The organism is Xylocopilactobacillus apis, assembly GCF_033095965.1.
GTDB classification, from domain to species: Bacteria; Bacillota; Bacilli; order Lactobacillales; family Lactobacillaceae; genus Xylocopilactobacillus; species Xylocopilactobacillus apis.
Genome location: NZ_AP026801.1, coordinates 173,015 through 288,357, shown reverse-complemented (window position 1 = coordinate 288,357; position 115,343 = coordinate 173,015). Strand labels below are relative to the sequence as shown.

The 115,343-nt window shown below is 33.8% G+C and carries 107 protein-coding genes and 3 pseudogenes; 44 read left to right on the top strand and 66 right to left on the bottom strand.

Annotation, left to right across the window (positions count from 1 at the left end; translation table 11 throughout):
- The first annotated feature begins 12 nt into the window (after window positions 1-12).
- Window positions 13-1,551: a glycosyltransferase gene (locus R8749_RS01225; RefSeq protein WP_317697196.1), complete on the top strand. Its 1,539-nt coding sequence runs from the start codon at window positions 13-15 to the stop codon at window positions 1,549-1,551.
- A gap of 30 nt (window positions 1,552-1,581) precedes the next feature.
- On the opposite strand, the gene R8749_RS01220 is transcribed toward R8749_RS01225, so the two are convergent.
- From R8749_RS01220 to lexA, 4 genes are all read right to left on the bottom strand, one after another.
- The gene (locus R8749_RS01220) at window positions 1,582-3,849 is read right to left on the bottom strand and encodes a transglutaminase-like domain-containing protein (protein ID WP_317697195.1); all 2,268 of its coding nucleotides are present in this window, start codon (window positions 3,847-3,849) and stop codon (window positions 1,582-1,584) included.
- Window positions 3,839-4,927: a DUF58 domain-containing protein gene (locus R8749_RS01215; RefSeq protein WP_317697193.1), complete on the bottom strand. Its 1,089-nt coding sequence runs from the start codon at window positions 4,925-4,927 to the stop codon at window positions 3,839-3,841. The genes R8749_RS01220 and R8749_RS01215 overlap by 11 nt, the downstream gene beginning before the upstream one ends.
- 5 nt (window positions 4,928-4,932) lie before the next feature.
- Complete coding sequence (locus R8749_RS01210; protein WP_317697192.1) at window positions 4,933-5,898, bottom strand: AAA family ATPase; 966 nt, start codon at window positions 5,896-5,898, stop codon at window positions 4,933-4,935.
- 70 nt (window positions 5,899-5,968) lie between these two features.
- Window positions 5,969-6,604 (bottom strand): transcriptional repressor LexA, encoded by a 636-nt coding sequence (lexA, locus tag R8749_RS01205; protein ID WP_317697191.1) that lies wholly within the window; start codon window positions 6,602-6,604, stop codon window positions 5,969-5,971.
- A gap of 119 nt (window positions 6,605-6,723) precedes the next feature.
- Here lexA and pepF point away from each other — a divergent pair, with 119 nt between their 5' ends.
- Window positions 6,724-8,532, top strand: coding sequence for an oligoendopeptidase F (gene pepF, locus R8749_RS01200; protein ID WP_317697190.1), 1,809 nt, complete (start codon window positions 6,724-6,726; stop codon window positions 8,530-8,532).
- A gap of 276 nt (window positions 8,533-8,808) precedes the next feature.
- Window positions 8,809-9,744 (top strand): Rpn family recombination-promoting nuclease/putative transposase, encoded by a 936-nt coding sequence (locus tag R8749_RS01195; RefSeq protein ID WP_317697189.1) that lies wholly within the window; start codon window positions 8,809-8,811, stop codon window positions 9,742-9,744.
- 55 nt (window positions 9,745-9,799) lie between these two features.
- Here R8749_RS01195 and R8749_RS01190 read toward each other — a convergent pair whose 3' ends face one another.
- The 13 genes from R8749_RS01190 to helD all read right to left on the bottom strand — a co-directional run bounded on the left by R8749_RS01190 (window position 9,800) and on the right by helD (window position 26,547).
- Window positions 9,800-11,464, bottom strand: a complete 1,665-nt coding sequence (locus tag R8749_RS01190; RefSeq protein ID WP_317697188.1) for an ABC transporter permease — start codon at window positions 11,462-11,464, stop codon at window positions 9,800-9,802.
- Window positions 11,461-12,342 (bottom strand): ABC transporter ATP-binding protein, encoded by an 882-nt coding sequence (locus tag R8749_RS01185; RefSeq protein WP_317697186.1) that lies wholly within the window; start codon window positions 12,340-12,342, stop codon window positions 11,461-11,463. The genes R8749_RS01190 and R8749_RS01185 overlap by 4 nt, the downstream gene beginning before the upstream one ends.
- Window positions 12,339-13,316, bottom strand: coding sequence for an ABC transporter permease (locus R8749_RS01180; RefSeq protein ID WP_317697185.1), 978 nt, complete (start codon window positions 13,314-13,316; stop codon window positions 12,339-12,341). Before R8749_RS01180 ends, R8749_RS01185 begins: the two co-directional genes overlap by 4 nt.
- Window positions 13,317-13,647: 331 nt before the next feature.
- The gene (locus R8749_RS01175) at window positions 13,648-14,793 is read right to left on the bottom strand and encodes a hypothetical protein (RefSeq protein ID WP_317697183.1); all 1,146 of its coding nucleotides are present in this window, start codon (window positions 14,791-14,793) and stop codon (window positions 13,648-13,650) included.
- Window positions 14,794-14,947: 154 nt separating this feature from the next.
- The gene (locus R8749_RS01170; RefSeq protein WP_317697182.1) at window positions 14,948-16,252 is read right to left on the bottom strand and encodes an ABC transporter permease subunit; all 1,305 of its coding nucleotides are present in this window, start codon (window positions 16,250-16,252) and stop codon (window positions 14,948-14,950) included.
- 19 nt (window positions 16,253-16,271) lie between these two features.
- A complete protein-coding gene (locus R8749_RS01165) occupies window positions 16,272-16,760 on the bottom strand; it encodes a DUF6568 family protein (RefSeq protein ID WP_317697181.1) in 489 nt (162 codons plus the stop codon).
- Window positions 16,761-16,775: 15 nt separating this feature from the next.
- Window positions 16,776-17,204 (bottom strand): thioredoxin family protein, encoded by a 429-nt coding sequence (locus tag R8749_RS01160; protein ID WP_317697179.1) that lies wholly within the window; start codon window positions 17,202-17,204, stop codon window positions 16,776-16,778.
- 28 nt (window positions 17,205-17,232) lie between these two features.
- Window positions 17,233-19,275, bottom strand: a complete 2,043-nt coding sequence (locus tag R8749_RS01155; RefSeq protein WP_317698569.1) for an ATP-binding cassette domain-containing protein — start codon at window positions 19,273-19,275, stop codon at window positions 17,233-17,235.
- 402 nt (window positions 19,276-19,677) lie between these two features.
- On the bottom strand, window positions 19,678-20,958 hold the full coding sequence (locus R8749_RS01150) for a hypothetical protein (protein WP_317697178.1): 1,281 nt from the start codon (window positions 20,956-20,958) through the stop codon (window positions 19,678-19,680).
- 736 nt (window positions 20,959-21,694) lie between these two features.
- Complete coding sequence (locus tag R8749_RS01145; protein WP_317697177.1) at window positions 21,695-22,795, bottom strand: M56 family metallopeptidase; 1,101 nt, start codon at window positions 22,793-22,795, stop codon at window positions 21,695-21,697.
- Entirely contained in the window at window positions 22,792-23,172 is a 381-nt protein-coding gene (locus tag R8749_RS01140; RefSeq protein ID WP_317697176.1) for a BlaI/MecI/CopY family transcriptional regulator, read from the bottom strand. Before R8749_RS01140 ends, R8749_RS01145 begins: the two co-directional genes overlap by 4 nt.
- Before the next feature lie 135 nt (window positions 23,173-23,307).
- Complete coding sequence (gene coaA / locus R8749_RS01135; protein WP_317697174.1) at window positions 23,308-24,213, bottom strand: type I pantothenate kinase; 906 nt, start codon at window positions 24,211-24,213, stop codon at window positions 23,308-23,310.
- Window positions 24,214-24,228: 15 nt separating this feature from the next.
- Window positions 24,229-26,547, bottom strand: coding sequence for an RNA polymerase recycling motor HelD (gene helD, locus R8749_RS01130; protein WP_317697172.1), 2,319 nt, complete (start codon window positions 26,545-26,547; stop codon window positions 24,229-24,231).
- 97 nt (window positions 26,548-26,644) lie between these two features.
- Here helD and yaaA point away from each other — a divergent pair, with 97 nt between their 5' ends.
- The 16 genes from yaaA (at window position 26,645) to R8749_RS01050 (ending at window position 45,223) form a co-directional block, all read left to right on the top strand.
- Complete coding sequence (yaaA, locus tag R8749_RS01125) at window positions 26,645-26,971, top strand: S4 domain-containing protein YaaA (RefSeq protein WP_425613236.1); 327 nt, start codon at window positions 26,645-26,647, stop codon at window positions 26,969-26,971.
- Entirely contained in the window at window positions 26,949-28,091 is a 1,143-nt protein-coding gene (recF, locus tag R8749_RS01120) for a DNA replication/repair protein RecF (protein ID WP_317697169.1), read from the top strand. Before yaaA ends, recF begins: the two co-directional genes overlap by 23 nt.
- Entirely contained in the window at window positions 28,084-30,030 is a 1,947-nt protein-coding gene (gyrB, locus tag R8749_RS01115) for a DNA topoisomerase (ATP-hydrolyzing) subunit B (protein WP_317697167.1), read from the top strand. The genes recF and gyrB overlap by 8 nt, the downstream gene beginning before the upstream one ends.
- A gap of 16 nt (window positions 30,031-30,046) precedes the next feature.
- The gene (gene gyrA, locus R8749_RS01110; protein ID WP_317697166.1) at window positions 30,047-32,518 is read left to right on the top strand and encodes a DNA gyrase subunit A; all 2,472 of its coding nucleotides are present in this window, start codon (window positions 30,047-30,049) and stop codon (window positions 32,516-32,518) included.
- A 113-nt stretch (window positions 32,519-32,631) separates the two neighbouring features.
- Window positions 32,632-34,572 carry a cation:proton antiporter gene (locus R8749_RS01105; protein ID WP_317697164.1) on the top strand — a complete coding sequence of 647 codons (1,941 nt, stop codon included), beginning with the start codon at window positions 32,632-32,634 and terminating at the stop codon, window positions 34,570-34,572.
- Window positions 34,573-34,638: 66 nt separating this feature from the next.
- Window positions 34,639-35,436 (top strand): HAD-IIB family hydrolase, encoded by a 798-nt coding sequence (locus R8749_RS01100; RefSeq protein WP_317697163.1) that lies wholly within the window; start codon window positions 34,639-34,641, stop codon window positions 35,434-35,436.
- A 3-nt stretch (window positions 35,437-35,439) separates the two neighbouring features.
- The gene (locus R8749_RS01095; RefSeq protein ID WP_317697161.1) at window positions 35,440-36,378 is read left to right on the top strand and encodes a LacI family DNA-binding transcriptional regulator; all 939 of its coding nucleotides are present in this window, start codon (window positions 35,440-35,442) and stop codon (window positions 36,376-36,378) included.
- Window positions 36,379-36,393: 15 nt separating this feature from the next.
- Entirely contained in the window at window positions 36,394-37,311 is a 918-nt protein-coding gene (locus tag R8749_RS01090) for an alanine racemase C-terminal domain-containing protein (protein WP_317697160.1), read from the top strand.
- A 206-nt stretch (window positions 37,312-37,517) separates the two neighbouring features.
- Complete coding sequence (gene tpx / locus R8749_RS01085) at window positions 37,518-38,018, top strand: thiol peroxidase (RefSeq protein ID WP_317697159.1); 501 nt, start codon at window positions 37,518-37,520, stop codon at window positions 38,016-38,018.
- Between the two features lie 20 nt (window positions 38,019-38,038).
- A complete protein-coding gene (locus R8749_RS01080; protein WP_317697157.1) occupies window positions 38,039-38,737 on the top strand; it encodes a hypothetical protein in 699 nt (232 codons plus the stop codon).
- A complete protein-coding gene (locus tag R8749_RS01075; RefSeq protein ID WP_317697156.1) occupies window positions 38,718-39,314 on the top strand; it encodes an ATP-binding cassette domain-containing protein in 597 nt (198 codons plus the stop codon). The genes R8749_RS01080 and R8749_RS01075 overlap by 20 nt, the downstream gene beginning before the upstream one ends.
- A gap of 72 nt (window positions 39,315-39,386) precedes the next feature.
- Window positions 39,387-41,270: an asparagine synthase (glutamine-hydrolyzing) gene (asnB, locus tag R8749_RS01070; protein ID WP_317697155.1), complete on the top strand. Its 1,884-nt coding sequence runs from the start codon at window positions 39,387-39,389 to the stop codon at window positions 41,268-41,270.
- 24 nt (window positions 41,271-41,294) lie between these two features.
- Window positions 41,295-42,548, top strand: a complete 1,254-nt coding sequence (locus R8749_RS01065) for a carboxylate--amine ligase (protein ID WP_317697154.1) — start codon at window positions 41,295-41,297, stop codon at window positions 42,546-42,548.
- On the top strand, window positions 42,548-42,898 hold the full coding sequence (locus R8749_RS01060) for a hypothetical protein (RefSeq protein WP_317697153.1): 351 nt from the start codon (window positions 42,548-42,550) through the stop codon (window positions 42,896-42,898). Before R8749_RS01065 ends, R8749_RS01060 begins: the two co-directional genes overlap by 1 nt.
- Before the next feature lie 73 nt (window positions 42,899-42,971).
- Window positions 42,972-43,526, top strand: coding sequence for an NADPH-dependent FMN reductase (locus R8749_RS01055; RefSeq protein WP_317697151.1), 555 nt, complete (start codon window positions 42,972-42,974; stop codon window positions 43,524-43,526).
- Between the two features lie 107 nt (window positions 43,527-43,633).
- A complete protein-coding gene (locus R8749_RS01050) occupies window positions 43,634-45,223 on the top strand; it encodes an ATP-binding cassette domain-containing protein (protein ID WP_317697149.1) in 1,590 nt (529 codons plus the stop codon).
- Between the two features lie 48 nt (window positions 45,224-45,271).
- On the opposite strand, the gene R8749_RS01045 is transcribed toward R8749_RS01050, so the two are convergent.
- The 12 genes from R8749_RS01045 to R8749_RS00990 all read right to left on the bottom strand — a co-directional run bounded on the left by R8749_RS01045 (window position 45,272) and on the right by R8749_RS00990 (window position 58,447).
- Window positions 45,272-45,832: a hypothetical protein gene (locus R8749_RS01045; protein ID WP_317697148.1), complete on the bottom strand. Its 561-nt coding sequence runs from the start codon at window positions 45,830-45,832 to the stop codon at window positions 45,272-45,274.
- Window positions 45,833-45,844: 12 nt separating this feature from the next.
- Window positions 45,845-47,014 (bottom strand): WxL protein peptidoglycan domain-containing protein, encoded by a 1,170-nt coding sequence (locus tag R8749_RS01040; RefSeq protein WP_317697147.1) that lies wholly within the window; start codon window positions 47,012-47,014, stop codon window positions 45,845-45,847.
- A gap of 115 nt (window positions 47,015-47,129) precedes the next feature.
- Window positions 47,130-48,254, bottom strand: a complete 1,125-nt coding sequence (locus R8749_RS01035) for a hypothetical protein (RefSeq protein ID WP_317697146.1) — start codon at window positions 48,252-48,254, stop codon at window positions 47,130-47,132.
- Window positions 48,255-48,810: 556 nt separating this feature from the next.
- On the bottom strand, window positions 48,811-49,917 hold the full coding sequence (locus R8749_RS01030) for a WxL protein host-binding domain-containing protein (RefSeq protein WP_317697145.1): 1,107 nt from the start codon (window positions 49,915-49,917) through the stop codon (window positions 48,811-48,813).
- 125 nt (window positions 49,918-50,042) lie between these two features.
- Window positions 50,043-51,809: a WxL protein peptidoglycan domain-containing protein gene (locus R8749_RS01025; protein WP_317697144.1), complete on the bottom strand. Its 1,767-nt coding sequence runs from the start codon at window positions 51,807-51,809 to the stop codon at window positions 50,043-50,045.
- 153 nt (window positions 51,810-51,962) lie between these two features.
- Complete coding sequence (locus R8749_RS01020; RefSeq protein WP_317697143.1) at window positions 51,963-52,589, bottom strand: CBS and ACT domain-containing protein; 627 nt, start codon at window positions 52,587-52,589, stop codon at window positions 51,963-51,965.
- Window position 52,590: 1 nt separating this feature from the next.
- Window positions 52,591-53,298 carry an ABC transporter ATP-binding protein gene (locus R8749_RS01015; protein ID WP_317697141.1) on the bottom strand — a complete coding sequence of 236 codons (708 nt, stop codon included), beginning with the start codon at window positions 53,296-53,298 and terminating at the stop codon, window positions 52,591-52,593.
- The gene (locus R8749_RS01010; protein WP_317697140.1) at window positions 53,285-54,073 is read right to left on the bottom strand and encodes an ABC transporter ATP-binding protein; all 789 of its coding nucleotides are present in this window, start codon (window positions 54,071-54,073) and stop codon (window positions 53,285-53,287) included. Before R8749_RS01010 ends, R8749_RS01015 begins: the two co-directional genes overlap by 14 nt.
- Entirely contained in the window at window positions 54,073-55,032 is a 960-nt protein-coding gene (locus tag R8749_RS01005) for a branched-chain amino acid ABC transporter permease (protein WP_317697138.1), read from the bottom strand. The genes R8749_RS01010 and R8749_RS01005 overlap by 1 nt, the downstream gene beginning before the upstream one ends.
- Complete coding sequence (locus tag R8749_RS01000; protein WP_317697137.1) at window positions 55,032-55,916, bottom strand: branched-chain amino acid ABC transporter permease; 885 nt, start codon at window positions 55,914-55,916, stop codon at window positions 55,032-55,034. The genes R8749_RS01005 and R8749_RS01000 overlap by 1 nt, the downstream gene beginning before the upstream one ends.
- 17 nt (window positions 55,917-55,933) lie before the next feature.
- Window positions 55,934-57,121, bottom strand: a complete 1,188-nt coding sequence (locus R8749_RS00995; protein ID WP_317697135.1) for an ABC transporter substrate-binding protein — start codon at window positions 57,119-57,121, stop codon at window positions 55,934-55,936.
- A 141-nt stretch (window positions 57,122-57,262) separates the two neighbouring features.
- Entirely contained in the window at window positions 57,263-58,447 is a 1,185-nt protein-coding gene (locus tag R8749_RS00990; protein WP_317697133.1) for an ABC transporter substrate-binding protein, read from the bottom strand.
- A gap of 214 nt (window positions 58,448-58,661) precedes the next feature.
- Between R8749_RS00990 and opp3b the strand changes: the two genes are divergently transcribed.
- Genes opp3b through R8749_RS00970 form a run of 4 tightly spaced genes read left to right on the top strand, consistent with a single transcriptional unit; the run spans window position 58,662 to window position 62,514 of the window.
- Window positions 58,662-59,603, top strand: coding sequence for an oligopeptide ABC transporter permease (opp3b, locus tag R8749_RS00985; RefSeq protein WP_317697132.1), 942 nt, complete (start codon window positions 58,662-58,664; stop codon window positions 59,601-59,603).
- Window positions 59,590-60,591, top strand: a complete 1,002-nt coding sequence (locus tag R8749_RS00980; RefSeq protein WP_317697131.1) for an ABC transporter permease — start codon at window positions 59,590-59,592, stop codon at window positions 60,589-60,591. Before opp3b ends, R8749_RS00980 begins: the two co-directional genes overlap by 14 nt.
- A 2-nt stretch (window positions 60,592-60,593) precedes the next feature.
- A complete protein-coding gene (locus R8749_RS00975; protein ID WP_317697130.1) occupies window positions 60,594-61,637 on the top strand; it encodes an ABC transporter ATP-binding protein in 1,044 nt (347 codons plus the stop codon).
- Window positions 61,624-62,514, top strand: coding sequence for an ABC transporter ATP-binding protein (locus tag R8749_RS00970; protein ID WP_317697129.1), 891 nt, complete (start codon window positions 61,624-61,626; stop codon window positions 62,512-62,514). The genes R8749_RS00975 and R8749_RS00970 overlap by 14 nt, the downstream gene beginning before the upstream one ends.
- Before the next feature lie 40 nt (window positions 62,515-62,554).
- On the opposite strand, the gene R8749_RS00965 is transcribed toward R8749_RS00970, so the two are convergent.
- The 3 genes from R8749_RS00965 to R8749_RS00955 all read right to left on the bottom strand — a co-directional run bounded on the left by R8749_RS00965 (window position 62,555) and on the right by R8749_RS00955 (window position 64,431).
- On the bottom strand, window positions 62,555-62,833 hold the full coding sequence (locus R8749_RS00965; RefSeq protein WP_317697128.1) for a hypothetical protein: 279 nt from the start codon (window positions 62,831-62,833) through the stop codon (window positions 62,555-62,557).
- Between the two features lie 126 nt (window positions 62,834-62,959).
- Window positions 62,960-63,574: a TVP38/TMEM64 family protein gene (locus R8749_RS00960; protein WP_317697127.1), complete on the bottom strand. Its 615-nt coding sequence runs from the start codon at window positions 63,572-63,574 to the stop codon at window positions 62,960-62,962.
- Window positions 63,571-64,431, bottom strand: a complete 861-nt coding sequence (locus R8749_RS00955) for a hypothetical protein (protein ID WP_317697126.1) — start codon at window positions 64,429-64,431, stop codon at window positions 63,571-63,573. Before R8749_RS00955 ends, R8749_RS00960 begins: the two co-directional genes overlap by 4 nt.
- A 120-nt stretch (window positions 64,432-64,551) precedes the next feature.
- On the opposite strand from R8749_RS00955, the gene R8749_RS00950 reads away from it, so the two are divergent.
- The 8 genes from R8749_RS00950 (at window position 64,552) to R8749_RS00915 (ending at window position 71,262) form a co-directional block, all read left to right on the top strand.
- Entirely contained in the window at window positions 64,552-65,046 is a 495-nt protein-coding gene (locus tag R8749_RS00950) for a QueT transporter family protein (RefSeq protein WP_317697124.1), read from the top strand.
- A gap of 12 nt (window positions 65,047-65,058) precedes the next feature.
- On the top strand, window positions 65,059-66,006 hold the full coding sequence (locus R8749_RS00945; RefSeq protein WP_317697122.1) for an ABC transporter ATP-binding protein: 948 nt from the start codon (window positions 65,059-65,061) through the stop codon (window positions 66,004-66,006).
- Window positions 66,003-66,767: an ABC transporter permease gene (locus R8749_RS00940; RefSeq protein WP_317697120.1), complete on the top strand. Its 765-nt coding sequence runs from the start codon at window positions 66,003-66,005 to the stop codon at window positions 66,765-66,767. The genes R8749_RS00945 and R8749_RS00940 overlap by 4 nt, the downstream gene beginning before the upstream one ends.
- A gap of 65 nt (window positions 66,768-66,832) precedes the next feature.
- Window positions 66,833-67,870, top strand: a complete 1,038-nt coding sequence (locus R8749_RS00935) for a glycoside hydrolase family 73 protein (protein ID WP_317697117.1) — start codon at window positions 66,833-66,835, stop codon at window positions 67,868-67,870.
- Window positions 67,871-68,014: 144 nt separating this feature from the next.
- Window positions 68,015-68,284 carry a hypothetical protein gene (locus R8749_RS00930; RefSeq protein ID WP_317697115.1) on the top strand — a complete coding sequence of 90 codons (270 nt, stop codon included), beginning with the start codon at window positions 68,015-68,017 and terminating at the stop codon, window positions 68,282-68,284.
- A 17-nt stretch (window positions 68,285-68,301) separates the two neighbouring features.
- Window positions 68,302-68,595 carry a hypothetical protein gene (locus R8749_RS00925; protein WP_317697113.1) on the top strand — a complete coding sequence of 98 codons (294 nt, stop codon included), beginning with the start codon at window positions 68,302-68,304 and terminating at the stop codon, window positions 68,593-68,595.
- 640 nt (window positions 68,596-69,235) lie between these two features.
- On the top strand, window positions 69,236-70,561 hold the full coding sequence (locus tag R8749_RS00920) for a sensor histidine kinase (protein ID WP_317697111.1): 1,326 nt from the start codon (window positions 69,236-69,238) through the stop codon (window positions 70,559-70,561).
- Window positions 70,558-71,262, top strand: a complete 705-nt coding sequence (locus R8749_RS00915; protein WP_317697108.1) for a LytR/AlgR family response regulator transcription factor — start codon at window positions 70,558-70,560, stop codon at window positions 71,260-71,262. Before R8749_RS00920 ends, R8749_RS00915 begins: the two co-directional genes overlap by 4 nt.
- On the opposite strand, the gene R8749_RS00910 is transcribed toward R8749_RS00915, so the two are convergent.
- Window positions 71,251-72,048 (bottom strand): hypothetical protein, encoded by a 798-nt coding sequence (locus tag R8749_RS00910; RefSeq protein WP_317697106.1) that lies wholly within the window; start codon window positions 72,046-72,048, stop codon window positions 71,251-71,253. The two genes, R8749_RS00915 and R8749_RS00910, sit on opposite strands and share 12 nt — an antisense overlap.
- A gap of 252 nt (window positions 72,049-72,300) precedes the next feature.
- Here R8749_RS00910 and R8749_RS00905 point away from each other — a divergent pair, with 252 nt between their 5' ends.
- Window positions 72,301-72,750, top strand: coding sequence for a phosphatase PAP2 family protein (locus R8749_RS00905; protein ID WP_331678451.1), 450 nt, complete (start codon window positions 72,301-72,303; stop codon window positions 72,748-72,750).
- A gap of 28 nt (window positions 72,751-72,778) precedes the next feature.
- Here R8749_RS00905 and R8749_RS00900 read toward each other — a convergent pair whose 3' ends face one another.
- Window positions 72,779-73,393 (bottom strand): DUF1269 domain-containing protein, encoded by a 615-nt coding sequence (locus R8749_RS00900; protein ID WP_317697101.1) that lies wholly within the window; start codon window positions 73,391-73,393, stop codon window positions 72,779-72,781.
- A gap of 15 nt (window positions 73,394-73,408) precedes the next feature.
- Window positions 73,409-73,933 carry an HdeD family acid-resistance protein gene (locus R8749_RS00895; protein ID WP_317697099.1) on the bottom strand — a complete coding sequence of 175 codons (525 nt, stop codon included), beginning with the start codon at window positions 73,931-73,933 and terminating at the stop codon, window positions 73,409-73,411.
- 175 nt (window positions 73,934-74,108) lie between these two features.
- Here R8749_RS00895 and R8749_RS00890 point away from each other — a divergent pair, with 175 nt between their 5' ends.
- Together R8749_RS00890 and R8749_RS00885 are read left to right on the top strand one after the other, a co-directional pair.
- Window positions 74,109-74,747 (top strand): TetR/AcrR family transcriptional regulator, encoded by a 639-nt coding sequence (locus R8749_RS00890; RefSeq protein WP_317697097.1) that lies wholly within the window; start codon window positions 74,109-74,111, stop codon window positions 74,745-74,747.
- Between the two features lie 36 nt (window positions 74,748-74,783).
- Window positions 74,784-75,593 (top strand): Cof-type HAD-IIB family hydrolase, encoded by an 810-nt coding sequence (locus R8749_RS00885; protein WP_317697095.1) that lies wholly within the window; start codon window positions 74,784-74,786, stop codon window positions 75,591-75,593.
- A gap of 186 nt (window positions 75,594-75,779) precedes the next feature.
- On the opposite strand, the gene R8749_RS00880 is transcribed toward R8749_RS00885, so the two are convergent.
- From R8749_RS00880 to R8749_RS00860, 5 genes are read right to left on the bottom strand one after another with little or no spacing between them, the layout of a single operon-like run.
- Window positions 75,780-76,292 carry a hypothetical protein gene (locus R8749_RS00880; RefSeq protein ID WP_317697092.1) on the bottom strand — a complete coding sequence of 171 codons (513 nt, stop codon included), beginning with the start codon at window positions 76,290-76,292 and terminating at the stop codon, window positions 75,780-75,782.
- Window positions 76,285-76,920: an ABC transporter ATP-binding protein gene (locus R8749_RS00875; RefSeq protein ID WP_317697090.1), complete on the bottom strand. Its 636-nt coding sequence runs from the start codon at window positions 76,918-76,920 to the stop codon at window positions 76,285-76,287. Before R8749_RS00875 ends, R8749_RS00880 begins: the two co-directional genes overlap by 8 nt.
- Before the next feature lie 11 nt (window positions 76,921-76,931).
- Window positions 76,932-77,573, bottom strand: a complete 642-nt coding sequence (locus R8749_RS00870) for a hypothetical protein (protein WP_317697088.1) — start codon at window positions 77,571-77,573, stop codon at window positions 76,932-76,934.
- Window positions 77,546-78,238: a hypothetical protein gene (locus R8749_RS00865; RefSeq protein WP_317697086.1), complete on the bottom strand. Its 693-nt coding sequence runs from the start codon at window positions 78,236-78,238 to the stop codon at window positions 77,546-77,548. The genes R8749_RS00870 and R8749_RS00865 overlap by 28 nt, the downstream gene beginning before the upstream one ends.
- Window positions 78,210-79,007, bottom strand: coding sequence for a hypothetical protein (locus tag R8749_RS00860; RefSeq protein ID WP_317697084.1), 798 nt, complete (start codon window positions 79,005-79,007; stop codon window positions 78,210-78,212). The genes R8749_RS00865 and R8749_RS00860 overlap by 29 nt, the downstream gene beginning before the upstream one ends.
- A gap of 152 nt (window positions 79,008-79,159) precedes the next feature.
- Between R8749_RS00860 and R8749_RS00855 the strand changes: the two genes are divergently transcribed.
- Window positions 79,160-80,017 (top strand): helix-turn-helix domain-containing protein, encoded by an 858-nt coding sequence (locus R8749_RS00855; protein WP_317697082.1) that lies wholly within the window; start codon window positions 79,160-79,162, stop codon window positions 80,015-80,017.
- Window positions 80,018-80,094: 77 nt separating this feature from the next.
- Here R8749_RS00855 and R8749_RS00850 read toward each other — a convergent pair.
- From R8749_RS00850 to R8749_RS00815, 8 genes and pseudogenes are all read right to left on the bottom strand, one after another.
- A pseudogene (locus tag R8749_RS00850) lies at window positions 80,095-80,752 on the bottom strand (putative bacteriocin export ABC transporter).
- A gap of 2 nt (window positions 80,753-80,754) precedes the next feature.
- The gene (locus R8749_RS00845) at window positions 80,755-82,746 is read right to left on the bottom strand and encodes a DUF1430 domain-containing protein (protein WP_317697080.1); all 1,992 of its coding nucleotides are present in this window, start codon (window positions 82,744-82,746) and stop codon (window positions 80,755-80,757) included.
- Window positions 82,747-82,811: 65 nt separating this feature from the next.
- A complete protein-coding gene (locus R8749_RS00840; RefSeq protein ID WP_317697078.1) occupies window positions 82,812-83,987 on the bottom strand; it encodes an ABC transporter permease in 1,176 nt (391 codons plus the stop codon).
- Window positions 83,974-84,663 (bottom strand): ABC transporter ATP-binding protein, encoded by a 690-nt coding sequence (locus tag R8749_RS00835; protein ID WP_317697076.1) that lies wholly within the window; start codon window positions 84,661-84,663, stop codon window positions 83,974-83,976. The genes R8749_RS00840 and R8749_RS00835 overlap by 14 nt, the downstream gene beginning before the upstream one ends.
- Window positions 84,656-85,693: an efflux RND transporter periplasmic adaptor subunit gene (locus R8749_RS00830; RefSeq protein ID WP_317697074.1), complete on the bottom strand. Its 1,038-nt coding sequence runs from the start codon at window positions 85,691-85,693 to the stop codon at window positions 84,656-84,658. Before R8749_RS00830 ends, R8749_RS00835 begins: the two co-directional genes overlap by 8 nt.
- Window positions 85,694-85,714: 21 nt before the next feature.
- Window positions 85,715-86,713, bottom strand: a complete 999-nt coding sequence (locus R8749_RS00825) for a DUF4097 family beta strand repeat-containing protein (RefSeq protein WP_317697072.1) — start codon at window positions 86,711-86,713, stop codon at window positions 85,715-85,717.
- Window positions 86,710-87,330, bottom strand: a complete 621-nt coding sequence (locus tag R8749_RS00820) for a DUF1700 domain-containing protein (protein ID WP_317697070.1) — start codon at window positions 87,328-87,330, stop codon at window positions 86,710-86,712. Before R8749_RS00820 ends, R8749_RS00825 begins: the two co-directional genes overlap by 4 nt.
- Complete coding sequence (locus R8749_RS00815; RefSeq protein WP_317697068.1) at window positions 87,323-87,634, bottom strand: PadR family transcriptional regulator; 312 nt, start codon at window positions 87,632-87,634, stop codon at window positions 87,323-87,325. The genes R8749_RS00820 and R8749_RS00815 overlap by 8 nt, the downstream gene beginning before the upstream one ends.
- Window positions 87,635-87,852: 218 nt before the next feature.
- On the opposite strand from R8749_RS00815, the gene R8749_RS00810 reads away from it, so the two are divergent.
- Window positions 87,853-88,776, top strand: coding sequence for a polysaccharide deacetylase family protein (locus tag R8749_RS00810; RefSeq protein ID WP_317697066.1), 924 nt, complete (start codon window positions 87,853-87,855; stop codon window positions 88,774-88,776).
- A 246-nt stretch (window positions 88,777-89,022) separates the two neighbouring features.
- On the opposite strand, the gene R8749_RS00805 is transcribed toward R8749_RS00810, so the two are convergent.
- The 4 genes from R8749_RS00805 to R8749_RS00790 form a co-directional block, all read right to left on the bottom strand.
- Entirely contained in the window at window positions 89,023-90,213 is a 1,191-nt protein-coding gene (locus tag R8749_RS00805; RefSeq protein WP_317697064.1) for an MFS transporter, read from the bottom strand.
- Between the two features lie 82 nt (window positions 90,214-90,295).
- Window positions 90,296-90,583, bottom strand: a complete 288-nt coding sequence (locus tag R8749_RS00800; RefSeq protein WP_317697062.1) for an ArsR/SmtB family transcription factor — start codon at window positions 90,581-90,583, stop codon at window positions 90,296-90,298.
- Window positions 90,584-90,685: 102 nt separating this feature from the next.
- A complete protein-coding gene (locus tag R8749_RS00795; RefSeq protein WP_317697060.1) occupies window positions 90,686-91,144 on the bottom strand; it encodes a hypothetical protein in 459 nt (152 codons plus the stop codon).
- A gap of 1 nt (window position 91,145) precedes the next feature.
- Window positions 91,146-91,349, bottom strand: coding sequence for a helix-turn-helix transcriptional regulator (locus R8749_RS00790; protein ID WP_317697058.1), 204 nt, complete (start codon window positions 91,347-91,349; stop codon window positions 91,146-91,148).
- Between the two features lie 129 nt (window positions 91,350-91,478).
- On the opposite strand from R8749_RS00790, the gene R8749_RS00785 reads away from it, so the two are divergent.
- Entirely contained in the window at window positions 91,479-91,697 is a 219-nt protein-coding gene (locus R8749_RS00785; protein ID WP_317697056.1) for a hypothetical protein, read from the top strand.
- Window positions 91,698-91,812: 115 nt separating this feature from the next.
- Here the strand turns inward: R8749_RS00785 and rhaD are convergent, their stop codons facing one another.
- Genes rhaD through R8749_RS00760 form a run of 5 tightly spaced genes read right to left on the bottom strand, consistent with a single transcriptional unit; the run spans window position 91,813 to window position 96,976 of the window.
- A complete protein-coding gene (gene rhaD / locus R8749_RS00780) occupies window positions 91,813-92,628 on the bottom strand; it encodes a rhamnulose-1-phosphate aldolase (protein WP_317697053.1) in 816 nt (271 codons plus the stop codon).
- A gap of 20 nt (window positions 92,629-92,648) precedes the next feature.
- Window positions 92,649-93,914 carry an L-rhamnose isomerase gene (locus tag R8749_RS00775; RefSeq protein WP_317697050.1) on the bottom strand — a complete coding sequence of 422 codons (1,266 nt, stop codon included), beginning with the start codon at window positions 93,912-93,914 and terminating at the stop codon, window positions 92,649-92,651.
- A gap of 10 nt (window positions 93,915-93,924) precedes the next feature.
- Window positions 93,925-94,242 carry an L-rhamnose mutarotase gene (gene rhaM, locus R8749_RS00770; RefSeq protein WP_317697047.1) on the bottom strand — a complete coding sequence of 106 codons (318 nt, stop codon included), beginning with the start codon at window positions 94,240-94,242 and terminating at the stop codon, window positions 93,925-93,927.
- Complete coding sequence (rhaB, locus tag R8749_RS00765) at window positions 94,239-95,702, bottom strand: rhamnulokinase (RefSeq protein ID WP_317697045.1); 1,464 nt, start codon at window positions 95,700-95,702, stop codon at window positions 94,239-94,241. Before rhaB ends, rhaM begins: the two co-directional genes overlap by 4 nt.
- Window positions 95,703-95,719: 17 nt before the next feature.
- A complete protein-coding gene (locus R8749_RS00760) occupies window positions 95,720-96,976 on the bottom strand; it encodes an MFS transporter (RefSeq protein WP_317697043.1) in 1,257 nt (418 codons plus the stop codon).
- A 208-nt stretch (window positions 96,977-97,184) separates the two neighbouring features.
- Here R8749_RS00760 and R8749_RS00755 point away from each other — a divergent pair, with 208 nt between their 5' ends.
- Window positions 97,185-98,306 (top strand): NAD(P)-dependent alcohol dehydrogenase, encoded by a 1,122-nt coding sequence (locus R8749_RS00755; protein WP_317697041.1) that lies wholly within the window; start codon window positions 97,185-97,187, stop codon window positions 98,304-98,306.
- Window positions 98,307-98,382: 76 nt separating this feature from the next.
- Entirely contained in the window at window positions 98,383-99,351 is a 969-nt protein-coding gene (locus tag R8749_RS00750) for an AraC family transcriptional regulator (protein WP_317697039.1), read from the top strand.
- A gap of 29 nt (window positions 99,352-99,380) precedes the next feature.
- On the opposite strand, the gene R8749_RS00745 is transcribed toward R8749_RS00750, so the two are convergent.
- From R8749_RS00745 to R8749_RS00730, 4 genes and pseudogenes are all read right to left on the bottom strand, one after another.
- The gene (locus tag R8749_RS00745) at window positions 99,381-100,037 is read right to left on the bottom strand and encodes an ABC transporter permease (protein WP_317697037.1); all 657 of its coding nucleotides are present in this window, start codon (window positions 100,035-100,037) and stop codon (window positions 99,381-99,383) included.
- Window positions 100,034-100,972 carry an osmoprotectant ABC transporter substrate-binding protein gene (locus R8749_RS00740; protein ID WP_317697036.1) on the bottom strand — a complete coding sequence of 313 codons (939 nt, stop codon included), beginning with the start codon at window positions 100,970-100,972 and terminating at the stop codon, window positions 100,034-100,036. The genes R8749_RS00745 and R8749_RS00740 overlap by 4 nt, the downstream gene beginning before the upstream one ends.
- Window positions 100,965-101,602, bottom strand: a pseudogene (locus R8749_RS00735) (ABC transporter permease). Before R8749_RS00735 ends, R8749_RS00740 begins: the two are co-directional and overlap by 8 nt.
- Entirely contained in the window at window positions 101,595-102,830 is a 1,236-nt protein-coding gene (locus R8749_RS00730) for a betaine/proline/choline family ABC transporter ATP-binding protein (RefSeq protein WP_317697034.1), read from the bottom strand. The pseudogene R8749_RS00735 and the gene R8749_RS00730 overlap by 8 nt, the downstream one beginning before the upstream one ends.
- A 321-nt stretch (window positions 102,831-103,151) precedes the next feature.
- Here R8749_RS00730 and R8749_RS00725 point away from each other — a divergent pair, with 321 nt between their 5' ends.
- Window positions 103,152-104,153 carry a tagatose 1,6-diphosphate aldolase gene (locus R8749_RS00725; RefSeq protein WP_317697032.1) on the top strand — a complete coding sequence of 334 codons (1,002 nt, stop codon included), beginning with the start codon at window positions 103,152-103,154 and terminating at the stop codon, window positions 104,151-104,153.
- A 74-nt stretch (window positions 104,154-104,227) separates the two neighbouring features.
- Complete coding sequence (locus R8749_RS00720) at window positions 104,228-105,118, top strand: aldose 1-epimerase family protein (protein ID WP_317697030.1); 891 nt, start codon at window positions 104,228-104,230, stop codon at window positions 105,116-105,118.
- Between the two features lie 118 nt (window positions 105,119-105,236).
- Here the strand turns inward: R8749_RS00720 and R8749_RS00715 are convergent, their stop codons facing one another.
- From R8749_RS00715 to arcA, 4 genes and pseudogenes are all read right to left on the bottom strand, one after another.
- Window positions 105,237-106,382, bottom strand: a complete 1,146-nt coding sequence (locus R8749_RS00715; protein WP_317697027.1) for a mannitol-1-phosphate 5-dehydrogenase — start codon at window positions 106,380-106,382, stop codon at window positions 105,237-105,239.
- A gap of 2 nt (window positions 106,383-106,384) precedes the next feature.
- The gene (locus tag R8749_RS00710; RefSeq protein WP_317697024.1) at window positions 106,385-106,837 is read right to left on the bottom strand and encodes a PTS mannitol transporter subunit IIA; all 453 of its coding nucleotides are present in this window, start codon (window positions 106,835-106,837) and stop codon (window positions 106,385-106,387) included.
- Window positions 106,838-106,845: 8 nt separating this feature from the next.
- A complete protein-coding gene (locus R8749_RS00705; RefSeq protein WP_317697022.1) occupies window positions 106,846-108,684 on the bottom strand; it encodes a PTS mannitol transporter subunit IIBC in 1,839 nt (612 codons plus the stop codon).
- Between the two features lie 144 nt (window positions 108,685-108,828).
- Window positions 108,829-110,066 (bottom strand): annotated as a pseudogene (gene arcA / locus R8749_RS00700) (arginine deiminase).
- Between the two features lie 247 nt (window positions 110,067-110,313).
- Between arcA and R8749_RS00695 the strand changes: the two are divergent.
- The 3 genes from R8749_RS00695 to R8749_RS00685 are packed head-to-tail and all read left to right on the top strand — an operon-like array spanning window position 110,314 to window position 114,407.
- Complete coding sequence (locus R8749_RS00695; protein ID WP_317697020.1) at window positions 110,314-110,742, top strand: MerR family transcriptional regulator; 429 nt, start codon at window positions 110,314-110,316, stop codon at window positions 110,740-110,742.
- A gap of 60 nt (window positions 110,743-110,802) precedes the next feature.
- Window positions 110,803-112,539 (top strand): ABC transporter ATP-binding protein, encoded by a 1,737-nt coding sequence (locus tag R8749_RS00690; RefSeq protein ID WP_317697018.1) that lies wholly within the window; start codon window positions 110,803-110,805, stop codon window positions 112,537-112,539.
- Entirely contained in the window at window positions 112,536-114,407 is a 1,872-nt protein-coding gene (locus R8749_RS00685) for an ABC transporter ATP-binding protein (protein WP_317697016.1), read from the top strand. Before R8749_RS00690 ends, R8749_RS00685 begins: the two co-directional genes overlap by 4 nt.
- Before the next feature lie 55 nt (window positions 114,408-114,462).
- Here the strand turns inward: R8749_RS00685 and R8749_RS00680 are convergent, their stop codons facing one another.
- Complete coding sequence (locus tag R8749_RS00680) at window positions 114,463-115,278, bottom strand: PD-(D/E)XK nuclease family transposase (RefSeq protein ID WP_317697013.1); 816 nt, start codon at window positions 115,276-115,278, stop codon at window positions 114,463-114,465.
- Window positions 115,279-115,343 lie beyond the last annotated feature (65 nt).

Here is a 115,343-nt window from a genome sequence, read left to right as displayed (position 1 = left end):
TGAGGAGTAATTATGAATTTCTTTCTAACCAATAATATTTCTGAGAGTATGTCAGGAATTGAACATGCCCAAATCAAACGTCTTCATCTTTTCCACGATGAAGGCGGAGAAGCAATGATTGTCACAGTAAAACACTGGACCAACACTCACACTGTTCTTGAACACATTGGAATTCCTAACGATCAGCATATTAATGCTTTTGACTTTTATCAGGGTACTCAAAAAGTTGAACAAAAAGAAAATGGAATCAAACAATACGAAGAAGATGACAATTATGAAGTAGAATTTATGGGGCCAAATGGTGCGGATATTGCTTATCGGGTTCTCAATAAAGAATCTAAAGAAACTTATATTATCCAAGTCAACCCTAATAATAATCAAATTACTTCTTTTGTATACATGGAAGCAGATGGTCAATCTTTTAAGAAATATGATTATTATGACGAACGAGGTTTTCTTTCTTCTCGGACTGAAATCGATCCACAGCGCCGACCAATTCATGAACAGTATTTTGACCTTAATGGAAATGTTGTTATTGAAATTAAAACTGCCTACCCTCGCAACATTCAAACTGTTATTTCAATTAAAGTTAAGTATCAAGATGAGACTATAACCCTTGGAAACACTGAAGAATTTCAATCTAGATTTTATGATGACTTAAATTTACTATATGGAAATGGTGAAAAGGTTAATAATTTCTTCTCTGATCGAATGGAATTAACTCATTCGTTAGCTAAAATGAAAACTCCCGCCTATAAATATATGATGATTCACAATGTTCATGCTTACGATTCTCATGATATCATGCACTCAAAATTAAACGAAAACTATGAATATGGTTTACGTAATGTTGCCTTATTTGATGGGATTTTAGTTCCTACCCATCAGCAGCAATTAGATATCCGAGCAAGATTCTCAAGTGTCGATACTAAAGTTTACTATGTTCCCGTTGGAATTGCTGATCCAGATATTAAATATGCTGACTTTGAAAAACGTGATCATAAAACTATTCTTGCAGTTGCTCGTTTAGCTCCTGAGAAAAGACTTGAAGATTTAATTAAAGCATTTAGCAAAGTTCACAAAGAAGTTCCTGATGCCAAACTTGACGTTTGGGGCTATGCAATGAATGATTTCGAAGTTAATAAACTTTTAATTGCAATTAACCGTTTTGCTTTACAAGATACGGTTAGACTTCGAGGATACACTCAAAATATTGGCGAAATATATGACCACTCTATTTGTTTAGCCAACACTTCTAAAGTGGAAGGTGCTCCTCTTTCAATGGTAGAAGCAATTAATCATGGTGTTCCAATTGTTGCATATGACATTAAATATGGCGCTGCTCAAATCATTCACGAAAGTGAAAATGGCTACTTGATTAAAGAAGGTGATACTGATCAGATGGCACAAACTTTAATTAATATCTTAAAAGATCCATTTCTTCAAAAAACTTTAAGTACAAGGGCTTACGAATCTGCAGCAAGATTTTATCCTCATGCTGTTTGGGAAATGTGGCAGCAAGTTCTTACTCATTCTGACCCAATTGAATAAAGTTAAAAATCCATCCGGAAGGGTGGATTTTTATTTAATAACTTTTACTGTCTTCGGATTTCTCGTCATAGTCCTAGAAAGTTGATGAAGGGTTTCACTTAAATCATCATTTAAATGATCTTTAAAGTAGATTCGAGTCTCATATTCCTTTGTTGCTTTAAGGTAAACGTCCTTAATTTGCGGATATAAAATCACAAGTCGTTCGGCATAGTGACTTAAAGATTCCTTTTTTTCTCTTTTGAGCCGTTCTTCAAAATAATGAAGAGTTAAAAGATAAAATTTTTCTGGCTGTCGATCACCATAAAATAAAAGATTCAACGAAATCCAATATAATGACTGCCGATAAATAAAAATTAAAATTATTAATGCCAACGCAATAATACTTAAAATCACTGGAACTAAAATACTATGTTTTTTAGTCTTATTTTTACTTTTATGATGATTGCTGTTGCTCTTTTTTTTAGACTCTTTCGAAGAAGATTTCTTTGAACTATTGGTTTTAGAACTAGAAGATGCACTGCTTCCACTATTGGAGCTTGTCATTTTCTCTTCTTTTGCGGTCATTTGTTCGGACCGATTGGACTCGTTCGAGCTCATTTTGGACTTTTTAAAACCGGGGGTCGGTTCAAAAGGGACCCAACCTATGCCAGAAAAATATACTTCAGGCCAACTATGAGCATTATTATTTCTAATTTCATATTCGTAATTATCACCAATTTTCTGCTTATATGAACCTTCAGAAAATCCCTCAGCATAACGAGCCGGAATTCCAATCGATCGTAATAACACCACCATCGAAACTGAAAAATTATCACAATAACCAATTGGGTGTTCAAAAAGAAAATAATCAACGAAATCCCGACCAGCAGGAGTACTATGTGCATCTAAACGCGAATAGGTAAACTTTTTTTTATTTTTTAAATAGTGTTCTACTGCTGTAACTTTATCAAGATACGTTGTTTTATCATTGGTAATTTCTTCTGCTAATTTTTTGACCCGACTTGGAACTTTTCGAGGTAATTGAGTACCCGTCTGAATAATTGATGCTGGTATTTTAGTTAGACTAGACTTCTTTAAATTATTTAAAGAAAGGTCATAATAATTAACGTTATAAACGATCTGATTTTTAGTATCATTACTATTATTAAATTGTAAAATAGAATTTAAATCATTATTAGTCGCTGTTTTGATTTTTTGTGATCTAAGATCAATTTCCATTTTTCCATAAACTTGGGGGATAAATTGGGGATCAGAATATTTGATATTAGAAGAATAAATAATTTTTACTGAACTTTTGGGTTCCAAAACTGGTAAATGTAAGTCATCTTTTAATACTGAACTACCAAAAACATCACTTCCAAGCGTTTCGTGATCATTAAAACCGCGGCCTGAATAATTGCTTTTTGTATCTATACGTAAATAATTCGGAGTTTTTTCCCAAACTGTATAAACCAATTTATCATTGTCAAGAATAGGTCCTCCGAGTTCACGGCTGTTAATTGAAAATCCAGCCTTTTTTGCATCCGGCTTATTCTGGCTTTGATCATTAATTGTTTGGTAGAAACCTAACGTATTCAAACGATTTCTCACCTTAACTCCTGGTGAATCAATCACCTGAGCCAAATTAATAAATGTATTTCTAAAAAATATCCCTGCACCAACTGCTAAAATCAATGATATTAATCCGAGAATAATTGGATTGAGCACATGATTTTTTTTAATGAATATTTCGTCATAATTAGAAACCAAAAATAATTGAATTGCAAAAAATAGTAAAATTAAAATTCCTTCTACTAAATGTTCATGACTATCAAAAACGGTTACTGACAGAAGATAAGTTAATGCCAATGGAAAGATTATGTACCATTGATAATAATAAATGCCAACCAACAGAAAGATCGTAATGAGGATAAAAACCAGAATTGTTGCTAAAATTTCTGGCATTACAACAAAATTAAAATGCGAAAAATTTCGAATTTCTCTTCCCAGTTCACTGAAAAAATCAGTTGACCAGCTTCTCCCAGATTGATTTGGAAAAATCATGATCAAGGTTAATAACTCAACCATAATACTGAAAATTAATCCCAAAATTCCCCACCATTGTCTTTTTTTGGCTGTAAAATAGAAAACCAAACAAACAATCGTAAAACAAATACTAATAAAAATACTATTTCTGAAATTTGTCGCTGGAGAATTGGGGAGATTTACACTTACAAAAGCTGGCACTGCACAAATTAAAATACCTGCTTCTAATATTGCTAAGAGAAATAAAGCCAGAGGATCTCTTTTACCTTTCATCTTGACCCCCTAAGTTAATGTTTTCTGTCCAGTGTTCGGAAATAATTGATAATTGCTTGTAGTTCTTTAAACTTAAACGAACTACCTCATTATGCTGTTTCAAGAAAGAAATGGTTTGATTCTGTAACGGAGAATCATCTGCACTAAACAGAAAAACATTGCGATCCTTAATTGATGAAAGTAAATTTGTTTGTTCAAAATCTTCAAAAGGATCCAAAAAAGCCATCCACTTCTTTTCAATTTGCGGTCCGTGAAAACTCGTTTCACCTAATAAATAGAATTCTTCAAAGGCAGTTTGGTTAATCTCTTCATACATTGAATAAAAGAGTGCTACTGCGTATTCAAAAGCCACATTGTTTTCGCCCCAAAAAATTAAAATATTACGCGGCTCTTGCTCTGGATAATTTTCTCTGACTATCAACTTTGAACTTTTGGCTGTTTTTTTCCAATCAATTGATTTAATACTATCTGTCCCTTGATAATCACGATATCTTTTAAACTCATAACTGTCTAGTGATGCCGCCTGCTTAGGAATTTTAATAATTTTTTCAACTGCTAATGCAATCAAAAGTCCTTCTTTTTTAAATTTATGCGGCATTACGTAAAGATTAGTTTGTTGATTTAAAACTCTGCTTTTTTCCCACATTAAAAAATAGTCATTACTTAAAAATACAAGAGTGTTGCTCGGATAAAACCCACGTTCAATTGAATACAAATAAATTTTAAGAGATGTTCGACCCTTAAAATTATGACTGCTGATTTTCCCTTCCCCGCAAAGATTTCCCTTTTGATAGATCTGAGCCGTAAAGCGTGGAAACCATAAAAATTGTTTTCCTTTAATATTAACCCGTAAAAATTCCGTATCATCTTCAGCCCGCACAAATTGTTCATGGAAACTTGTTTTAAGACTATGAAGAGGAAAAATTATCTGAATTGCTTCAAATAATAAGAAAAATAAAAAAGTATAAAAAATACCCCAACCGGTCTGATTATTAAACACCCAGCCAAAAACAAGAAATAAAAGAATTACACTAATAGTAGCAATATTATGAATATAAGTTATAAGTTTCTGTCGCATAAATTTTATCTAATCGGAATATCTACTTCAGAAATGATATCCTGCAATATATCATCAGGCTGGATCGTTTGAACATATTCATCCTCTAAAATTAAACGATGAGAAAATACTGGTAAAATCACCTGTTGAATCGTATCAGGTGTAACATAATTTTCTCCATTAGTTAAGGAATAAGCTTTAGCGGCTTGGATTAGTGCTAACGTTCCACGTGGACTAATTCCTAACTTAATTTCTGCCCGATTTCTTGTTTCATTTACAATATTTAAAGCGTATGTTGCAACATTACTTTCAATGTGAACCTGTTTTACCAGCTGTTTTAAACGTTGAACTTCTAATTGATCAGTAACTTTATTAACCAAATTCACTTGATCACTAAGATCATTTTGGTAAATCAAATGAAACTCATCATCAAATTCTGGATATCCGATAGTCAGACGCATTAAAAATCGATCCAACTGAGCTTCCGGCAAAGGATAAGTTCCTTCAAATGCTAAAGGATTTTGAGTACCCAGCACAAAGAAATCTGGATCAAGCTTAAAATGATTCCCATCGATTGTTACTGAAAGATCTGACATTCCTTCCAACAACGCAGACTGAGTCCTTGGTGTTGCTCGATTAATTTCATCAGCTAAGACTATTGTTGAAAATATCGGCCCCTTATGGAATGAGAAATCATTCGTTGTCTGATTAAAAACCGATGTCCCTAAAATATCGGCCGGCATTAAATCAGGAGTGAATTGAATTCGAGTAAAATCCAAGCCCACCGCACGCGCCAGTCCACGAACCAAAGTTGTTTTACCAACTCCCGGTATATCATCAAAAAGGACATGCCCGGAAGCTAACATTGCCGCCACCGTCATTTTAATAACTTCGTTCTTTCCAATAATAACTTTACTGGTTTCACTAATTATTTTTTCAATTGTATTTCTTGCATTTAAAAAGCCGTTAAGTCTTGTTGAATATTCTTCCATTTTCCCCCAACTTATATTAAAAAATATAACATAAAAAAAAAGAAGAATTATCTTCTCTTTTGAAAAAAAATTAAAATAAAACCGGTCGATAAAGACTAATAACTACTCCTAAAATTGTTACTGTCGGATATATTAGATCTTCCATTGATTCATTTTCCGGATGAAGACGAATATGGTCATCTTCTTGATAAAATCTTTTTACTGTTGCTTCGTTATCTTCTGTCATTGCAACCACTATTTGTCCATTATTAGCTGAATTTTGACGATGAACAATAATCTCATCTCCATCATTAATCCCAATTCCAATCATTGAATTACCCTGAATTTTCAGCATAAAAAGTTCATCACTTGGATATGAAATATCTTCAGGTAAAGGAAAATAACCTTCAATATCTTCTTCTGCTGTAATTGGCTGTCCGGCTGCTACTGTTCCAATAACAGGAATTAAATTATTATCAACTGATGATTCTCCGATCATTTCCAAGCCTTTAGGAGTTATTTCTAAAGCGCGCGAGCGATTTCCTTGTTTTTTTAAATAACCATCTTTAATTAAACGATTAACATAAGTAGCTGCCGTACTAGAAGAAACAACGTTCATCATTTTTGAAATTTCACGTATTGAAGGCGGGAAGTTATTATCATTAATGTAATTATTGATTTTTTTTAAAATCTCTTGCCGCCGATCATCATTAAATCTCTGTCCCATTTGTCATCCTCTTTATTGTTTATCTAATTTTATCATTTTCGAACATATGTTTGCAAGAAAAATATTAAATTAATCTAAAAAAATGCTATAATATCGCTAATACACGCAAAGGAATAACTATGCAAAAAATGAATAAAGTCCCTACACGGGCAGAAGTAGACTCAAAATATACTTGGGATCTAACTCCTTTATGCAAAAATAACGAAGATTTTAAAGAAAAGTTCAATAATTTTAAAGAAAAAGTTTTAAACTTTTGTGATAAATATTCAAAAACAGAATTAGACTTATCTCAACTCGAAGAAGTACTAGTTGAATATAATAAACTTTTAAAAGAATATGATCCAATTGCTCAATATGGATGGTTGGTGAGCACCACGGATCTTACTAATGCACAAAATAATCAGCTTAGTTATGAAATAGGTAATTTTGATGCTGATTTTTCTGCTCAAATGCGTTTTATTGAAGATGCTTTATTAGCGTTATCAACTGACGAACTAACTGAACTGCAAGAAAAATTGCCCCAATTTAAAGGTTATCTTCGTCGCATCAAGCATTATAAAAGAATTGCTTTAGACCCTAAAGTGGAGCACGCATTAGCTAAATTAAAACCAACATTCAACTCATTTTCAAATATTTACGGGCAAATTCGTTCAGCTGATTTAGAATATGATACTTTTGAAGCAAATGGAGAAACTTATCCTTTATCTTTTGGGCTTTACGAGGACCGTTATTCTTATGATCCTGATCCAGAAATTAGACGTAATTCTTTTAGTAAATTTTCAAAAGAGTTAGCTCATCATCAAAATGCTGCTGCCGCTGCTTATTTGGAGCATGTGTCTAACGAGAAACGCTTAGCTGATTTATATGGTGCCAGTTCAGTCGTTGATTATCTATTACACAACCAAGAAGTAATGCGTCCAATGTTTGATCGTCAAATTGATTTAATAATTAATAAATTTGGTCCTGTCATGCAAAAGTATATGAATTTTCTTAAAAATGAGCGTGGACTCGATCAAATGACTTTTGCTGATCGCTTAATTGACCTTGACCCTGACTTTGCACCCGAAGTAACAGTTGAAGATTCCATGAAATATGTTCAAAGTGCTCTTTCAGTTCTAGGAGACGAATACGTCGAAATGATTATGAAAGCTTATCCTGAACGCTGGGTAGATTTTGTTCAAAATAAGGGAAAAGAAACTGGCGGATTTTGTTCCCAGCCTTATAACAACCACCCTTATGTCTTAATGTCATGGCAAAATGTGATGGCTGATGTTTACACTTTAATTCACGAAATGGGTCATTGCGGTCAAGGAATCTTATCCACAAAAAACAACACTCTTCTTGATTCTGAACCATCTCTTTATATCATTGAAGCTCCTTCGACATTCAACGAATTACTTTTGACTGACTCACTAACTCATGGAACTGATGATCCGCGCATGAAACGTTTCGCTTATACAAAGCTGCTTTCTAACACGTATTTCCACAACTTTATTACACATCTTTTAGAAGCGGCATATCAAAGAGAAGTTTACAATTTAATTGATGAAGGTAAAAGTTTCAATGCTGATAAATTAAACGAAATTACATTAAATGTTTATCATCAATTTTTTGGTGAATCAATCGAATTTAACCCTGGGACAGAATTAACCTGGATGCGCCAAAGTCACTATTATATGGGACTTTATAGTTATGTTTATTCAGCCAGCCTGACCGTTTCAACTCAAGCATTTCTTAATATTAAAAATGAAGGACAACCTGCAATTGATCGTTGGCTTGAATTGTTAAGGCTTGGAGGAAGCGCTGATCCAATTGATTCAGCCAAAATTGCTGGAGTCGATATCACAACCGACGAACCACTAATTAACACAATAAATTATCTTGATTCAGTTGTTGATCAAGTAATCTCATTAACTAAAGAAATATAGTAAGAAAAACGGCTCATGATAACGATGAACCGTTTTTTGTTGAATGAAATAAATTACGACCACGCGATCTTAAGATCCTTTAAAACCCCAAAATAAATTGGTGCTAAAAACTGATAGTGAGTTTAAATATAGATCTTAAGACAAAAAATTATGAGCATTAGCATTATAGAGATTAACTGTTCAGTAAGATCATAAAATAATTTTTCTCGATATAGTATCATTGACGGTTTTTTGCGTAATTTTTTATTAGGCCCCAAAAATAGAAAGGTTATAAACATGAACAAAAAAATATTACTGCCGTCTAATGATTTGCTTTTCAAAAAGTTGTTTGGTTCTCAAAGCAACAAACACATTTTGATCGCGCTGATTAAAGATTTTTTAGATTTAGATGTCGGCGATTTGACGATTGAAAATCCCTACAACATCAGAAACTTTAAGGTTTTTGAAAATGATCAAGAATTCCTTTCTACAGAAGTAGACGTTCTTGCGCGTTTGAAGGACGGAAGCTTAGTTACAATCGAGCTCCAGGTCAGAAATGAATTAAGTTTTATTGAACGATCAATTCATTACTTGTCTGAAAAGTTTGTTTCAAACTATGCGCGAAAAGATCCTGAAAAAAAAGAAGGATCATCTAAGTACAATTCATTAAAACCAGTCTATGGAATTAATATTGTTTATTTTGATTTGTTTAATGACGACCAAGCTTTTCACAAGTTTACGTTGTATGATATTAAAAACAAAGTGGAGCTTAAAAATCGAAATGACCTACCACCGTTGACTGTAGTATACTTAGATTTAACAAAGTCTCCTGACACCCTAGAGGGAGTTTTATATTTTTGGTATTGGTACTTTAAAAAGGGACTGGTGGAGAAGAATTCGCCAGAATATTTAAAAGATGCTCGAAAAGTACTCGATTATGAGAATTTAGATTTGGAGGAAAGAACCGTGTTAGATGCAATAGAGAGAGCAAAATCCAAATTAGAGTCACAAATCTTTACTGCCGAAGAAGAAGCACGTGAAAGAGGTTTGGAGCAAGGACTTGAGCAGGGACTTGAACAGGGACTTGAGCAGGGACTTAAACAAGGACTTGAACGTGGCCGTACAGAAGGCATTAGAGAAGCAGCTCGCAAAATGTTAGAATTGGGTGAAAGCCCTGAAAAGATTCATATATTCACAAACTTAAGCATTGAAGAAATCGAAAAGTTGAAATAAAAAGGATTAAGCATTGATTGAAAACGATCAATGCTTTTTTTATTAAAAAGCAACATTAATTATTCGTCTTTTCAAATCCTCTTGCCATTGTGGCCTTGCCAATTATTTTACCTTCAACCTGATAAATAATATAGTTGTCTTTCTTAAAATCTTCCTCTTGCTGATCAAACAAAACCGTCGAGGTTCCCCAAGTTAAGTTCTCTACTGCATCGATAACTCCATTTTTTTCTTTTTCCGATAATTTACGAAACTTCGGCTTGAGAGTTGCTACAAAATAATCATCTTTGGTTAGTTTAATTGAATCAATATAATTAACGACTTTAAAAACTGGATCCGGCTGTGCTTTCTTGCTTGGTTTTCCATCATCATCGAGCTTGCCGGCAGCAAAACCTTGATCAATCTTGATTCGCTCTGCAACTTCCGCATTAAATGCTTTAATTCTTTTATCAATTGGGCTTTTACGCGTTACCTTTTTTGGTTGTTTAATTGTGCCGTAATCTGTAGAAACTCGATTTAATTGATAAAAACGAATTATAAATCCCAATCCCGCAACACCCAAAATTATCGCTGAAACCGTCACAGTGGAACGTTTTGGCAGTGTAAAATTCCAATGAAAATTGACCTTAAAGATGATGACTGCTAAAAGAACAGTTAACAAAATGCCCACCAAAAATGGCTGCCAATTAACAAAAACTGTCTTCGAAATCGCAAGATTATTAGATTTTTCAAACAAATTGGTGTAATAAAATGGCGTAAATTTGGCAATTTTATTTTGGGGATAAAACTCATTGATAAAAACAATTGGCATCAGTGCCAATAACCCTGTACCAACAAGACTGACAAAAGTATCACGACTTATTTTTGAACCAAAATAAATGATCAAAAGTGTCGCAAAAATCACTGCATAAAAAGTAACAACAGTGGTTACTAAATATTGTCCAAGCGTGATAACCGTACTACCTTCAATAAAAATTGGATAATTGAAATGTCCCACTTTTTTAGAGAAAATTAATCCTACGCAAAAAGCAAGCAGACAAATATAAATTGGAAGCAACAACGAAATAATTAGTGAAAATTCAAATTTACGCGTGTTAATTTGAATTTTTTTAATCGGCAGCATTTTCAACAATTTAAACGACTGTTTGCGATACTCTTTAGCATACAAGTCAAAAAATAGCAGAATAACAATAACAATTCCCAAATACGAAGTAAAAATATCGCTGACCTTTTTAGTAAAATAAAGAGCTGCCGTGCTCTTTTCAAGGTTTACTGGTCTAATCTGATGTTTAATAAAATAATCGTATTTGCTAATTAATTTGTGTAAATCATCTTCAAGATTAGGAGTTTGACCATGTAAATCTTGGATTTTTACCAACGTCTTAAGATACTGCCGATATTCAACATTTGCGTGTTTCCAATCATTTTCAGCGTAATAACCGTAATGATCATTCAGATATGCAGAGGCTGTCCCATACAGTTTGTATAGTTTATCATTGCGATTTCTATCGGCCTTTGATTGAACCGGAATACTGCCCAACATATTTCGAGCGTTTTCTATATTGCCAAAATCTTGTTCAATTTGATCTAGATGATTTTGCTTTTCTTTCTTTTCATCTTTGCCGACCATAAAAACAAAAGCTATCACGGCCAAACTAACAATAAAGATAAACAAGAGGTTTTTTAGTGACTTGCGCCATTTTTTTGCTTCAAAATTGATCATGATGAAGTTCTCTCAAACAGATCTAAATAAACTTGCTCTAAATCCCACTCTGTTTTCGTTACGTCCCAAAGGTCGAGGTTTTGTTCTTGTAAAAAGTCCCTTATGTGTGCCAACCGATCTTCTGTAGTCGTAATTTCAATTTTGTGTGAGTTTAAAATTTGATATTCGAGACTCAGTTCAAGCAAGTGCTGCTCGAGTTCATCAACCGATTCAACCACCAACGTCCATCTCTCTTCGTTTTCAAAAATATCTTTCTCGCTTTTAAGCTTGCCTTCATGCAAAAAGAGAATATTGTCAGTAAGCTTAACCACCTCACCGAGATTATGAGAAGAAAAAAGGATCGTGGTTCCCGAATCCGCCATTTCTTTTAAAATATTACGCACGTTAATCACGCTATCAGGATCAAGGCCATTAAGTGGTTCATCAAGCAAAAAGACTTTTGGTTCCGGTAAAATTCCCATTGCAAATAACAAGTGCTGTTTCATTCCAAGTGAATACTTGCCAACCGCTTTGTTGAGATAATCTTCAACTCCAACCAGTTGAGCAACCTTTGCGATATCTGCTTGTGTCTTATGGTACATCGATGCAATGAACTTCATATGATCCATCCCAGTTAATTCATCGTATAAAATCGAGTTGTCCTGCATAAACGTCATTTCGGAAAAAACATGTCGATCAGTATTAGGTAGCCCAAGAATTTCAATTGAGCCTGACTGATAGCCTTCAAGATCACACATAATATTTAAAAATGTCGTCTTACCAGTCCCATTGGGTGCCACTAATGCAATAATTTGAGGCTCTTCTACTGAAAGAGACAACTGATCTAAAATGGTTCTTTTGCCATAAATTTTTGTGAGATTATCTATTTTTAAAATCATTTGACAGCTCCTTTAATTAACCAATAAAAATTACGATAGGGAAATAACAAAAAACCTAACAGTAGTAAGATTAAACATGTTAGCGAGATTGCTCCTTTGGTCACCGACAATCCCAATTCCAACTGATAGCCCAGCGATTCTCCTTGATAGTATTTAACGTTTTCGAATGTAAAATCTCTCAACATATACTCAAAATCATCATCACCACCGTTACAAAAATAAGTCAAATCATCGTTAACTTTATCTGTCCCTCGACCAGTGAAAACAAGTGTTGGTTGTTGATAAAGCAAAGGATTGTATGAATCAGTTAAATATTCAGTAGAAAACATAAAACCAAAACTTAAAATCAAGGTGGAAATCAAAACGCTCATAAGGCTTCTTTTAACTAATCTGACGAAAAAGTAACTCACAATGAAGGAAACGGTTAAAACTAATAAATAGATAATCACGACCTGAATAATGTAAAAAACTGCTGGGATTAGTTCCGCCCCACCAATAGTTCTAATTAAGATCGGATAGTTACCGTGAAATTTTTGCCCTAATATTGTTGTTATCACGAGACTAAGTCCTAAAGTTACCGCCAAAAAGCCCAACGAATTAAGAATGAAAGTTAAGTAATCCCCCAGAACCACCTTCCAGTTAGCAATCGGCGTGGTCTCAAACCACCGGTGTTGATTGCCTTCATACTTCTTACTAACTGCGCGAATTGCATACCAAGTAACAACCGCAATTCCGATAAATGACGTCAAGTAATTGAGTACCGAAATGATAAACAGTGATCCGCTAGTGCCATAGCGCGTACTTTCCGGTTTTAAGTGATATTGCAGCAACTTCCGATTGATCATTTCTTTTCCCTTGAGATAAGAATCAATTTGTCCACCACTCGCTTGAAAAGGTACATCATCGGCTGCTAACTTCCCGTCAGGGTGTAAAAGTCTCATCGAGCGCTCAGAATCCTTACGGTAAATCTTCAAACTTTCTAATTCATCATTAAATAAATAAGGATAATTTTGATTTTTTAAGGCTTGGGTTACTTGATAATGCCGTGAGGTAATTTCACTATTAGTTTTCTTATCAGTGAAATTAACATGTAAAACCTGATCAGAGTAAACTCCCTCATCATTGACTGTTAAAGTTTCATATTCCTTCAGGGAAGTTGAAAAAAATCTCGTACATATTTCGATTTTTCTTGCGATTTTTGCGTGTTATATGAAAACAAAAAAAGCAGCGACAATAAAATCAGAATTAAGATGGTCAGATGTTCCTTGGAACGCATTACGACTTTTAGTTGAGTTTTAAGATAGTTCATCGGCGTCTCCTCAGCGGCAAAATGCTAATTCCAAAAAGCAAAACGACCAAACTAGATAACGAGATAATTCCTTTTTTCGTATCCAGACCCAACTGAACTCCTCGACGTTTAAATTTATACTCGAGACTTTCTCCCTGGTAGTAATCAATATTTTCAAAGACAAAATCACGAAAAAAATATTCATATTTATCGTCCACTCCATCAATAACTCCAACTGAATCATCGTCGATTTTATCCCTAGTAAGACCACTCAAGACTTGAGAAGGTTGTAAATACAATAACGGATTATATGAACTGACGGGAGCAATATCTGCAAAACCAAATCCAATGCTCAATAATAAAGTACTCATCAAAACACTCAGAAAATTATTTTTAAGGATTTTTACCAAGAAATAACTAATAAAAAAGATGACTGACAGAACTAAAAGATCCATTATAAGAATTCGCCCGATGTATGATTGGGCAGATATCAACGAAAGCCGCTCTTTTATTCGAATCAAAATTGGATAGTTACCGCGAAATTTTTCTCCCATTATCGTTGTGACCAAAACGCTCAAAAACAGCGTTACAAGCAAGAAGACGATACAATTGATGATAAAGGTCAAATAATCTCCCAGAACCAACTTCCATTTAGCAATTGGTGTCGTCTCAAACCAATGATACTGATTTCCTTCATACTTCTTACCAACAGCGCGAATGGCATACCAAGTTACAACCGCAATTCCAATAAATGATGTTAGATAATTAAGTACTGAAATAATAAATAGCGAACCGCTGGTGCCATAACGAGTACTTTCTGGTTTTAAATGTTCACGCAGCAACCGCTGGTTAACTTTTTCCTTGCCCTGAAGATAAAGATCAATCTTCCCGCCAGCGGCTTTGAAATGAACATCATCGGCTGTTAACTTCCCGTCGGAGTGTAAAAGTCGAATCGAACGCTCAGAATCTCTACGGTAAATCTTCAAACTTTCTAATTCATCATTAAATAAATAAGGATAATTTTGATTTTTTAAGGCTTGCGTTATTTGATAATGCCTACCGGTAATCTCACTATTAGTTTTTGTATTAGTGAAATTTACATGTAAAACCTGATCAGAATAAACTCCCTCATCATTGACCGTTAAAGTTTCATATTCCTTCATGGAAGTTGAAAACAAATCTCGTTCATATTTCGCTTCTTCTTTTGCTTTTTGAGAATTGTAGAAAAATAAAAAAGGACCGAAAATAAAATCAAAATCAAAATGATCAAATGTTCCTTAGAACGCATTACGACTTTTAGTTGAGTTTTAAGATAGTTCATCTGCGGATCCTCAGCGGCAAAATGCTAATTCCAAAAAGCAAAACAATCAAACTAGACAATGAGATAATTCCTTTCTTCATCTCCATACCCAACTGAACTCCTCGACGTTTAAATTTATGCTCGAGACTTTCTCCTTGGTAGTATTTAGGATTTTCAAAGACAAAGTCACGATAAAAATATTCATAATCGTCGTCGTACCCCTCAGTAATTCCGACTATTTCATAGTTAATTTTATCCGTACTACGACCGCTCAAGACTTGAGAAGGTTGTAAATACAAAAACGGATTATACGAACCGACGGGAGTTATACCTGCAAAACCAAATCCAATGATCAATAATAAAGTACTCATCAAAACACTAAGAAAATTATTTTTAGTAACTTTTACCAAGAAATAACTAATAAAAAATACAACTGACAAAACTAAAAGACACATTATAAGAAGTAGCACTATGTACGATTGGGCAGGGATCAACGAAAGTCGTTCAGTTGTACGAATCAAAATTGGATAATTACCACGAAACTTTTGTCCGCATAAAGTCGTAACCAAAACGCTCAAAAACAACGTTACAAGCAAAAATTCGATACAATTGATAATAAAAGACAAATAATCACTTAAAACAATCTTCCATTTAGCAATCGGCGTCGTCTCAAACCACCGGTGCTGATTACCTTCATACTTTTTGCCAACTGAACGAATGGAATACCAAGTGATAACCGCAATTCCAATAAACGATATTAGATAATTGAGTACCGAAATAATAAATAACGAACCGCTAGTGCCATAACGCGTGCTTTCTGGTTTTAAATGTTCACGCAACAACCGATGGTTAACTTTTTTCTTTCCTTTGAGGTAATTATCGATATCACCATCACTTGTTTGGAAACGTTTATCCTCAAATACCCCCTCTCCACCACGGTGAAATTTTTGGTAGGCCCTTTCAAAATCTTTTTGATAAATCTTCAAACTTTCTAGTTCATCACTAAACAAAAAAGGATAATCGTGATTTTTTAAGGCTTGTGTTATTTGATAATGCCTCCTGGGAACCTCACTATTAATTTTCATATCTAAGAAATTGAGATGTAAGATCTGATCAGAATGAACTCTCTCATCATTTATTGTTAAAGTTCCATATTTCTTCATGGAAGTTTTAAAAAAATCTTGTTCATATTTTGCTTCCTCTTTTGATTTTTGCGTATTATAAAAAAACAGAAAGAAAAGTGATAATAAAATCAGAATCAAGATGATCAGATGTGCCTTGGAACGCATTACGACTTTTAATTGAGTTTTAAGATAGTTCATAATATATACCTAACAAAAATTATTCAACACTAACATTTTTCTTAACCCATTTCTTTACTGATTGCATTTGCAATCCTTTTTCAGGTGTCCATTCATTTTTTTCTGTTAACTTTCCGCCCTTGTACTTAGCTAATGTTGGAGTATATTTTATGTCATATTTCTTTTTAAAAGTATTCCATTCATTTTTTTTCTCATGTACTTGAGAAACATTTAAATACAAAATGCTATCCTTAAATTTATTTCTTTTTAAAAACTTCAAAAAGTCATTTTCGAAAAAAGAACAATCAGGACAATTGGGCCGTCCCACATATACTATAAATTCTTTCTTGTTTTTTACCATTTTTTTAAACTTATCTACGGTAATCGAATTTAAATTATCATAGACAGCTGGATAAGTTTCTTCTATCGACTCTTTCGAAGAACTATCGAATTTGTTTCGTAACAACCAAAATCCTACGAATACAACTAATACCGCCAAAGCAATTAATAATATATTTTTTCTCTTCATAACTGAAATAATTTCCTATTTTATAAGCGCAAAAGCGCCCTTAACAATATCATCTATTTTTTCAGAACTACCTGTTATTCTGCTTACAACCTTACCTTTTTTAAAAACCATAATGGTAGGAGTACCAGTTATCCCATAATATTCGTTCGCATCTTTAAAGAAAGTAGAGTCATTTATATTCACGTAATATATTTTATCGATTAATGAATAAAATTTGGCATTTTTTAAGACACTGGGAGCCGCTTCCAAACAAGGGCCACAATCTTTAGACCCAAAAAAAACCACAAAACTACCCTTCTTTTTTTGACGATTTTTTACCTCTTGAGATGAAACAAAGTCAAAATTAGATACAACATTCGCATATTGTTCCTTCTCTAAATTACTATTTTCAGAATGCGCTGAATTTAAATAAACAAAAATAAAAAAAGATCCAAAAGTTAACATCAACAAGCCGTACATAACAGTTTTAAGTCTATTCGACATCATCATTTTTTTTCCTCATTTTTAAAACCTTATCAGCAATTGAGATAATATCTTCATCATGTGTTATAACCAATATTAATTTATTTTGTATTTTCAAATCCACAATTTTATTAATCAAATCCTGTTTAGCAGTTTGGTCTAAATTACCGGTAGGTTCGTCTAGTATATAAATTGAAGCTTGTTTAGAAAAACATCTATCTAATAAAAGTTTTTGTCTTTGCCCTTGTGATACATTAATTCCGTTATTGTAAAGAATAATATTATCAGATACTTTATCTTGAAAAATTGACTTGTAACTATCCATATACTGATTATCAAAAATTTTCATTTTAGCGTTGCTACTAGATGTTCCATAAAAAAGATATTGATTAGGTGTATAGTAACTCACCTCGGAAATTATATTGGTTTTATCCAAAGACTTTAATTTGGTTTTACCGATATAAATATCCCCATTTTTTGGAGTCAATAATCCTAAAATTATTTTGGCGAATGTTGTTTTCCCTACCCCATTCTCTCCTTTTAGAACATTTATTTCTCCAGGAGAAAGTGAAAGTGAAAAATTTTCAAATACAAAATCTTCCATACCATCGTAAATATAACTAATATTTGAAAAGATCAACTTTTGATCTTTTTTGACGTTTAATAATTGAATTTCTTCTTTTTTTGTATCTTCTTGAATAAAATTCTTAATTGATTGTACATAATCGATATTAATCAAACTAGTTTTATAAGATAAGTAGCTATCGGACATACGCTCTAAAAGCGAAATTACTATAAAGAAAACATACAGACCAGAAGAAAGAGGGTAAAGAATTTCATTTCGATAAACTAAAGCTAAATACGTCACAACTAAAATCATAACAATCATCATAAAAGAAATTATTGATGAAATTGTTCCAATTTTGTTCTTCAATAGTTCACTTAAATACTTTGCTTTAAAAAATTGGATTTCAGTAGATTTAAGTTTATTTTCTGCATCTTCAGATTTATCATGAACAAATACGTCATTTGACCCCAATACATTTGATTCAAATGTTGATAATAATTCATTATAAGAAGATGACAAATTTTTATTGTAATTCATCAAGTTTTTAAGAGTACTTTTTAAATAAATTACGTAAATTACTGTTAAAAAAATAAAGATTAATGGAAAGAAATAATTTAACTGGAACATCAGTAAAAGCAAAAAAATCGAAAAAAATAAATCAAACGACAAGAAAAATTTTTCAAGTAATCCTGAAGTACTATCAATAACAGTTGATAAATAACCTACAAGATTATTTACATTATTTTTCTTCTGAAAATCATTCATGTTCATGTGATAGAAATCGTTGATTATTTTACTTTGTAAATTATTTTCAATTTTTAATTTTAGTTGTGAATAACGTATCCCTGTAAAATATGTAGTTAGAAAAAAAGAACTATAGAAAATTACTATAAGGGAAAGATTATAAGAATTTAAATTCTGAAATTCAGTGGATAGAAGATCTTGTAATAATTGATAAAAGATTAAGGGTAAGGCAAATTGTGTAAATAAGATTATTGATAACTCAATTTTAGAAGAAATAGAAATATTACTTATAACATATTTGTATACTTCTAAAACTTTGTTTTTTGGAGAAATGCTTTGTTTTTCTTTTGGCTTTACGTCTTCTATAATAATTGAATAACCGATAAACTCAGACTTTAAGTCATTATAAGTAACTTTTTCAATATCAGGCTTAATGGGATTAGACACGATAAAAGTATCGCTCCTGCTCAAATATTTCTGTAACACAACGTAATGAGCTAATCCGTTAGAGTTAATCATCGCAATACAAGGAAATTTGACTTTTTTTAATTCCTCTAAATCTGATACCTCAAAACTATCAGATTCAACCCCAAAGGAACTTAAAATTTTTGTCATTTCATAAAGTGAAATGCCTTCCTCTGACAAGTCTACCTTTAGACTATCAGCCTGTTTAAATAACCCCAATTGCTCAAACACTGTTTTTAAAACTGCCAACCCACAGTCGTTATTTAGAACTTGCATATTGTGGTAATACTTCATTTAGTTTGTACCTGCTTTTAAAAGTATTAATTAAGGCTCCCAATAAAATTGGAAGCCTTAAAAAAAAATTATCTTGGACCCATAGAACAAACATGATATAACTTATTGCCTGTTTTATAATGTGTCTCTTTGTATTTTTTTGAGCAATGTCTATATTTACACCATAACTTAAATTGTGGAACATAGTGTTCCCCACCAACAATTGTCTTTGAATTTTCAACTGATAATTTTTCCATTATATTTCCTTTCCAAAAAATAATTTCAAAAACCAAATGATTTTAAAAAAATAAATCAAATAATTTCTATAAAAATAATTTAAATCAAAACAATCTTAATGTCAATAATAAACCAAATTAAAACATAAAAATTTATACCAGTATTTAATTACAATATTGTGCTAATTACTAGCAAAATCAAGTAAAGAACCATAAGTGAAACAATCGCTTTTTCAAAAGATAAATTCAAAGAAAGCTTATATCCTAATGTCTCTCCTTGATAATAACTAGTATTTTCAAAAATAACGTCACCCGTAACATATTCAAAATCGTTCCCTTGCTCCTTATATTGAAAAGTGAAGTCAATCCCAATTTTTCGTAAATCATTCCCAATTAAATTTTTTGTTGGTTGAGTATAAATTAAAGGATTATACGAACTTAATGGTAATAATTGCCCCGTATAAAATCCACCAGCCAAGACAATAGTTGCAATCAATGATCCTGCAAAACCACTTTTTAAAAGCAATGAAAAAAAATAACAAAAAAAGAATAAAATTGATATAACAAAAAAATAAATAGCAAAAAACTTAAATAAATATTCGTTAGCAGTTATTAAAGTTATCTCATTTTTTATTCGCGTAATAATCGGATAATTTCCACGAAATTTATAGCCAAATAAGGTTGTTATTATTAAAGAAAATAGGGTGATCATGATCAAGAAAATAAGCACATTGATCAAAAAAACCAAATAATCACCAATTATTATTTTTCGTTTACTAATGAAACCGGTTTTAAATAATTTATATTGATTTCCTTCATATTTATTCGATATTTTCCGGATTCCACACCAACTCACAACAAAAAGCCCAATAAATGAACTAATATATCTGCTAATAGAAATAAGAAATAAGGATCCGCTACAACCGTAACGAACACTTTCTGGTTCTAAACGTTCTTTAATCAGCTTAGAATTCAAATTTTCTTTTCCAGTTCGATATAGTCGGATTTTTCCACCACTTGAAGTAAATGAAGTAATACTTTCATTTAAATCATTAGGATTATTGGCTAAATTTTGAAGAGGATCTTTTTGATAATATTTTAGAGAATCTAATTCATCTTTTAAAAGAAAGGTACTTCCAAAATTCTTTAATTCTTTTGAAATATTATAAACTCGATTAAAGGCCTTGCTATTTACTTTAAGTTCTATGAAATTCTTATGAAGTGTATCCTCTGAATTAGGGGCTTTACCTTTAATTTCTAATTTCTCTAATGATTGTTTTGAATAAGGATACTGTTCCTTTCTGAACTGAATTTCTTCCATAGATTTTTGTTTATTGTAAAAAAACAAAAAAAGAATCGATAACAATGTAATCAAACAAATGATTAATTGATCTTTAGATTTAAATAAAACTTTGAGTTGTAATTGTATATATTTTATGAATTTAGACATGTTTTTGTTCAAATCTTAACAACTAAATACGAAATCTCCCATTTATAAAAAGGGAGATTTCAAAAATAGTTATTAAAAATTAAAAGTTAAACTCGACCCACACACATATGCCACAATTGTCCATTAACAACTTTGTGTTGCGTGTTAAATCCTTTTTTACATTCATAATAACACAATCTACCGGCAACCTTATGAGCTTTCCCACCCATTATTTTTTCTGATTCTTTTTTAGTTAAATTTTTTAACATAATTATTACCTTTCATCAATTATTTTTAAAGATTAGCTTATAAAGGTATAACTAATCTTGTTTATTAATATAACACAAAATAGATTTAATATAAATATTAGACTTGTTTAAAATTTTAAATTTTTTATCGTTATTTTTTTACAAACAGCAATATTACATAAGTGCTGAAACAGAACGGTACCAATTACTTTAATTTATTATTCCAATAAATAGTGTTAAATTGTTGGTACTTTAAACAAGTCGTTTATGCCCGTCTCCATTTCCCAATCCAACGTTGATTAGTGGTGTCATACAGCCTTTTGTATAAATAGCCGTTTTTAACTTTATATCGCCACTCAGTTACAGGTCTCCTTGGTGCTATTGTAGAGGCTTCAACATTAGTTGTCTCAACAAAAGTAGTGGTTACGAATCCTTGAAAAATCATAATAGTTATTAAAATTTTTTTTATTTTTTTTTCATTTATATCTCCTTCAATCAAATTTTTAAAATCATCTATTTTTTATTTTTACAATTGGCAATTTTTTTGTTTCTGAAACATTTTTATAATTTTTTATTTCACCCTGATTTTTTCCATTGCTATATAAGTAATATTTTTTATTAATTTCTAATATATAGTTTTGTCCATCTTCTAATTTAAAAGTTCCTTTGATTTTACTTTCGTCATGATATGATGGTTCAAAAACAAACAATAAAGAAACAACAAATGTAATTAACAAGAGCAACTTTAAGTTTTGTGAAATCTTTTGAGATGATTCCGTATATGATAGAAACTTTAAACGATTTTTTAGCCGATTCTGCTCTCGAATCACAAAATTAGACGTCAAAAGGTTTCCTCTTTCGATTTTTCGATTTTTAAATTTCTTATATGTTTCTGCCAAGCAAGTCATATAAGATATATATTCACTTGGCGAAACGTTTTTGGTCATTTGTGCGTCAACTTTAAGTTCGTTAATTAAACTAACTTGTTTTCTATATAAGTAAACCGGCGGAAACCACCAGTATATACAGGCCAAAACTTCAACAAACATTTTTTTTAGGTTGTCGTAGTTATTAATATGATAAATTTCGTGTTGAATAATAAAATTAAAATCTTTCTTTGAAAATTCTAACGTCGGAATTATTATTTTTGTTTTGAAAGATCCTATCGTACAGGGATACCTTATTTCCGGCAAACAGTATAAATTTGTTCTTGCAGGAATTATTTTTTGCACATTTTGATCTAAACTGCTCTTTTTAATTTTATTTGACAAGGCAATCAATCGTTTTGTGCGCTTAAAACTAAAAAAAAGTTTCACCATCTTCATCCCAAATCCAACAATCCAAGCAATCGCAAGAATTTGTCCGTAGAGCTTAGTAGTATCATTGAACTTATATATTACTGGAAGAACTTTGGTAGAGACCACAGTGTGAGTAATAATGAATTCAAACGGTAAGAATAATCTTAAAACAATGACAACACTGAAAAGATCTAAAACATCGGCTCTAATTTTTTTGCTAATAGTCTCGTTAGTTAATAAAAAGTTCAAAGTTAATATTAATAAAGTCGACCAAATAATCGTTACTATAAGAGATGAAAAAGAAAAACTCACACGTCTTTTCCTTCCTTCAGATCGTGAAGACTGTTGTATTTATCTTTAATAATCTTATATAAGTTTTCTATATCTTCCTCGTCATTTTCGGAAGATATAAAGGTAGAAACTACTCTATTTAGTATGTCTTGAGGTATCAAAGAGGCAAAATATTCTTCTTCAGTTACTATTGGTCTAAATTCTCTCGTTATTGATGACCCACTATAAGTAATGCCAACTGCCTTAACAAACTTTTTTTCTGAAAGTTTTCTTAGAACCGTTTGCACGACTGTTTTTTTAAGACTTGGGCTAATTTGAGAAATTTCTCTTGAAGACAAAGGCTTTTTTGAATCCCACAATATGTGCATTATCTTTTCTTCATTACCGGTTAATTTCAAAACAGTTAATTATTCCTCCTTAAAAAATTTAAATTTATTATATCTTAAGATGATAATTTAAACCAGAAGATTTTGTATCATTAAATATTTACTGTGCTATAAAATAAAAAAACTCCTGCTTTTAAAACAGAAGTTTTAATAATCTCGCATCAAGATTCGATCAATCGAATGATCTTCTTTAAACTCAACAATTAATTTTGCTCGCTCACGTGTTGGTTCGATAAATTGTTCAAAGTTGGGCTGATTGATGTTTGCATAAGTTTCTTTAGCAATCGAATTAGCTTTTTCTCGATCCATCTTTGCGTATTCTTCATAGAAGCTTTCAGGATCAGCCGTATCTAAAAATTGATTAAACCGATTTAAAAACCAATCGATAATGTTGTCATGTTCTGCTTCAAGATAAATTGATAAATCCATCATTTCGCTGAACGGCCGCTCATTTATCGGATTAACCTGTAAGATATTAATACCTTCTACAATCACAAAATCGGCTGAACGCACTCTTCTCTTTTTATTTGGAACAATATCATAAGTCTGATGATCGTAAACCGGAATATCCTGACTTTCATTGAAACTTGCAGCATTAACTAGGAAGTCCCATAGCGCCTGATTATCGAAACTTTCTGGAAATCCCTTTTTATTCATTAAATCGTGATCTTCTAAATATTTATTGGGATACAAAAAATCATCAACCGACACCACTTCGCATCTCATATTAGGGCTCATTTGATGAAGATTATCAGCGATTTTTTCGGAAAATGTACTTTTCCCTACTGATACCGCACCTGTAACTCCTATCAAAAACGGGGTTTTTCTTTTGTAAAAAGCTCCTTTAAAGAAGTTATCCATGCTCTTGTCACTAGTCACTTTTAACTTTTGCATTAAGCCAATCAAATACAATAAGCCAAAAAAATCACTTTGGCTTTCAAGTTCATCGACAACATCTTCTTTTAAAAAAGCCGGATCAATTCTTCCCTGAACATTTTTCATCTGAGAAACAGATTTTAAATTTAACTCATGGTATGTTAATGCATCACTCATCTTTATTTTGACTCCCTAGATTTTCTGCAATTGATATAGATCGCCTGAAACTTTATCAAGCAACGGCGAAACTTCGCCAATTGCGATAATATTAAGCTCGTGCATTGCCCTAGAACAAACTGTATATAGTAAATTTCGTTCATATTCTTCATTAAAAGTGTTCTTGCTAACATCATAAGCGATTACTGAATCAAATTCCAATCCCTTTGCCAGATAAGATGGAATAACCATTACCTCTTCTGCTAGATGCTGGCGTGATGAACGAATCAACAGATTCTCAACGCCTGCCCGCTGCAAAGATTTCGATAGTTTTTCTGCTTCTAAATCTGTTTTGGTAATTACCGCAGTTGTATACTTCTGACCTGTATCTTTGTTTAACAATGCTACTAATTTATCAACTGCCTTTTTTTCGTTCGCTGCCAAAAACAGTTGCGGTAACGCACCTTCTCGCTCAAACGCTTTAATTTTATCACTCTCAGGTAAGATTTCTTTTGTAAAATTAGTAATTTGTTTGGTGGATCGATATGATGTCGGAAGATAGACAACTTTTGCCTTCTTATCAGCAAAAATTTTCTTCACTTCGTCAATCAAAAATTTACCCTCACCAAAAGAGAAAATTTCTTGATTAATGTCCCCTAACAAAGTAAATCGAGCTTTCGGAAAATTATTTTGCAGATAACGAATTTGATACGGCGTATAATCTTGAATCTCATCTACAAAAACATAGCGAATGTCTCGTTCACCATGACGTCCAAGCAAAAGATCGAACAACTGAATAAAAGGCAGTGCCTCGTTAATCGTCATTTTCTTTTCTTTTAAAAGTTTCCCAACTTCCTGTAGATATTCTTTCCATTCATCCGGGCTCAAATGAAACTTCTCTAATAAAGCTAAATCTTTTTTCACACTTAATAAGAAGTCTTTATATTGCGCCATTATATTTAAAAAGTAATTATGGATAATTTTTCGTTCGATCTTTTTAACTTCTCGATCGATAATTTTCGACGCATAAAAATTGTATTCATCTTTGGAACTCGCAAATTCTTTGCCCCGCGGATTTTCACGCCGAATATCTTCTTCACTCATATTTTCAATCAAGTTACTAACCCAATTGGCCCGTTTTTGACGACCTAAACTTGATTTTACAATATTTAAAACTTGTTTTTTGGTCTCAGACAAGCGGTTAATTAATTTGTAATTTGAATTGAATTGATAAAAGATCTCCGCAATTTTGTCAGCGGAAACTAATTCTTTTCCTTGAAAAATAATTGGTCGAATTTTAAGACCTGAACGATTAAGTTTTTCAGCATAGGTCTCAATTGCGTTAAAGAAATCATCTGAGCCTAACAAGTGAACAATTTTTCGACTTACTGAATTAAATTTTCCTTCCCAGCTGTCAAGGACATTCACAATTTCAAATCCTGGAATCCGACGGCTGACAAAAGTTTCCAGCGTGAACTGAACCATATTACTTTCGCCCATCTCAGGTAAAACATTTCCAATATAATCATTGAAAAGTTGATTAGGTGAAAACATGACAATTTCAGTAGAATTTAAGTTCCCGCGATATCGATATAGTAAATAAGCCATCCGCTGCATTACCGCAGAAGTCTTACCCGAACCTGCCGCTCCTTGAACAAAAAGCAAATCTGAAGTTGTGTCACGAATAATTGCATTTTGTTCACGCTGAATTGTAGTAACAATTGTTTTCATCTGCGAACTGGATTTTTCTTGTAAAGCCTCCAGCAGCATCTGATCGCCAATTGTTTCATCATTAGTATCAAAATATGAAGTCAGTTCTCCATTATCAATTAAAAACTGACGTTTGAGCTTTAAATCAACGACCTGTGTACCATCCGGCGTATCATAGCTAACAGATCCTAATCTTCCATCATAATAAATTGAAGATATCGGAGCCCGCCAATCATAAATTAAATATTTATTTTTGGTATCAACAAAAGATGCCATGCCGATATAAATTTTCTCAACACCCATCTTTTCAGTCTCTTCAAAATCAATTCGCCCAAAATATGGTTTGCCTTTTAACTTATGTAAAGTTAAAAGTTCATGAGCAGAGCGCTGATAAGCGCTATTTTTTTCCATTAAAATCTGCTGCTGTTGATGGATAGACGCTGCTGTTTCCAGTTGTTCAGAATAATCAGACATGTTGACTGAAAAGTCATCGAAAAAGTTTTTGACCGCATTTTTCCCTTCACGGTGAGCTTGTTCTTCTTTTTCTTTAAAGATTTTAACTTTCTTGTCAATTTCAGAAATGACAAAGGCTAAGTATTTTTTTTCTTCTATTAAAGTTTGATTCATACAATCTCCTTTAATCATATAAAAAGCGTCCTAATATTTTAGCACATGCACTAAATTAATGATAATTTTGAATTTTAGATAAAAAAGCACTATTTTTGAATTTAATTGCTTGACTATGATATTTATAGACTTGTCTAAATATTTTGATTTTAGCTATAAATTTTACAATTTAAATCAAATAAGTGGTAAAATAGAAAAGTATAGACTGGAGGTGGAGAGCGTAGAAAACGTAAAACTAAAGTCCGAATACATGAAACTTCAGGATTTACTAAAAATTGTTGGAATTATTTCAACTGGCGGTCAAGCCAAAGGCTTCTTAGATGAATACGAAGTTTTAGTCAATAACGAGCGAGAAACTCGGCGCGGACGTAAATTACGCGGTGGTGATATTGTGACTTTCGGTGATAATAATTTTAAAATTGTCGATAAAGATGAAGCTTGAAGAATTAAAATTAGATCACTTTCGAAATTATGAGTCTCTTTCAATTGAAAACCTTTCTAACGTCAATATTTTACTTGGTGATAACGCCCAAGGAAAAACAAATTTCCTAGAGGCAATTTACTTATTATCTCTTGGCAAAAGTTTTCGAACTACTCATGACAGCGAATTAATTCAAAGCGGATCCAATGAGGCATTAGTTGAAGGAACTTTTACCAGAAGTACCAAATCTAAAATCAAGCTTGGACTAAAAATAAAAAAGCACGGTAAAATTGCTTATTTAAATCAATTAGAGCAAGCACGAATGAGTGATTTTATTGGTCAGATTAACACTGTCATTTTCTCGCCAGAAGACCTTAATATTGTTAAGGGTACTCCTGCATATAGGCGTCATTATCTTGATTTAGAACTTTCAAGCATTAGTCCAAAGTATCTTAATGAGCTGAGAATTTATCAGCGAACTTTGAAACAAAAAAATCAATATTTAAAGATGATGCGTGAAGGACGTTCTAGTGATGAGGTTTACCTAGACGTTTTGAACAATGATTTAGCTAAATCTGGCGGATACATTGCGTGGGCTCGTAATAAAAATATTGGTGAACTTGAAGAATCTGCAAGTGATATACATTTTCGCTTAACGCAAGAAAAAGAACAGCTAAAGATCATTTACCTTAGCGAGGTCCGCAGTGAAAGTCTCGATTCACCAGAAGATGCAGCAGATGCGCTTTTAACAATATTTAAAGGCCATCGTGAACGAGAGTTAAGACAAGGCGTTACAGTGGCTGGAATCCAACATGATGATCTAAGTTTCATGATTAATGGTACTAATGTTGCCAGCTTTGGCTCCCAAGGTCAAAAACGATCCGTTTCAATTTCACTTAAACTTTCTGAAATTGAAATCATTAAGAAAATTCGTCATGAAGCTCCAATTTTACTTCTCGATGATATTTTTTCAGAGCTGGATCAAAGTCGTCAGACTTTTCTTATTAAATCATTTGAAAAAGAGGTTCAAATTTTTATTACAACCACTTCAATCAATGATATTGACACCTCCATCATTGAGCCGCCCCTAATTATTGCGGTCAACGATGGTGAAATTTCTACTAGGGGGATAAATGGATAATCTAACAGAAAAAGAAAAAAAAGCACGCGAATATAATAGTGACGAGATTGAAATCCTCGAAGGACTTGAACCAGTTCGTAAACGTCCGGGAATGTACATTGGTTCAACAAGTTCTCAAGGGCTTCACCACCTCGTTTGGGAAATTATTGATAACGGAATCGATGAAGCACTTGCTGGTTTTGCAACTAAAATTGACATTACCGTCGAAAAAGACGGTTCAGTCACAGTAATTGATGACGGACGTGGAATTCCAGTTGATACCATGGATAAAAACGGTAAGTCTGCCCTCGAAACAGTTTTTACTGTCTTACATGCCGGCGGTAAATTTGGTAACGGCGGCTATAAAGTGTCCGGTGGTCTTCATGGGGTTGGTGCATCCGTAGTTAATGCCCTTTCTACAAACCTTGACGTTACTGTTGTCAGAGAAGGCAAAAAGTATTACATGGACTTTGACCATGGTCATGTTAAATCAAAAATCAAAGTTATTGGTGATGCTCCAGAACATGAACACGGCACCAGAGTTCACTTTACACCTGATCCGAAAATTTTTACCGAGACTACTGAATTCGATGACAAAATTTTAAACACGAGAATTCGAGAACTAGCATTCTTAAACAAAGGCTTGACTTTAGCTTTTACTGACCAACGAATTGCGAATGCCAAGCCTACTGTTTACAAATATGACGGTGGAATTAAAAGCTACGTCGAATTTCTAGACAAAGGTAAAACTCCAATTTTTCAGGACCCAATCTATGTTGAAGGTGAACAAGATGGAATCACTGTTGAAGTAGCAATGCAATACACTACTGATTATCACAACAGCCTTTTAACATTTGCTAATAACATTCATACCTATGAAGGCGGAACTCACGAGCAAGGGTTTAAAACTGCCCTCACTCGTGTTATTAACGACTATGCCCGTAAGAACAAAACGTTAAAAGAAGATGACGATAATCTTTCTGGTGACGATGTTCGTGAAGGATTGACGGCTGTAGTCTCAGTTAAACATCCTGATCCGCAGTTTGAAGGTCAGACTAAGACTAAACTTGGAAATTCAGAAACTCGTTCAATTGTTGATAAAACTTTCTCCTCTAGTTTTAACCGCTTCTTATTAGAAAATCCTGATGAAGCTAAGATGATTGTCGAAAAAGGAATGCTTGCAGCCAAAGCTCGTCAAGCTGCCAAGAAAGCTAGAGAAGCAACACGGAAAAAGACTGGTCTTGAAATTACCAGTCTTCCTGGTAAATTGGCTGACAACTCTAGTAAAGACCCCGAGATATCTGAATTATTTATCGTCGAGGGGGATTCGGCTGGTGGTTCTGCTAAAACTGGTCGAAGTCGTCTAACCCAAGCAATTCTTCCAATTCGTGGAAAAATTTTAAACGTTGAAAAAGCATCATTTGAAAAGATTTTAGCTAATGATGAAATTAGAACCATTTTTACAGCAATGGGGACGGGTTTTGGTAAAGATTTTGATCTCTCAAAAGCAAGGTATCATAAGCTTATTATCATGGCCGATGCCGACGTCGACGGAGCTCATATTAGAACTCTTTTACTTACATTGATCTATCGTTTTATGCGACCCGTTCTTGAAGCAGGATATGTCTATCTTGCTCAGCCGCCGCTGTATCAAGTAAGACAAGGTAAATATCGCCGTTATATTGATAGCGATGAAGAACTGCAAGAAGTTTTGACTCAATTATCCCCTTCTCCAAAACCGGCAGTTCAGCGTTACAAAGGTTTGGGGGAAATGGACGCAACTCAGCTTTGGGATACAACAATGGACCCTGAGCGACGTCGTCTTCTAAGAATGAATTTAAATGATGGACAGGAAGCATCAGATACTTTCGATATGCTGATGGGTGATAAAGTTCAGCCTCGTCGTGAATTTATCGAAGAAAATGCAGTTTATGTCGATCAAAAAATGATTGATGCCTAAGGGAGGTTAATTTAATTTGGACGAACAAGATAATCGTCGGATTGAGAATGCTGATGTAACAACAACGATTAAAACTTCATTCTTGGAATACGCCATGAGCGTTATCGTTGCACGTGCTTTGCCTGACGCAAGAGACGGAATGAAACCAGTGCAGAGGCGAATTCTCTTTGGAATGAATGAACAAGGGATGTTCCCCGATCGACCGTACAAGAAATCAGCTAGAATTACTGGGGATGTCATGGGTAAGTATCATCCTCACGGAGATACTGCAATTTACGAATCCATGGTTCGAATGGCTCAGGACTTTAGTTACCGCTATCCTCTTGTTGATGGTCACGGAAACTTTGGATCGATTGACGGTGATCCACCGGCCGCAATGCGTTATACCGAAGCACGTCTTAGTAAGATTTCAATGGAAATGCTCAGAGATATCAACAAAGATACTGTTGACTTTGTGCCTAACTATGATGAATCAGAAAAAGAACCTTCAGTATTACCTTCAAGAATCCCAAATCTTCTTTTAAATGGAGCGACCGGAATCGCAGTCGGAATGACTACTAATATTCCGCCTCATAATTTAAGTGAATTGATCGCAGGAATTCATCATTTAATGGATAATCCTGATGTCACTGTAACTGAATTAATGGAAGATATTAAAGGACCCGACTTTCCAACAGGTGCCCTTGTTATTGGACGCAGCGGAATTCGCCATGCTTATGAAACTGGTAAAGGATCAATTGTTTTACGAGCAAAAACTGAAGTTGAAACTTCTAAAACAGGCCGTGAAACAATTATTGTCAAAGAAATTCCTTACATGGTTAATAAAGCCCGTTTAGTTGAACGAATTGGTCAATTAGTTCATGAAAAGAAGATTGACGGAATTACCGAACTGCGTGATGAATCTGATCGTGAAGGAATGAGAATTGTTATTGGGATTCGCAGTGATACTACTGCCTCAATTATCCTAAATAACCTTTATAAGCTAACTCCACTTCAAGTAAATTATTCCTACAACATGGTCGCAATTGTTAATGGAGCTCCTAAACTTCTTAATTTAAAAGACCTTTTGAATAATTATCTTAACTTCCAAGAAACAGTTATTCGAAGAAGAACAGCTTTTGATCTCAAAAAAGCTCAAGCAAGAATTCATATTTTAGAAGGCTTGAGAGTTGCGCTGGATCACATTGATGAAATTGTTAGTTTAATTAGAAGTGCTGAAACACCTGCGGTTGCTAAAGAAGGCTTGATTACTAAGTTCCAGCTTGATGATATTCAAGCTCAGGCAATTTTAGATATGCGTTTAGTCCGTTTAACAGGTCTAGAACGCGATAAAATTGAAGATGAATATGCAAAATTGGAAAAAGATATTGCTGATTATCAGGATATCTTAGCAAACCCTTCACGGGTTAACGAAATCATCTACAATGAACTTTTAGAAATTCAAACCAAATTTGGTGATGAACGTCAAACTGAAATTGTTAAAGATGAAATCACTAATTTTGAAGATGAAGATTTAATTGAACAGGAAGATATTATTGTCGGTCTTACTCATAATGGTTATATTAAGCGTTTAGACCCAAGTGATTTCCGGCAGCAAAATCGTGGTGGTCGTGGAGTTCAGGGAATGGGACTGCACAATGACGATTTCGTTGAACAGTTAATTTATACTAATACCCATGAACAAATTCTTTTCTTCACAAACAGAGGAAAGGTTTATTCAGCCAAAGGTTACCAAATTCCTAGTTTTGGCCGCAATGCAAAAGGCTTGCCAATTATTAACCTTATCAACATTGAAAAAGATGAACGGGTTAATACGATGATGAAGGTCAACTCGAATAACGAAAATGAATTTTTATTGTTCGTTACTAAACATGGTACTGTCAAACGCACAAGCTCAACTGAATTTTCTAATATTAGAAATTCTGGCTTAAGAGCTCTTACCATTCATGAAGGTGATGAATTGGTTAATGTAATGTTGACAACTGGTGAATCAAAGATCTTTATTGGAACTCATTTAGGTTACTGTGTTGCCTTCTCTGAAGAAGACGTGAGAGCAGCTGGTAGAATTGCTTCTGGAGTTCGCGGAATTAGACTGCGTGATCAAGATTACGTTGTAGGAAGTGCGATAATTCCTGATGAAGGTGAAATTCTAGTTATTTCAGAAAACGGCTATGGTAAGAAAACTTCTTCCAAAGAATACACAATTAAAAATCGTGGCGGTAAAGGAATGCGAACCATCAGAGTCACTGAAAAGAATGGCCCATTAGCTGGTGTCACAACGGTTAAAGGTGATGAAGATATTTTAATCGTCAGCAACAAAGGTGTTGTGATTAGATTTGACGTTCAAGATGTTTCTAAGTCTGGCCGTGCAACACTTGGTGTTCGTTTAATTAGATTAGATCAGGATGCGAAAGTTGCTACTGTTTCTAAAGCAATTAAAATTGAAGATCAAGATGAAGAAGAAACCCCAAAAGATTCTGATAATTAGATTTTTGTAAAACCAACCTCATAAAACAACAGGTTGGTTTTTTTGTTTTAAACTTTATTCCAATTTTAAAACCATGTTATCCTTATATTAGTTGTTTTTAGATCGGAGACTTCGTGGAATTAATTATTAGCATTCTTTTAATGTTAGCTGCAACAGTTGGAGCTAACATTATATATTCTTTTTTTCCTAAAATTCCTCTAGCTTTCTATCAAATTGGAATGGGGTTTATAGTCTCTTGGCTCCCCCAATTTGATCAATTTCAATTAAAGCCAGAGGTCTTTTTCCTAGCCATTATTGCTCCATTAATGTTTAATGAAGGTCAAAACACTTCAAATTTTAGTTTAAAAAATCATTTGAAAACGATTCTTTCGCTAGCTGTTTTTCTCACAGTTGTTACAATTCTCGTGGTTGGTGTTTTTCTTCATCAAATTTGGCCCGCACTACCACTTGCTTTAGCATTTTGTTTGGGCGCTATTGTTACCCCTACCGATGCAGTTGCCGTTTCATCGATCACAGAAAATTTTCATATTCCAAAAACAATGTTAGAAACTTTAGAAAATGAATCTCTATTTAATGATGCCGCTGGTATTGTCGCCTTAGATCTAGCAATCAATGCATTCAATACTGGAAAATTCTCCCTAATTGAAGGAATTAGTAATTTCCTTGTTGTATTTTTTGGGGGAATTATTGTTGGTTTATTAACAGGAATATTACTAGTAATCATACAATTGTTTTTTCAGCAGCATTTTTTTAATTCAACAACCACTATTTTATCTATTAACCTTTTAGCACCTTTTTCTATTTATTTAATTGCCGAAGAGTTTAACTTTTCTGGAATTTTGGCAGTTGTTGCCGCCGGAATCATTCACGGAATTTATAAAAAAAGACTACGACTGACTTCTACCGAAAACCAAGTTGCCTTGTCAACAATGTGGGAAATCATTTCTCAATTATTAAATGGATTTGTATTCGTCTTATTAGGGGTCACTTTACCACGTAATATGATTGAATTATCTAACTCAAATAGTTGGAATTCTGAAGCCCTACTCTTTCTGGCTTTATCAATCTATTGTTTAATGATCATTTTACGTTTTTTATGGAATCATTATGGCTTAGTTAAAAAAACTAAACGGAAAACCAAAAAGCAGTTAAGAAATAGTTGGATAATGGCTTTAAGCGGCATTCATGGAACTATTACTTTAGCAATGGCTTTTTCATTACCTTTAATATTTAAAAAAGATCTGTTCCCTTTTCGGACAAATTTAATTTTTTTAGCCGAAGCAATCATTGTGATAAGTTTAATCACTCCTACTATTGTTCTACCGCATCTTTTACCGCAAAAAAAACGTTTCTTTACGATTCGCCAATTTAATAAGCTTTTAACTAATATGATTGATTATGCAATTCAACAATTAAAAGAAGAAAAAGAAGTTGATTATTTAACAATGGGTCAAGTCATTGCCACTTTACATACTCAACGCGGCAGAAATAGTTATGGCGACTCTAAAAGAATTTCTCAATTGTTCCAAAAAACACTTAATCTTGAAATAAAAACTGTCAATAGTTGTTCAAATAAAGGATTAATTAACAGTGAAAACGCTAAATATTATAATTTTAAACTAATGCTTAACTCTCGAAAAATGATTTTAAACCCGTGGAGTCGAATAAAAATAGATTGGAAAATTTTAAAAAATATTTTCCTTAATTCAAAAATTTACTTAGAAGTAAAAAATCACCAAACATCATACTTGGAAGATTTTAAAGTTATGGAAAAAATTGGATTTCGAGCAATTATCAATTATTTAAAAAAGAGTCGAGGGGATCGTCAAAAAGATATTCATATTCTACATCATTACTACGAAATTAGACATCAACGAATTAATCAACCGCAAAAGAATTCAAATATTAGAGAACTCTTAATTTCAGCATTTCAATATGAATATTTATATTTACAACAAGCTGCAAAAAACAAGGAAAACCCTCGTGAACTGATTCAAGCCCTTAGTGAAAAAATTTCAACAGATCAATTTGTTTATATCACTTCTGATAATTAACATTTCAATTTTAGTCTTGTTATGAGAAGCGTTCCACAAACTAGACTAAGAGTGGAGGGTTAGAAAATGATTAAAAAAATTTTCTTAGATTTAGATGAAACATTATTGAACAGTAAAGGAGAATTACCACTTACTAAAATCAAAACTATTAATAAATGCTCAGTCCCAATAACTCTTGTTTCAGCTCGGTCTCCAAAAGAAATGGAAAAGATTATCGATATCTTAAATTTAAACGGTCCTCAAATTGCTTTTAACGGGGGACTAATTTTCGAAAGAAAAAATTCAATAAACCATATTTTATTTAAACAAGAAATTTCAAAAAAATCAGTTTTACTAATTACCAACTTTATCCTTAATAATTTTCCTGATATTAGTTTAAATTATTATGACGATAACAAGTGCTATACTTTTAACCAAAAGCGAAAAGTTCAAATTTCTCAACCGATAACTAGTATCAAGCCAAGAATAATCAAACATTTTGAAATTAACCAAAAAAATATTTATAAAATTATTTTAAAATCATCTAATTCACACTTGTTATGGCGGCTATATCGAAAATTAGCTTATCTATGTTTATTTGATGTAAGCATTAAACAATCTGGTAAGATGGATTTAGAAATTACACCGTCTAATGCACGAAAAGATCATGCTTTTAAGTTTGCTGCTAAAGGGCTTGAAAAGTCTGAAATAGCTGCATGTGTGAATAGTTATAAAAATTTACCGATGTTAAAATATGTTGGGTTACCAATTGTAATGAATGATGCTGATTCGAAAATAAAATCTGTCGCTAAATATATTACTAAAAGTAACGATGAAAATAGAGTTGCTTATGGTATCAAACATTTCATCGAAGAAACAAGGTAAGAAATGACCAACATTAGAGATATTGCTAAACTTTCAGGATATTCAGTATCAACTGTCTCCCGCTATTTAAGTCACCATGGCTATGTTTCAAAAGAAGCACAAGAGGTAATTAGTTCAGTCATTCGTAAAACTGACTATATGCCAAATGAGATTGCCAGAGAATTAAGTAATGGCAAAAATCTGACGATTGGCGTTGTAGTACCTCATATTAGGCATCCCTATTTTAATTATCTTATTTCTGGCATTACAAAATCTGCCTTTAATGCCCAATACAAAGTTTTAATGCTCCCTTCAAACTATAACGTTACAATTGAAAGAAGATATCTAGAACTGCTGCATCAAAAAGCATTTGATGCCATTATTTTCACTTCTCATAAACTTCCTTTAACTGAATTACAAAAATATCAAAAATACGGTCCTGTAATCTGTTGTGAGAATCCTCAACAAGTACCAATTGCTGCTGCTTATTCTTTAAGAACCGAAACTTTCGTTAAGGCCTTCGAACAAATAAAAAAAAATAATTTCAAAAAAATTATTCTGATTTTGAGTCGAAATATTGCACAAAGTGCCACTGCTCAAACAACTATAGCTGCCTACGAGAAAGTTTTTAAAAAATTACCGGTCAAAGAACAAATCATCTCTAACACATTTAGTTTTCAACATGGATATGAAATAGCAAAAAAGATCTCATTAGAAAAAAAACAAACTGAATTTTTATTTTGTAATAACGATGATGTTGCTGCAGGTATTTATCAATATTACAATGAGCAAAAGTTAACGCTGCCCGGTATTATGGGGCAAGAAAATCAGCCAATTGGAAAAATCCTTAATATTTCCACTATCGACCATCATCTTGAGACAGTGGGAGAATTGGCTGGAAAACTAGCAATTTCTGGTAAAATACAACAAATTCCGGTCGAATCTACTTTAATTTGGCGATAAAAAAGGATTTCAATTATGGATACAATAAAACAAAACGTTTGGATTGAAATATCAAAAAATGCAATCACTAATAATTTGCAAAATCTTAGGGTTCAAAAACCAATTGTTAATGTACAGTCTAATGCTCTTGGTTTTGGAATAAACGTGTTTACTAGAGGACTGCTGGCTGCTAACGTTTACGGATTTGCTGTTGGTAATCTTCAAGAAGCTCTAGAACTAAGAAAATGGGGTACTAACAAACTGATTATAATTTTAAATTATTTTGAGCAAAATGAAGAAAAACTGATCCAGGATAATTTTATAATTGCTCCTATCAACTCTTTTTATGATCTTGAAAAAATCACCACATCTAAACCTCGATCCCCTCTAGCCGTTGCTTTAATAAGCAATTTGTTTACCGAATGGAAAGATGATAACATCGAAAAAGCAATCCAGTTTTGCCAGAAAAATTCTGATAAAGTTGATCTTTGGGGAACTGTAACGACCTCACGTAATTCAAAAATTGGGGGAAGCTATCACGAGATCAAAGGTGATCATCATGGATTAATCATCGGAAGAGATATTTATGGATTTGATCAATCATCAGATACAAAACCCGTATTTACACTTAAAACCAGAATTATTGCTTTCGATCAAGATCAAATGTTGGCCGTTGTTCCGATCGGATATGGTCTTGGCTTTTCTTCTAATTTTAGCGGCTTTTCGGTAATAGTTAATGGAAAAAGAAATGCCAAGGTTCAAAAAGTTTCAATTGATACGACTTTTATCCTACTTCATGAATTGGTTCCCGTGGGAACAATTGTAACTATTATCGGAAACAGTCAAAATGAAAGTATTACATTGTCTGAAGCTGCATCTTACATTAATCTAACCCCTTTGGAACTATCTACCCAACTAAGCCCCTTAATTAAACGTATATTGGTTGATAATTAATTTTTTCGTCTTTTATAAATGTGATTTTTAACTTAGTTATTAGTATAATGAGACCAAACTTGTTTTAACTTTGGCTGGAACAACTTTTTTAATTGAATTTCTAAAAATCATCTTTTAATGAACGAAAAAAAATCTAGTTTTTTTTGAACTTTAATATGAATGATAGAGTAAACTAAAGATAGTAAAGAACGGAAAGGAATTTTATTATGGACATTATATTTCATGGCGAAAACGTAAAGTTAATTGGAGAACCTCTCAAAGTTGGTCAAAAATTACCTGATTTTGAATTAACTGATGACCAGGGAAACACAGTTAGAACTGATGATTTACTTGGTAAGTTAACTTTGATTTCAGTCGTTCCAGATCTTAATACAAGGGTTTGCTCAATCTCAACAAGTAAATTTAATCAGCAGGCTGATAAACATCCTGAAGCTAAATTTATCACGATCTCGACTAATCCTACAAAAGTTCAAAAGAATTGGTGTGCTCTTGAAGGTGTTAAATCGGTCCAGGTACTTTCAGATGAAAAATTATCTTTTGGTAAAAAGATGAATCTTTTTATTCCAACTAATGGATTAGATACTAGGGCAATTTATATTGTTGATAAAGATGGAACCGTAAAATATCGAGAAATTATCAAAGAAATTTCTAATGAACCAGACTATGAAAAAGCTTTGGCCTTTATTAAACAAGAAGCGGCTAATTAGTTTGAACCAAATAGGAGATCATGTTTAAGGAATATTTTTATTTTGAGTTTAAAAATCGGCATCGCCAAATTCACTATGCAATATTTACTGCAGTCATTTGTTTATTAATTTTTGGACTTACAATTTTCGGTGCATCTTTTTTAAACGCTTCTACTGCCCACTTTCAAAGACAAGTTATCGTCTATGAGATTGGTCTTTGGTTATTCTGCCTGACCTATTTTTCGACTGGCATATTTTCCATGGAAGGACAGTCTTACTTTTTTTTAAATCGAATCATTCATTCACCAAAAATGATTTACTATACAAAATTATTAGTTCTCTTATGTACCGCATTAGAAAGTGCAATTTACTTTTTCTTTTCAAAACTCCTTGCGACAGTCATTTTCAGCAAGTGGAATAATTATCCGATTTCTTTAGGACATTTATTATCTTATTCTTATTTTTTGCTTTTTATTCCACTCGTATACGGGGTAGTGATCACCATTGATCTTAAAATGAAATCATTTCCAGTTAGTTTGGTATTGAATTTAGTAATTGCAATTTTGTTCTATGATACCCTTTATTATTTAAATCTAATCCATCCTTTAAATCCATGGTCAAAACCTTTGTTTAATCTTTTGATCGTGCTCGCTGGGATAATCATTTGTTTTATTAACAGTTTACAATTAATTAATAATTCTTTTTTCAAAAGGATCAATTATGCGAATTATCCTAATTGACGCTAGTTTTAGCTACGGACAGCAAGAAATTATTTCTAATTTTAATTTACAGATTAAAGAAAATGGAATTTATACCATTGTCGGGTCTACTGGTTGTGGTAAAACCACCCTACTAAAAGGATTATCTGGAATGATTCCAACCAGTTCCGGCGTAACTTTAATTGGAAATTTTCGGCCAAACTGGGACGTCTACCAAAACTTAGTATCATTTTGGAACAGTTCTAAATATTTCTACCCTTGGATGACCGGCTTTGAACATCTCAAACTTCTTGCTAAAAGCCAAAAAACTTCCATTCAGGAAGTTTTTGATACTTCAAATGCTCTAAAAATGATTAATTATATTGATCGACCGGTTAAAACATATCCGAAAGGAATTCAAACTCGATTTGATTTAGCTCTATCATCTGTTGATGATAAACCGTTAATTTTACTTGATGAACCTTTTAGTGATATTGACGAAGATTCAAAAATTATTTCTCAAAACTTTTTAAAGAATCTTGCCGTCAAGAAAACTATTATTATAACTGCCAAAGATAAAAAAGACATTATGGATTCGGCAAAAGTTATATCTTTATAAAAAAGCTAATATTATTGGCTTTTTTTTATTGTAAAATAGAAAGTACATTAAAAAATCTAAGGAAGTTATTTTATGTGTGGAATTATTGCATTTTGTGATCGGGCTTTAGAAAACAAGGAAGAAGTCTTGACCAACATGATGAATGCGATTAAACATCGTGGACCAAACAGCTCTGGACAATATATTAATGATGATGTAGCTCTGGGCTTTAGACGTCTTTCAATTATTGATTTACGCGGCGGAAGTCAGCCTATTTTTAACGAAGACGGAGAAAAAGCAATAATTTTTAACGGAGAAATTTATAATTTTAAACCACTCCGAAAGGATTTAATTACTGCTGGTCATACTTTTACTACAAAAACTGACACTGAAGTGCTCCTTCACGGATTTGAAGAATGGGGCATGGAAGGACTGCTCAAAAAAATTCGCGGCATGTTTGCTTTTATAATTTGGGACAATAAAGAAAAGAAACTATATGGTGCTCGTGATTTCTTTGGGATTAAACCAATGTATTATTATCAGGACGGTGATCGCTTTTTAGTTGGTTCTGAAATTAAATCTTTCCTTTATCATCCTTATTTTAAAAAAGAACTTAATAAAAAAGCCTTAAAGCCATACTTAACTTTTCAATATTCTGCTCTTGAAGAGACTTTCTTTAAAAATGTTTTCAGTATTCCTGGCGGACATTATTTTACCTTCCAGAATGGAAAACTAGATGTTAAACAATACTGGGACATGAAATTTGAAGATGCAGGAGAGAGTTTTGATCAGACGGTCAAAGATATTGAAAACATCATGAATGATAGCGTCGAAGCACATAAAATCAGTGATGTGCCTGTTGGTTCGCTTCTTTCTTCTGGCATTGATTCCAGTTATATTACCAGTCTCTCACAACCTGAGCATACATTTTCAGTTGGTTTTGATGACAAAAAGTATAATGAAGCAATTCAAGCAAAAGAACTTGCTCAACTTTTGGGACTTAACAACGAATCAGAAGTTGTTACCAGTGAAGAAGCATTCAATAATTTTCCGCTCATTCAGTACTATATGGATGAGCCAGATGCTAACCCTAGCTGTGTCCCTCTTTACTTTTTGACTAAACTCGCCAGCAAATATGTAACTGTCATTTTATCCGGCGAAGGAGCTGATGAATTATTTGCTGGCTATGTGGACTATGGATATCACTCTCATTCGCGAGTAATTAAAACAATCGGGTCTCATTTGCGTAAGTTGAAACCTAAAACTCGTTACCGTTTAGCTAACAGATTAAAAAATATGCCTAATTTTCACGGACGGCTCCATCTTTATGAAAGTACTGCTAGAGCCGAAGATTTCTTTATTGGAGAAGCTAAAATCTTCGGAGAAAAGGAAGCTGATAGTTATTTAAAAGAACCATATAAAATTTCTGAATCAGTTAAAGAAATTGTTTCTAAATCTTACGATAAAGTTACTAACTACACTGACGAAGTTAAAAAAATGCAGTATCTTGATATTCACTTATTCATGGCTAAAGATATTCTTTTAAAAGCCGATAAAATGTCAATGGCTAACTCAATGGAATTAAGAGTCCCATTTCTCGATAAAGAGGTAGCAAAAGTTGCCAGCAAAGTTCCTACTCGTTACTTATTGACTCCAAAAAACAGTAAGTATGCTCTAAGAGTCGCTGCTGAAAAACATTTACCCGAAGAGTGGGTTCAGCGTGAAAAATTGGGCTTCCCCGTTCCCGTAAAAGCGTGGTTAGAAAATGATGATTTTTATACTCAAATTCGTAATTTATTTGAACAAGATTTTGTCAAAGAATTTTTCGATGTGCCAATGATTTTAGACTTAATTGACCGTGTTCATAATGGAGATGCCGAAGATCGTCGGAAAGTATGGACCATCTATACCTTCTTAGTTTGGTACAAAGTTTATTTCATTGACGAAAAGATTCCAACTTACGTAACTAGTAAATAAAAATAATGAAAGAAGACACCGCAAGTGAATAAATATCGTTTTATCGTGTTAGGCAGTGATCAAAATGCCTATGGACAAGTGCGGGCAATTCATCAAATTACAAACGAAAAAGTAGATGTTGTTGCTCAAAGTCAGCTTTCTGCTACAAAATATTCCAAAATTATTAATTTAAAAATTTTTCCTGATTTGCTTGATGACCAACAATTTGTGAAGCACATGATTGATCTTTACCATGAATTTGATGGAAAGAATGTCATGCTCTTCCCTTTTCCATGTGGCGACACATATGTTGGACTATTAGCTAGAAATAGTGATATTCTCAAGAACTACTTTACTTTTCCTTTTAACAGTTATCAATTAACTGACAAACTAACCGACAAAGAAAGTTTTATTCAAATTGCTGATGAATTTGGTTTAGATCACCCTAAGTCACTAATCGTTACTCCAGATAATTATCACAAAATTGAATACGATCAGCTGGGGAGCCAATTTCCAGTTGCTTTAAAAGCAGTTGATAGTGTCAAATGGCTAGATGTTAAGTTCCCTGGTCGAAAAAAGGCTTTTATTTTAGATTCTAAGTCTGAGGTTGACGCAGTTCTAGAAGCTTCATTTAACGCTGGATATAACGGAAATTTTATTTTACAAGAATACATTCCTGGAGGAGCAAGTACCGATCGCGTATTGAATTGTTACGTTGACCAATACCACCATGTTAAAATGATGAGCCTTGGTCACCCACTGCTCGAAGACCCAATGGCGAGCGCAATTGGTAATTATCTCGTGATTTTACCCGAATATGACCATGAACTCTACCAAAAGGTTAAATCATTCCTTGAAGCAATTAATTACACAGGATTCGCTAATTTTGACGTAAAATTGGATCCAAGAGATCAGCAGTACAAATTTTTTGAGATTAATCTTCGTTTCGGAAGATCGTCATTTTATGTCAATTTAAACGGCGCATCTTTTGCGCAGCTTTTAATTGATGATTATTTTTCAGATACTTTAAAAGACCAATCTACTCTTTACTGTAATGACGACAAATCAAAACACGTTCTGTGGACTGCCGTACCTGATGATGTGTTTAAAAACTATATCAAGCACGATCCTTTCTTTCTGGAAGCGACTGAATTAATTAACCGCGGCTCCTTTGGCGATACTTTAACTTACGATCAAGATCTTAGTTTCAAACGTAAATTAATGATTTGGCATTTTAAATCCTATTATCGTAAAGGTTTTAAACAGTATTATAAAAATAAAAAAGAGGGCAGCGAATAATGGCTGTCCTTATTTATTTAAACCCTGATCATGATTGGAATGATGCTTTTAAAAAAATTTTCTCGTATCAAGATGAAACCATTTATCTGGCATCAATGGTGCCAACTGTTGATACAATTGAAAAAGTTCCAAACGACGAAATCAATTTCCCCGTCTTACCTCCACACATTGTTAAAGAAAATAATCAAAGAGCAGAGCTATTAGATCGATTATCAAATTTTGCCAAGAAAATCGAAGTCGAGAATCCTTCTTTAAAATTAATTTCAACTCTTGTTGGGAAGGATTTGGAAACCTTAAAAACAATGCTGATGGAAAGTGATCTCGAAATCAATGACTTTTTAGAATTTTAAATTAACTATTGTAATTATTTTAACATGTAATATAATATTACTTATTATTTGTAAGTAAAGGAGCAATATAGAAATGACAAAAGTTGGTTTAATTATTGGTAGTTTAAGAAAAGGTTCATATACTCGGGCCATTGCAACTCAAGCCGCAGAATTATTACCAAAAGATTTTGAGGTAACGGACTTAGCGATTGGAGATCTTCCTCTTTATAATCAAGACTTTGATGATGAGGGAAATGTCCCTGAACAGTGGTCAAGATTTCGCCAAGAATTAAGTGATGTTGATGCAATTATTTTTGCAACCCCTGAGTATAATCGAGGACTTCCCGCAGCATTAAAGAATGCAATTGATGTTGGATCTCGTCCTTACGGCAAGAATTTGTGGGATCAAAAACCAGCAGTGATTATCTCAGATACCCCCGGAGCAATGGGCGGATTTGGGGCAAATCACCAAATTAGACAATCACTTGTATTTCTAAATATGCCAACCGTTCAGCAGCCTGAAGCTTACATTGGAAACGTTACAAGCTTTTTAGATGACAATCTCAAAATTACTAATGATGGGACGATCAAATATCTTCAATCAATTATGGACGCTTTCGTTGATTTAATTGGACGTTATCAAAAGTAATAAATTCAAAGCCTTCGGGCTTTTTTTTTAAACTTTATATTTATTGATTTAAGATTATTGCTGTTCCTATAATAAAATAAATCATTTTTATTATCAGGGGGCAGAGGATGAAGTCATTATTTTGGGATTTAATTATAACTAAACAGAAGAAGAAGCTAATAATTTTGATCATTCTTTCTTTATTAAATACCATCAGCAAAATAAGTCTATCGTATACAATGGGCTGGTTTATTAATTACGCAATTGGAAAACAAATAACTCTGGTTACCTTATGCGGACTTGGATCGCTGACTTCTCTGGTAATGATTTATATTTTAACTGTCTCTAGTAAACAAATCGAACTAGACTTAGTAAAAATCTCAACCATTGAGTTAAAACAAACGGCTTATAATAATCTTTTAAGTGATCAAGAAAGCCAATTTATTAAATTATCTAAAGATGCTCAACTAAATGTTCTCGAAAATACTATTCCAACTATTGGTCAAGATTATTTACTAAGTTTGCTATCTAATTTTACTTATCTAATCCAGATCTTTCTTTGTTCAATTGCTTTAATATTTGTTAACGTGAAAATATTTTTGATTTGTTTTTTAGTCTCTTCAATTCCCATGTTTATAAATCCTAAAATTAGAAAAAAATTCGGAATGTATAAAAAAGATTTAAACCTAAAATCTGAAGAACAACTAACGATGGTTAATGGTTTTTTAAATGGTCTTGATACGATCCGAACTTTTTCGGCTGGGAAGGCATTTAAAAACAAGTTAGCTGCTTTGGAAAATTCCTTTGAAGAACAGAAGAAAAGTTCGGGAGTCTGGGATACTAGAATCGTCGAACTTTCAACTTTAATCGGAATGAGTTCACAAATTATTTGTATGTTAGTTGCTGCCCTTTTTATTCTATATGGAAAAATTACAGTTGGAGATTTAACAATTACCACTCAGTTGTTAAATTACATCTTTCCAGCAATTAATGCCTTTAACTCATATCATTTAAAAGCATCTGCAACAGAACCTTTGAGAAAAGAGCTTAAAAATATTTTTAAAACAAATGATTCAACAAAGAGAAAAACTCTTAAATTCGTAAATGGTGATCTTCAAATTAATGAAATTGACTTTGCTTATACAAAAGATAAACTCATTTTTAAGGACTTTTCGACAGCTTTTCCACAAAATAAATTTACTCTCGTTGTCGGTAAAAGCGGTGCTGGAAAAACAACTCTAATGAAAATCTTAACAGGAGCACTTACTCCTGCAAAAGGAAACATCAAAATCGGAAATGTCGATATTACAAAAATAGATCCACATGAATTTAAAAAAAATATGATTTATGTTGATCAAAATCCTACATTATTTAATGGAACCGTAGCGGACAATATCACTCTTTTTAACACAAATTCAATCAAAAAAATTACAGATGAGTTAAACGAGTTGGGACTTACAAAATTACTTGATCGTCATGTAACCTATAACGGAAACGAGATCTCTGGCGGTGAAAAAGTTAGAATCTCGCTTGCTCGTGCTCTTACAATCAAACCAGCAATTATTATTCTTGATGAACCAGATAGCGGACAAGACCCCCAAACAGCAGAAAAAATTAAGCAAGTGGTTATGAATCTTAAAGATCAAACTGTCATTGTGATCTCACATAGTTGGCAACCAAATCAATTTAAAAATATTGGTAACATTCAAACCATTTAATAATATCAATTTTACTAATTTTCATTAAAAAATAAGACATCGTCTCCTTTACTTAAAAGTTATCGTCGGTGCATTTGAAGGTCCTGCGGTTGCCGGCATTGTTGTATACATCCCACTAATCCACTGGTTCCCCCCTAAGTTATACCAAATTTCAGCACCGTTGGTCGCTGATTGGGTCACCTTCCATGAAGAGCCCACCGCAACTTTTTTGTTGACTAACCCGTTTTTTATTGGTGATAAACGGCTTGGTGAGTGATATAAAGTATAGCTTTTAGTTTTCTTACCATGAGCACTAATAGTCAGCACTGTCGAGTAATTAGGATTTTTCAAAGTAATATTACTTTGAGGAACCCACTGGTCATTACCAACCCGACACCATGTTCTCCCCAATGTATCAACATTCTTTGCTGAAATTTTCCAAGCGGTCCCATGCAGTAAATAAGTGTTACTAGGTACTCCACTATTTTTATAAAGACGAATTCCATAATTTCGAACGTAAGCTAAATATCCGGTATAAGGGGTAACATTTTGAACAGCTGCATTGGCCGTTGAGCTTATCCCCAAAAAAGTTAAAAATATAAATAAAATGTCTAATATTTTTCGTTTCATTTCTTAACCTAATTATCGTTTTCGTTTTGGAACATTAGAAGTCCCGTAACGATTTCGCTTAACTTCTGTTGTATTTTTAACTTCATTGGTCGATCTTGACCTTGGACTTTGCACTTTATTATTAGTTTCTGGCAGGTGCAAAACTTTTTTCATTCCGAAGAAATACATAAAGATTACAAATGCGATTAGAATTAAAATAATTCCGATAATTATGATGAAGTAAAGCCATGTATAATCTGCACTAATTTGAGAATTATCTTTATTTATTTTATTTGCAATATTTTGAGATACCATAAAATTATATTTTTGATTAAACTTATGGCCATGAGATTTACCAGTTAGTTTGAGTGTATATTTACCCGGCTGCAGCCGAGTCTTGCCAATATTCATTACTAGGTTTAACTTCGAATAAGGAGCAACTGTATAGCCGTAATAATCATTAGATAATTCCACCTTTGACACTTTAGTATTAGGAACGTTAAAACCCTCTTTTTTTATTTTAGCCTTTAAATTAAGACTATCAATAATTGTCCCTTCTGGATTTTGAATTTTAATATTAAAAACGGGTCTAGGTACAGCAGCACTTGGGGTTACATTTTTAACGATCAGCTTCCCTTTAGGGTAATTTTTATCCATCGTCATAATAACTCCTGTATCCATTTGAGCATATGTATTAATCAAAGCCCGAGACTTTTTACTATTTTTCATTTCTGAAGAATTTTGAAGTCCTGAAATGACCCGAATTCCACCATAAATTAAGCCCTTGAATTTCTCAGAAGGGATTTTGTACACCTGACTAACTTTAACTGTTTGATTTGCTGGAACTGTAAGATATGTGGGCTTTACACCCATATCCATCATATTTACCGGCAAACTAGGATCCAAATCTTTTTTGTCTGTTGTAAGTGCCATATCTCCTTGAGAATTATTAACATACATTCCAGGCATTATTTCAAAAGTCTGAGTGTAATTCCTCAAATTCGTAACGTAAAAAGAAATATTCTGTTTATCTCCTGGTTTTACTAATAAATAATACGCATTTTGCTGACTAATTTGATTATCCGGAAAAATTGGTTTAACACTAAATATCCCTGTTTCAGCTGAAACACGGTCATTTATCAAGAAAAAAGATAATATTATTAAAATTAAAAGCCAAACATCTTTTCTTTTTTTTGTTACCATAACCCCATTGTATCTTAAAAACACTAATCAAAATTTTATTTACATAAAATAATCATAAAAAAAAATAAAACCTCCTAATGGAGATTTTAATTATAAACTTATCGAATAATTTTTATCAAGGATTCTGATGAAATCCTGATGTTAAAGTCCAATAAATATTATAAACATACGTACCGTGACGATTCAAAGCGACTGCTTTTGGCATCGACATAATAGCCGATCCTTTATCGTGAAAATCTAATGCCCATGCACCATTTGATACACTATCAGGCCGACTAGATGCAGCAGCAGTCTGTTGAGTACCAAGATACCCCCACAAATAATTATCTGTATTACCCATCGGTATTGTTGTGATTTGAGAATTATTAGCAACATTATTATTATTTGGATCACTGCTCGCAACGGCCGTTATCTGAGCTGCATTATTAGCAATTGGGGTTTTTGCGAGTCGCGGAAAGAAAAGTCCAGCAAAAACACCACTTACTGAATTATCCGTAGCTGGTACATCAGTTGTGTCCGTATCAACCCGAGTCCATCTTGAAACAGTATTTATTGGCGCTCCTGATGAAGTATAAGATTTTCCCTCCATATTAGGATCAGAATTATAATAAGTTGCCGGATGAGAAACTGGAGTCGAATTACCTGCTTGACCGCCAGTTAATGATGAAATCGCTAAACTATTACCAAATCCGTTGCCGAATTCAATTGCTGCCGCAAACTTTTGCGCAACTCCTCCAATTACCCCTGCATCAGGGTTTGGATCCCCAGCGCTAACATGACTGTTAATATTAGTTGATCCAAGAGAAGCAGCTGAACCAACAGTCATGTGTGCTGAAACAGTCCAACCATTATAAGTTCCTGAACTATTAATCGGAAGCCTGCTGTCTGACACAATTAAAGATCGATATTTAGTAGAATCTCTTAAAGTTCTTGTAGGAGATGCTGAACTAGTCTGATCCATAAATGCCCCGTTCACCGGATCACCAACTGTACTTGATGCAGATGCATATAAAGGAACAAACTTTGTAGTATCGTCTAACTTATTCGCTCCAAAGTCAAAATTCGGAACAGAAACCAATGTTAGGACACCATCATTAAAAGTAATTCCAACATTTGTCGCAGCTGAAGCCACCGGAAGAGCCTGTACCGATTCAGGTTTTTGAAGCATCATCGGAGAAAACAGTGCTAAAACTGCTGCACAAGATAGAGATGATTTTAAATTTTTCCTTTTTTCTTTCATTATTATATTTCCACCCAAAGTTTACCTATTAATAGTATAACTAAAGTCTAAGAATTAATCGATCCGTTCTTAATAAATTATTTTTTGGTTTTTGGATTATAAGATTGTTATGGCTAAAAACAATTCCCAAATTCCGACTATTTAATTGTTCTATTACAGCATTATGTCACTGAATTCAAGTGAAGTCCCAGCATTCAGTTTCCAATAAACATTATTCCCCAGTTCTTAATACAAAAATCTATTTTCGTAGTAAGATTCTAAACCTGCAGTTTGTTTAGAACAAATATCACCTAGCATCAAATTTTCCAATTGAATGTTAGACTGTTAACATCATCCGGTCTAACTATTAGCTATTGGTTTTAAATTAATCCTCATCAGAATAATTCAAAAATATGCGTTGTGTCAGATCGAGAATGTCCCACTTAGTCATCTTGCAAGATGCCACGACTGCAATTCATCTTAATTTTGATCTAGAAATCAACTAGTATTATTATAACTTAAACAAGTGTTTTAAATGTTCATTTCTTTATAAATCATTTTCTTCTTTTTGAAGATATCACTTTTTACTTCGACTTCTTACTCTTCGGTCACCCTGATCATTTGTTTTAGATTTTGTCTGTGCTCGATGCATTCCAGCGTAAAGAGCAAATAGCATGATTAAAATAATAACAAATATTATTGCTACGATTAAAAAATTAAACCCTGACTTTGATTCTTTAGATTTAAGTGTAGAACCTTTATTAATATTTTTTGTTCGTGCTTTGGTTACAACAAAATTCTTTGAAAATCTCGTAGTTTTCCCTTTATATTTAATTGAGATTTTCATATTATACTGACCAGGCTCGATTGCTCTTCCTTTAGTGGATATAACTCCATTGTAAAAAGAGTTTGGAGCCATTGAAATATTTTTATCAGTACTTGTGTATGTAACATTTTTATCATTTTCTTTTGTCACAACATAATGAACTCTTGTACCGGCATTTTCCTTAAAATAAGTTGCTGCTACGTTTCGAATGGGAATCGTAAAAGTAGGGCCTTTTAGACTTCCGCCAGTTGAAGGATTTCCAATTTCAAAATCAGGATCTGGCTGAAATCCCTGACGAAGACGTACAACTAAAGCTTGACGTACAACATTAGTAATTGTTGCTAAACTTTTACGGCTTTTTGTCTGTTCATCTTGTCCTAACACTGTAAATGCTATATTTCCTAAAATTGTCCCATTAAATTTTTCTTTTGGAACATTGACAGGAATTTTAACTTCTAAAGATCCTTTTGGTTCAATTGAAACAGTTTGCTTCTTTACCATTTTTGAAAAAGGATATTTATTACTTTTATCAATCATTTGATTTGACTGATCCCCATAAACTATATGCCCTTGATTAGTAATCACGGTTCCAGGTGTAATTTCAACATCGATTTTTTTATTTACTGTATTTTGAATTCGTGCGCCTAAAACAATATTTTCACCAGGTTTAAAGTTAATATCATAAAAACCATTATTATTGCTCTTAGTGAATCCTTCTTCGTCAGTAATTACGGAAATTTCTGGCATCACAGCTTGTAAATTGTTATCATCCGCAGCTTTTACAATTAATGTATTTGATATTATTAAAGAAAAAAATAACAATCCACAAACATAAATAAACTTGGGTATCTTTTTCAAGATATAACTCCTTTTATTACTTTAATTATCCATTCACTAATCTTACTAAAAGTAAACGTCTTATACCATTTTATCCGTTATTTTATTCATAAAAAAGCACTAATTAGCACCTTTTTGGTGTCGGCTTAGTGCTTTTTCATAAGATCATCCAATGAAATTTGATCCCAGTCAGAATCTTGCTGATTACTAGACTCTTCACTATTATTTGTTGAATTGGGCTTCGGTTGATTCCCAAAGTTTTGATTTTGTGTTAAACCAGGCCCTTGTCCATTTAAACTATTATTATTCATCTGTTGAGAATTTAGATTATTAGGCGTTTGACCATAATATTGATTTGGCAATGGATTTACATTGTTCCCATTAACCGGCTGAACAAAATTATTTGGTCCACTTTGATTAGGTCTAAAATTATTTTGTGAAGTATTAGGCTGAACCATTCCTGCCTGCTGATTTGGATAAGATCCGTAAACCGGAGGCTGTCCTTGATTTTGCGGGTTGCCATAATTTGGATTAACCTGTTGCGGACGACCATTAGAAAATTGTCCTTGATTAGCGTTTTGACCCATTGAAGGAGACGGATTATTATAATTTGGAATTGACTGATTATTAATTGGTTGATTTTGCCTTTGATTTGGAGCCATTGAATTATTTTGTTGAAAATTCCCATTATTCGGATAAGGATTTTGATAATTTAATGGCTGATTGTATGGCATTTGTCCCGAATTCTGATATGAATTTGGTGCCTGTCCTTGATAAGGATTTTGATTAGTCCCCCGCTGATTGTTTTGAACATTACTCTGTCCGTATTGAGGAGGTGTAGATTTAGAACTGCTTTTTGACTCTTGAGTTTGTTCAGATTTCAAAATCTTATCAGATTCAGCAACCAAGCGATTATTTTCTTCTCTTCTATTATAACGAATTTGTCTAACAATTAAGAAAATTACAATTCCAATTAAAATAATTAAGCCAATAATAACAAGTACAAAAATCCAAGTTTTATCATAAATCAAGCCTTTAGACTGCTTATTAACTTTTTCAACATCAGATTTACTAAGTTTATACGTCTCATTAACTTTATGAGTTTTACCATTAACGGTAAAACTGCCCGTTACCATATATTCTCCTGCTTTTAACGGCTGCTGCTTAAAATTAACCGGAATTGGTAGTGTCGAATTAGGAGCGATGGTTAAATCGGACTGATAAACAGGTACTTTTCTTCCATTAAACCCTAGAAAGCTGAACATCCCTTTTCGCTGGATCATCAAATTATAAGAAACATTTCGAGCCTCACCAGGTTTATTATTAACTAAATTAATAACAATATTGGGCTGATATGAGATTGCCTGTGCCTCAATTCCTGTAACTTTACCGTTACCTGGAACATTTTCATTCGTTTGGGTAATAATAACTGGAATCGGCGTACTTTCCCCGTTTAAATGTCCTCCGTCAGCATTAACACTATAAATATTTAGGCCGCCATAAATGACTCCATCAAAACGATCATTAGGAGTACTTACTGTTAAAGTCTCAGTCTTTGACTGTTGCGGCTGTAATGTTATTGTCTTTTTTGATGTCATATCAGCAAATGCTGCCTGAAGACCATCAGTCCCCTTTTTTATAACCTCATTATAGACAAAATTACCCGTTGCGTCTGTTTGCGCGTTAGTAGGCTGAATCGTCAATCTCTCAACAGCTGACCCAAAATTTGTAAATGCAATTGTCAGGGTTCGTTTCTCACCCGGTTTTACAACCATTTCAAATTTATCTGTATCACCAGAATCAATTTGTGGTGTTACTGATACATTAGTAATGTCAGCATTTACTGAGCTAAAGTTAACTACAAAGACTAACGCTATTATTAAAAATAGAGGAAAACTTTTAACCTTTTTCAAGATACTCCTCTCCAATCAAAAATGTCTATAATTATTATATCTATTTTATAACACTTTCATTTTCACAATTAAAAAAAAACTGCTCTAAAAATCGCACTTGACTAAAAAAGCCAGCTTTATCAGCTGACCTACATATTAACTAATTGATTTAACTTATTCAAGATCAAAACCTGCTTCAGTCAAATCTTTATTAAGTTTTAAAAGATCTTTTCCTTCGACATGAAGCTCAATAACCCGATCGACAGAATGCCTAATCACAACCAAATTTAGAATTGTAAAACCATTATTAGCCAAAATTTCGCCAATCTTTGCGATAACTCCCTTGGCATCTTCTGCAACTTTCACTCGAATAAAAGAGCTATTCTTCAAATCATAACCGGCAATTTGAAGGAAAGCATCAAATACATCATTTTTTGTCACAATTCCTTTTACTTCATTATTATCTTCTACTACAACGACATTAATGTTACGATCGAGCATAATTTTAACAGCATCTTCTAATTGAGCATCTGAAGAAATAGTTGCTACATCTTTTTCCATGACATCTGAGATCATTGCTTTGCTAATTAAATAATTTATTTCATAAACACTAAGACTAGTAGACGATGAAGGCAAGGCAGCTGCAATATCTTCTCTTGTAATCAATCCCGCTAATTTACCATCTTTAAGTACTGGAATTTGATTGATGTGATTACTTTTCATCATATCTAAAGCTTCATTTATATGTTCATCTAAAGAAACCGTAATCAAATCCTTAGTCATGTAATCAATAACAGCCATTTTATCCTCCTAAATACGCCTTTTTAACTGCTGGATCATTCAGTAATTCTTTTCCTGTACCAGACATCGTGATATTTCCTGTTTCTAAAACATATCCTCGATCGGCAATTGCTAAAGCAGTACGAGCATTTTGTTCAATTAATAAAACTGTCGTGCCTTCTTCTTTTATTTGCTTAATAATCCGAAAGATTTCTTTGATAAAAAGTGGTGCTAAACCCATTGAAGGTTCATCGAGAAGCATTAATTTTGGACGAGCCATCATTGCTCTTCCCATTGCCAACATTTGCTGTTCCCCACCTGATAATGTTGCTGCATCTTGATTTCGACGTTGTTTTAAAACCGGAAAATGGTCAAAAACTCTGTCATAATCAGATCGAATTTCATCACGATCATGGCGAAGAAATGCACCCATCTGAAGATTTTCAAGCACCGTTAAGCCTGGAAAAATATGCCTGCCTTCAGGGACTTGAGAAATTCCAGCAGATACAATTTTCGAAGGATCTCTGGGTAATTGCTCGCCGGAGAAACTTATTGTTCCTGACTCTGGTTTAATTAGGCCGGAAATTGTCAATAAAGTCGTAGATTTTCCAGCACCGTTTGCGCCGATTAAACTTACAATTTCACCTTCATCAACGTGAAAACTAATTCCCGTAACGGCCTTAATTGCTCCATAAGAAACATTTAAATCTGAAACATCAAGCAAGGTCATTATCGTCACCTCCTAGATAAGCGCGAATTACTTCTTCATTATTTTGAATTTCACTCGGAGTCCCTTCAGCAATTAACTTTCCGTATTCCAAGACATAAATTCTTTTTGCTAATCCCATTACTAAGCTCATATCATGTTCGATTAAAACAATTGCAATTTTAAACTCTTCTTGAATCATTTTAATAGTATTGGTTAAATCTGCTGTTTCGTTTGGATTCATTCCGGCTGCTGGTTCATCTAAAAACAGTAATTTGGGTTTTGTGGCTAATGCGCGTGCTATTTCCAAACGCCTTTGCTCCCCATAAGCTAAATTGCTTGCCAGCTGATCAGCACTATCTTCCATTTTAAATAGCTTTAATAATTTCATCGCTGCTTCATACATTGAATCTTCTGTTTGATAAAAGCTAGGTGTACGGAAAACTTCACTCAACATATTTTCCTTTGTTTTACTGGTCATTCCAACCATCACGTTATCCAAAACTGTTAGATTATTAAAAAGTCTAATATTCTGAAAAGTTCTGGCCATTCCAAGATCTGCTATTGTATGAACAGGTTTACCATTTAATGACTCAAGATTGTCATTCACCTTTAATTTTACGGTTCCACTGGTTGGAACGCTTACGCCGGTTAATAAATTAAAGATTGTGGTTTTCCCTGCGCCGTTTGGTCCAATTAAAGCAATTAATTCATTATCATCTACTTTTAGAGATACATCACTAACTGCTGTTAATCCACCAAAGTTTTTCGTCAAATGCTCAACTTGTAATAATTCCATTATTTGGTCTCCTTTTGCGATTTATCTTTAGCGGAAAAAAGACGTTTAACTGAGAATTCCCAACTTCCAAGAAATCCCGAAGGACGAAACAGCATAAAAATTATTAACAACAATGAGTACAGAACCATTCTTAGCGCTCCATAATTTTGAAGAATAACATCAACAAATCCTAAAACCACTGCTGCCAAAATTGAACCCGTAATACTTCCGACTCCTCCAAGAACAACCATAATTAAAGTTGAAATTGACTGCATAAACGAGAAGTTACCAGGAGTGATGCTTTGAAGGTATGTTGCATAAAGGCTCCCTGCCACACTGGCAGCTGCGGCTCCAATAACAAAGGCGATAACTTTATATTTAGTTGTATTTAATCCAATTGATTCTGCTGCAATTTCATTGTCCCGTACAGATAGAATTGCCCGACCAGTTTTACTATGAACAATATTAACAATAATAATTGTTATAGCTGCTGCAAAGATATAAACAATCGACCAGTTTGATTGTTGAGGAATATTAAAAATTCCTTTTGGTCCATTTGTAATTTCTAAATTGTTGATGGTTATTCGGATGATTTCAGAAACTCCAAGCGTTGCAATTGCTAAGTAATCACCTCTTAATCGCAACGTCGGAATTCCTTCGATTAACGCGATTAAACCAGAAATGGCAATTCCAATCAAAATTCCGATTAAGAAGCCACCAAAATTATCAACTTTTTCTGCGATGATCGCTGAAGAATAGGCCCCGATCGCCATAAATCCAGCATGACCCAAAGAAAATTGTCCTGAAATACCTAAAATTAAATTTAAACTAACGGCTAAAATAACGTTAATTTCAATCATTGTAATAATCGTTAGGATAAAGGGATTAATGATTCCGACTAAAGTCAGTAAATCAATTAATAGCCAGCCACCAACTGCAATTGCTAACCATATAAGCTGATCTCTTACATTTCTCTTCATTAAACTTTCTCCCCTTCTTTTTTACCAAACAATCCTGTTGGACGAACTAACAGAACTAGAATTAAAGCTACATATACTACTGCATCTTTCCATGAAGAAATTCCAATTGAATAAGTTAATGTTTCAATCAAACCAATCAGCCAACCGCCAATTGCAGCTCCTGGAATTACTCCGATTCCTCCGACAACTGCTGCGATAAAGGCTTTAATTCCGGGAGTCATTCCCATTAAAGGATCAATTGAATTATAGTAAAGACCAATTAATACACCTGCTGCTCCAGCTAATGCTGAACCAATTGCAAAAGTAAATGAGATCGTTTGATCTACCTTAATTCCTACAATACTAGCTGCATCCGTATCAACTGATACTGCTCGCATTGCGCGTCCCATTTTTGTCTTTTGAACAATAAATTGTAATGCAATCATTAAGACAACCGCAACGACAAAAATCAGAATTTGAATATTAGTAACTCTTAAAAATCCAATTTGATACGTCACTAATTTAATTGCTTGGGGAAAAGAACGTGAATCTCCTCCAAAGAGAAAAGTCATTCCATTTTCTAATAGAAAAGAGACCCCGATCGCTGTAATTAAAGCAGTAATTTTAGGTGCACCGTGGTGTCTTAAGGGACGATATGCTAAAAATTCAATTAGCATCCCGATTAAGGCACATGCTGCCATTGTAAAGACTAAAGTGATCCAAAAATTTAGGTGCAAATTAGTAATCATAAAATAACCAATAAAAGCACCAATCATATAAACATCACCATGAGCGAAATTGATTAAACCAATGATTCCATAAACCATCGTGTAACCTAGAGCTAAGAGGGCATAAATACTACCCAAAAAGATTCCATTAAATATTTGTTGTGTAATTACCTGCATATTTTTCTCCCCATCTACTATCGTACTGCGGCAGCAGATACTTTAACTCCATGATTAAATTTAACAACAATCACATCCTTTTTTGGATTATGATTTTTATCCATGGTCATCGTTCCGGTGACCCCTTCAAAATTAGTTAAGCTGGCCAATCCTTTTGCTACCTTAATAGAATTGACTGACTGTTCTTTTTCCATTGCTGCTTTAATCATATAAACAGCATCATATCCAAGTGCTGTAAAACCAGATGGTTCTTCGCCAAATTTCTTTTTATATGAATTAATAAAAGGTTTTACGCGGTCATTTGCCGGCGCCATGGCATCGAAATGATTTGTATAATAAACGTCAGTCACGTTTTCTTTTCCAGCTAACTTAAATAAGGTATCATCTGAAAAACCATCCGGCCCTAAAATTGCGGCCTTAATTCCTGCTTGACGGGCTTGTTTAATAATTAAACCTGCTTCGTTGTAATATCCTGGGACAAATAATGCTTTAAAGTTTTCACTTTTCAACTTAGTAATCGTTGCATTGAAATCTTTATCCCCCGCTTGATAGTATTGTGTATCAACAATTTTACCTTTATATGCACCTTTGAAAGCCTTAATTAATCCAGCTGAGTAATCAGAAGTTTTATCTCCCAAAATTGCAACCGTGTCAGCCTTCAAATTCTGATATGCATAGTGCGCAAGAATTACTCCTTGATAACTATCAGTATAACAAGCTCTATACGCATCCGGCTGAACACTTCCGTCTTTTTTAAGCGTTAGGGTATCCGCTGTCCCAGCTGGTGCTACCGTTGGAACCGCTGCTTCTGTAGCTTTCGGCAGCGCCGCTGCAAAGCTGGCAGAAACACAAGGACCAACAATTGCTGAAACTTTAGCACTAGAAGCAAGATTTGAAGCTGCCATTGCCGTTTGATAATTATTACTGGTGTCATCTTTGGTAATAAGTTTGATTTTCTTTTTATCACCATTAAGCTTTACTCCACCACTCTCATTAATTTTTTCAACAGCATAGTTAATCCCTTTCAAAGTCGCCTGACCATATGATGCCGCCGTTCCACTAAGCTCAATATTTACTCCAATTAGTACTTCCGAACCCTTCGGCTCGTTTCCTGTTGCCTTAGCTTTCGAGGCACACCCGGTTAAAAAAAGGGTTAATAATGAAGCCAAACAAAGTAGACTTAATATTTGTTTTTCTTTTTTCAATATTTTTCTCCCGCCCTAAAGATTATTAGATTTTATTCTACGGAAAGGTTTTATACATGTCAAATGATAATTATTAGAAAAAATAGCTATAAATGAATGTTTAACGATTTATATGTATAAAGTAAGATTTGTCATAATCATTTACTTAACCGCCGTCGCTGAAACTTTGACTCCGTGGTTAAATTTAACAACGATTACATCTTTTTTTGGATTATGATTTTTATCCATCGTCATTGTTCCCGTCACACCTTTAAAATCCTTAAGATTAGCAAGACCAAGGGCTACTTTCTTGGAATTAGCTGACTGTTCATTTTCAATCGCAGTTTTAATCATATAAACAGCATCATATCCAAGAGCTGTAAAGCCTGATGGCTCTTCTTTAAATTTCTTCTTATAATCTTTAATGAAAGGTTTTACCCGATCATTAGGTACCATTGGATCAAAATGATTTGTATAGTAAATATTTGTTGAATTTTCCTTACCAGCTAATTTAAACAATGTATCATCAGAAAAGCCGTCTGGTCCAAGGATCGCAGCTTTAATTCCGGCTTGACGTGCTTGTTTAATAATTAACCCGGCTTCATTATAATAACCAGGAACAAAAAGGGCTTTAAACTTCTCACCTTTTAACTTTGTAATCGTTGCATTAAAATCCTTATCTCCTGCCTGATAATACTGAGTATCAACAATCTTTCCTTTATATGCACTCTTAAATGCTTTTATTAGTCCAACTGAATAATCAGAAGTTTTATCTCCTAATATTGCAACTGTGTTAGCTTTTAAAACATTATCAGCATAGTGAGCAAGAATTACTCCTTGATAACTATCTGTGTAACAAGCTCGAAAAGCATCTGGCTGAACTTCACCGTTTCTTTGAAGGGTTAATTTATCAGAAGTTCCTTGTGAAGTTAACACTGGAACTGCTGATTCAGTTGCTTTAGGAAGACCTGCTGCCACATTAGCAGAAACACACGGTCCAATAATTGCAGATACCTTCACGCTAGAGGCAAGATTTGAATTTGCCATTGCTGTTTGATAATTATTACTAGTGTTATCTTTCGTAACTAGTTTAATTTTCATTCTTTTTCCCTTAATTTTAATGCCTCCATCGTGATTAATTTGATCACTTGCATAATTAATTCCCTTAAGCGCTGCTTGCCCATAGGCAGCAGCATTTCCACTAAGTTCCAGATTTACACCAATTGATATTTCAGAACCTTTAGGCTCATTACCAATTGTTTGAGGCTTTGCAGCACAACCAACTAAAAAAAAGATAGATAAAGAAAGTAACATAACTAGAACGGAAATTTGTTTCATTTTTTTCATAACTTTTCTCCCGTCTTAAATAAAATGTTAGGCTTTATTCTACGGAAAGGTTACATGCACGTCAATAATAATTATAAAAAAAGATTACGATTATCATAATAATTAATCAAAAAGCTGTATAAAAGTACTTGTAACAAAAGGATATTTTCATTTTTTTCAAATAATTTTACAATTTTGCGGTATAGTAAAATAAACGGTTACAGGAGGGAGGAATATGGTTAAGTATATTTTTAAAAGAATCGGATATATGATTATCACAATGTATATCATTATTACGATTACTTTCTTTTTACTAAAATTAATGCCCGGCTCTCCTTATGCCAATGCAGACAAGTTAACAGCAAGTCAAGTGCACATCCTTAACCAGCAATTTGGTCTAAATGACCCGATTTGGCTTCAATATTTTAAATATCTGGTTAATGTCTTTCACGGAAATTTCGGTACCAGCTTTCAATTTAGTGATCAGCCGGTTTCTCAATTAATATTCTCTAGATTGGGGCCAACGATGCAGTTGACCTTTCAAGCTTTAATTATCGGAACATTTATTGGCATTATTTTAGGTACAATTTCAGCAATTCATCGCAAGACTTGGATTGATACAACTGCAACTTTTTTTGCAATCCTTGGTCGTTCAGTTCCAAACTTTGTATTTGCCGTTATTCTTCAATTTTTTCTTGCCGACAAATGGCATCTTTTACCGGCTGCTTTGTGGAATGGTTTTAGTTACAGCATCCTGCCTACTTTGGCTCTAGCAATGGCACCTCTTGCAAATACTGCCCGCTTTATGCGATCCGAAATGGTTGAAATTCTCCACAGTGACTACATTGAGCTCGCAAAAGCCAAAGGCGACAGTTCATGGGAACTTATTAAAAATCATGCCTTGCGTAATTCGATGGTGCCAATTATTACCGTTACAGGTCCGATGATTGTTGATTTAATGACCGGATCAATGGTTGTTGAAAATATTTTTTCAGTTCCAGGAATCGGCGAACAATTTGTCAAATCAATTACTACTAATGACTACCCCACGATTATGGGATTAACGATTCTTTATTCTTCGATTCTTATATTTGTCACCTTTATTATTGATATATTGTATGTGTTTATCGATCCTCGAATTTCTTTAGAAACGGGAGAAAACTATGAAACTATCTAAAAGCGACTTTGACTTTGCATCAGGCAAAAAAAGCTTTATACAGACCTTTTCTTCCAACAAAACAAATCTTTCATACAATCAGGACGTTCTTAGGCGCTTCAAAAAAAATAAGGTCGCAATAGCTTCCTTAGTGGTTATTATTTTTATTACGGTGGTTTCATTTGTTTCTATCTGGCTTAATCCGACTAATCCTAACCACCAGAATGTATCTTATGCTTATCTTCCACCCAAAATTGGTTCAGGTAAAATTCCTGGATTTACAGGTAAAGTCGGGAGTAGTGATCTATACGCTCTTTCCCACGTTCCAAAATCAACATATTTTGTGATGGGAACAGATTACTTGGGAAGAGATTTATTCTCTCGAATCTTAGCTGGGACCAGACTTTCTTTACTTATTGCATTAATTTCAACAGCAGTGGATTTATTAATTGGCGTAAGCTATGGAGTTATCTCAGGTTATCTCGGAGGCAAAGCTGACCTAATTATGCAGAGATTAATAGAAATTATCTCTTCAATTCCCAGTCTAGTCGTTGTGATCTTAATGCTGCTTGTTTTCAAGCCGGGCTTAATATCAATTATTATTGCGATTGCCTATAGCAGCTGGTTTACAATGGCTCGTTTGACAAGAGCTGCAACTTTAAAAATTAAAAATCAAGACTTTATCTTGGCAGCTAAAAATTTAGGAGTTAGTAAGGTAAGAATTGCTTTTAAACATATTCTGCCAAACATTTCTTCAACCATTATAATTCAGACTATGTTTACAATTCCTTCTGCTATTTTCTTTGAAGCATTTTTAAGCTACATTGGAATTGGAATTCCTGCTCCAAACGCAAGTCTTGGAACGTTGCTTTCTGATGGGCAGCAGGCTTTTCACTATCTGCCATACCAATTATTTTTCCCTGCTTTAATGATCTGCATCATTATGATTTCTTTCAATCTTTTAGGCGATGGATTAAGAGATGCACTTGATCCCGAAATCGAGGAATAAATATGGATAATATTCTTAGTGTTAAAAATCTCTCTGTTAAATTTCATACTCATGCCGGCACGGTCCAGGCGGTTCGTAATCTAAGTTTTGACCTCTTGCCTAATGAAACTTTAGCGATTGTTGGTGAATCAGGGTCTGGAAAATCTGTTACTGTTCGTACAATTTTGAAACTGCTTACTAATAATGAAGAAATAATCGATGGAAAAATTATATTTCAGGATCAAGACCTTTTAAAGCTTAAAGAACGTGAATTGGAAAAAATTCGCGGCAACAATATTTCAATCATCATGCAAGATCCTTTAACATCATTGGATCCCACAATGAAGATCGGTTATCAAATTGCGGAAAGTTTTGAAATTCATCATCATGATCGAAAAAAAAGTAAATCTAAAGCAACTGAACTTTTAAAACTTGTCGGAATTCAAAATGCAGAACAAAGGTTTAATGATTATCCTCATCAGTTTTCCGGCGGGCAACGACAGAGAATTGTTATTGCCAGCGCTTTAATTAATAATCCTGAAATTTTAATTGCTGACGAACCAACCACAGCTCTGGACGTTACCGTACAGGCTCAAATCATTAACCTAATTAAAAAACTGCAGCAGACAATGATTTTTATCACTCACGATCTTGGAACGGTCGCTGGAATTGCTGACCGAATTGCCGTGATGTATGCTGGAAAAATTGTTGAAATCGGTTTGGTTGACGAAATTTTTTACGATCCCCGTCACCCTTACACCTGGGGACTTTTAAATTCAATGCCAGATCTTCAGCTTGATAAAAGAACGCGGCTAAAAACAATTGAAGGAACGCCGCCGAGCTTGATTAATCCACCAATTGGTGATGCCTTTGCACCAAGAAATCCTTATGCTTTAAAAATTGATTTTAAAAAACAGCCCCCATTTTTTAAGGTCAGCCCCACTCATTATGCAGCCACTTGGCTTTTACATCCTGATGCACCTAAGATTTTATTGCCCAAAGAGATTTCAGATCGTCATAAATATTACCAAGAGCTGCTAAAGGAAAAATCTGATGAACCTATATGAAATTAAAAATTTAACCAAAACTTTTAATCGTGGAAAAAAAAATGAAATAAAAGCAATCGACAATGTTTCATTTAGCATTAAAAAAGGTGAAACATTAGGACTCGTTGGAGAAACTGGTTCCGGCAAGTCAACTATCGGAAAAACTTTAATTCATCTGTTAAAACCCTCCTCGGGCCAGATTCTGTATGCGGGAGAAGATATTAATACATTTAAAAGAGATCAACTAAAATCATTTCATAAAGACGTTCAAATGATTTTTCAAGATCCTTTGTCTTCTTTAGATCCTAGAATGAAGGTAAAAGATATTATTGCTGAAGGAATTGATACATTTAAGTTGATCCCTTCAAAAGATCAACGTGATCAAAAAATCGCTGAACTTCTAACAATGGTTGGGTTAGATCAAAGATCTGCTGATCAGTATCCATTTGAATTTTCTGGCGGTCAGCGGCAAAGAGTTAGCATTGCTAGAACTTTAGCAGTTGAACCCAAAGTAATTATTGCCGACGAACCGATTGCTTCACTTGATGTTTCCATTCAAGCACAAATCGTAAATCTTCTGGCAGACTTACAGCAAAAATATCAATTAACATATTTATTTATTGCGCACGATCTTTCAATGGTTAAATATATTTCTGATCGAATCGCTGTGATGAATCAGGGACAAATTGTTGAACTAGCACCGGCTGAAAAAATTTATCGTCATCCAATACACCCTTATACACAAAATCTTTTAGCATCTGTTCCTGTCCCTGATCCTGATTATGAACGCAATCGCCAACAAGTCTCTTCTAATAATCAACTAAAAATCAATCCTCTGCCTGGCAAATTAGTAGAAATCGAACCCAATCACTTTGTTCTTCAAAAAAAACAGGACTGAAAAATCCTGTTTTTTTTTTAAATAAAAAGCTACCTTAATATTATTCATCTTTTAAGGCAGCACCATCTTCAAAATCAATATATTTTAAATTAAGTTCGTTAAAATCTTTTCGATCTATTAAATATCTGATTTTTAAAAGCAAGTATAACTCATCGTATTCTTTTACGATTTCCTTTTGCATTAAGAGCAAGTCAGGTGCAATACATTCTATCGTAGATTCAGGTATTTTATCTTGGATCTGTTTAATAGACTTTTGTAAAATCTCGTAAATAGAAAACAAGTGCTTAGCTCGCCTAATATTATCCTGCTCCCCTTTCAATACTATTACTCCCTTACAACTGAACTTGACATCTCATCTGTCAATATATTCAGTATAAGGGAAAAAATCCTTAAAAAGTTGCATTCTCATGCAATTTTTTTTTAAATATTGAACTTTGTAAAAAAATTAGTGCTGCCAACTACGAATTAGTTTACTTAAGAAGTCTCCGCCATAAACCAAAACAAAACTATAAGACAGAATTGTTGGAATCTTGCATATTAAAATAATACAAATAAATTGGCGATATGTCATCTCAGTTAATCCCGCCACCAAACATAAAATATCATCAGGTGCAAAAGGTGCGGCAATCATAATTGCGAAAAGCCAAAGAAAGCGATTATTTTTACTAGCCATTTTTTCATATTTCTCGTAGGTTTCAGGCTTCGCAACGTATTGAATAAATTTTTTACCGTACCGACGAGCTAAATAAAAATTAATCAACGAGCCGAGACAAATACTTAGGTAATTATAAATGAAGCCCCAAAATGGACCAAATACAATAACTCCGACCCCTAAAGTGATTCCTCCTGGAATGATTGGTACTACAACTTGAAAAATCTGTAGAAAAATAAAAATTGCAACTTTGATAACTTCATTACGTCCAAGAAGAGCAATCATTTTCTTACGATCAGTAAAAATACCAGTTTGCAATGCCCAGATAGTTAAAATTACCGTCACAACAATCGCAACAATAGAAAAAATACTAATAAATTTACGACTAGTCTCCGGTTTTAACTTCATTTTTTTCCTTTTATTTTAACTGGTTCATCAGAAAATCTTGTCTGTACCCAAGTGATTATTACAATTACTAGTAACGCGACAACGAATACTGCTATTGACGTCAAGGAATTAAACGCAAATGAACTAAAGATTGCCATGATTAAAATTGGAATTAAAGTTGCATTCGATAAAAATCCAAAGAGATTAACCATCGATTCTTCTTTCTTATTAACGCCAGTTATTATTGATCTAAGCACTAGAATAAAAATCATCCATACTAAGAGAATTCTAAAAATAAAACCAAAAATCCACGTAACCCAAATTGACTGCAAATAAGCTTTAGTATTGGCAGCAAACCAAGATTTCTCAATTTCTTTTTTCAAATTAGAATTTTTGTTATTAAAATTAGAACTATAAGGAAAATCTACCCGACCCAAGGTATATTTCTTTGATTCCGCATTTCTGGCATAAAGAACAATATGTTTTCGATTAAAGACTATTCCTGCCCGTGGTTTTTCTTTTTCCATTTCCTTTTGGGTTAAATTAATCCCCAAATCAAATTTTTGATTTTTTCGGATCCTTTTTGTCCCGTGATAAATAAGCTTACCATCTTCAAATTCCGCAGAAGCAACTGATTTTTGAAATTCCGGATCCTTGGTTTTGTCAGTATAATAAGTCAAACTCGAAGTAATGGCTTTACGGTAATAATTAGGATTAGCCAAATAAATATATGCCCCCACCGTTCCAATGACCGCAAAAAGTATTAGAAAAATGGTATTTTGCCACCATTTATACTTTCGTTTGTAAAACATCTCTTTTGGATTGTAAAATCGCTTAAAAAAATCTAATTTATTCTTTGATTGAACTTGTTCATTCATAAATATATCCTCAATTATCAAAGTATAACACAGTAACAAGTCTAACTAATCAGTCACTAGTTTGACAACCGTGCGCCTTTAACCTAAATTAGATATTGTTATTTATGGAGGAAAATATCTTTGTCGATCAAAAATATTGCAAAGCTGGCCGTCGTTGCCGCTTTATATGTTGTTTTAACTAATATTATTCCGGGAGTAGAGTTTGGACCAGTTCAGTTTAGAATTTCCGAAGCATTGAATTTTCTGATCTTTTATAACTACCGATATATTTATTCCCTTGGAGTAGGATGCGCAGTTGCAAACTTTTTGGGGTCTCCAATAAAATTAGATGTTTTAATCGGTACTGCTCAAACCGTTCTCGTTTTGGCTTTAATCTACTTGATTACTAAAAATATGAAAAACGTGATTGCAAAATACGTCACTCTTGATGTAATTTTTTCACTTTCCATGTTTATCATTGCTTGGGAAATGTGGCTTGATGGAATTGTTAAAAAATCAGTCCTTTTCCCAACATATTTAGGATTAGTATTATCAGAAGCCGTTATTCTTACAATCTCTGGAATCGTTATGTATCTGATTCAGGAAAAGAAATTAATTAATCTTTATTTAGATTAGAAAGTGGGAAAATTGGAAAATACCAACTACCTTGTTGAAGTAAATAATGTGTCTAAGAAGATTCATAATAATCAAATTCTTAACGATATTTCTTTTAAAGTTGCACCAGGCCGAATTTTAGGCTTTTTAGGACCTAACGGTGCTGGTAAAACAACGCTTTTAAGAATCATTACTGGTTTAATGCACCAAACCAGTGGATCGGTTCAAGTTTGCGGTCATGATACTAAGAAGAATTTTGAAAAAGCCGCTTTTAATATTGGAACCATCATTGAAAGTCCTGAATTTTATAACTATATGACGGGATTACAAAATCTGCGGATTTTTGCCGACATGAGCCGCAAGGATATTTCTAATGAAGAATTAATGCAGGATCTTGCTAATACTGGTCTTAAAGGGGCAGAAAAGAAGAAAGTTAAAGGCTATTCACTTGGAATGCGCCAGCGATTGGGTGTTGCTAATGCAACAATGCATAATCCAAAAGTTTTACTTTTAGATGAACCAATGAACGGACTTGATCCTCAGGGAATGAAAGACTTCCGAGATTTAATGAAAAACTTTGTCCAACAGGGCAACAGTATCATTATTTCAAGTCATATTCTTTCAGAAATTCAAGATGTAGTTAATGATCTTTTCATTATAAATAAAGGTCAAAAAATTTATGAAGGTAAGATGAGCGACTTTCTTAGTCGAACTGATTCTGTTATTTACGTTGAAGTCGGCAGTGACGTCCAGCACGCTGAAGCGTTGTTAATTGATAAAGGATACCATGTAACTAATAAACTTAATCGACTTGAAGTTTCTATTAATGAAGAAGACGGCGATCAAAGAGCTGAAATTGCCCGTATCTTAGTTACTAACGACGTTCCTCTTTTAGGGCTGCAGCTTTCACACAGTTCGCTTGAAGATTCATTCCTTAATACCATTACAGCGGATAATCAACAGAAAGGAACTAACGAATGAAATTACTAATAAATGAATGGCGCAAATTTTTCCGCCGCAAGGGAATTTCAATTCCTTTTCCAACACTACAGTTAATCACTACGTTAGCATTTTTTGCAATAATTCGGTTCTCATCGAAATCCCATGATTGGGATATTAATAGTTTTTTTGAGACATCGATGCAAATCTCAATTTCTTTTCTTATTTTGTTAGGAATTCTTTTTGCTTCGACAACGATTACTCGTGAAATGTCTAGCGGAACGATTAAATTTCTCTTAACACGTCCATATGATCGGCACAAAATTTTAATGGCTAAATTTGCTTCAATTGCTATTTTAATGTCTGCTTTCACTTTAGTGTCAATAATTCTTAATTATATTTTTGTATTAATATTTTTCGGACAGGCTCCAGGAATGGACGTGGTATTTAATAAAGGTGGGATTGCAATTTTAACTGTCTTGTTTGAAACTGTGTTCTTCTCATCTTTTGCTTTAATGATCTCAACAGTGATTAACAGTTCCTCAATGGCAACTGCAATTTCAATTGTCTACTATTATGTTATTCCTGGTATTTGGACTGTTATCGCAATGTTATTAAAAATTAAAATTGATAGTTGGGGTTTTAGATTATCACCTTTTTACTCTTACAAGTATTTAACTGATCTGACGAAGTTTAACAGTGACTTTGCAATTACCCTAGCTGCAAATCTTGTTTACATCTGCATTTTCTATTTAATTGCTGATACTTTCTTCAACAAAAAAGACATTTCGTTATCAAATTAAATACAAATCTTTCGATCAACCAAAAATATGTTATCCTTACCTGAGTTAATTTTTTGGAGGAAACCTTGTTTAAAAAGACAAAATTATGCGCTGCTGCCTTGGCACTAGTTTCAATGCCGATAGTTCCAGCAGTAACTGCAGCTTCCCAGACACAAATTGTGCATGCTGCGATAACACCTGCTCAACAAAACTTTATGAATTCAGCTAAACCACATGCAATTAAAATGTCTGACCAGTACGGCCTTTGGACTTCAATCATGATGGCACAAGCAATCATCGAAAGTAATTGGGGAACTTCCAAATTAGGAAGTGCTCCTAACTATAATCTTTTCGGAATTAAGGCAGGAACCGGCTGGACCGGTAAAACTGTTACTTATCCTACTCAGGAATGGGACAAAGCAAGTAATAAATATGTAACAATAAATGCCAAATTCAGAGTTTATAACGACTATTCTGATAGTTTTTCTGATAACGCTCAAAAACTTCGTTATGGACTAACTTGGGATAAGAATTATTACTCCGGAACTTGGCTTGAAAACACTACTACTTATCAGGATTCTGCTAAATGGCTGCAAGGACGCTATGCAACAAGTCCAACGTACGCTAATACATTAATTAATGCAATTAAAACTTACAGTTTAGATCAATACGATCCGAAAGTAGAAAACTTAAATGTTAGTGGGACTGTTAAATATTATCCGGGATACAGCATTAAAGTGTACGACTCATTTGCTGGTATCAGAAAAGAAACTGGCGAACGCTTAGGCGATGGAGCACCAATTGTTGCAAAGAAGAAAATTACTCTTCATGATGGTACATCATTTTACAACATTGGAACTAACAAGTGGATTCCAGCTCAATACGCTGTCTTAAAAGATTCAGTTGGCGAAGTGGCTGAACGCGGAGTCGTAAAAGTAAAGTACGTCCCTGGTTACAGCATCGCAGTTTGGAACAAAGCTACTGCTGGCAAAGCTTTTACCGGTCAGAAATTAAAGCATGGAACTTCTTGGAAGTATTCAGCCAAATATTATATAAACGGTACAACTTGGTACAAGGTCGGAGCCAATCAATGGATTGATGGAACTTACGCCTTACCAGCTTAAATTAATAAAAAGAGTTGATGTTAAAACGTCAGCTCTTTTTTTTTACCTTTTGAGACAATTATTCGACCGTTTAGGACTATTGATGTCCAAATCCAGAAATTAACCTTATATTTTTAGTATCAGAATCAAAGGAAGGTTAATTAGATGTTTAGAAATTTTATGTTTTGCCTATCTTCAATTGGAGTATTTGGTACAACCCAATTACATACCCAGATTGAGTCCCCTCAAACTACTCCTTTTGGCGCTTCACAAATCGTTGTTTCAGAAAAAGAACCTCAATGGCAATGGAGCTGTATAACTAAAGGCTGTGAATACGTAAGTAACATTCATGATTCTTACACTTCTGCTTGTAGATATGCGGTGGCTCATAGTCAAAATTATCGACATGCCATTAAGGTCGTCAAATTACCCTAGTTTAAGGAGAGAGATTCATGTTTACAAAAATTATGTTTTTTATATCGTCAGTTAGTACTTTAAATTCGGCTGCACTAACTCCCGTCGAGACAAATCCTTTTGAAATACCTAAGCTAGAAGTTTCTCAAAAACAAGTTGACGTAAATGAACAAACTTACTGGCAGTGGGAATGCCTTACTAAAGGCTGTGAATACGTGAGTAATATTCACGATTCTTACATATCTGCTTCAAGATACGCATTAGCTCATAGCACAAACTATGAGCACGGTGTCCATGTTTATAAGATAAAGCTGCTCAAAGGTAAATTATAGGCACTGTGTCTGTACTTTTACGATAAAATAAAATTTATACAGTTTTAAAATCACCTCGATTAGATGGTGATTTTTTTGATCTTAATAAATTGTTGTGTTAAATTTAATTTTAAATGTCAAAAAAATAATAAAAATCATTTTTAAAATTTCGTTATTACTATTCTTAGTTTACGAAGTAGAACCTGATATGTCTTCTAATTTAATTGATGGAAATGATTTTCGCTTCAGTATGGTTAAACCTGCTAAATATTACTATTGGAAATGCCGTGATAAAAATTGCGGTTACCGTAGCAAAAAACACGAAGGTTACCTAGAGTCTTCTCGATACGCACTAGATCACAGCTACAAATATATACATCCAGTTGAAGTATTCAAAAAATAAAGGGTTGTATGTCAAAAAAATTAATAAAAATCATTTTAAAAATTTTGTTATTACTATTCTTATTTTATGAAGCAGAACCTCAGATGTCTTCCAATTTAATTTATGGAAATGATTTTCGCTTCAGTATGGTTAAACCCGCTAAATATTACTATTGGAAATGCCTTGATAAAAATTGCGGCTACCACAGTAAAAAACACGAAAGCTACAATGAAGTTGCCCGATATGCAGTAGAACACAGCAACAAATATCGACACCCAATTGAAGTATTTAAAAAATAATTTTGACGGAGAAAATATGCACCTAGTTATTGCTTTTACCCAAGTTTTATTGCTTTGGGGAATCTATTATTCAGTAGCTCGAAAAATCAGTTTATTTGGTTTTGCTTATTCTGTCCTTTACTTTTTCGCATGCTTTGCGTTCTTGACTCGCTTATCTGTATTCATGATTATCCCATTCTTCTTCGTCTATTCTTTACTCAAAAAGTTTTCAATCAGTCAATCAATATTTCTCTCTGTGTATTCAGCTTCTGTTGCATTAATTCTTACTAACTTCGTTGAACAGACCTTTATGATTTTCGTGTCCGACCAAGTTTTCAAAGAATATAATGATATTTTTACGATTATCTCTTTAATCTTACCAATCTTTCTTCATTACATTGTCACCAAAATCTATCGTATTGACTGGCGTTTACTTAATAGAAATAATGAATACATTCAAAAGAAAATTATTAGTCCTTTAAACATCATCATTTCTTTAATTTTTATAATTTTCTTAGGCGTTTATTTCTACGAGTTTTACTATAACCGCCAAGATATTGATTCCAGCCGCTATCTTGTCTTCTTTTTAATTTTTATTTTCTTTGGAATCGAAACTTTTATCAGTCAGAAAATTGATCGATATTTCCAACACGAACTACAAGAAATTAAAGACAAACAGATTCAGCAGCTGGGTTCTTATACCTCAGAAATCGAAGCGATGTATCAAACTTTACGTGGATTTCGTCACGATTATTTAAATATTTTTCTAACACTTAAATCTAGTATTAAAGCTGGTGACATAACAGAAATCCGTCAAATATATGGTGAAATGGAAAATTCGTCTTCCATGGATTTAACGACTGCCGTTGATTTTAGTGACCTTTCTAACGTCAAAAATTCAGCCCTTAAAAGCGTCCTTTATTGGAAATTAACAGAAGCCAAAAAAGATCACATTCAAGTTGAACTAGAAATTGAAGAAGTAATCGATGATTTAGAAGTCGACTTGATTGATCTCGTCCGCATGATTTCCATCTTAATCGATAACGCCACAGAAGAAGCAAAAAAGACCGCTGAACCAATGCTCAAACTTGCTTTATTTAAAAAAGACGAAACTTTGATGTTAGTTATCCAAAACAATACTAACGAAACAAATATTCCGCTTGGTAAAATATTCAATGCTAACTTTTCTACCAAGAAGAATCATCAAGGGATTGGTCTTTATAACCTTAAGAAAATCGTTGATTCCTATGATTTTGTCGAACTTGATACCGAGGTTAGCAATAACTCTTTTACGCAAATTATCTCAATTAACGAAGAACAGCTATGAACATTTTTATCTTAGAAGACGACTTATTCCAAAGAAAGTCACTTGAAAACATTATTAATAATTTTAACTTCAAGATCGACCATTTATTTGCGACCGGCAAGCCAAATAATCTGATCGACTGTATTGAAAGTCAGGATCCCTGTAATCTTTATTTTCTAGACGTCGATATCAAAAACGAGCCTAAAAAAGGACTCGATGTAGCCAAAGCAATTCGTGAAAAAGATGAGGTGGGTGCAATTGTTTTTGTTACAAGCCATTTAGAATTTGCAACTCTCACCTATTCTTATAAAGTCAGTGCTCTGGATTTTATTTCAAAGACCGATCCGCAATTTGAAACCAGAATCAAAGAGAGCCTTGAATATGTTCGTTCAAAACAAAATGATCAAGAACTTGATGACCCTTTTATCTTTGAAAACAAAGCCCGCAAAATTAAAATTCCTTTTTCGGATATTTTGTACTTTGAAACCTCTAATAAACCTCATCAGGTAATTTTAATTTCCAAAAAAAGAAGAACTGAATTTATGGGTAAATTATCTGATTTGGAAAAGTTAGATGATCGATTATATCGCTGCCATAAGTCTTTCTTGATTAATCTGGATAACGTCATTGAAGTAGACAAGAAGAATTTGACTGTTCATTTTGCAAACGAAGAAAAAGCCTTAGTTTCCAGAAGAAAACTCAAGGCTCTATTAGATCGCTAGATCATGGTTCTTTAGCGAATCCTTATTAATGTTAATTGGAATAATTAACACACATCCAAGCGGCATCAAAGCCACCACATAATAGAATAAAGCTGACCACACTAAATTAGTGAATAAAAAGAATAGAAAAGTAAATAACACACTCGACACGATTAAAAATGAATTTCCCCAAATCGTTGAACGATTGGCTCTTTTTCTCAAATTATAGAGATAGAACCAAATACTAAATCCAACAGCTGCAATCCCTAATACATGCAGAAAGTAGTAAATGAAAATTAAGAGCGATTCAGCACCATTGCCCGTTTGATAAGTTAAACTTGCTGAAGGTGCTAAGCTCATAAAATAACTAACCAAAAAGAAAAGCAAATTACCGCTAATGTTGTAGGTTAATGCTTTTGGATCGATGCGTGCTAGCGTCGAAGAATATAGAAATGCTCTTAAAAGTTCATAAATCAGCCAGAAAGTCCCAATCACAAATAATGTAATAAAAAGGACTTGATGACCAGTTAGAAAAGAAAATTTCTGATAGACCCAGACACTAAGAATCACAAAATAACCGCTATATCCTTGCGAAACTCCTGACAACCGCCCTAAAACAACGGCAAAAAGCCAAAAGGCAAACATGGTAATGAAGTTAATAACCTGAAAAACTCCATTATAAATCGAACCCGCATGCGCTAGTGACATCGAGACACAAACTGGGATCATGTATAATAGATAAGCTGCAATAATCCCGTATTTAACATTGTCAGTTTTTTGACTGAGTTTGATAATTTTTTTAATCAATTAATGAAACTCCTGAATAAACATCTTTCTTAAATTATAACTAGAAAAATGAGTTCAGTCACTTTTATATCATGCGAGGAACCCAAAATTCAAAAATTACATCGTTATAAAATTCTTTCACTTTTAAATCTCAGTGCTTTAATCATACTAGCAATCTTGATTAAACTAAAGGTCACTAATTCCTTGGATCAAGCAATTCAAAATTTTGTCAGACCTTTTATCTCTCCTGCCAAAACGCAGGTGATTAGCGAATTGACTAAATTAGCAAGCCCCAAAGTTACCGTTGTTTGGGTCTTTTTGATCTTTATTTTTTTCCTTTATCAAAGAAAAATCCGTAACGGAATCGGCGTAATCGTCATTTTCAGTGGTGGCGGAATCCTTTTATCAATTATTAAACAAGTAATTGCTCGTCAAAGGCCCTTTGAAAGAATGGTACCAGAGGGAACCTACAGCTTTCCTAGTGGGCATACCTTTGGCAGCCTGCTTTTATTATTTACGTTTTTCTATTTAATAGTGCCTTATTTTAATAAACTTAAACCCTTAATCCAAATCACAATGACAATATTTTTCCTATTTATAATTTTTAGCCGAGTTTATTTATTTGTTCATTTTCCAACCGATATTCTAGGCGGAATTTTTTACGCTAGTTTTTGGTGGTATCTTTGCAGTTATTTTGCAGCTAAGTACCGTTTTTGGCAGTAAAAAAAGTTGCTTTCGCAACTCCTAAATTCTAGCTATGATCTTTACCTTCAGTAATTTTTGCAAAACGAGCTTTAATCTCATTGCGAGTCGCAGCAACTTTCTTCTTGAAAGCTTTTTTCTTTTGCAGAACAACTTCATCATGTGCATCTTTTTCTAATTTCTTTTGAGCCTTTTCAGCTGCCAAAATCTTACGATGTACTTCTGAGAAGTCTTCTCGCACAATTTCTTTAACGTCATACTTTTGCAAAAACGTATTTAAATCGTCAGAATTTTCTTCTTGCGCAATCAATACTAAGACCAAACCGCTCTTAGAGCCTTGAACGATTTCCATCATTGTATCTTGTTCGTTATTAGCTGCACTGACATCTCCGGCACTGCCGATCAGCATTCCAATACTGCCGCCTAAGATGACTCCAAGTGGACCGCCTAAAATCCCAATTAAGGCGCCGATTAATCCGCCCTCAGCAAAATTTTCACCATAAGCATCTGCGTCAAAGCCGTCTTTTTGAACATAAGTATTGCCAACTTTTTCAATTAAACGGGCACTTAAAATTGTAAATGAAGAGACACTATTTTTTAAATCCGATAACGCCTGATAAGCTTTTGCATCATCATTGAATGAGACAGAAATTACATTTTCCATGATTCCTCCTGCGAGCTAGAATGCTCGACTAATTAACATAATTCCGAAAATTATCATATAAGCTCCTGCAATATATGCAACCGTAACAGCCCCAATCATTGGAGTGAACAACATGATAACACCCAAGATCAAACCCAATATACCTAGAATCATATTAAATCCGGGATGAAATGATAAAGACGCCATTGAAAGAGAGGTTGCTGAATCAAAGATAAACCAAAAGGCAAACATATAACCAAGCATTACAAACTTATCAACACCTGGAGATGCCATTATTATTACTGCTAAAATCACATCAAGAATTGCATCTATTAATAGAACTCCCGGTTTGGGATAACCGTCTCTTCCGATATCATACCAAAAAATGAAACTCAATATTCCATTAATTAAAATCGCAATTGAGAATAACCAGGTTACAGTTAAAGCAAACTTGGCCGGGTGCATAAAAACTACTAAGCCCAACACTGCCATGATGATGCCAAAAATTAAACTAACCCAGCGGAATTTCTTTCTTGTACCTTCATACTGATCATTTAACATAAACACTGCCTCCAAAGAAAGTGATTACTTACTTTCTTGTTTATTTTCCTTATTATAGAATGTTGTTTTATCAAAGTCAACAGCACTAAAATCTGTTGTTTGTATTAGATTTTTTACATAAATTCCATTATACTTATGGTAAGTATTCACTGAATTTAACATGGAGGTGTTAGAAATGAATAGCGATTTACCAACCGTTTACTTACATGTGAAAGAACTCAACAGTCTCAGTCCCAAACAAAAACTAATTTTTAAAGCTGCCCTCCAACTTTTTGCCCAAAATGGTTTTGCTTCAACTAGCACTCAACAAATCGCAAACGAAGCTAAAGTCTCAGAAGGTACCCTATTTAAGAAGTTTGGCAACAAGCGGGAATTATTAATTGCCATCATCCGGCCGCTTGCTTTAGAATTTCTGCCTGATAATCCCAACGATTTTCTGGATCCTAAGAAAATTAAACTAAAAGATTTTGTTTTCTCATTTATTAACAGTCAAGTGCGTTTTATTGAACGAAATATTTTACCCGTCCAAATTCTAATTAAGGAAATCATCTATAATCAAGAAATTTCCGATATTTTTATTTCTTGGATTCCTGCTCAAAAAATTAATGCTTTAAATAAGGTTTTTAATTTACTAAAAGAAAATGATCAGTTGGTTAATTGGCCTAATCCTGACATTTTACGTTTCTTGTTGACTGAAATGATCGGCTATGTTGCTCAGCATTATTTTCTAATCTGCGAATCAGATTGGGATGACCTTAGTGAAATGACCCGAATCATCAATTTTACAGTAAAAGGTCTAACACCCGAACCTTAAAATTGATATACTGAACTTAAAAACAAGGAGTTTTCAATGAGTGTAAAATTAATTGCCGTTGATATGGATGGAACTTTTTTAGATGATCAAAAACAATATAACCACGAATATTTCGATCAGCTCTATCGAAAAATGAAACAGCAGCATGTTGAGTTTGTTGTCGCAAGCGGCAATCAATATTATCAATTATCAGAATTCTTTGCTCCTTATAAAGAAGAAATCACTTTTGTGGCTGAGAACGGCGGCAACATTTATTTGCATAATGAACCAATCTATCACGCCAAAGTACCCAAAAACGTTAATGCAAAGGTGGCACAAACTCTAAGTCATTACAAACCGGACTTTATTGTTGCCTGTGGATTCAAAAGCGCCTATGCGCTTGATGGACTAACTGACGAAGAGTATAAAATGGCTTCATTTTTCTTCCCTCAAATCCAGAAAGTTCACGCTCTTGAAGACATTGAAGATGACATTATCAAATACTCACTTGATTTTGCAGCTGCCAAAACCTCACCTATCAGAGATCAAATAAACGAAGAATTAAATAACGAATTGGTTTTAGTTCCAACGGGCGGCGGCGGAATTGATTTAATTTTGCCAAAGGTTCATAAAGCCACTGGCATTAAAAAGGTGCAGGAACAGCTAGGAATCGCAGATGACGAAGTAGCAGCTTTTGGTGATAATGGAAACGATAAAGAGATGTTGAACCATGCAAAATATAGTTTTGCGATGGGAAATGCAACCGATGAAATTAAAGGAATTGCAAGAAATGTCATCGGAAATAATAATGACGAAGCAGTTTTGAAAACAATCGATCAGCTGTTAACTGAAAATGAACAAAACTAAAATTGATCCAATCGAAATCATGATTGACCTATTGATTTTGATATTTTTAATTTTAAATCTGACTTCCAGCGCAAAAACAATTACTATTTTGTCTTTGGGGTTCCTTGTTTATCTCAGGACAAAACGAATTGATTCATTATAGCTACAAAAAAGGACTGCTTAAGAAATTGGCAATCCTTTTTTCTATTAATCCAAAACATATACTGCATAGCGTCGCTTGGTTGATTCGTACCGTGAAAAGACCAAATTAAAATCCTTAGACTTCGTTTCAGGCCAAATCTCTGCTGAGATCGTCACAATACTGGTGCCTTTAGGAACATTTTTGATTAATTTACCATTAATCTTAGCTTCAGAAAACATATTAACTGAAGAATTACATCCAGCAGACATATTAAAATCGGCAACATAAAAATTAAAAGTTGGAAATGCTGTGTCCTTTGGTGCATCAACTTTCAACTCGTATGTAATTATTTCTTTCTTTCGATCAACTTTACGCTTTAATACTGAAATTGTGAGTCCATTTGCGCTTAACGGTTTATGAGTAGTTAAGCTTGTGATCTTTAAATCGTTATAAGCATTAACTCTACTTCTTTGAGTAAATCCCAAACCAAAAACAAAAACAATTACAGCAATCACCAAAAAAAATGAAAGTTTAATAAAGTTGTGCTTAATATATTCAAGGATATTTTTTTTATTCAACGATTTGTCCTTCGCTTATATTAAATACCTGATCACTGACTTTAGTTAAAAATGCCTCATCATGACTAGTTAAAAGAACGGTTTTACGCTGCGACTTTAATTTTCCAATTAATTGAACCAAAAATTCCTGCCCTTTCTTATCTAAGCCGTTTGTCGGTTCATCTAAAATAATGATTGGTAGATCATTAATTAATGCACAGCCAATACTAAGACGCTGCTGCATTCCAAGAGAATAATTTTTAACAGTTCTCCGATCGTTTGGATCTAATCCTACTAATCGAAGAATTTCTTCAATTTGATGATATTTGTTGGACTTTGGATCGGCACTCAAAATTAATTGAAGGTTTGTTTTGCCATCAAAAATGGGTAATAATCCTTCTGTCCCAAAAGAGAATCCAATAGTTGGTGCAAATAAAACATCTTTGCGGATTTTTTGTCCCATCACTTCAACCTGACCCGAAGTTGGGTGAACAAATCCAATGATGCTTTTTAATAACATCGTCTTTCCTGAACCATTGGGACCTGCAAAACCATAAACTAACTGCTCATCTAATTCTAAAGAAATATCATTTAGAATCATCTTCTGACCAATTGTTTTATTTATGTGATCTAACTTAATTATTGACATTATTTCTTCCTTTATAAAGTGTAATCGAGCTTTTTCATTTTTAGATTAGTAATTACTAACACAGCTACTAAGAAAGCTCCCAGAACGAGGCTATCAGCTAAAAATTGTGTTTCTTGATAACGAACTAACATTGTGGAACTCATAAAATGAGGCCAGTTAAGATATGTTGTAACTACCAATAATAAGATTGAAATGAAATGAAGCAGAATCGGTTTAATAAAAATGCTGAGTAAGCCAAATGAAATCGTTAGAGCCCAGATCACCAAAAAAGTATAGAGATAGAAACTGCTTTGAATTTTTAACAAAATTATGAATTCAGCAATCACAGTTGTAAAAGTGCTTGTAACAAATACTGAAATCATTAACTGAAATAAACTAAAACGGATATGGGTCGGGTAAAATTTCTTTACCATTTGACGACAGCTGTCACCAACCATAAATTGCGAATTCATAATCATAAAAAGCCAGGTAATCGGAACAATTTTAAAATTATTATCCGTTTCTATCCCCCACAGTAACCAATCACCTTTATAGACTATCCCGATTATTATTTCAAAGACTAGAAGAAGAGCAATTCTAAAGCGACTTCGATATAAAAAATACAAAAACATTCGCCAGTGAGAATTTAATAATCGGCTGCTTCTAAAATCCATTTGCTCAACTCCGTAACTATCACAGTAAATAAAATTAATTCGATTATTTGAAAAAATAAATCTAAAAATTTTATCGACATTTTAAAATAAATCAATCCGCCCAATCCAAAGCTAAATTGTCCGAAAATTACCAAATAAATATTGATTGCAATCATCAGCATAACTAAGGCAATTGCCGTTAAATTCTTCTTATTAACTTGTTTAATCAACACCACCAAATATCCGATTACAAAAATCCAAGCTTGCATCAAGATATAAAGAGCTATACTAACCAATTCATTTAATATATTAATCTCTGATTTAGAAATTAAAGTTACTAAGATCGAAGCTGGAATTCCGCTCGCCATAATTGTCATTACTAATAGTAACGATCTTTTAGCAATTTCTTTCATCAAGTTTGTTATCTTGCTTTGATTCTGTAGTTGATATAAAGAAAATTTCGAAAACATCAGTAAAGTTTCCAAACAGATTAAAGGAAAAAACACGTATGACAAAAAAGGTTTTTGGACTGAGCCAAAGACTAATAAATTAAAAACTCCCATAACTACTTTTTCAGCCTTAAGATAATCAATAAACTGAAACGTTAAGATTAAGAAATTAAAAACAACAATAAGCGCAATTTTTTTCTTTCCAATTTTAAATAACAATTTTGTGTTTGAACTCATTCCAAATTCCCCCAATTAATCCGACGATAATTAATGAATAAATAACACACACAATGTTTAGTGGCGGGATACTTTTTTGGCTGGAGGGCATCATGATATAAGTAGGAGAATAAATAAACTTCGGGAAAACATTGGATATAAGCGTCACAATCGTAACTAAAATTAAAGGAGTGCTTGCAGCTAAATAAAGATTACGAGAAATTATCCCACTAAGTACACTTATCAGCGCATAAATTCCTCCGGTAATTCCACCAAGAATTATATATCCCAAAACAAGTAAAAACGGCTGCTGATAAAAAAGCTTTGCCCCATAAGTAAGCCCCGGAACAATTTCTAATCCATAACTGGCTATTAAATTAGGGGTAACATTTGGAAACAACCATAGAGCGGTTAAGCAATCAATTAAAAGGGGAATTATTACCGTAAAAGCACCCCACAAAAACGAAATTCCTAAATTACCTATTAAGTATCTTCTAAATGAAAATTGGGTCATTCGACTGGCAAAACCACTTTTTAAGTCCTCAGTTATGGCGAGAGACGGCCCTAATGAACACAAAATCGGTAAAACTAAATAAAAAAAGTTTGGAAAAACCATATTAAGATCAAAACCAATCCATTCAAATATTGCCACGTGGTTAATTCGAACCCCATTTAAATATTCAGTATCTGGTATTTGCCCCAAACAGATGTGAATAACTATTATTATTAGTCCCAACAACAGACCGAGTTGATATCTTTGATGAAAAAATCGTAAACGAATAAACTTCATAGTTACTCCCACAGCAGCAAACAATTACTAAAAAAATAATCAATAATTATCAGCATAAATAGTTTAATATTATTATATATAATACTTATGTATTTTTCTTTTTTTATTCGATATCGGATTTTTATCACATATTACAGAAAGTTAAAAAGTCTATGAATCACGGAAAACTATTAAAAAAGCTAAGAACTAGCAGAGGAATTACTCAAAAACAACTAGCTGAAGGGATTTCCTCCCAAGCAGCTCTATCCAGAATGGAACAATCAGGAAATATTCCATCTTATTTATTGCTAAGTTTCTTGGATCGATTAGATATTCACCCAGTTGAGTTTTTCACACTTGCTGCTGAAAATCAGGTCTTAGAGTCACAGTCGTTTCTAAACAAAATGAACGAAACATGTTATAACAAAGAAAAGATGAATGAACTGGTTAATGAAGAAATAACCCTTTATAAACAAACCGGTCTGAAAAAACACAAAATCAATTCAATGCGAGTTAAAGCGATATATCACAAAATACATGATCTTCCCCTCGAAAATTCCAAAGAAATTGCTAAAGAAATAACGAAATATCTGCTTAAATTTGATTCTTGGTTTCTTAACGATATATCTTTGTATTCGGATTTATTGTTTATTTTTAGTAATGATTTTATTAAAGCGCATCATAAAACTGTTCTAAATTCTTTAGAAACATTACCACTCGGGGGTAATCAAAAACATATTTATATAGTTACTTACACCAACAACACAATCGTACTGGCTTTTGAAAGGAAAAATTTAACAGATTTAGATTTTTATTTAAATTCCTATAAAGATTTTTTAAACGATAATCCCGCATTTCTAACTGATCGTATTTATTATTCAATTTACTGCCAGCTTCAAAAGCTAATGATCAAATTCAATAATGAAGGTTACAACAAACTTATTTCTGATCTCAAGATTTTCAAAAAATATAATCTCGATGATGCTTATCAAAACATGTTAGGATTTATAAATAGCTGTTTAGATCGATAATTTTGGAAACATTGTTTTTCAAGTAAAAAGCCATCCTACGTGGGATAGCTTATCAGTAGCTGGTGTTTACACGCCAGCTATTTCTCAACGTTCGAGATATCTCTTATATCAATCACTTCATTAGCCTGATTCCAAATAAGTGGATTATGCGTCGCCAAAATGATGATGCGTTTTTGGTTTCTTAAAGATAAAATAATTGACATAATTTCTTCAGAAGTTTGGGGATCAAGCGCTGCCGTTGGTTCATCTGCTAAAATCAAAGGCGGATCTTTAAGAATTACTTTAGCAATTGCAACTCGCTGAGCTTCACCACCTGATAAAGCAAATATTTTTTGTTTCAGATCAAGATATTCTAAGCCGACTTTTTCTAGCGCTTTCTCCTCTAATGAAATCTTATCTTCCTTCTTTAATTTTCGACCGATCAATCCCAAATCTAGATTTTCCGCAATTGTATTGCTCTCTAAAAGGCCAAAATTTTGAAACAAATATCCCAGATCATCTCTAAAGAATTGTTGAGCCTTAATCTTATTTAAAGGCTGCTCATTATAAATCACAGTGCCAGAATTAAATTTTTCTAATTTATCAATAATATTCAATAATATTTAATAAGGTTGTTTTACCGCTGCCGCTTGGACCGATAATGGCATAGACTTTTCCATTTTCAAAAGTTAAATTCGTTTTATTTAAAACCTTGCGATCTTCAAATGTTTTAGTAAGATTTTTAATTTTAATCATTGTTACATTCCTTTCAAGACGGTGACTGAAAATTCATCTTCTTTCTTTATTTGATTAGTTAAACTGATAAATAAATTTGCGCCAAAAATTGCGAGGGTTAATACGTTCGTCACGATATTTTGGGTTCCAAATAAACTAATCCCTAACCCAATAATCAAAATTACGAACTGAATTATTAGATAATTCCGATGCAATTCAAAGAACTTCATACCAGAAATTCGTTTAATGAAGATATCTTTTCTAAATTCTTCAAAATAAAGAAGGTTCATCGAATTGAAAAGAATTGCGGAAGTGATAATTGCAAGAATCGAATTTACGAAAAATGTGATCGTCTGATTACGGAAAAATTGAATTTGGCGTTCATAACTCTGCTGACTGTTCGTTATTTCTGCAATTTGATCATACAAATGATACTTCTTTAACAGATTTTTGGTCTGATCATATCCTTTAAAAAAGGTATAAGAAGCTGATAAATTACGCCAGAAAATTTTTGAATTAAAATTATTACCAGTTGACCTCGGGGTGACGACCACAATGATTGGATCTTTAAGAAATTGTTGCGGTTTAATACCTATATTATTAAAAATGAACCTTTCTTTTTGATTATCGACATAAGAGATAATTGACGATGATTTGACTGTCTTATCAGTCATTGAGGCAAAATTTTTCTCATACATTTGTTGATATTTTCTAGTATCGCTCTTTAATTTTTCAGGTAGAACTAAACCAAATTCGCCTAACTTTAAATGATTAATTTTATTTTGAGTTTGCGAATCAAGTTTAATATTTGCAAACTTTAAATAATTTGGCGTCACATATAAAGTATTTCCTTCAGGATCATAAGAATCAATTGTAATCCCTCTTGGGTGCTCAAAGTGTCCCACATAAATTTGAAAATTGTTTTCAACCACAATTGCATCATGATTATTAATCGCATCATCTAAAAGCTGATACCATTTTTCAACATCATTTTCCATTGTTTTTTGCTCGTGACTGCCAGAAGCAAGACCTGTCATCAAGTTAACTCGTGAATCTAATCTATCCCATTCATCAGCAGCTCGTTTCATTTCCTGCATCTCTGAGTAATAAACTGGAACCATGCTTACTCCATAACCAACAATTATTACTGCCAAAAGCTGACAAAACAGCATCATTCCAATTAATCGTCCGACCGGTAATTTTCCTTTGATAATGCTTATCAAATCTTTCTTACGCAACCCCACCAAGTAAATAAAACTAAGTAAAAACGAGATTAGTAACAACATCCCATCATAGATCATCAGAGCACCTAACAAGATGCGCCAGATTGGCAAGTGTAATAATCCTTTCATGAGAAACACAATCAAACCAAGCCCATTACCAATTAGAAAAGATGCCGTAATGAATAGAGCATCAGATTTAACATCTGCAGACATAATTGACCAAATACTCTCACCGGAAATTAGACGAATTCCTGCTGATCGAAGATCTTTAATTCGTAAAATGATCGTCAAAGCAGCAAAGGTTAATATAAATACTAGTAGTGACAATAATAGGGAATTACTAAACAAAAAACTTGCTGCAGTTAGAAACATTCCTCGCTTTGGTAAAATTTTTGCCTTATAACCTAACTTTGTAAAATGGTCTGCCAATTGTGCATCGGTAAGACCTCCTGAAATAATTCGGTATTGAGAAATTACTGAAGTTGCTTTTTGTTCAGCTTCAGTTGCTTCTTTGAATCCCTTCGTCAGCTCTCCATTACCAAACTTCTGATAAACAAACGATTGATTGTTTTTCTTAGGAACTACGATTCGATTGACAACTAAACTATGATGCTTTAACGCCAAATTATTTAGTGATTGGTCAAACTTTTCTTTTGTGATGGACTTCGAACCTTCTTCAAGAATGACATTGTTCGTCATATCAAACAAAAATTCATCTGATCGCTGAACGAGTTCCCAAATAAAGAACATTGCCGCAATTAAAGTTGAGAGTAAAACAAAAGCTTTTTTCATAAGATCTCCTTGATTAATAAATCTCAATTTATTGCGACAACGTCTTATAAATTGATTAAATATTTTTACCGTAAAATTTCAATCAAATTTTTGTTGCTGGCGGTTTTTGCTGGCAAAATTCCAAAAACTATTCCAATGATTGTCGAAGTGCCAAACGCTAACAAGAACGTCGAAAAAGTTACGCTGGCTTTAAAAGGCATGAAATTTGAAACAGCACGGGCAATTCCCAGCCCCGATAAGTAGCCCACCATTCCACCAATTAAGGTTAAGGTCACCGCTTCAATTAAAAACTGCCATAGAATTTGCCTTTGAGTGGCTCCCACTGCCATCCGGATTCCAATTTCTTGGGTTCGCTCGCTAACTGAAATATACATCATGTTCATAACGCCAATTCCAGCGATAAAAAGTGAAATTCCCGCAATTGCAACTACAAAATAAGTAATTGCCTTAATTGAATCACTCGCTTGCTTGAGAAATTCCGATTCATTATTATAGTTATATCGTCCTAAATTATGTTGAGATCCCGTTTTGTTAAGCTGTTCGGTAATTTTGTCAGTCTCTTTTGCGACATCAGCTCCCATCACAAACGTTAATTTCATTGTATTCTTCGGCACGTTAGCACTATACAACTTACGAGGTACCACAATTTGATAAGTGTTGTACTCTTCTTTACGAGCGTCGTTTGAGATAACTCCCACAATCGTATAATTGATTCCACCTAGCTCAATACTTGCATTAAGTGCATTTTTGACCGTTTTATAGCCCTTTTTTGCGGTGCTTTCATTCACTAATGCGACTGGATTTTCGGCAAGGAGGTCTTCTTTGGTAATCCCTCGTCCTTGAACAAGAAATTTACGGTTAGGCTTTGAAACTAAATAAAGATCAGAATTGGTCTTCTGTCCATTAATCGTTCCTTCGCCGAACACCATTCCTTTATCATCTGATTGAATTTTAACTTTGGCGACTTTCCCATTTTCTTGAACTTTATTGACATCATTTTCATTAAAACCAGAAATACTCTGATCGTCTGTCATTGAGCCAAATTGAATTTGAGATGACTGCTTACCGTCGCTATCAGCTTGTAAGTTTTTCAAAGTATCAATTCGAAGTCCGTCACCTAAAGATAAAATCGTGATGACTGCCGCAATTCCGATAATAATTCCAAGCATTGTCAAAATACTGCGTCGTTTATTGGACCAAAGAGAGCGCAAGGCACTGGTAAATAATTCACGTATTCGCAATTTGAACCTCCTCGTCGCTTTGGATCCGACCATCTAAAATGTTAACCAGCCGATGAGCTTGATTAGCAACTTTCTCATCATGAGTAACCATAATAATTGTGGTCCCGTTTTCGTTTAAAGCTTTAAAAAGCTCAATAATTTCTTTGGAAGTGGCTGAATCTAAAGCTCCTGTTGGTTCATCAGCTACCAAAAAATTGGGTTTACCGACAATTGCCCGCGCAATTGCCACTCGCTGCTGCTGACCACCGGAGAGATTCTTGGGCATTTTATGATAACTGCCTTTAAGTCCCACTTGATCTAAGACCTCATTAACCCGCTTTAAGATTTCTTTTCGCTTAGAACCCGCATAAAGTAAAGGAAGCGCAATATTTTCACCGACATTTTGATTATTAATCAATTTAAAGTTTTGAAAAATAAAACCTACTGACTTATTCCTTAATTTGGCATGCTCTTTGCGGCTTAACTTATTGACCTTCACATCATCAAAAACGTATTCACCTTTAAATTTTTGATCCAAAAAACCAATGATATCAATAAGCGTCGATTTACCTGAGCCGGATGGCCCCATGATTGCAACGAACTCGCCTTCATTAATCTTTAGGTTTATATCATATAAAACTTGGTAATCCTCTTTACCTTGTTTATAACTTTTGTTAACTTCTGATAAATCAATCATGAAAGGTTCCGCCATCTTTTAACTTGGAATCTGGATTTAAAATAATTTTTTCGCCTTTAGCTACGCCGTAATTTACGATGTAGATATCGCCTTTTCGAGTAACATCTGCCTTAGTTACGCGAACCTTGCCGTTTATTACCTTATAAATATTGCCTTTATACACAGCACCTTCAGGAATTTTGAGCCCTTTTTGAGCGACTTTTAATTTCACGCTTTGACCATATAAAAAGTCATTGCTGACATCAGCGGCAAAAGAATAATATGCGATTCCTTTTCCCTGATTACTTGGAACTTGATTGACTTTAGTAATTTTTACTTTTTGATTTGGCGTTCCGTCAATTCCTGTTACCGTCACTTCATAACCCGGTTGAATTTTAGCGTAATCATATTCTGAAACACTTGCTTGCAGAACTTTCTTAGTAGAATTAATCGTTAAAGCTGGGGCTCCGTCTTTTGAACTGCTGTCAATTGAAATAATGCCGTCAAATGGAGCTGTTAAATTAACATGAAGTTTATTCTGCAAGTCAGTAAGCTTATTATTTTCATCTTGTAAGTTACTATTAGCATCATTAACTTCTTCCTGCGCCTTATTAACTTCTTCTTTCATCCCAGCTTTAGCCTCGCTGTCAGCTTGATTGTAACTTTGTTGAGCACTGCGCAATGCGCTATTAGCTGAATTTAGTGCTTTATTAGCCTTACTAATCACATCTTTTTGATTACTAATTGCTTCTTGCGTAGCAGTGTCGGTCACAGTTAAAAGAACATCGCCGCTTTTAACCGTTTGCCCATCTTTTACATTCAGCTGATCCAACTTACCTGCAGGAGAATTAAGAGCTTGAGTTCTATCTGCGATAATTTTTCCCGTCATCGAAAGCGGCGGAACATCATTTACTGTATATAATTCATATTCTGGCTTGATTGCTCGAATTTTATTGCGCTCTTTATTCTGATTATTAACAATGATCGTTCCAACTACAAAAGCAACGATCAGTCCTGCAATAACAATTAATAATTTTTTGTGCTTCTTCATTATTTTCCCCTTTAGGTAGTTCTATTTAAAGACAGCTTTAACGCTATCTCCTTTAAGCTGTAGTGAATTATTTTTTGAATTTTCCTGATCAAAATCATCTTTGATCTTCTTACCATATAAATCGATATTTTTAGAATCGGCGAAGAATTGGTAGGTTAGATCTCTGTTAATCTCTTTAAACTCTAACTTCCCGCTATCACTATCGAATCGATTATCGCCATAGAAATGACACTTAAAGAAACTAGCCATGATGTCTTCTGATCTGCATTCTAAATTATGTATTTCTGAGTTTTGCATGTTTACTGAAACATCGTAATTCATATCAAATTTATTTTTTCCTAAAAATTTACTATTCATCGCTTTTATTTTTATGCCTTCACGAGACTTAAACTTAAAATTAGAAATTGTCGAATTAGTAATAACTGCTTCGTAAATCAATTCAGAATCAATATCAAAATTATTTAAATTACAATCTTCGATGTCAAAATTCTCAGTTTTTAGTTTGGTCTCTTTTGAAACAGAAACGTTATTTAAAGTTACCTTTTGATAACGATTATTAATTTTTAATTTTTCTAAACTCAAATCTTCTAGTTTAAGATTTTCATCACTTCCGGTTTTAATCTTTAAATCTCGTAATGCATTTAAATTTGGGACAACAATTGTTAATTCTGATTTATCATTACCAAAATAGCCAAATCGGCTGTCTTCACCAGTAATCTTCAGTGTTTGATTTTTAATTTTAAAATCTTTAATCTCCTGATTGGTCCTGTATTCAACTTGATATTTATTTCCTTTTTGAATGTAAATTTTGGTTTCGTTGACGTCTATTTCAGCATTCTTAAATGGTTTAGCTGTGGTATACGTTTTAAAATGCTGATAACTGCTCTCTGGTCTTTGAACGATAACTTTAGTCGGACCATCAAATGCAATCGAGCGAAATCCTTCATTAAGAAAACCGACAAAACACGCAGCCGCTCCGATTACAAAGATAATTCCATTAGCTATATAATACTTTTTCATTTACTTGCCCCCTTGTGATAGTCTCTTCTGTTAAAGAATTTCTTCCCAATTTTACGAATTAAATTCGCAAGTGTAGAAATCAACCAACGAAAAATCTTAAAGTCTAGCGGTTCTAACATCAAGATCAAAGTAATCAGCATCAAGCCGGATCCGCCGTAAAATAATGCTACGGGCCAATTTGAACTAAAGATCATCTGAATTGCCAAAATGACAGCCCCAATTCCGCCAACTAGAAGCGCAAGCGATACAACAACTACTACAAACATGATGGCAAAAATAACTACTAAGCAGGCAAAAAGAATTGCAACAAGCGGGATCCCGATTGGAATTGCAGCGATTCCGATAAGAATCCACCAAATTGATCGTAAATCATGTTTAGTCTTTGATCGTTCATTAAACAAATTATCGGTCAGTTCTTTATCATCTGTTAAAGAATATTCGGTTAAAATTTTGCGGGCTAATTGCTTAGGTGTCCCTAACTCTCTTTCAATTTCTTCTCGACTTTGAACATTTGCATCTAGTAAATATTCTTCATAAAACTCAATTGCTTCGTCTTGTTCCCCGATATCAAGCACTCTTAAGTAAGATTTTAATTCATCTATATACTGTTCAATCATGATCTCCCAACACTCCGTCTATTTTTTCTCGATAGTCCTTCCATTCATCCTGAATAATCGCTAAGCGAAATTTCCCCGCCTCAGTTATTTGATAATATCGACGATTTCGTCCTTGAAATGGCTCGTCATAAGTCTTCAAGTAATCATCCTTCGTTAAACGCCGCAGGACCGGATAAACCGTCGACTCTGACACATCAAGAACCGCCTGAACTTTTTTGGTTAAAGCATAACCATATAGATCTTGTTCTTTTAAAAGCGCCAGAATTGAACCTTCCAGCAGCTCCGATGAAATCTGAATTGCCAATTTTTATCACCGCTCTCTATATTATGTGATTTTGTATATTATATGGGATATAATATTATACGTCAATATATTTAATAAGCAAAAAAACCATTGAAGAAAAAAATATAATCTTCAACGGCTTTTTACACACTCTATAAACTTTTTTGACTTTTTCTGAATTTAACGTATTTAAAATCATTTAGTATAATTAATAGAACACTTTAACAAAGGTCTCCTTAATGAAAAAAATAAAAAAATCTCGTCGAACAAAAAAACTTGTTATTTTACTTTTTACCCTTTGTCTAATCCTTGGCGCCTCAATTTCTGGGTGGATAATCTGGCATGACTCTTTGATGACCAAATACATTCCAGTAAAAAAAGTCAAAGCTAAAGTTTTGAAAAAGGTTAAACCAAAACACGCCAAACCTATCTTAACCAAAACGATTATTCGAGAACCAACCAATCATATTCAAACGGCCGATAGTTATGCTTTTAAAACTATCGATATTAGACAAAAAATGAAAGGTCCCCTTAATCCTAATAAACCGAAGATTGTATTTTTAACTTTTGATGATGGTCCAAGTACTAATAACACCCCTAAAGTTCTCAAAATCTTGGCCCAAAATAATGTCCACGCCACTTTCTTTTTAGTAGGAAATCGGATTACTGCTCAATCTCAAAATCTAGTAAAGCAAGCATATCAAAACGGTAATGGCATTGGGATCCATAGTTTTACACATGATTACAAGATTCTTTATCCGAATAATGTTCCTAATGCCCAAACAATTTTAAATGAAGCTCTTCAAACTCGTACTTTATTGAAATCTGTCTTAGGACCAAATTTTAACACTGGCGTATGGCGCTATCCCGGCGGAACAATGTCATGGAAAAACTTAGCCGTAAGTGAAAATTTATTACAAAAAAATGGTTTCAACTGGATGGATTGGAACGCTGCTGATGGTGACGGAATGGGGTTAAGAGCTCCTAAAAGTGTACAGGATGCCATGAGTTATCATGCAATGTCTATCACAGTTTATCCTCAATCAAATGTTGAAGTTGTTTTAATGCACGATTCAGATGATAAAGATGTCACCGTAGCCACTTTACCTGAATTAATTAAATACTATAAAACTAGAGGATATCAATTTGGAATTCTCGAATAATTCCCATATTTACTGAAATAATTTGTAAAATTTTAAGTCGTTGATAATATTAGCTACCCGCACTTGTTTTGATAACAAAAATCCTTCAACAATTCTTGTTGACTAGAGCTTGATCTTTCTATTTAAGTTTACCTAGTGTAAATTTTTTCAGTAATAAGATGAGAAAACTCATACTATTGACGTGCTTTATCTCTTTAGGCGATCATTCTGCAAAATTTTTCAGTTATTGAACGATTGTTAATTAAATTAATTACTTTGACTTTCAAGCTTTCTCTCTTTTTGTACAATTGCTATTTCAGCTAAAACAAAAGCCGCAATAGTAAATCCAATCGAAATGACGGTTAAAGAAGAAAACGAACATTTATCATACAATATTCCTCCGATCGTCGATCCCAAAGTTGTACCTAAATAGATAAAAGTATTATTCAAAGACATCATCGTGACTCTACTTTCAGGTATGATCGTTGAATTATAAGCTGTTAGCTGGAGTGCACTCAGTCCTCGTGAAAAACCTAAAACTGCTAATCCAATTACAAAAGTACCTAAGGTATTGCCAGTTAACCCGATAGAGAAATAAGATAAGCAACTTACAATTCCAGCTATTAAAATTGTTTTCTTACTTCCCAACTTCTTTCCAATCCATCCTCCTATAAAACTACTAACAAAGTTGCTTAATCCGTATACAACGAAAACAGTTGAACCAACGGGTATATTAAGTGATTTTTCAATATAATTTCCTAGATAAGTATAAGTCGTATAAAATCCGTAAATGCTAAATAACACTACGATCAATCCATACATGGGCAGCGGATTCGTGAAAATATTAGCATAATGGCTAAGATAATTAGAAGTTTGAATTTTTGCTGCTTCATCTTTTTCAGTAAACCTGATAATTAAGATCAATGTAATAACCGAAAAAAATGCATAGCAATAAAATATCCAATTCCAATTTTGAAATTTGGCAGCAAAAGAACCTATCAGAGCTCCAACGGCAATAGATAGTGAAAGAGCAGACATTACTATCCCAATAATTTTCCCAACATGTTCTTGTGAAAAATTGCGCCCAACATAAGCATATACATTAGGAACAACCAAACCAGCTCCAAATCCAGCCAACGATTGGTAAATAAAAAATGTAGTTAGATTAAAAGCCGTTCCACCCAAAAAATTTGCAAGCGTAAATAGCGAAAATCCAATAGTAATGATCACCTTTTGCGAAACTTTTTCTAAAAAAGGTGCAACTAACGCCGCTCCAAATGCATAAAAAAGTGTATACATCGTAATCCCCACCCCTACATGGGAAACATCAGAATTAAAAGATTTCGCAATTGTTGGCAGTAAGGGCGAAATAATAAACGAATCCAAACCAACAATAAATACGGCAACGAAAAGAACAGTAACTGTTAATTTCTTTGATAAACTTAATTTTTGATTCAACGATTAGTACCTCTTATTTTGTATTTTTAAAATAATCGAAATAAAACAAAAAATAATAACACTCAAAGCTAATTAAGTGTTCTCATTCTTTAGATAGTGTTTCTAAAAATCCGGGTAAATACTTATTAAATGTTTCTACCTTCAAAGTTGTTAATCTGTTCTGAGCATCTTTTCTAGTAAAAGCTAAATCTGCTTCTCTGAGGATTTTCAAATGATATGAAATAGTCGAATCGCTTATAGTCATTCCAGATCTTATTTCAGAACATGCCATTTCTTTTTCATTCAAATAAAGAGTTCTGACTATACCTAATCTCATTTCATCGGAGAGAGCTTTAAATATTTTTACTCTAACTTCGTCTTCTTTATCCATATTTTTCACATCCTTTAATAGATTATAACTTTTATTTTTATATTTTCAAATATTTAAAAATACTAATCATCTACAATAATTTTAAAAGAAACCGACTTAATTTTATCGTTGATCTAAAACCAGCCAATTAATCAAATATGTGCAAAAACCAACAATTATTGAACTACCAAAAAGAATTATTCCTGTAATCTTCATTAATAAAATATTATTGCTAACTGTACTAAACCAAAAAAATAAAATCAGCGAAACAACTAAAGCTATGACCACGGATTTGTATGCAGAAATGGTTGCCTGATAACTAATTAGTTGCTCTCTTTCATCGTCAGTACTAAATTCACCCTTTTTAAGATCATAGCCCTTCCAGTGTTTTGAAAAAAATACTCTCACGAAAGAGAAAAGCAAAGCAGCCACTATAAATATCAGCCATAAGAATCCAAACTTTATATTAAACAAATATTCATTAGTTTGGATTTTTGACAAGATGACGGTTTGAACAAGTGCTGCTATCAGCAAAATAACTAAAATAATATTTCCGATTTGTTCAAAGATAATTTTTTTCATTTCAATCCTCTCTTAACTGAAAAATTTCATTAATATCTACATCTAGCTCTTCAGCAATTCTTAGTCCTAACAGCAGCGAAGGAGTGTAATTTCCCTTCTCTAAAGAGCCAATTGTTTTTCTAGAAACATCAACTCTTTCTGCCAATTCCTCTTGGGTGAGGCCTCTTTTTTTTCTCCATTTTTGAACTTCATTAATAACTTGCATATTGATCCTTTTTTGGGAAGTTAACTTCTCATTGATTATTTCAAAATCACAACGAGAAGTCAACTACTCATTTTCTGTTATGGTTAAAATTTGCCGTTGCGAGTATAATAATGGCATAAAGAGGTACTTATGGATAATACAAAACGGCGCAATACTTATATTTTCTGGGGCATCATGGTAATTCTCGTTAGTATTCTTGCCACTTATGTCAAGAATATCTATACATTAATCTTACAAGTGGTTGTGATTCTTTTTGCCCTTTACCGCTTATTAAAAATTGATCAAATGTTTGATCCTCAAAAACGACGTGCCATTTTAAAAAGTGCCCGTCTTCAAAGAAAAAATTAATAACTTTTAAAAGCTCACCTAAATATATTATTTAAAAGAGCTTTTTTATTTAAACAAAAAAATCGTAAAATCAAAATGATTTTACGACATAAATATTTTCTAATAATTACTTGTCTTACAGAAACTCTGGATTCGGTGTAACACCAAATGCCTTGGCCAAGTTTCTTAATTGCTCATCTGTTATTTCTTGCTTAATTTCCCCACCCTGGGCACATATCTGGGAATAAATATTTGCTGCTTTTTCGACCGTTTCAATCAAGCCAAAAGCTTCATCTAAACTTGATCCTACTCCAAATATTCCGTGATGAGGCCAAATAACAGTCTTAAAATCTTGCATCTTTTTTGAAGTTTCAATACCAATTTCATTAGTTCCTGGAGTCATATATGGAATCAAACCTACGCCCTCTGGAAAAACGACCAACGATTCTGCTTGCATTTTCCATAACAAGCGTGACCAATGACGTTCATCTAAATCCTGAGTAAATGACAATGCAATAACATTGGTTGGATGACAGTGCATTACAACTCTTTGACTGGAATCAAACTTTAATCGCGCAATGTGTGACATTAAATGACTCGGAAATTCCGATGTTGGCTTACCTCCATCTTCAAATCCCCACATTATCTCACCTTTTTGTCCGTCTTTAGAAATTCTAACTAATCCTAAATCAAGTTTTGGTTGTTCAATCACATTTCTAAAATAACGACCAGTACCAGTAACTAAGAAATATTGACCTGCCAACTTCTCTGCATTAAAACCAAGTTTTACAACTCCTTGAACTTCACTTACATCACTAAATTCTTCTAAGTTTTTGCTTGTTAAGCGCAAAGAAACATTACCGCCGTTTCTTTCATCCCAACCGTGCTGATATGAAGCATTAGTGATCGAACAAATTTTTTTGACGTGTTTTGAATCAATAAAATAACTCAATATTATATAAACTCCTTTAATTAATTACGTTTAAACTGTACATCTTTTTCATATTGATGGATATTATTTAACCAATCTGTACCAACTGGAACGTTATTTTGCAGACAGAATTCATCCCAAACGGCACCAAAAGGATAAGATTTTAATTCTTCAGTTACTGCTAAACGAGTAGTATAATCATAATTCAATTCTGCCTTCTTCAAATCAGAAATAGGAGCTAATAAAGCTTGTAATAAAGCTTTCTGAGTGGCACGAGATCCAATAACCCAAGCACTAACCCTATTAATCGTAGCATCAAAGAAGTCTAATCCAATATTAGTTTTGTCTAACTCATTATCACGAACCAAAGAACGAGTGATCCGAACTAAAGCATCGTCTAGAATTACTACGTGATCACTATCCCAACGTACTGGACGAGAAACGTGCAGCATTAAGCCCTTACCAAATGGTAAGAATGCTGAAAACTTATCTGAAACATCTTCAGTTGGATGCCAATGACCTGCGTCAATTGTCCACAACTTACCACGGCTAATAGCATAATTATTATAAAATAAATGTGAACCTACAGTATAAGACTCAATACCCGTTCCGAATAACTTACCTTCAACAGCCTCAATTGTATTATTTTCATCATATTTTTCAGCAAAAATTTCATCTAATGAATCAATTAGGCGTAAGCGTGGTGTTGCTTTATCAATTGGATTGTCTTTAAATCCATCAGGAATCCAGAAGTTATTGACAGACTTTTGTCCTAATTCTTTCCCAAAGAAATTAGAAATTTCACGTGACTTTTTACCAACTTCAATCCAGTAATCACGCACTGATTTTTCTGGACTAGCTAGAGTAAAGTTCTCCTTAACCATTGGGTGAGAGAAGAATGTTGGATTCATATCCAACCCAATATGTTCCTGTTTTGCCCAATCAACCCAGTACTGAAAATCTTCAGGACCAATTTCATTAAAATCTTTCTTTCTATCTGATACTGCATAAAGAGTGTGTAACTGCACTTTATGTGATCCAGGAATTAAAGAAAGGGCCTCATGTAAATCTGATGTAAGTTCATCAGGAGTCCGAGCAATACCAGGATAATTTCCGCTAACACCAATTCCTCCAGTTAATTCTTGATCAGGGTTAACAAATCCATGAATATCGTCACCTTCCCATGAATGAATGGATAATTTAATATTTTTTAATGCATCCATTGCTGCATCTGTATCAACACCAATCTCTGCATAACGTTCTTTTGCTAATTGATAAGCTTCTTCAATATTTTTTTCTGTTGTCATTTTTATCTCCTTAATCTAAATGAAATACTTCTTTTAAATCTATAGTTACTGGGCTTTTATCTGGATTTGTATCCATCAAAGGTTCCATATATTCCCACCATTTTTTACAAGCTGGTGTACTAGAAATTTGATCATATTTCTCTACATCATCAACTTCTAAATAGGCAAACAAATTGCCAGTCTTTTTATCTAAATAGATCGAATAATTATGAGCACCTGCTTCCTTTAATGCTTTTTTCATTTCTGGAAACAGATTATTATGGCGCCGTTCATATTCATCATATTGATCTGAATAAACGTGCATTAATTGACCCACTCTAACTGTCATTTCTTTTCCTCCTGTAAAAATTCTTGATAATTTAAAAGATATTTATGAAAATCACCTGTTTGAGGTTCAAACTTTTTAATTTCAAATGAATCTTTTATTAATCTTCGAGCAAGATAAACATTTAAAATATCGCCTTTGGTAATCATTTGAACAATTAAATTACCAATTGCTGTTGCTTCACTTGGACCTGCATATACATCAACTTGAGCCAAAGATGCTGTCAATTGATTCATCAATTTAACATTTGATCCACCGCCAACAATATTTAAAGAATCCAAGCGATATCCTAAAATATCACCTAAAATTTCTAGTTCATTAGCATAGTAAAGGGACAAATTACTATATACAGCCATTGCTATTTCACCAGGACTCTGCGGAACCTTTTGATGTGTTTCACTACAATAAAGTTTTAGCTCATTTATCATCCCATCAGCTGGATTTTTGAAACGCGGATCATTAACGTTAATAAACTGTTGAAATGGTTTTTCTTTTTCAGCTAAACTTGCTAATTCAGCAAAAGTGAAATCTTGGGGTAGCTCTTTTTGAACACTTTGAATAATCCAAAGTCCCATAATATTTTTCAAAAAGCGGTAAGTTCCATAAGCTCCCCATTCGTTTGTATAATTTTGCTGATACGCTTTCTCCCCATTCTCGGGTACGTTTAATTCGGTCCCCAGCAATGACCAAGTTCCTGAACTTAGATAAGCCCAATGCTGACCAATTCCTGGAGTCCCGATAACTGCAGAAGCAGTATCGTGAGTCGCAACTGTAACAACTTCCGTCTGAGGCAAATCAAACTCTTGATACCATTGATCTAACAAGTTGCCCAAAACTGTCCCTGCATCAGTAAGTTTTGGAAACTGTTCTTGATGAACATTAACCTTTTTTAATAAATCATGATCAAATAATCCCTCACGCAAGCTTAACATCTGAGTGGTTGAAGCATTGGTAACTTCTGTTACAGATTTGCCAGTTAAAACATAACCGATATAATCAGGAACCATCATAATTTTGTCGGTTTTAGCTAATAGGTCTTTGTCTTCTTCATACAATTGATACAAAGTGTTAAAGTCTAAAAACTGAATACCTGTTTTTTTATAAATGTACTCCTTCGGAAAATCCATTGTTAAGTTATGAATTGAATTTTCAGTTCGATTATCGCGATAAGAAATTGGGTTTTGTAATTTCTTCCCATCTTTACCAACCAAAACATAATCAACCGCCCAAGTATCAATTCCTAAAGTTATTTGAGAATAACCAGCCTGTTTAATTTTTTCTAACCCGACGAAAATTTCTTGAATTAAATTGTCTATCTGCCAGCAATCATGTTGGCCTTCTTTAACAAAACCGTTTTTAAAACGGTGCATCTCTTGTAGTTGTAATTTGTTATTACTTAATTGACCCAGAATCAACCGCCCGCTAGAAGCTCCGATATCAACAGCTACATAAGCTTGAGACATTGAACTAACCTCCTTAACTATTTTTCAGAGCGATATCGTTCTGAAATAATTTGCTCTAAAGATTTTCCACGAGTCTGAGGGGTCCAAATTGTACCGATCAACAATGAAATAACTAAAAGAATAATCATTACTGTGCCTGCAACTTTAAAGCCCAATTTACTCAAAATCATTGGAAAGATAATAGACCAAATACCTGCTGTACCGCGAACAATGAAGAACATGATTCCTTGCGTTCCAGCCCGATATTTAGTTGGAAATAGTTCGACTGCCCATAAAGCGTACCAAGCTTGCGCTCCAATTCCAGCTGACAGACCCCAAATAACAACGAAAGCCCATAGTGCTGCCCAGCCAAAACCAATGTAAGTTAATATCATCCATGAAATTACAGCCATTGCAGCTCCAATAAAGAAGAAGATTCTTTGATTGACTTTATCACCTAACATTGCAAATCCGAAGTAGCCAGAAAGTGCCGTACAACCCCACAAAACAGCTTGAAGCATATTGGCCTGCAAACTCGATAAACCACCTACTGTTTGATAAACAAAAGGCATGAAGAATCCCATTGCTCCAGCAACTAAATTCCAAAATACATAAACCCCACAAAGGAATAACAAACTTTTCATCGAAACTTTACTAGAGAACAAATCTCGATATGGATGAGGTTTGGAATTGGTCTCTTTTTCCTTTTTCTTTTGATCGACCCAATCTTGAGATTCTGGTAAATTTCTTTGTAACAGCCAAGCTATAAAAGCAATCACTGTCAAAATAGCAAATAATATTCTGCTTCCAGTTAATCCCATTGGTGCTAACAAAGTTCCAGCGATAAAGATAATTACTGGACCCATTGACCAAGAAAATTGAGAAATCCCAATATCATGTGCCCTGTTTTCATCGCTTGAAGTTTCACCAATATATGTCCATGATGCTGGCACTCCGGCACCCACTGCCATTCCAGTGATTAAAAAACCTAACAGCAGCATCGGAAAGTTGACTGAAAAAACTACAACGATCGTACCTAGCATGTATAAAAGCATGTCATAGGTATAGATCATCTTTCTACCATACTTATCTGATAAATGACCGCCAACTATTGCTCCTAATGCTGATCCAAATGCGTTTGCACTTAAAGCTCCTAGCAGTCCAACTTGAAAACCACTTAATTTAAAATGTTCCTGCCAAAGAGTCAGACCTGACGCTCCAGCGACAATTGAGCCAGAATCTAAAAAGTTCGTTAAAGATACGGCCCAGGTTGATGCATGTGATTCTTTGTCCATAAAATACACTTCCTTGAATTAATGTATAAAGAAACCGATTTCTTTTTACCCGATTATTGAATCACGATTCAGGTAGCGCTTACAATAACACAACCCCAGTTGTTGAGTAACAAAATTACATAACTTTATTTTTCGATATTGATTTATCAGACTAGAAGTAGCAAAATATCAGATGTAAACGATTACAAGATAAAAAGGAGTTAATACTATGAAAATTAAAGCAGCAGTTGTAGAAAAAGTGGGTGCAGATTTTACAATTAAAGATGATATTGATCTCCACGAGGTTGGTCCTACTGATTTACAAATTCATATCGTTGCAAGTGGAATTTGTCACTCAGATGAAGCAATTAGAAAAGGTGATGCTGATTTAGGATATCCTGTAATTCTCGGACATGAAGGTGCCGGAATTGTTGAAAAAATTGGAAGTCAAGTCACTAATTTTAAAGTTGGGGATCATGTAATTTTGTCATTTTACTCTGATGGAACATGTGACAATTGTTTAAAAGGGATTCCCACTCAATGCCGTCATTATGGCGATTATAATTTATCAGGTGTTCGAGCAGATGGCGAAGATCATTTTCAAGAAAACGGAAACCATATTTCAGATATGTTTAATCAATCATCATTTACTACAACAACAGTTGTTGATCAGCGTAATGCTGTAAAAATTGATCCCGATCTCGATTTACGCAAGGTAGGCCCTTTAGGCTGTGGTTATGTAACTGGCTCTGGAACCGTATTTAATACTCTTAAACCGAGACCAGGTGATACAATTGCAGTTTTTGGAACTGGAGCCGTTGGATTAGCATCAATGATGGCCGGTCGTATTTCAGGATGTACTAAAGTTATTGCAGTTGATATTGTTCCTAGCCGCTTAGAATTAGCAAAAGAATTAGGTGCTACGCATACAATAAATAGTAAAGAAGTAGATCCCGTAGAAAAAATCAAAGAATTAACTAACGGATACGGCGTAGATTGGACAGTTGATACAACTGGTGTGGCAAGTGTAATTACTAATTCTATTCAAGCACTAGCTCAAGGAGGCACCTGTGCAGCAATCGCTGTAACTCCGCAATTAATTCAAGTATCTACTTGGAATGATTTATGCGTTGACGATAAGAAGATTGTTGGTGTAAACATGGGAGATTCTATCCCTCAAGTCGATATTCCACGTTTATTGGAATTTTATAAATTAGGAATGTTTGACTTTGATAAAACTGAAAAGTTTTATGATTTTGAAGACATTAACCAAGCCAATGCTGATTCAATTTCAGGAAAAACTATTAAGCCGGTATTAATTATTGACAAAGATTATCAACCAACCAAATAATTAATTACAAAAAATCCTCCTGTTTTAAATAAAACAAGGAGGTTTATTTTTTAATTGGAGTGGAGGTGAACACTCATTGAATCCAAAAATTATGGAATTACTCAATCACAAAAACGATTTAGAAATTAAACAATTAGAAACTAATCAGTTTATTAATGATATGCCTCCGAACGCCTGGGATGATAAACAAGATATACCGGTTTTAAATAAAGAACATTTCTTAGGTAAACAGTCCGTTTATATTAGTAAACACAACCGTTTTGCACCCTACCCATTACACGGACAAAAATTTTTAGAAATTAATTATATGTTTGAGGGAACTTGTCAGCAAGTTGTCGATAATAATCATATTACTTTACAAAAAGGGGATATCCTTTTAATGAATATCGGGGCTAAACATTCAATTAATGCTTTAAAAGAGTGCGATATTTTAATTAATATTTTATTTACTAATAAAAATATTACTTTTAAATTACTCAACGATATCCATATGAACAATAGTCTTTCATTTAAATTTTTAGCAAATATTTCACTCGATCAACCCTTACCGCAAAATTACATTATTTTTCCAAAAAATAATAATTCTGACATTAAAAGCACTATTGACCAAATGATTGAAGAGTATTTTCTAAAAAAGACATACTCAAATTCTGTTGTCGAATCTTATCTGAACATTTTATTAATTAAGATTATCCGCCATCATCCAATGCCTACAAAAAACATAACTAACGAAAAACAACAATTAACTTTTAATTTACTAGAGGACATTGCTCAAAACTATAAATCAATTACCCTCCCTAATTTAGCAAAGAAATATGGATACAACAAAAACTATCTAAGTAATTTGATCACTAAAATGACGGGGCAAAATTTCTCTAGTTTAAAAACTCAACAACGAATTATTAAAGCAAATGAATTATTAACCTCAACAACTTTACCAATTAATACAATTATGGAAACGGTTGGTATTACCAATAAAAGTTTCTTTTATAAAAAATACAAAGACTACTATAATAAATTACCTGGAGATAGAAACATTATTTAAAAAAAGATCCCGTTGTAAGGGATCTTTTTTTAGTGACTGATGTGGGCTGCAAATCTTTTTTCAAGAAATCCTAAAACCAAATCGGAAATAATTGCCATTAAAGCAGTTGGTAATGCTCCGGCGAGAATAATTGCCCCACCATTCGTAGCATTAGTTCCGCGGATAATAATATCTCCGAGACCCCCTGCTCCAACGAATGAGCCAATCGCTGTGACCCCAATTGCGAGAACTAATGCACTTCTCAGTCCTGCCATAATAACAGAAATCGAAAGTGGCAGTTCAATCATGGTTAACCGCTGCATTTTGGTCATTCCCATCCCTTTTCCTGCATCTAGAAGATCGGGATTAACATTTCTCATGCCAGTATCAGTATTTTTAATGATGGGTAGCAAAGAATAAAGAAAGACCGTAACAATTACCGTATTAACCCCGAGACCCATGCCTAACATCATAATAGACACTAAAGCAAGCGAAGGAATGGTTTGAATCACATTAGCTATTCCGACAACCCACTTACCAAGCACTCCATGACGAGAAATATAAATTCCAATGGGAATTCCAACAATTGCTGCCAGAACTACACCATAAATTGAAATCAAGAAATGACGGCTAAATTCTCCAAGAATGTACTGCCCATTGTGAGTAAAGTAATAAATTAATTGCTGCCAAACGTTCATGTCTTTCATTTATCACTTACCTCCTTGAAATAATTATGTTTCTCTAAAAATTGCTTTGCCACTACTGCTGGTTCTAACAAATCGTTATCAACTTGATAATTAAGTTTTTGCATTGTCTTAAGGCTAATCTGTCCATTTAATCTATTCAAAATGGATTTTAGCTTCGGATATTTTTTTAAAGCTTGATCATTAACTACTACACTTGCGGCATAAGGAGGAAAGAAATGTTTATCATCATTTAAAAGAGCTAAATGATAACTAGCGATCCGTCCATCAGTTGAATATCCCAATACTGCATCCATTTTGCCGGCTTCAAGGGCATCGTATACTAATCCAATCTGCATTGGGTAGACTTTTCCAAATCCAAAACCATAGGTATTTTTAAATGCACTATACCCATCTCCTCGACGATTAGCCCATATCTGATCGATCCCTACTCGCATTTCACTTGCAACACGCTTCATATCAGAAACGTTATGGAGATTATTCTTCTTAGCGTAGCTAGAAGTTACCATAAATTGATAAGTATCAGCAAAACCCAAAGTGGGAAAATAGGTCATCTTGTATTGTTTCTTAAAGTCGTGTTTAACCTCATTATTGACTTTTGTTGGATTAGTTTCTCCGGTCAAGTTTAATACTGTCTGGTAATCTGTTCCAGTATAACGAACCGCCGTTAAATCCGTATCTCCTCTTTTTTGAGCTTCAAAACTAACATTCCCTGAACCCAAGTTATTAATAATTGTCGTATTATAATCAGAGTAATGCTGAATCATTTGTTCAATCACGTTAGCCATCACTTGATGTTCAGTTGTATTTTGTGATCCAATTTTGACCGTATTATTTCCAGTACCGCTTAATCCAGGCCAAGAACAACCAGTCAAAACTAGCACTAAAACAAAACTATATACAATTACAATAGCTTTTTTCAAAAAGTGTTTATTCATTTTCTGCCTCCGTAGTTCTTGGAGTAACCTTTTCTTCAATTTTGCCTAAAAGCCAATCAACTACTAAAGCAAGAATGATTGCCGGAATTGAGCCACCTAAAATCAAGTCGCTGCGGTAGAGATTTAACCCGTTAAAAATCATATCTCCAAGGCCCCGGCTCCAATATATGATGCTAAAGCAGTCCAAGCAATTACATACGTTCCTGAAAGCCTTATCCCTGACATAATAACCCCAGCTGCTTGGGGAAGTTCGACATTCCAAATTGACTGCCAATTATTCATTCCCATTCCTTTAGCAACGTCAAGCAGGTTCGGATCCACTCCCGTCAATCCAATGTATGTATTTCTAAGAATTGGCATCAACGAATAAATAAATAACGCAACAATTGCCGGGGTCATTCCAATTCCAAAAAGCGGAATCATCATTGCCAAAAGCGCCATTGCCGGAATTGTCTGCAAAACACTAGTCAAACTAATTACTAAACCCGCAATTTTTTTAGCTCTCGTCAAAAGAATTCCTAAAGGAACCGCTACTATGATGCCTAATCCTAACGAAATAGCTGAAATATAAAGATGCTGCAGAATTTCTTGAAATAACTGACCGCCATATTCAGATAAAAACTCAACCATTTTTCACTGCTTCCTCTTTTGCCTCTTTAGGGGCACTAGCATCATGGTGAGGACTCGTTACCCCAATTTGGGAGGTATTAGTTTTATCGCTTGTTTCGTCATTTTCGTTTCCGCTCCAAAGCGCATCATATACCATATCTACTAAAGATGCTCGAGTAACAATTCCCGTTAAAACGCCGTCATCATCAACAACTGGAACGTTTCGGTAACCTCTTTTTAAGATTCGATCAACAGTATCTGAAATAACAGAGTCTTTTCGAACATAAAAAGCATTCTTATTCATGATATCGCTAACGCGATCTTTCTTATTATATTGACTATTAATTGTTTCTAAATCAAGGTATCCTTGCAGAACTCCTCTACCGTCTGTAACTAAAAGTGTATCAACTCTAGTTTTATGCATGAGGCTGAGGGCTTCTCGAAGACTAGCGCTATCCTTTATTGAAATTGCCTTCTTAGAAATTTGACCAACAGTCGTAACTGTCGGTCTCGCTTGAATTAATCGTTCCTCGCCAATTAGATCGGCTACAAATTTATTTGCCGGATGGCGAAGAATATTATCTGGTGTATCGACTTGCACTTGATCACCATAGGACATAACAACAATTCTATTTGATAGTTTTAGTGCTTCATCCATATCATGAGTAACAAAAATAAAGGTTTTCCCCAAACGTTGCTGAAGATCTTTAACCAAATCCTGCAATGCTTCACGGGTGATCGGATCCAAAGCGCCAAATGGTTCATCCATTAAAATAAGTTCTTGATCAGCAGCTAAGGCTCGAACAACCCCAATTCTTTGCTGCTGTCCGCCAGATAGTTCTCCTGGATAACGTTGTAAAAATTCTTCTGGCAGTTCGGCCATCTTGATCATTTCAACCGCTCTTTTATCCATTTGAGTCTGATTCCACTTAAGCATCTTGGGAACAAGTAAAATATTTTCTTTAATCGTCATATGAGGAAGCAATCCAATATTTTGGATCACATATCCAATTTGACGCCGCAATTTTACTGGATCCATTTTTGTGATATCTTGACCATTAATTTTAATCGTACCTGAACTTGGAACATTCATTCGATTAATCATTCTCATCGTTGTTGTCTTACCAGAGCCGGATGTTCCGATAAAACAAATAAACTCACCCTTATCCACATTAAGATTAAAATCATTAACCGCCACTTTATCTCCATAGACTTTACGAATATGAGACATTTCTAAAAAAGTCGTCATTGACACTTCCTTCCAAAAACTATCACTATCACAATTATACATTTAAAATATTTTCATACATAAATGTGCTGTTTATTATTCTTCTCAACTTCATAGTGTAACATTTAAGCCAAAAAGTTCATAAATTATGAAAAAAATCATTTTTCAAAAAAACATTTATAAACTTTGAATTACTTCTAAAGCATCAATTATTAATTAAAAGTTTAAATTTTTAATGAATCCGCTTACTATAACTAGTTTTTTCTACCTTTTTGTAAAATAACTGGTATGATAGATACGGAAATATTTATTAATGGAAAGTCCTGAGGAGGTATTTTTTAAATGTCTGTAAAACTTACAGCAGATCAGATTAAACATCTTAAAAATTTATCAGATAGCAATAATGTTATCTCAGCTTTAGCTATTGACCAGCGTGGATCCTTACAAAAGATGCTCGCAGCAGCAGCTAACAAACCAGCAGATGAAACAACAATTGTTGATTTCAAAAAAGCTGTTTCAGCTGAATTAACTAAATATGCAAGCGCAATTTTGTTAGATCCAGAGTATGGTTTACCAGCAAGTAAAGTTCGTTCTAGTGATTCTGGTTTATTATTATCTTATGAGAAGACTGGTTATGATGCTACTGAACCAGGACGTTTCCCTGACTTAATTGATGATCAAAGTGCCCTTAGAATTAAAGAAGAAGGCGGCGATGCTGTTAAATTCTTACTTTACTATGATGTTGATGAACCAGATTCAATCAATGATCGTAAGAAAGCTTTTGTAGAACGCGTTGGTGCTGAAGCTAAAGAAAATGGTCTACCATTATTCTTTGAAATCGTAACTTATGATGGCAAGAATGATTCAGCATCTGAGGCAGAATTCGCTAAAGTTAAGCCTCACAAAGTTATCGAAGCTACTCGTGAATTCAGCAAACCTCGCTACAACATTTCTGTTTTAAAACTTGAAGTTCCTGTTAACCAGAAATTTGTAGAAGGATTCAATGGTGACAACGAAGTTGTTTACTCACAAGACGAAGCTAAGAAATACTATAAGGAACAATCAGATGCAACAGATTTACCATTTATCTTCCTTTCAGCAGGTGTTACTAACGAATTATTCTTAAAAGAATTACAATTCGCTAAGGAAGCTGGCTCTGAATTTAATGGTGTTCTTTGTGGCCGTGCAACATGGAAACCAGGAATCGAACCATTTGCTAAAGATGGCGAAGCTGCTGGTCAAAAATGGTTAGAAACTGAAGGTAAAGCTAACATTGACAGCTTAAACAAAGTTTTAGCTGAAACAGCTACTCCATGGACTAACCGAGTTGAACAAGCTGACTAATTAAAATAACTATTTAATTTAAAAGTTGATCCTTTAGGGATCAGCTTTTATTTTTTAGAATTAGGAGTTTAATAATGATTACCATTGAAAATAAAAACTTTCGCGTCAAGATTAGTGAACTGGGGGCCGAAGTACAATCAGTCCAAAATAAAAGCGCTGACAACTATGAATATATCTGGACTGATAAGAATAAAGAATATTGGCAGCGTCATTTCCCAATTCTCTTTCCAGCAATCGGCAGATCTAATGACAACAAATATAAATTAAAAGACCAAGTGTATCCAATGATGCAGCATGGGTTTGCCAGAGACAACACTTGGGATGTATTAGATAAACAAGATAGTGAAGTTACTCTTGTCTTAAATGAAAATGAATCATCTTTAAAAATCTATCCTTTTAAATTTACCTTATCTGTTACTTATAAATTAAATGATTATGGCCTATTAGTTCAAAGTAATGTTACTAATAACGATGAAAAAGAAATGCCTTTTGCGCTAGGTTTTCATCCGGCCTTCAATGTTGTTGAACGAGATGATGGAAGTTTCGATGATTACGAAATGACAGTTGATCCTTTAAACGGCAATTTAAGAAAATTTGGTACCGGCCCTGTCCCTTTCCGTAATGGAAAAATTGAAGATCTAAAAGGAGTTAAAGGTAATCTAATCCCTCTTACTCATGAACTTTTAGATGATGGATTAGTACTGATCGATAATACGGAAATTAAGAAAGCTGAAATGAAGTCTTCGAATCATCCGCGAAGTGTAACTGTAGATTTGGGCAACTTTCCATATATGAATTTATGGAGCCCCGAACATCAAAAGGCCCCATTTATCTGTATTGAACCTTTCGCAGGTCTTCCGGACATCGCATCTAATGACCCGATTGATTGGTATCAAAAGGATGGAAATACAATCTTAAAATCAAATGAAAGCAAAGAATTGTACTTTCAAATTGATTTTAAATAAAAACAATATTTGACTATATTTCATACCAGAAATCACATTTATATGTGATTTTTTTTCGTTAAAAAAATATCCTTAAAGCTGTCTCAACTTTAAGGATACTAAAACAAAATTTTTAATACTACTTAGAGTACTTCTCGTAAGATTTTCTTATCTTGTCAACAAGATCTCCTGACGAAAGTCCAGTCAATTTTTCAATTGTGGCATTTAAATCATGAGCATTATCTAACTCTTTACGTAATTCAACCGCCTCTTCATCACTTGGTTCACTATAATGCAAAAGCATCCCAACTGTATCAATCAAGTGTTCATTCGGTAAATCAAATTTATCAGTTTCTCTAATTGGTCGAATAAATCTTTCGTTATAACCTAATTTTCTAATTGGAGTTCGAGCGATTCTAGAAATGGCATCAGAAAGATCAGGATTCATAAATCTCCCAACAACTTCATCTTGATAACTTTCTAGTTCTGATCCATCAAACTTCCATTTCTTAATCAAAAGTCCGCCGGTTTCAGCAAGAACCGCATGGAGCTGGGCTAAAACTTTCTCATCAGAGATCGCTGTCTTAATATCTTGATAACCTAAATAATGTCCCATATAAGCAATTGTTGCATGCCCAGTGTTAACTGTGAATAGTTTTCTTTCTATATATGGCTCCAAATCTGGTACATAATGAACTCCCTCTAATTTAAGATCAGAGTTTTTCATTTGAGAAGCATCAACGACCCATTCATGGAATGGTTCAACAGTTACCATCAAAAGATCATCGTGATTTTGAGCAGGTACAATTCGATCAACAGCTGCGTTAGGGAACCCGACATATTGGTCGGCATCACCTTGATTTTTTAAGGATTTATAAACATCATCTTTTAAAGACTGAGAAGCACCAATCATATTTTCACAAGCAATAACATCGATTGGATTTTTGTTTGTTTTGAGTCTTTCATCTAACCCCTGTGCGATTAACGGTGCAATAATTGGTAAGATTTTTGGCCCAATTGCTGTTGTTATTACATCTGCTTCAACAATAGTATCAATTACTTTCTGCGGGTCTTTAGCGTTATTAATTCCAGAAACATTTTCAACCACAACATGTTTATGAGATTCATCAGCCAATTCAATTTCATAAGATTTACGTGAACTTAATGCATCTATTAGACTATCATTTACATCTACAAAATTAATTGAAAAATTGTTTTCTGAAAGAATTTCGCCAACAAAACCTCTTCCAATATTTCCAGCTCCAAAATGAACAGCTTTTTTCAAAATTATTCTACTCCCTTTAACATTTCTACAATTTCCTTTTTACTTTGAGCATCTGCTAGTTTAACAACATTATTAAGATCACTACAAAATATCGCAATCTTTTGAAGCAATTCCAAATGTTCGTCGTTCAACCCGGCAATTCCAAAAACAACAGTTACTACTTTTTCGACACTGCTATCATCACTAAAATCAACTCCAAAAGGTAACTGTACAATCGAAATTCCTGTTTTTTTAATATACTGCTTTCCATCTTCGGTTCCATGAGGAATTGCAATAAAATTTCCCATATAAACCGAAACGTCTTTATTTCTTTCAAGCATTGAATCCACATAAGGTGCTTCAACGTAATCATTTTTTACCAAAAGATCTCCGGCCATCCTGATTGCTTGTTCTTTGGTCGCAGCATGCTGATCCAAAAGAATTAAATTTTCATCAATATTTAAACTTGAACTCATGTTATCTCCTACTGTAACTTTTCAACTAAATCATCATAAACATTAGTATTGATTAAATCATCTACTGCTAAGATCTGAATATTAGAGTAGCGTGACTTCACATTTGATAAAGCTGTCTTAGTAACAATAGCAAGATTAGAATCGACATCATCAATATCCTGAATTGCTACAGAAACAACACCAGTTTTCTTATCAGCAGCATTTAGCTTATCTTTCAATAAAGATCTAGCCATTGTAGATGTACCAACATGTTGATCGTGACGAATAAAGATGACTTGTTTAATTTTATCCGGCTTAATAGTGGATAAATCTTCAACCTCAGCATTTACTTGAGGCTCAACTTTTTGAACCTTCGAATTATCTGGTTCTACTTGATCTCTAAGTTTGAGATTCATAATTATTTCTTCATACTTAGGACTGTTTAAAAAGTTGTCAACTGCGATTCTTAAAGCATGAGGAGCTTTTTCAGCTGCTCTCTCTGCTAACTCATTTTGTGTTACTACTAATAATCCTGGCTCATCTTTTAATTTACTAATTGCAACATTAGTAACTGATAGATTTAATCCTGCTTTTTTAACTTTGTCTCTTAAAAGAGAAGCCCCCATTGCAGAAGATCCCATTCCAGCATCACAGGCAAAAATAATTTTATCAACATCTTTATATTCTCCTGGCTCAACTGCATCTTCAGAAATTTCATCATTAGTAGTGCCCTGATTCTTCATCTGATTCATTGCAGCAGAAGCAGATGTTAAATCTTGCGTAACTGATTTATCCCTTTTTAGAATGACAGCCGAAATCAAAAATGACACAAGTGTCGCCAAAGTTACACCAATAACAATTCCAATATAATTAGCTGGACTCTTGGTAGACATCATAAAGATTGAAATAATGGAACCAGGTGAAGGCGGTGCCTGCAAGCCGACATGTAAAAGACTAAACGTTAAAGTACCTGTAACTCCTCCCGCAATTGTTGCAAGAATTAAAATGGGTTTCATTAAAATATATGGGAAATAAATTTCATGAATTCCCCCTAAGAAGTGAATGATGATTGCTGAAGGAGCACTCGCTTTAGCCTCTCCTTTACCAAATAACGCATAGGCAAGTAAGATTCCTAAGCCTGGACCAGGATCAGGTTCTAACAGAAATAAAATTGACTTTCCAGCTGCACCTGATGCTTGTTGAATTCCAATCGGCGTCATAATACCCTGATTAATCGCATTATTTAAAAATAAAACTTTCGCAGGTTCAATAATAATATTCATTAACGGAATTAAATTTCGATTAATTAACCAATCAATTCCATCCTTTAAAACGTTAGTAATGGCATTCATTACCGGGGCAATCGCATAAAACCCCAATATTGCTAAAATCATCCCGATAATACCAATTGAAAAGTTGTTTACCAACATTTCAAATCCGCTTTTAATTTTGCCATCAACTAAATTATCGAATTTTTTAATACACCATCCGGCAAACGGACCCATTACCATGGCTCCGATAAACATTGGAGTTGCATTATCTAAAGCACCATTGGCTGCAACCCCGCCCCCAATGATTAATCCCATGGTAGCGATTATCGCAGTAACCGCTCCCCGTGTATCATCAACTAACTGACCTCCGGTATATGATAAAAGCATCGGCAAAAGATAAACTTTCATTGGCCCGATTAATGATGCTATTTTCTCATTAGGAAACCATCCTTTAGGATACAAAAAAATAGCAGTAATCAATCCCCAAGCAATAAATGCCCCAATATTAGGCATTACCATGCTAGAGAGAAAACTACCAAAATTTTGTACTTTCACACGAAGCGTCTTCTGAGAACTTTTTGTCGCTGAATTTTCCAAAATTTCTCTCCTATTCTAAGAAATAAAATACGATTTAATTATAATGCTTCCGCTTACAAAGGAAAAGAACTATTAATTGTTAGTTTTTATTTTGATAGGACGCAATTATTCAGGATCCCTTTGAACCGCCTTTTTTTAAAATTATCAACAAATATCTTCTCGTACTATTGGACAGCTCATACAACGAGGTCCCCCACGGCCCCGAGATAATTCACCTGACTTAATTTCTAAAACTTTGAGTCCGTGTTCTCTTAACAGTTCGTTAGAGACATAATTGCGATCATACGTTACTACTATTCCTGGGGCAATTGCTAGAGTATTAGATCCATCGTTCCACTGTTCACGGCCAGCAACAATTGGGTCTCCATTACCTGTTGGTATAAGATCAAGTTCACTTAACTCAAGCTCTAATTTCAATACTTTTTGTAAGTCATCTTCGTGCCTGATCTGAATCTGATCATCTGACTTTCCAGGAGTCAGCGTCCACGTATCAATTTTCCCGTTACTGTCTAAAATTCCCGGATGAATTGTAAATTGATCATAATTAATCATTGTAAATACTGTATCGAGATGCATCATTGCGTGATTGTGAGGAATTTTAACCGCAATCACCGTGTCATATTGTCCGGCAGCAAACAAGCTTTTAGAAATATCTTCAATTGCCGCTGCTGATGTTCTTTGGGAAAGTCCGATTGCCATTATGTGATTATTTAATACCAATTCATCCCCACCTTCAATGCGCGTATTGTGGTTGCGATCACGCCAAATAGGAATCCCTTTATTAGAAAACCGGGGTGATATTTCATAATTATTTCATTAAATAAAGATTCCCGTTGACGAGCAGGATAAGCCATATGATTAATACTTACCCCATTACCAATACAAGCTGAGGTATCCCGCGTAAAGTATAAACTTGGCATTGGATCTAAATAAAATTCGTAATCTGGATCTTCAGACAAACTTGCTAAATCACGAGGATTAAAGTCGAGTTCATTTTTTCTAACTCCACTCATAATCTTATTAACCATCTTAGCTGTCGACATCTGGTAAAGATATTCTTTTAATGCATCATGAGTAGTACCTATAGAGTAGCCAGACTCTTTTAACATTTCTTCAAGAAAATAATTTTTTGCCTCATTACCTCCTGCATCTAAGGCTTCTGCTGAGAGATTCTCGAGATATAAAACTTCAACCCCGTTTTTTTCTAATTTTTGAGCAAACATATCGTGTTCTTTTTGAGCATTTTGTAGGTATGGAATATCGTCAAATAATAATCGTTTTAACATTTCGGGCGTGAAATTTTCTAGTTCCTGCCCCGGCCGTTTCAACATTACTGTTTTCAACTTACCGATTTCAGAATAATTATGTATTGGCTCTGTCATTTAAAAGCCTCCGTTGTTTAAATTTTACCTATCTATATTAAAACCGCTTTTGTCATTACTAGCAATCATTTAAAACTAATATTTGTTAAATGGGCGAAAAATCGCATCTTAATTTTTGTATTCAAATAGAAAAATATATAAAATTGTTTTCTATTTTTAAACTTGTGGTATGATATGAAATATAATTTTTTTATCACATAATATGATAAAGAAAATAGATAATGTAATAACTATATGGGGGAGGTAGATGGATCAATTAGTCAACACTATTAAAAGCCTAGATCTTTCAATTGGCATTGGAGAAGCAATCCGAATTACCGGAGCAAGCGGTGCACAGCTTCGCTACTGGGAAAAAAAAGGACTTGTTCATCCTGTTCAACATCAAGATGGAGGAAACAAGAGATATAACCTTAACAATTTGATGCGGGTAATTTTGATTAAATACTACATTGACAGTGGCTATACTCTTGCCAAAGCCAGCGAGGTGATTGAATCCCGCTGTAATGACGGAACCACGATTAGAACATTTATTATGCAGCGGCTAAGTGATATTCAAAATGAAGGAGAGTTAGTTAAATTATTTTTCGGAAAATTTGACAATGATCCTAATTATGAATTAGTTGCTGAAGTTCAAGGCAAAAGCGTCAAACTTTTACGACAAAAAATAAAAAAATAACAACTTTAAGAGAAATGAAAGATCACTAGTAGTACTTAAAGTTCTTAGGAGGATAAAAGTGTGATCAAATTATCAAAATCAAGAGTAAAATCTCTACCGGTGTTAATGTCAATTGTTTTTATGATTGTTCAGGTAGTGACAACTCTAATGCTGCCAAACTACACCTCAGATATGATTAATAACGGCATTGCTAAAAACAACACTGGATATATCGTTGAAGCTGGAATGAAGATGCTAGGAGTAACAGCAATATTTATTGTTGCTGCTGTTGGCAACGTATACTGTGCGGCTCGTGTTTCGCAAGGGTTTGGTAAAGAACTTCGTTCAGATATTTATTCCAAAGTTCTTAATATGTCCCGCAGTGAATTCGACAAAATCGGGACTGCGTCTTTAATCACTAGAACCACTAACGATGTTAACCAAATTCAAAACGTTACAATGATGGCATTAAGAATGATGATCCAATCTCCAATTATGCTGGTTGGTGCAAGCGTCATGGCCTATCAAAAAGAATCGAAATTAACATCTGTTTTTCTAGTTTCAATTCCAATTTTAATTATTTTTGTAGGATTAATCTTATATTTTGCAACCCCTCTTTTTAAATCATTACAAAAGAAAACAGATAATATTAACCTTGTCTTTCGTGAAGGTTTAACTGGGGTTAGAGTAATTCGAGCTTTTAGACAAGATGACTTCGAACAAAATCGGTTCGATGATGCGAACAAAGATTATACTGGGACTGCTAGAAAAGTATTTTCACTTGTTGCATTAATGTTTCCAATTATGACTCTTGTGATGAGCGGAACCAACATCGGGATTACCTGGCAGGCATCGCATTTAATTGCCAATCAGGAAATGCAGATTGGTAATCTGGTCGCATTTATTACGTATGCGATGCAAATCTTAATGAGCTTTATGATGCTTTCAATGGTTTTCTTTTTAGTGCCTAGAGCTCAGGCTTCTGCCGTTCGTATTAATGAAATTCTTGATTCACAATCTGAATTAAAAGAACCTGCTGAACCAAAAGAAATTCCTAGTAACAGCAAAGATCTTTCACTTCAATTTGATCACGTGGATTTCTATTACGGTAAGGCTAAAGTTCCTGCTTTAAGCGGCGTTGATCTAAAAATGAAACAAGGACAAACACTAGCAATTATCGGAGGAACTGGATCAGGTAAAACCACAATGATTAACTTAATTCCTCGGATTTTTGATGCAACTCATGGTTCAATTAAAGTTAATGGAATTGATGTTCGTGATGCAGATATTGATGCGCTCCAAGATCATGTCTCCCTAGTACCTCAAAAAGCAGTTCTTTTTAAAGGAACTATTCGAAGTAATCTGCTTTTTGGAAACGAAAATGCTACTGACGAAGAACTTTGGCATGCCTTAGATGTTGCACAAGCCAGCGATTTTATTAAAGAACATCCGGGCCAACTGGATGGCATTGTCGAACAAGGCGGAGATAACTTCTCAGGCGGACAAAAGCAGCGTCTCGCAATTGCCAGAGCTCTTGTTAAAGATGCTGATATTTATATTTTCGATGATTCATTCTCAGCCCTTGACTTCAAAACAGATTCTTTACTAAGAGCCGCCTTAAAAAATGATCAGCGGATCAAAGACAAGATTATCGTTATCGTTGGTCAGCGAGTGTCAACCGTCGCTAGTGCAGATCAAATTGTTGTTTTGGATGATGGCAAGATGGTGGGTATTGGAACTCATCAAGAATTAAAACAAAATAATGAGGTTTATCAAGATATCGTTAATTCTCAAATTAAGGAAGGAGACCAAAAATGAGTGCAGAAAAACAACCTCAGACTCAAGGCGGTAAAGCTCCTGGGCAAGGAATTGCTGTTGCCATGGTTAAACCCCGTAATTTTTGGGGAACTCTTCTGAGATTAAGTTCTTATCTCAAGAAGTATTCAATTGCTGTTTTTGTGGTCGTTGTACTTGCAATTGGTTCTCAAATTTTTCAGGTTCAGACCCCAAAAGTTCTAGGAAAAGCAACAACCGAAATCTTTAAAGGATTCATGATCGGGGTTCAAATGAAGAAACACGGTTTAAATGTTTCTCATTATCCAATCGATTTTGACAAAATTAAGACGATTCTTTTTACCGTTATTCTTCTATATTTAATTGCTGCCCTATTTAGTTTTTTACAGCAGTTTATTATGACGCAAGTCATTCAAAGTGCAGTTTACAATTTACGTAAGGAATTAAAAGCTAAAATGAAGACTGTGCCTATTAATTACTACGATACTCATTCTAACGGTGATATCTTATCTCGGGCGGTAAACGATATGGATAATATTGCCGGTACCCTTCAGCAGAATTTAACTCAGCTTATTACGAGTATTACGATGTTCGTCGGGACTCTTTGGATGATGATTAGCATTAGCTGGCAGATGACCTTAATAGCCTTAATCACAATTCCTTTAAGTTTAGTGGTTGTGGGTCTGGTTGCTCCTAGGTCTCAGAAATACTTTAAACAGCAGCAGAAGAGTCTTGGATTATTAAACAACCAAATTGAAGAAAACTATGCTGGTCAATTGATTGATAAAAGTTTTAATCAGGAAGACAAAGCAATTAAACCATTTAATGAAGAAAACGAAAAATTATTCGACTCCTCATGGAAAGCACAAATGATTTCCGGTTTAATTATGCCGTTAATGAACTTTGTTTCAAATCTAGGTTATGTATTTGTTGCAATTTATGGCGGAATTCAAGTTACTCATGGTAACATCACTTTAGGTAATGTGCAGGCATTCTTGCAATATACTCAACAGTTTTCTCAGCCGATTGCTCAGTTAGCTAATATTACTAACTCCATTCAAACTGCCATTGCTTCAGCTGAACGTGTATTTGAAGTTCTTGATGAACCAGATATGCAGGACACTAAAGTAGATATTCCCGACGTTAAAACTGAAAATAAAATTGACATGGAACATGTTGTATTCGAATATGTCGACAACGAGCCACTTCTAAAAGATTATTCGCTTTCGGTTAAACCAGGTGAAACTATTGCAATTGTTGGACCGACTGGTGCTGGTAAAACCACCATTATCAATCTATTGGAAAGATTTTATGATATTCAAGGCGGCTCAATTAAACTGGAAGGTCGCGATACCCGTAACATGAAGCGTGATGAATTACGTAAACATTTTGCGATGGTCTTACAAGATACTTGGCTCTTTAAAGGAACCGTCTGGGAAAATCTCAAATATGGCAATGAACATGCAACCGATGAAGAAATTATGGCTGCAGCCAAAGCTGCTCACGTTGACGAATTTGTAAGACAGCTGCCGCAAGAGTATGACACTGTTTTAGATGAATCTGCTTCGAATATTTCTCAAGGTCAAAAGCAGCTTTTAACAATTGCGCGGGCGTTTGTTGCTGATCCTGACATTTTAATTCTTGATGAAGCAACCAGTTCTGTCGATACACGAACTGAGGTCCATATTCAACATGCAATGGGCAGATTAATGAAAAACAGAACCAGCTTTGTAGTTGCTCACCGACTATCAACAATTAGAGATGCTGACAAAATTATTGTAATGAATCATGGTTCAATTATCGAAACTGGTAATCACCATGAACTCATGGACAAAAATGGGTTCTATGCTGATCTATATAATAGTCAGTTTGCAGGAAATACTGCTCTTTAAATTTAGCTCTTAAAAAGGCGATCCTTAGTTTCGGGATCGCCTTTTTTGTGTTTAATTAAAGTTCTTCTTTCTTCAAACCGGTTGCGTCAATAATAATCTTGGGATCAACCCCTAATTTTAATAATTTTTGCGCAACTTCTTTTTTGCCTTTTATATGCTGAGCACTTAATTGTGCCTCATAATCTGCTTTTGCTTTTTCTAATATATCCACCACTTTTTTCTCCTTCGTCGTTAAATTATTGTAATCCGCTATACTTTGAGTTTTTTGGATATAATCCCTTGCATTTTGATTGATCGGATTATTTTTGAGTAACGTCTGCCAATCTTTAAGCGCTATTTGTCTCTCCAAACTATCAACATTTATGTTTGGCTTATTCAGTTCAAAAAATATTTGTTTTACTAATCCAAATTCCTGCTTAAGATTTCGATCCATTAAAGAAACGGTATGGATTGCATTTTCATCTTCAGTAAATTGATTAAAATCTAAAATGTAGATGCCAATTATTGGTCTGAGCGAACAATTCCAATCATCAATAATATCAGAATTATTCATTTTTAATGACTTCGACAAGTAATAAAAATCTCGCTCAGCATTATAGTGGAAATCATAATCTTGCTTTTCAACTGTAACCATGGTGCCTTGATTAATATTTGCCGCAATCTCAACGGTACTAGCTTTGAGTTCCGGTTGCTTTTTAATCATCTCTTCAGTAATTTGATCCGGTTGATAAGCATTTGGTGCAAAATTTTGTTCATGATAAACTAAATTTTCTACTTTCTCACCGGTTAAATCCTGAATAAAATTTGTAAGAATCTCTTTATTTTCTATCTTTCCAAAAGCTTTCCAAAAAATAAAGTCGTTTTTTAACATCAATTTGCGCTTATTCAAAAGAGCCTCCTATAAATCAATATTGAGAATTTTTACCCTCTATAATA

What these genes read in the sequence shown, in the direction of transcription:
- coaA (WP_317697174.1), bottom strand. Translation starts at nt 24,213, where the DNA reads ATGAGTGATGCATTAACATACCATGAGTTAAATTTAAAATCTGTTTCT.
- R8749_RS00725 (WP_317697032.1), top strand. Translation starts at nt 103,152, where the DNA reads ATGTCTGTAAAACTTACAGCAGATCAGATTAAACATCTTAAAAATTTA.
- rhaB (WP_317697045.1), bottom strand. Translation starts at nt 95,702, where the DNA reads ATGTCTCAAGCTTATGTAGCTGTTGATATCGGAGCTTCTAGCGGGCGG.
- R8749_RS00855 (WP_317697082.1), top strand. Translation starts at nt 79,160, where the DNA reads ATGAATCACGGAAAACTATTAAAAAAGCTAAGAACTAGCAGAGGAATT.
- R8749_RS01220 (WP_317697195.1), bottom strand. Translation starts at nt 3,849, where the DNA reads ATGAAAGGTAAAAGAGATCCTCTGGCTTTATTTCTCTTAGCAATATTA.
- pepF (WP_317697190.1), top strand. Translation starts at nt 6,724, where the DNA reads ATGCAAAAAATGAATAAAGTCCCTACACGGGCAGAAGTAGACTCAAAA.
- R8749_RS01000 (WP_317697137.1), bottom strand. Translation starts at nt 55,916, where the DNA reads ATGCAGGTAATTACACAACAAATATTTAATGGAATCTTTTTGGGTAGT.
- R8749_RS00870 (WP_317697088.1), bottom strand. Translation starts at nt 77,573, where the DNA reads ATGGATTTTAGAAGCAGCCGATTATTAAATTCTCACTGGCGAATGTTT.
- tpx (WP_317697159.1), top strand. Translation starts at nt 37,518, where the DNA reads ATGGACATTATATTTCATGGCGAAAACGTAAAGTTAATTGGAGAACCT.
- R8749_RS01040 (WP_317697147.1), bottom strand. Translation starts at nt 47,014, where the DNA reads ATGGTAACAAAAAAAAGAAAAGATGTTTGGCTTTTAATTTTAATAATA.
- R8749_RS01195 (WP_317697189.1), top strand. Translation starts at nt 8,809, where the DNA reads ATGAACAAAAAAATATTACTGCCGTCTAATGATTTGCTTTTCAAAAAG.
- R8749_RS01055 (WP_317697151.1), top strand. Translation starts at nt 42,972, where the DNA reads ATGACAAAAGTTGGTTTAATTATTGGTAGTTTAAGAAAAGGTTCATAT.
- R8749_RS00975 (WP_317697130.1), top strand. Translation starts at nt 60,594, where the DNA reads ATGGATAATATTCTTAGTGTTAAAAATCTCTCTGTTAAATTTCATACT.
- R8749_RS00890 (WP_317697097.1), top strand. Translation starts at nt 74,109, where the DNA reads ATGAATAGCGATTTACCAACCGTTTACTTACATGTGAAAGAACTCAAC.
- R8749_RS01100 (WP_317697163.1), top strand. Translation starts at nt 34,639, where the DNA reads ATGATTAAAAAAATTTTCTTAGATTTAGATGAAACATTATTGAACAGT.
- R8749_RS00775 (WP_317697050.1), bottom strand. Translation starts at nt 93,914, where the DNA reads ATGACAACAGAAAAAAATATTGAAGAAGCTTATCAATTAGCAAAAGAA.
- R8749_RS01210 (WP_317697192.1), bottom strand. Translation starts at nt 5,898, where the DNA reads ATGGAAGAATATTCAACAAGACTTAACGGCTTTTTAAATGCAAGAAAT.
- R8749_RS00980 (WP_317697131.1), top strand. Translation starts at nt 59,590, where the DNA reads ATGAAACTATCTAAAAGCGACTTTGACTTTGCATCAGGCAAAAAAAGC.
- R8749_RS01060 (WP_317697153.1), top strand. Translation starts at nt 42,548, where the DNA reads ATGGCTGTCCTTATTTATTTAAACCCTGATCATGATTGGAATGATGCT.
- R8749_RS01075 (WP_317697156.1), top strand. Translation starts at nt 38,718, where the DNA reads ATGCGAATTATCCTAATTGACGCTAGTTTTAGCTACGGACAGCAAGAA.
- R8749_RS00825 (WP_317697072.1), bottom strand. Translation starts at nt 86,713, where the DNA reads ATGAAAAAGTATTATATAGCTAATGGAATTATCTTTGTAATCGGAGCG.
- R8749_RS00990 (WP_317697133.1), bottom strand. Translation starts at nt 58,447, where the DNA reads ATGAAAAAAATGAAACAAATTTCCGTTCTAGTTATGTTACTTTCTTTA.
- rhaM (WP_317697047.1), bottom strand. Translation starts at nt 94,242, where the DNA reads ATGACAGTTAGAGTGGGTCAATTAATGCACGTTTATTCAGATCAATAT.
- R8749_RS01170 (WP_317697182.1), bottom strand. Translation starts at nt 16,252, where the DNA reads ATGAACTATCTTAAAACTCAATTAAAAGTCGTAATGCGTTCCAAGGCA.
- R8749_RS00930 (WP_317697115.1), top strand. Translation starts at nt 68,015, where the DNA reads ATGTTTAGAAATTTTATGTTTTGCCTATCTTCAATTGGAGTATTTGGT.
- R8749_RS00810 (WP_317697066.1), top strand. Translation starts at nt 87,853, where the DNA reads ATGAAAAAAATAAAAAAATCTCGTCGAACAAAAAAACTTGTTATTTTA.
- R8749_RS01165 (WP_317697181.1), bottom strand. Translation starts at nt 16,760, where the DNA reads ATGAAGAGAAAAAATATATTATTAATTGCTTTGGCGGTATTAGTTGTA.
- opp3b (WP_317697132.1), top strand. Translation starts at nt 58,662, where the DNA reads ATGGTTAAGTATATTTTTAAAAGAATCGGATATATGATTATCACAATG.
- R8749_RS00915 (WP_317697108.1), top strand. Translation starts at nt 70,558, where the DNA reads ATGAACATTTTTATCTTAGAAGACGACTTATTCCAAAGAAAGTCACTT.
- helD (WP_317697172.1), bottom strand. Translation starts at nt 26,547, where the DNA reads ATGATTAAAGGAGATTGTATGAATCAAACTTTAATAGAAGAAAAAAAA.
- R8749_RS00940 (WP_317697120.1), top strand. Translation starts at nt 66,003, where the DNA reads ATGAAATTACTAATAAATGAATGGCGCAAATTTTTCCGCCGCAAGGGA.
- R8749_RS00925 (WP_317697113.1), top strand. Translation starts at nt 68,302, where the DNA reads ATGTTTACAAAAATTATGTTTTTTATATCGTCAGTTAGTACTTTAAAT.
- lexA (WP_317697191.1), bottom strand. Translation starts at nt 6,604, where the DNA reads ATGGGACAGAGATTTAATGATGATCGGCGGCAAGAGATTTTAAAAAAA.
- R8749_RS01090 (WP_317697160.1), top strand. Translation starts at nt 36,394, where the DNA reads ATGGATACAATAAAACAAAACGTTTGGATTGAAATATCAAAAAATGCA.
- asnB (WP_317697155.1), top strand. Translation starts at nt 39,387, where the DNA reads ATGTGTGGAATTATTGCATTTTGTGATCGGGCTTTAGAAAACAAGGAA.
- R8749_RS00685 (WP_317697016.1), top strand. Translation starts at nt 112,536, where the DNA reads ATGAGTGCAGAAAAACAACCTCAGACTCAAGGCGGTAAAGCTCCTGGG.
- yaaA (WP_425613236.1), top strand. Translation starts at nt 26,645, where the DNA reads ATGATATTTATAGACTTGTCTAAATATTTTGATTTTAGCTATAAATTT.
- R8749_RS00790 (WP_317697058.1), bottom strand. Translation starts at nt 91,349, where the DNA reads ATGCAAGTTATTAATGAAGTTCAAAAATGGAGAAAAAAAAGAGGCCTC.
- R8749_RS01010 (WP_317697140.1), bottom strand. Translation starts at nt 54,073, where the DNA reads ATGGAATTATTACAAGTTGAGCATTTGACGAAAAACTTTGGTGGATTA.
- R8749_RS01015 (WP_317697141.1), bottom strand. Translation starts at nt 53,298, where the DNA reads ATGACCTTGCTTGATGTTTCAGATTTAAATGTTTCTTATGGAGCAATT.
- R8749_RS00785 (WP_317697056.1), top strand. Translation starts at nt 91,479, where the DNA reads ATGGATAATACAAAACGGCGCAATACTTATATTTTCTGGGGCATCATG.
- R8749_RS00865 (WP_317697086.1), bottom strand. Translation starts at nt 78,238, where the DNA reads ATGAGTTCAAACACAAAATTGTTATTTAAAATTGGAAAGAAAAAAATT.
- R8749_RS01035 (WP_317697146.1), bottom strand. Translation starts at nt 48,254, where the DNA reads ATGAAAGAAAAAAGGAAAAATTTAAAATCATCTCTATCTTGTGCAGCA.
- R8749_RS00830 (WP_317697074.1), bottom strand. Translation starts at nt 85,693, where the DNA reads ATGAAGAAGCACAAAAAATTATTAATTGTTATTGCAGGACTGATCGTT.
- R8749_RS00695 (WP_317697020.1), top strand. Translation starts at nt 110,314, where the DNA reads ATGGATCAATTAGTCAACACTATTAAAAGCCTAGATCTTTCAATTGGC.
- R8749_RS01050 (WP_317697149.1), top strand. Translation starts at nt 43,634, where the DNA reads ATGAAGTCATTATTTTGGGATTTAATTATAACTAAACAGAAGAAGAAG.
- R8749_RS00860 (WP_317697084.1), bottom strand. Translation starts at nt 79,007, where the DNA reads ATGAAGTTTATTCGTTTACGATTTTTTCATCAAAGATATCAACTCGGT.
- R8749_RS00745 (WP_317697037.1), bottom strand. Translation starts at nt 100,037, where the DNA reads ATGAAAGACATGAACGTTTGGCAGCAATTAATTTATTACTTTACTCAC.
- R8749_RS01155 (WP_317698569.1), bottom strand. Translation starts at nt 19,275, where the DNA reads ATGCAAGTTCTAAATAACGACTGTGGGTTGGCAGTTTTAAAAACAGTG.
- R8749_RS00760 (WP_317697043.1), bottom strand. Translation starts at nt 96,976, where the DNA reads ATGGACAAAGAATCACATGCATCAACCTGGGCCGTATCTTTAACGAAC.
- R8749_RS00900 (WP_317697101.1), bottom strand. Translation starts at nt 73,393, where the DNA reads ATGGAAAATGTAATTTCTGTCTCATTCAATGATGATGCAAAAGCTTAT.
- R8749_RS00835 (WP_317697076.1), bottom strand. Translation starts at nt 84,663, where the DNA reads ATGATTGATTTATCAGAAGTTAACAAAAGTTATAAACAAGGTAAAGAG.
- R8749_RS00895 (WP_317697099.1), bottom strand. Translation starts at nt 73,933, where the DNA reads ATGTTAAATGATCAGTATGAAGGTACAAGAAAGAAATTCCGCTGGGTT.
- R8749_RS00885 (WP_317697095.1), top strand. Translation starts at nt 74,784, where the DNA reads ATGAGTGTAAAATTAATTGCCGTTGATATGGATGGAACTTTTTTAGAT.
- R8749_RS01160 (WP_317697179.1), bottom strand. Translation starts at nt 17,204, where the DNA reads ATGTTAACTTTTGGATCTTTTTTTATTTTTGTTTATTTAAATTCAGCG.
- R8749_RS00740 (WP_317697036.1), bottom strand. Translation starts at nt 100,972, where the DNA reads ATGAATAAACACTTTTTGAAAAAAGCTATTGTAATTGTATATAGTTTT.
- R8749_RS01095 (WP_317697161.1), top strand. Translation starts at nt 35,440, where the DNA reads ATGACCAACATTAGAGATATTGCTAAACTTTCAGGATATTCAGTATCA.
- gyrB (WP_317697167.1), top strand. Translation starts at nt 28,084, where the DNA reads ATGGATAATCTAACAGAAAAAGAAAAAAAAGCACGCGAATATAATAGT.
- R8749_RS01190 (WP_317697188.1), bottom strand. Translation starts at nt 11,464, where the DNA reads ATGATCAATTTTGAAGCAAAAAAATGGCGCAAGTCACTAAAAAACCTC.
- R8749_RS01045 (WP_317697148.1), bottom strand. Translation starts at nt 45,832, where the DNA reads ATGAAACGAAAAATATTAGACATTTTATTTATATTTTTAACTTTTTTG.
- R8749_RS01150 (WP_317697178.1), bottom strand. Translation starts at nt 20,958, where the DNA reads ATGTCTAAATTCATAAAATATATACAATTACAACTCAAAGTTTTATTT.
- R8749_RS00795 (WP_317697060.1), bottom strand. Translation starts at nt 91,144, where the DNA reads ATGAAAAAAATTATCTTTGAACAAATCGGAAATATTATTTTAGTTATT.
- R8749_RS00710 (WP_317697024.1), bottom strand. Translation starts at nt 106,837, where the DNA reads ATGAGTTCAAGTTTAAATATTGATGAAAATTTAATTCTTTTGGATCAG.
- R8749_RS01080 (WP_317697157.1), top strand. Translation starts at nt 38,039, where the DNA reads ATGTTTAAGGAATATTTTTATTTTGAGTTTAAAAATCGGCATCGCCAA.
- R8749_RS00955 (WP_317697126.1), bottom strand. Translation starts at nt 64,431, where the DNA reads ATGAATGAACAAGTTCAATCAAAGAATAAATTAGATTTTTTTAAGCGA.
- R8749_RS00730 (WP_317697034.1), bottom strand. Translation starts at nt 102,830, where the DNA reads ATGACGACTTTTTTAGAAATGTCTCATATTCGTAAAGTCTATGGAGAT.
- R8749_RS01185 (WP_317697186.1), bottom strand. Translation starts at nt 12,342, where the DNA reads ATGATTTTAAAAATAGATAATCTCACAAAAATTTATGGCAAAAGAACC.
- R8749_RS00720 (WP_317697030.1), top strand. Translation starts at nt 104,228, where the DNA reads ATGATTACCATTGAAAATAAAAACTTTCGCGTCAAGATTAGTGAACTG.
- R8749_RS01175 (WP_317697183.1), bottom strand. Translation starts at nt 14,793, where the DNA reads ATGAAGGAATATGAAACTTTAACGGTCAATGATGAGGGAGTTTATTCT.
- R8749_RS00960 (WP_317697127.1), bottom strand. Translation starts at nt 63,574, where the DNA reads ATGAAGTTAAAACCGGAGACTAGTCGTAAATTTATTAGTATTTTTTCT.
- R8749_RS00875 (WP_317697090.1), bottom strand. Translation starts at nt 76,920, where the DNA reads ATGTCAATAATTAAGTTAGATCACATAAATAAAACAATTGGTCAGAAG.
- R8749_RS00845 (WP_317697080.1), bottom strand. Translation starts at nt 82,746, where the DNA reads ATGAAAAAAGCTTTTGTTTTACTCTCAACTTTAATTGCGGCAATGTTC.
- R8749_RS00970 (WP_317697129.1), top strand. Translation starts at nt 61,624, where the DNA reads ATGAACCTATATGAAATTAAAAATTTAACCAAAACTTTTAATCGTGGA.
- R8749_RS00755 (WP_317697041.1), top strand. Translation starts at nt 97,185, where the DNA reads ATGAAAATTAAAGCAGCAGTTGTAGAAAAAGTGGGTGCAGATTTTACA.
- R8749_RS01005 (WP_317697138.1), bottom strand. Translation starts at nt 55,032, where the DNA reads ATGAAGAGAAATGTAAGAGATCAGCTTATATGGTTAGCAATTGCAGTT.
- R8749_RS00800 (WP_317697062.1), bottom strand. Translation starts at nt 90,583, where the DNA reads ATGGATAAAGAAGACGAAGTTAGAGTAAAAATATTTAAAGCTCTCTCC.
- R8749_RS01215 (WP_317697193.1), bottom strand. Translation starts at nt 4,927, where the DNA reads ATGCGACAGAAACTTATAACTTATATTCATAATATTGCTACTATTAGT.
- R8749_RS01020 (WP_317697143.1), bottom strand. Translation starts at nt 52,589, where the DNA reads ATGGCTGTTATTGATTACATGACTAAGGATTTGATTACGGTTTCTTTA.
- R8749_RS01225 (WP_317697196.1), top strand. Translation starts at nt 13, where the DNA reads ATGAATTTCTTTCTAACCAATAATATTTCTGAGAGTATGTCAGGAATT.
- R8749_RS00820 (WP_317697070.1), bottom strand. Translation starts at nt 87,330, where the DNA reads ATGATTGAACAGTATATAGATGAATTAAAATCTTACTTAAGAGTGCTT.
- R8749_RS00680 (WP_317697013.1), bottom strand. Translation starts at nt 115,278, where the DNA reads ATGTTAAAAAACGACTTTATTTTTTGGAAAGCTTTTGGAAAGATAGAA.